Source organism: Desulfovibrio oxyclinae DSM 11498, assembly GCF_000375485.1.
GTDB classification, from domain to species: domain Bacteria; phylum Desulfobacterota; class Desulfovibrionia; order Desulfovibrionales; family Desulfovibrionaceae; genus Pseudodesulfovibrio; species Pseudodesulfovibrio oxyclinae.
Window position 1 is genome coordinate 227,974 of record NZ_AQXE01000001.1, and the last position, 112,762, is coordinate 340,735.

Here is a 112,762-nt window from a genome sequence, read left to right on the forward strand (position 1 = left end):
GTCCGCTCCGAGCTGTTCGGGCACAAGAAGGGGGCTTTTACCGGAGCATCCGAAGGCCATGAGGGTTTGATCTCGGTCGCTCACAAAGGAACGCTGTTTCTTGATGAAATAGGCGACCTGCCTGAGGACGTTCAGGCATCCCTGCTGCGTCTGCTGGAGACGAAGACCTATCGCCGCATGGGGGAGAACAAAGAACGCAGGGCCGACGTCAGGTTCCTGTTCGCCACCAACCGCGACCTTGCCAAGGCCGTCGAAGACGGCTCGTTCAACGAGGCACTGTTCCATCGCATCAATGTATTCAAGATCCACATCCCGGAACTCAAGGAGCGAAAGGAGGACCTGCCACTGCTCGTCGAGCATTTCCTTTCGCTGCTGACCAAGGGCCAGACGCCCGCGTCCTTGCCGGAAAAGACCTTGCAACGCCTGCTGAGCTACGACTGGCCGGGAAACGTGCGCGAGCTGCGTAATGTCCTAGAAAGAGCGCTTATTCTTTCGGATGGCGGGGCCATTACCGAAAACTGCCTCCCCAAGGAGTTGCTTACAAACGGTTACAGCTGTAGCGATGCTCGCCCGATGTCACTGGAGGCCGTGGAATTGGAGCATATAGCTCGTGTGCTTTCCATCTATGAAGGTAATAAGCAGAAAGCCGCCGAGGTCCTCGGCATCGGGCGGAAAACGCTTTATCGCAAGATCGAGAAATACGGCCTGGAAGGATGATCCCATTCGTTATTTACTAATCGGATAGATATCGCTTGTATATGATCAGCGTCGCCACTCAAGGCGGCGCTTTTTTTATTTTGGGAAAGTACTTCTCCCATGAACAGGAGAAATGTGTGTGAGCATGCAATTCGCCCAGAGTGAGAGCGGCGAAAGTGACACAGTCCCTTCTATTTGTGGGTCAAAATGATACACGGTTTAAGTTGTTGAAATGTATATAGTTATTGGAAAGACCGGGGAGGGGCGGAAGCAAAGTGTGTCCCTCGGGCTCACGAGGGGGCGTGCTTTTTGTTTAAGAAGTCTCCTGTTTTTTTAAAATATGATGAAATGATTGAATTTAATCCATTGGCACGGCGATTGCCTATAGAGAGGGTAGTTACGTCCATTCCAATAGTAAATCTTAACCGAGAAAGCTTAAGGAGTCGTGCAATGGCAGTACGTGAACAGGTGAACGGATTTTTCATTCCCAGTGTGACCCTCATCGGCATCGGCGCTTCCAAGGAGATCCCCGAGAAGATTCAGGCCCTCGGCGGCAAGAAGCCCCTGATCGTTACCGACCCCGGTATTGTCGCCACCGGCATCCTGAAGCAGATCACCGACATTCTTGACGGCGCCAAGGTCAAGTACGAAGTCTACGACAAGACCATTCCCAACCCGACTGACGCAAACGTGGCCGAAGGCGTGGAAGTCTACAAGAAGGGCAAGTGCGACAGTCTGATCACTCTGGGTGGCGGTTCCTCTCACGACTGCGGCAAGGGCATCGGCCTCGTCGTTTCCAACGGCGGCACCATTCACGACTACGAAGGCGTGGACAAGTCCTCGAACCCCATGCCGCCTTACGTTGCAGTGAACACCACTGCCGGTACCGCTTCCGAAATGACCCGTTTCTGCATCATCACCGATCTTTCCCGCAAGGTTAAGATGGCCATCGTGGACTGGCGCGTCACCCCCGGCATCGCCCTTGACGACCCGCTGCTGATGGTCGGCATGCCCCCGGCGCTGACCGCCGCCACCGGCATGGACGCCCTGACCCACGCCGTGGAAGCCTACGTTTCCACCATCGCCACCCCCATGACCGACGCCTGTGCCGAAAAGGCCATCGAGCTTATCTTCAAGCATCTGCGCGCCGCTGTAGCGAACGGTCAGGACATCGAAGCCCGTGAAGGCATGTGCTTCGCCCAGTATCTCGCAGGCATGGCATTCAACAACGCCTCCCTGGGGCATGTCCACGCCATGGCTCACCAGCTGGGTGGCTTCTACGACCTCCCGCACGGCGAATGCAACGCCATTCTCCTGCCCCACGTCGAGAAGTTCAACCTCATCGCCAAGGTGGACCGCTTCGTCAAGATGGCCGAGATCATGGGCGAAAACGTCGAAGGTCTCTCCCCGCGTGCCGGTGCCGAACTGGCTCTCGATGCCATCAAGCAACTGTCCTGCGACGTGGGCATCCCCTCCGGCCTGATCGAACTCGGCAAGCGTTACGGCAAGGACGTCAAGGCCGAAGACATCGCGATCATGACTGCCAACGCCCAGAAGGACGCGTGTGGCTTCACCAACCCGCGTTGTCCCACCGACGAAGACGTGACCGCCATCTACACCGCAGCTCTGTAAGTCTGAAAACAAGCCCGGGGAAGCCTCACCCTTCCCCGGGCTCTGTCAACCGGCCCGGCAGGAGGGCGCAGGTCCCCTGTGTGCTCCATGACAGGGATGTTCACTCCAAACGATGCGGAAGTTCTATGAACACAGTATCTCTCAAAGACTCCTGCGACGATGCTTTCATCGCCGAAGTGGAGCAGGAAAGCGAGCAGAAGGTAAACACCTGTTATCAATGCGGGAACTGTACGGCAGGCTGCCCGTATTCTTCCTTTTATGACTATCCCGTCAGCCAGATCATGCGCCTCCTGCAGGCCGGACAGAAGGAAACCATACTCTCCAGCCACTCGCTGTGGCTGTGCGCCACCTGCGAATCCTGCACCACCCGTTGCCCCAACGAAATCGATGTGGCTCGCATCATGGATGTGCTGCGCCACATGGCCCGCAGGGCCGGGTATGCCCCCGAGCGTGCAGTCAAGACGTTCTGGGACAGTTTTCTCGATTCCGTCGAAAAGCATGGCCGCGTCTTCGAAATGGGACTGGTTGCGAGGTATATCGCCAAGACGGGCCGAGTCCTTACCGATGCGGATCTGGGGGTGGACATGCTCCCCAAGGGAAAGCTGAGCTTCAAGCCGCACCCCATCGTCGGCAAGGAGAGCGTCGCGAAGATTTTCAAACGCTACAATGAGGAGCGTGAGTCGTGAGTGGCACCTACGCATATTACCCCGGCTGCTCCGGGCTGGGCACCTCTGTGGAGTACGACCTCTCCACGCGCGCCATCTGCAGGGAGCTGGGCATTGAGCTCGTGGATATCCCGGACTGGAGCTGCTGCGGATCCACTCCGGCCCATACCGTGGACCACACGCTGTCCTGCGCCTTATCCGCGCGAAACATCTTTCAGGCCGAAAGTCTGGACGTGGACGGCATCATCACGCCGTGCCCCAGTTGTCTGACCAACCTCAAGACGGCCAGTCACCGCATGCGGAACGAGGCGTTCAAGGCCAGGGTCGAGAGGCTGCTGGACGGCCCTGTGGAGAATCGACTTCCAATCATGTCGGTCCTTCAGGTCCTTTCAGAAACAATCGGTCCGGCCGCCATTGCGGAGAAAGTGACCGAGCCTCTCACCGGACTGCGCCTTGCTCCGTACTACGGTTGCATCATGAATCGTCCGCCCGAAATCATGGACTTCGACGACTGTGAAAACCCGGTCGCCATGGACGAGCTGATGACGGCGCTTGGGGCCGACGTCGCGCCCTTTCCCCTCAAGGTCGAGTGCTGCGGAGCCTCATTCGGTGTGGCCCGCAAGGACATGGTCATGAAGCTTTCAGGGAGACTCCTTGATCTCGCCGAGGATGTCAGTGCCCACGCGATGGTCACTGCCTGCCCCCTGTGCCAGATGAACCTCGATCTCAGACAGAAGCAGATCAACTCGGCCCACAAAGCCAAGCATCGGATGCCGGTGTTCTACTACACCCAGCTCATCGGCAAGGCTCTGGGAATGGGAGAGGAGAGCCTGATGTTGGATAAGCTGATCGTTCCCCCGTCCGTGGCATTTCGGAAAATGGATGAAGTGCGCCGGTCGGCATCCTGACGGGCCGAACCTCAAGGAGCAGCAGTAGCATGAAAATAGGTGTTTTCGTCTGCCATTGCGGCAGCAATATCGCCGGTACCGTGGATGTCGCGACAGTGGCCGCCGAAGCGCAGAAGATGCCCGACGTGGCCTTTGCCAGCGACACCATGTACGCCTGTTCCGAGCCGGGACAGGAGGGCATCATTGAAGCCATCAAAGAGCACGGGCTGGATGGCGTGGTCGTGGCCTCATGCACGCCCAGGATGCATGAACCCACCTTCCGCAAGGCTGTGGAGCGGGCCGGTCTCAATCGGTACATGTTCGAGATGGCCAATATCCGGGAGCACGTTTCCTGGATCGGGAAGGATACGGAAGCCAACACTCGCAAAGCCATTGATCTTGTTTCCATGGCCGCAGCCAAGCTGAGCCGCAACAAGAGCCTCACCCCCAAGAAGTTCGACATCAACAAGCGGGTCATGATCATTGGCGGTGGCGTCGCCGGAATTCAGGCGGCCCTCGACTGTGCCGATGGCGGGCTGGAAGTGGTTCTCGTGGAAAAGACGTCGTCCATCGGCGGCAAGATGTCCAAGCTGGACAAGACATTCCCAACCATCGACTGTTCCAGCTGCATTCTGGGTCCCAAGATGGTCGATATCTCCCAGCATCCGAACATCACCTTGTACGCCAGTACGGAAGTGATCGGCGTCACCGGGTATGTGGGCAACTTCACCGTGGATTTGAACAGGAAGACTTCCTACGTGGACTGGGAGGCCTGCACCGGTTGCGGCCTGTGCATGGAGAAATGTCCCAGCAAGAAGACGCACGACACCTTCAACGAAGGCGTTGGAACCACCACGGCGATCAACATCCCGTTTCCGCAGGCGATCCCGAAAAAGGCGTCGATCAATGCGGACTCCTGCATCAAACTCACCAAGGGCAAGTGCGGCGTCTGCGAAAAAATTTGTCCCACTCAGGCCATTCGGTTTGAGCAAACGGATGAGACGGTAGTCGAATCCGTGGGCGCAGTTGTTGTGGCCACCGGTTACGATCTGTTCGACTATACTCGCTACGGGGAGTACGGGGGCGGCCGATATACCGACGTAATAACCTCACTTCAATACGAACGGTTGCTCTCGGCGTCAGGTCCCACCGGTGGCCACATCAAACGTCCTTCTGACGGCAAGGAACCTCAAAACATCGTCTTTATCCAGTGCGTAGGTTCCAGAGACAAGAGCGTCGGACGTCCGTACTGCTCGGGGTTCTGCTGCATGTACACGGCAAAACAGGCGATCCTTACCAAGGACCACCTCCCGGAATCGCAATCCTACGTCTTCTACATGGATATCCGGGCTCCGGGTAAGCAGTACGACGAGTTCACCCGTCGCGCCATGGAGGAATACGAGACCAAGTACGTCCGCGGTCGCGTCTCCATGATCTACCCCAAGGGCGACCGCTATGTGGTCCGCGGTGCGGACACCCTCATGGGCAGCGCCGTCGAGATCGAAGCGGACCTTGTGGTCCTTGCAGTGGGTGCGGAAGCAGCCCAGGGGGCTCCCCAGCTGGCCGAGAAGCTCCGCATCTCCTACGACTCCTTCGGCTTCTACATGGAAAGCCATCCCAAGCTTCGTCCCGTGGAAACCAACACTGCCGGCGTCTATCTGGCCGGAGCGTGTCAGGGACCCAAGGACATTCCGTCCTCGGTGGGACAGGGCAGTGCCGCGGCGGCAAAGGTGCTGTCGCTCTTCTCCAAGGATCAGCTGGAAAGCGACCCCCAGATATCGGAAGTGGACATCAAGCGGTGCATCGGATGCGGCAAGTGCATCGAGACCTGCCCCTTCGGCGCCATCGAGGAAATCGATTTCCGCGGGCAGCCCAAGGCGAATGTCATCGAAACCATTTGCCAGGGGTGCGGCATCTGCACCTCCACCTGCCCGCAGGGCGCCATCCAGTTGCAGCATTTCACCGACAATCAGATCCTCGCGGAGGTCAACGCCTTATGTCAGCAGTCGATGCAGCAGAATTACGAATAGTCGGCTTTCTCTGTAACTGGTGCTCCTACGGCGGCGCGGACACGGCCGGTGTCGGACGTTTCCAGCAGCCCACGGACCTGCGCATCATCAGGGTTCCCTGTTCCGGGCGCATTGATCCGCTTTTCGTGGTCAAGAGTCTGATCAACGGCGCCGACGGCGTGCTGGTCTCCGGTTGCCATCCGCGTGACTGTCACTACAGCGAAGGCAACTTCTACGCCCGCCGGCGGTTGGAGGTTCTGAAACGATTCCTGCCCATCCTCGGCATCGACGAGCGTCGTTTCGAATACACCTGGGTCTCGGCCTCGGAAGGGCAGAAATGGAAGACCGTGGTGTCGAAATTCACGGAACGCATCCACGAGCTCGGCCCCGCCCCCAAGATCAACGAAAGCATGGTGGCTCAGGCCAAGGCTCTGGCCGCAAGGGCCGTGTAACCGGTTCGTTACGGAGTGAATCAATGCAGCATTTGGAAGAATTGAAACAGCAGATCAAGGACAAGCTGCCGGAGCTGGATGTGGTTGTCGGCTGGGAGCAGGGCTTTGACCCACTGCGGGCCACGCCGCTGTTCATGCGCAAGCCGGAAGACGTGGGCCGGCTGATCTGGAACCCGTTGTGTGTGCACAACCTTGCGACCTATCTGACCGGCCTCAAAGGCAAAAAGGTCGGTGTGGTGGTCAAGGGATGTGACAGCCGTTCCGTTATCCAGTTGCTTCAGGAGAAACTCATCAGCCGCGATGACGTCACCGTGTTCGGCCTGCCGTGCACCGGCGTGGTTTCCATCAGGAAGATAAATCGGCAGCTCGGTTCTCTCGACTACGTGGAGGATGTCGAACTGTCCGAAGATTCCATCACCGTGACCAGCAACGGGCAGAAACACGCCTTCGGACTGGCGGACGTGGCGGCCGACAAGTGCGGGCGCTGCCAGTATCATAGCGCGCTGCTTTCGGATGCTTTCGTCGGTGAGCCGCTGACCGAGCAGGCCGAAGATGATTACGCCGATGTGAAGGCGTTCGAGGAGCAGTCCGAAGAGGACAAGATGAACCACTGGCTTGATGTCATGGATCGCTGTGTGCGCTGTTACGCCTGTCGCAACGCCTGCCCCATGTGCGTCTGTCGGGATCACTGTGTGGCTCAGAGTCGCGACCCCCACTGGATGACGCAGGAAGATTCCGTGCAGAACAAGTGGCTGTTCCAGATGATCCACACCATGCACCTCGCCGGACGCTGTACGGAGTGCGGCGAATGCGAGCGCTCCTGCCCTGTTTCCATCCCGCTGCTGCTTCTGCGTCGCAAGATGAACAAGGAAATCAACGAACTCTTCGACTACAAGGCCGGAACCCTCATCGACGGAAAGCCGCCGCTGATGTCCTTCAAGGTTGAAGAAGAGAATATCAATGAGAGAGGCTGGTAATGGCAGACAAATTCGTCGCTACAAACGAACTCGGTTCCTGGCTGGCAGCGTTGTCGGATCAGTACCGCACCCTCGTGCCGAGGCGCGAAGGCGATGCCGTCGTCTTCCAGCCCTTCGAAGAGTCCCGGCCCGTGGAGCTTGATGCCCGTCCGACCAAATCTCCCAAGGAAGCCGTCTTTCCTCAGTGTGAGGCGCTGCTCACCTTTGCTTACAACAAAAATCCCGAAACCCCAGGACGCGTGGAAGTCGCGGTGACCGAGAAGATGGGGGGCGCACCCACGGTCGTGGTTGGCGGACGTCCCTGCGACGCCTCCGGCTTTTTCACCTTTGACCGGGTGTACGACTCCGAACGGGTCAAGGATCTCAACTACCTTCATCGCCGCGAACAGACGCTGTTTGTGAGTCTGGTCTGCGAAAAGCCCGCAACAACGTGCTTTTGCAACTGGGTCGGCGGCGGGCCTGCATCCGCCAACGGTTCGGATGCCCTTATGATCCCTGTTGACGGCGGCTACGTGCTTGAATCCCTGACCGACAGTGGCGGCAAGCTGCTGAAAGGGCTCTCCGATGCTTCCGATGCCCGGACGAAACAGGCGCAATCGGTCAAGAGTGCCGCGGAGGAAGCCATGGACAAGGCTCCCGACCTGTCCGCCGCACAGGAGCAACTGCTTGCGCATTTCGACGATGCCGAGTTCTGGGAAGACCAGTCCGGTAAATGCATCAGCTGCGGCACCTGCACGTATCTTTGTCCGACCTGCTACTGCTTCAACATTACCGATGAACAGTTCGGGCATGAGGGCGTGAGGCTGCGGACGTGGGACAACTGCATGTCCAGCCTGTTCACGATGGAGGCCAGCGGGCACAACCCCCGGCCGACTAAGGCGCATCGCCTCAAGAACAGAGTCGGGCACAAGTTCAGTTATTACCCGTCACTGCATGGCGGCAACATCGCCTGCTGCGGCTGCGGTCGCTGCATCAAGAGCTGTCCTGCTTCAGTGGATATCAGGGCAATCGTGCTGAACGCCATCGCCACCCCGGTTTCGCAACCGGAGGGCTAACATTCACAGGGAATGACAATGACAAAAGCGCCGAATCCATATCTCCCCGCTGTAGGCACCATCACCGAGACCATTCAGGAGACGCCCACCATCAAGACGTTCCGCGTGGTCCTCAACAGTGAAGAGGCGATGAAGAATTTCACCTTCCATCCCGGACAGGTGGGACAGCTTTCCGTTTTCGGAACGGGCGAGTCCACATTCGTCATCAATTCGCCGCCGACCCGTATGGACTACCTTCAGTTCAGCGTCATGCGGGCAGGTGAAGTTACGGCCAAACTGCATTCCCTGTCGGCTGGCGACCAGGTGGGCGTCCGGGCTCCGTTGGGCAACTGGTTCCCGTACGAGGAGCTCAAGGGCAAGGACATCGTTTTCGTTGGGGGCGGCATCGGCATGGCTCCTCTGAGAACCCTGTTGCTCTACATGCTCGATAACCGCAGTGATTACGGTGAGATCTCAGTCCTCTACGGTGCCAGATCCCCGCAGGACATGGCGTTTCAGTACGAGCTTCCCGAGTGGCTGGAGAGAAGCGACATGAACACCGTGCTGACCATCGACGCAGCGGCGGAAGGGTGGGAGCACTCGGTGGGGCTCATCCCCAACGTGCTTTTGGAGATGGAGCCTTCTCCCAAAAATACGGTCGCCATCACCTGCGGTCCTCCCATCATGATCAAGTTCACTCTTCAGGCGTTGCAGAAGCTCGGCTTCAAGGACGACCAGATCATCACCACTCTGGAAAAAAGGATGAAGTGCGGCGTTGGCATCTGTGGTCGCTGCAACATCGGCGGCAGTTACGTCTGCGTGGACGGTCCGGTCTACACCTACGAGCAGCTGAAGGCGCTGCCCAACGAACTGTAGGAACAGGCGAAGTGCGGAGCGGTCCGACTTGAAGGCTGCTCCCGCTGAACCGGCAACAGTTTAGCTCATCATAACGGAGTATGAAATGGCTCATTTTTTCAGGGCGAATGAAATAGCTAACGTCGCCATAGAGATCGAGAAGAAAGGTCGCGAATTCTACCTGCTGGCCGCACAGAAGGCCAAGAGCAGCGAGATCAAGGACATATTTACCTACCTTGCCGACGAAGAAACCAAACACGAGCAGGTTTTTCGCAGCATGTTGGATCGCCTCGGCGATGTCGAAATGCCCGCCTGGGCTTCCCATGAAGAATATATGCAGTACCTTGAGGCGCTCATTGAATCGCACATGCTGTTTGGTGAGCTTGGCCGGAAGTTCATGGAGCGGGCCGACAGCGAAATGGATGTCCTGAAGATGGCCATGAGTTTCGAAAAGGACACCATGCTTTTCTTCATGGAAATGATGGAGCTGGTGCCTGCTTCGGAGAAGTACGTCGTTCAGCAGTGTTACGAGGAAGAACGCAAACATCTCCGGGACCTCAGCAAGATGAGCGCGAAAATGAAGACGTAAGTGTCGTAAGGGCGGTTGGCGCGCCCCGTCGTATATCCAGCAAATTTGTACGGCGGAGCATGGTGCGGCAACCGGCACTCGATAACCTATCAGGAGGATCAGATGGACAAAGTGATCAGAATCAATGTGGGGGCTGACGGCGGTCCCACGGTCACGGAGGAGACGCTCGGGAAGTACGCGGGCTTCGGCGGTCGGGCTCTCACCTCGGCAGTTGTCTGCGGCGAAGTGCCGCCGACCTGTCACCCCCTCGGACCGGAGAACAAGCTCGTCATCGCTCCCGGTCTGGTGTCCGGCTCGGCGGCCAGTACGTCCGGCCGACTGTCGGTGGGCTGCAAGAGCCCGCTCACCGGCGGCATCAAGGAGGCCAATGCCGGTGGACAGGCCGCGCAGTATCTCGGCCGTCTCGGCATTGCCGCCATTGTCATCGAAGGAGAGCATTCTGGCTCCGATCTGTACAAGATCACCATCAACACCGATGGCGTGAAGGTGGAGACGGACAACAGCCTCGCCATGCTCCCCAACTACGACCTGTGCGAAAAACTCAAGGATGTCCATGGCGACGGCGTTGCCGTTATCTCCATCGGTCCGGCGGGTGAGATGAAGATGTCCAACTCCACCATCGCGGTCACTGATCCCGAATTTCGCCCCACCCGTCACGCGGGTCGCGGCGGCGTCGGCGCGGTCATGGGCTCCAAGGGCGTCAAGGCCATCATCGTCGATCCGGGTGGAACCAAGATTCGCAAGCCCGTCAATCCGGAAAAGTTCAAGGCCGCCAACCGTACTTTCGTCGAAGGGCTCAAGCAGCACGGCGTTACCGGGCAGGGCCTGCCGACTTACGGCACCAACGTTTTGACCAACGTGCTCAATGAAGCGGGCGGGTATCCTACCTACAACTTCAAAGAGGGCCGCTACGAAGGAGCTGCGGACCTCAGCGGCGAAACGCAGGCCACACTTGAGGACGAGCGCGGCGGCGCCGGTTCTTCCACACACGGGTGCCATCGCGGCTGTGGCATTCAGTGTTCCGGCACGTTCTACGACAAGGACGGCAACTTCGTGACCAAGCAGCCCGAATACGAAACCGTCTGGGCGCATGGTGGAAACTGCGGAATCCGGGACCTCGACGTGGTCGCCAAGCTTGATTTCATGGATGACAACTACGGGTTCGACACGATCGAAATGGGAGTCACAATCGGCGTGGCAATGGATGCCGGGGTCATCGAATTCGGCGATGCCGAGGCCGCCGTCCGGTTGGTCGAAGAGGCTGGAAAAGGTACGCCTCTGGGGCGGATCATCGGCGCCGGTGCCGCCACTGCGGCCCGCTGCTTCGGCATTGAACGTGCGCCTGTCGTCAAGGGACAGGCCATGCCCGCGTACGACCCCCGTGCGGTCAAGGGCATCGGCGTCACGTATGCCACCTCCACGCAGGGCGCTGACCATACCGCCGGTTATGCCGTTGCTCCCAACATTCTGAAGGTCGGCGGTGACATTGATCCGCTTTCCCACGAGGGGCAGGCCGATATCTCGCGCAATCTGCAAATCGCAACGGCCGCACTGGATTCCACGGGCTTCTGCCTCTTTGTGGCCTTTGCGATTCTGGACCAGCAGGAGACCTTTGATGCCATGGTGGAGACCATCAACGGCATGCTCGGAACCGAGCTCACCGGCGAAAGCGTCGTCGAGCTGGGCAAGGCAGTGCTTACCATGGAGCGCGAATTCAATGCAGCCGCCGGTTTCACCAAAGAGCATGACAGATTGCCTTCTTACTTCTCGCGGGAACCCCTGAAGCCCCACGGTGTGGTTTTCGACGTTCCTGCCGAGGAGCTGGATAGTGTTTACGCCTTCTGACAACCTCTGACCCTCCCTGTCCCGGATGCTTGCCATCCGGGACAGGGAACGCTCCCAGAATGAAACAATGAAGAAGGCGGCTGAGATGCAGGAACAACGGCAGGGAGCCAATGAGGAAGTGACAACAGTGGAGTTCAGGACCGAAACGCCAGAAATGTTCGAGTTTGTTTTGCAGGAGGGCTTTCAGGTTTCCTGTGTGGACAATTGCAGCATCAGGGAGTTTCTGTGCCTCCAGTTGGAACTGTGCGGCGATTACACGGAAAAGAATATTCAAACCATTTTTCTCAACGGCAAGTCGGTGGACGATGTTGATACGGCGACACTGCGGGAGAACGACATTCTGGCACTGTCGGCGGCCATGCCGGGCCTGGTCGGGGCCGCCATGCGCAAGCAGGGATTTTTCGCCAAGATGAGACATTCGATCAGTCATGAGGGCGAAGCAGATAACGATACCGAGGAAGAAGGGAGGCCCTGCCTGGTGACGGTCAAGCTGTTCAACCTTTTGTCCAGAGATCTGGCGCGGGATTTCCTTCGGCATGGGCTTCGGTTCCCCATGGAACGGTTCAGGACATTGATAGAGCGCAGGCCGAAGTCATTTTTTTCGCGGCTGAATGAGGTGATCGTCAACAATGAGAGGCTGAGGACCCCGATGGATCTGGCTGGCTCTCTGCCGCCGTCACCGGGCACCGTCCAGCTCAGACTGCTGGAGATGGAAGGCTGCTAAAAGACCCGTAAAGGATCATCCGGAGGATATGATGTTTGACTCCTCGCATACAGGCAATGCCAACGGCGCGAGTACTCCGCTCAATCCATGTGTAGTCGGCGGGCTCGGCTCCTGTGAAACGCCGAGGTCCCGAACGGAGCCTTGTCGTCAGGAGTTGTCGGTCTATCTGCTGTCGAACCTTTTTGGTGCAGGTTACATGGGCAAGGCTAAATTCGCGCGCGATAGGCGGCTCGTCTGTCTGGCGAAGAACAAGCGCATTTTCTTTACTGGTGAACGGCTTGATCAATGGGATCTGGATGTGCTGCTTCATTGCGCCTTGCGGAGCATTGATCAACCCGGAGGCATCGGTGAAATACAGGTGGATGCCGGCAAGCTGCTTTGCGACCTGCGCCTTCGCAACTATGATCAAAACAGGGAGCGGGTATATGCAAGCCTTTTCCGGCTCCATACCGGTGCCCTGACCGTGGACGAAAACGATCAACGCCATATGATTCGCCTTGTAGACCGCGTCCTTCTGGACCAGAGCCGTGGGCGTTGTGTGGTCGAGGTGAACAGGGGCTTCGTGAAGTCCCTGCGCTGCGAGCGGCACCGCGGCATGGATATCGAAACTCGTGGTGCTTTCAAACGGTGCGGGCTGGCCAAGTGGCTTCACGGCGCGGTCACCTTTTTTAATGACGGCTTCAAGGCCGATATAACCGAGTTGCATCAGTTGTGCGGAGCGAGCAATCGATCCCGCTACATTTTTGCAAGACTGCTGGACAAGGCTCTTGAACTCATGGCTGAGAGCGGTGTTGTTGATTCATGGAAATTCGATGGCTCGCGACTGACTGTATCAACGGGCGTTCGAAATCGTCCGGACGTGCGCTGTGGCGAGATCGTTCAATCGTCATTCTAGTCGCTGCCAGTGTCCCTTTGGCGATGTGCCATCGCCCCGCCGAGAGCCGGAACAGGTGCCAAAGAAAGGCTTCATGTTTCTGAGTATACTTGAAGAAAAGTGACTGTATGATTTGCCGGAAACATTTTTTAAATATTGTAAGTGAGTAAAGTCTGTTTTTGAAAGTGGTAATTGACTGAGATAAAAGTGTTTTAATGTATTTTCTGTATTGGGTATTTACATTGGTGTGACATTTGCGGCTGGGAGCACTGTTGACAGTAAAGGTGCGACAGACGTAAGCATTATGTCCAATTAGACATAGTTTTAAAGGTGAGGATCGTTTATCCCTCGCGCTGCTTGTTATGAGCATTTGCGTCGAGAATTATGTCCTTAAGGACATAATTATACAAAAGGGCTGAAGCGCGGCTTGTGATGTTGGAAGAGTCGCGTCAGGAATTATGCCCGTAAAGACATAATGCCTGCTTTCTCGATAACACATGGAGTTCGAACAGCATGAAAACCGTTTCAGTACATGATGCAGTCGGCATGGTTCTTTGTCATGACATGACGAGAATTGTCCCGGGCGAAAGCAAGGGACCGGCGTTTAAAAAAGGCCATGTGGTTTGTGAAGACGATATTTCGACACTGCTGGAGATTGGCAAGGAGCAGATCTATGTACTGGAACTGGCCAATGGCCGCATCCATGAGAATGAAGCCGCAGCGCGTATAGCCAGAGCCGCCGTCGGCCCCGGAATCACGCTTTCCGATATCTCGGAGGGGCGAATAAACTTTCTGGCGGCGCCGGGACTGCTCGATGTGAACGTCGAGGCGCTGAATCGGATCAACTCCATTGAAGAGGTTGTGCTGGCCACCATGCACAGCGGCCAGCAGATAACCGAGCCCAAGGCCGTAGCCGGTACACGGGTCGTGCCCCTTGTCATTGACGAAAAGAAGATCGAGCTCGTCGAGGCCATCTGTGCCGAATACCCCTATGTGGTGGGGGTGCGTCAGTTCAGGCATCACGATGTCGGCATCGTGACGACCGGCAGCGAAGTCTATCACGGCCGGATCACGGACAAGTTCGGTCCGGTTATCCGCCGGAAATTTCAGAATCTCGGCTCAACGGTCATTGACCAGAAATATGCTTCGGATGATCCATCCATGATCCGTGACGCCATCCTGGCCTCCATTGCTGGGGGGGCCGGGATGGTCGTCGTCACGGGGGGAATGTCCGTGGATCCCGATGACCAGACGCCGACGGCCATTCGGGCCACGGGCGCCGAGGTCGTCACCTACGGTTCTCCCACTTTTCCCGGCGTCATGTTCATGATCGCCGAACTCGATGGCGTGCCCATTCTCGGGCTCCCCGGTTGCGTCATGTACTACCGGGCTTCCATCTTCGATCTCGTGGTGCCCCGCCTGCTGGCCGGGGAAACAGTCACCCGTGAAGACATTGTGGCAATGGGACATGGCGGTTTTTGCGCGACATGCGAAGTGTGTCGTTATCCGGTTTGTCCTTTCGGAAAATAAACCAACGGTACCTGAAAATCAGGTGCGGACGTTCGACAGTTACATTCAGTAAGGAGGAATACTGTCATGATCAAACTGAATCTTCAGGTGAACGGCGCCCCCAAGCAGGTTGTCTGCGAAAAGGACGAATCGCTCGCCAATGTCCTGCGTGAGAATCTCGGGATCACCAGTGTGAAGGTCGGCTGCGGAACCGGGCAATGCGGCAGCTGCTCCATCATCGTCGATGACAAGCTGGTGCGCTCCTGCTCCATGAAGATGGGCCGGGTCAGCAACGGGGCGAACATCATCACCACCGAGGGCATCGGCAATCCCGGAAACCTGCATCCCATCCAGATGGCATGGATCGCCCACGGCGGCGCGCAGTGCGGCTTCTGCACTCCCGGTTTCATTGTCTCCACCTACGCGCTTTTGAAGGCCAATCCTTCTCCGACCCGCGAAGATGTCCGCGACTGGTTCCAGAAGTACCGCAACGCCTGCCGCTGCACCGGGTACAAGCCGCTGGTGGACGCCGTCATGGATGCCGCAGCCGTCATGCGTGGTGAAAAGACCATGGATGATCTCGCCTTCAAGATTCCCGACGACGGTCGCATCTGGGGAACGAAGTATCCCCGTCCGACCTCGGTGGCAAAGGTTACCGGAACGTTGGACTACGGCGCGGACCTCGGCATCAAGATGCCTCAGGGCACCCTGAAGCTGGCTCTGGTTCAGGCCGAAGTGTCCCACGCGAAAATCCTGTCCATCGACACTTCCGAAGCCGAGGCCATGCCGGGCGTGGAAAAGGTCGTCACCCACAAGGACATCAAGGGCAAGAACCGCATCACCGGCCTGATCACCTTCCCCTCCAACAAGGGTGACGGTTGGGACCGTCCCATCCTGTGCGACGAGAAGGTCTTCCAGTACGGCGACGCCATCGCCATCGTCTGCGCCGACACCGACAAGAACGCCAAGGCCGCCGCTGCCAAGGTGAAGGTCGAGCTGGAACGCCTGCCCGAATACATGAGCGCCCAGGCCGCCATGGCCGATGACGCCATCGAGATTCATCCCGGCACGCCCAACGTCTACTATGAACAGAAAATCGCCAAGGGAGCCGAGACCGCTCCCATCTTCGATTCCGCCGACGTGGTCGTGGAAGGCGATTACTTCACCACCCGTCAGCCGCACATGCCCATCGAGCCGGATGTGGGCTTTGCCTATCTCGATGACGACGGCAAGTTGTGCATCCACTCCAAGTCCATTGGCCTTCACCTGCACCTGTTCATGATCGCTCCGGGCCTTGGCGTGGATCCCGAAAACGTGGTCATGGTTCAGAACCCGGCCGGCGGTACCTTCGGCTACAAGTTCTCCCCGACCATGGAAGCCCTCATAGGCGCTGCCTGTCTGGCTACCGGAAAGCCTGTCTTCCTGCTGTATGACTATTATCAGCAGCAGACCTACACCGGTAAACGGTCCCCGCAGAACACCAGCGTGCGCTTGGCCGCAAGCAAAGACGGCAAGCTGCTTGCCATGGAAACCGACTGGACCGTGGACCACGGCCCTTACTCCGAGTTCGGTGACCTGCTGACCCTTCGCGGCGCGCAGTTCATCGGTGCCGGTTACAACATCGACAACATCCGGGGCAACGGGCGCACCGTCTGCACCAACCACGCATGGGGCGCGGCATTCCGCGGCTACGGCGGTCCCGAGGCCGAATTCCCGTCCGAAGTCCTGATGGACGAGCTGGCGGAAAAGCTCGGCATGGACCCGCTGGAACTGCGCTACAAGAACCTCTATCGCGAAGGCTCTACCACGCCCACCGGTCAGGATCCCGAAGTGTATTCCCTGCCCGAGATGTGCGACATGATTCGTCCCAAGTATGAAGAAGCCAAGAAGAATGCCGCCGCAAACTCGACCGATGCGGTCAAGCGCGGAGTAGGCGTCGCCGTCGGCGTCTACGGTGCCGGTCTGGACGGACCGGACACCGCAGAAGTGGACTTCGTCCTGAACGCGGACGGCACGGTCACCGTCCTGACCTGCTGGCACGACCACGGACAGGGCGCCGACATGGGCGTGCTGGGCACGGCGCATGAGGCGTTGCTGCCCCTCGGTCTGTCTCCGGATCAGATCAAGCTGGTGCTCAACGACACCCGCGTCTGCCCCAACGGCGGTCCCGCAGGCGGTTCTCGCTCTCAGGTCGTCATCGGCAACGCCATCATCAACGGCGCCGAGCAGCTGATGAACGCCATGCGTAAGGATGACGGTTCGTTCCGCACCTATCAGGAAATGGTCGATGAGAACCTTGAGCTTACCTACCACGGCAAGTGGAGCGCTCCTGCCAACGACTGCGACGAAAACGGTCAGGGCAGCCCGTTCTCCAACTACATGTACGGCGTGTGCATGGCCGAGGTGGCCGTTGATATCGCCACCGGCGCAACCACCGTGGAAAAGGTTACCTTTGTGGCCGACGTCGGCAAGGTCAACAACTTCCTCGTGGTGGACGGACAGCTCTACGGCGGCATCGCCCAGTCCATCGGGCTGGCGCTCTCCGAGAACTTCGAGGACATCAAGAAGCACTCCACCCTGAAGGGAGCAGGCTTCCCGTACATCAAGCAGATCCCGGACGACATCGAGCTCATGTATGTCGAGTCCCCGCGTCCCGATGGTTCCCACGGCGCATCCGGCACCGGCGAAATCCCGGTGTGCGTGCCGCATCCGGCCATCATCAATGCCATCTACAATGCCTGCGGCGTTCGCATCCGTGAACTGCCCGCCCTGCCCGAAAAGGTCCTCGCCGGACTGAAGGGCTGATAACAGCACATCCAACACAGCGGGCCGCATTAAATGCGGTCCGCTGTTTACCAGTTTTGCGGAGTACCATGGAACAGGCAGATTTGAGACAATGGGAACGGCAATGCATTCAGGAGGAGACGCCCCGGTGCGTCGCCGCCTGTCCCATCCATGTTGATGCCAAACTCTTCTGCTCGCTGATGGGGCAGCGGCGTTGGGACAAGGCGTGGCAGGTGCTGGCCAAAACCATGCCGCTCCCCGGCGTGCTGGCCCGGCTTTGCGATGCCCCTTGCGAATCGGCCTGCGTCAGAAAGGACGCCGGGGGAGCTGTCGAGCTCGGTGAGTTGGAGCGGTATTGCGCGGAAAACGCCAAACCCGTGCCGCCGCCGAAGCCGCTCCCGTCCAGAGGGAAGCGCGTTGCCGTGGTCGGTGACGGCATGAGCGGCCTGAGCGGAGCGTGGGAAATGGCCCGCCGCGGCTTTGATGTGACGCTGTATAGCTCCGAGCCGGGCCGCCACTTGCGTGAGGCTCTGGGCGAAAGGTTGCCGGATGGGGTGCTTGAGCGTGAGCTTGCCAGCCTCGTGNCGCTGGGAGTGCGTTTCGACACGGAGATGAAGGTGTCGCCGTCGGTACTCGATTCGCTACTTGAGGAGGCCGATGCGGTGTTCCTCGACAGCGATGCGATTTCTTCAGATCTGCTTCCTGCCGAGGTCCCGGACGAAATAACGCTGGGCGTTCCCCGTCTGGGGCTGTTCGTCGCACCAAAGGGAGAAGCTTCTCCTGTGCTTCAGGCTGCCGCGGGGAGGCGGGCGGCCAATTCCATTGAACGATTCACGCAGGGCGTCTCCATGGTCTCCGGCCGTGAGCGGGAGGGCGCATATGCCACCCGGCTGTTCACGAGTCTGGAAAAAGTCGAGTCGGTCGCCCCGGTTGCCGTTGAGAGCGATTCCGAGCTGACTGCGCGCGACGAGGCTCGGCGGTGTCTTCAGTGCGAGTGTCTGGAGTGCGTCAAGGTTTGCGAGTACCTGCGTCATTACAAGTCCTACCCGAAGGTTTACGTCAGGCAGATTTACAACAACGAGTCCATCGTGATGGGAACGCGGCAGGCCAACACGATGATCAATTCCTGCATGCTGTGCGGTCTTTGTGAAACGGTATGTCCCGAGGACTTCGACATGGCCGAAGTCTGTCTTCAGGCACGGCGCACCATGGTCGAAAAAGGGAAAATGCCGCCGTCGGCCCATGAGTTTGCCTTGCGTGACATGGCCTTTGCCAATGGTGAACAGTGTGTTGTCGCCGAGCATGAGCCGGGAGCCGACGCGAGCGAATATGCGTTTTTCTCGGGCTGCCAACTGACGGCCTCGGACCCGGACGGCGTAGAGAAAGCCTATGCTGATCTGCGTGGCCGAATTGGAAATGTTGGACTGCTGCTTCACTGCTGCGGCGCTCCGGCGCATTGGGCGGGCCGTGAAGATCTGGAAGCGGAAACGGCAGCCAGTCTTGTCGACAAGTGGGAAGCGCTGGGCAGGCCCAAGCTGATCGTTTCCTGTCCTTCCTGCGTCAAGACGTTGCGGCATCAGTTGCCGGATGCGGAGATTACTTCGCACTGGTCTTTGTTGCGGGCGATTGGTCTGCCGCAGGGTATCGCCGGAGGCGGCGCCTTTGCCGTCAATGACCCCTGCGCCGCGCGACATGAGCCGTTGATGCGAGAGGACGTGCGCGCGCTGCTGGACCAGATGGAAATTGCGGTGACGGAGCCGGAACTTACCGGCCAGACCACGGAATGCTGCGGCTATGGCGGATTGCTGTCCGAGGCGAATCCGCAGCTTGCCAAGCGTGTTGCTCAGCGAAGGGCTGCGGCGGCCGATGAGGATTTCGTCACTTACTGCGTCATGTGTCGCGATCAGATGGCGCGTGTGGGTAAGCGAGCCGTGCATCTTTATGATTTGCTGTTTCCCGCTCGGAGCCGGTGCGCCTGCCGGCCTTCACCGGGATATTCGGACCGCCGGGAAAACCGTATCCGGCTCAGGGAACGTTTGCTCAGGGAACTTTGGCGAAAAGAAATGGATGGTGAAACCGATCCCGCCGATGCCATTGACGTTTCCTTCACCGAGGAAGCGTTGGAGGCCATGGATGAGCGGCGAATCCTCAAGACGGATATACGGAAGGTGCTCCTTCAGACCCGCCACTCGGGCAAATGGTTCGTCCACAGGGAAACCGGCCGCTTCCTTGCTTCGTTCCGTCCGTCCATAGTGACGTACTGGGCGGTGTTCGAGAATCATGAAGGCGGGTATCTCGTGCACGACGCATGGAGCCATCGAATGCGCATCAAGGGAGGGCAGCCATGAGCGTGATCAAGGTCCCGGAAATCGATTCCGTTGACTGGAGCTGTGCCGCATGCGGCGAAGAACTGGTTCGCAGGCCCGTGGAGCTGGAGTATCTCGACTCACAGTTCACCGTGGAACTTCCGGTCTGTCCGCAGTGCAACATGGTGCTCATCCCCAAAGCGCTTGCGCTGGGCAAGATGCATCAGGTCGAGCAACTGCTGGAGGACAAGTGACGGTAGGGTCGGTCCCACTCTGGGAACAGCCCGTGCTTCGGCAGACGGCGGGCGAAACGTTACGGCCCGGCTCGTTCGAACTCACGGACAGGGGGGCGGACTTGCTCGGGTTTGCCCCCGGCTGGAAAATTCTCGACGTGGGCAGCGGGCTGGGAGCGTCGGTGAATCGGTTGCGCTCGCGCTACGGTGTCGAGGCATATGGCGTCGAGCAATCGACTCGTCAGTTGGAGCAGGCTTCGGACACGTCAAATCTGGTGCAAGCAACCGGGGATTCGTTGCCGTTTGCGGGTGGCAGCTTCCACGCGGTGCTGTGCGAATGCGCCCTGTCCCTGTTCCCGAATCCTGGGGCAGGGTTGGCTGAGTTTCAGCGTGTGACAATGCCCGGCGGGTTTCTCGTCCTGTCCGATCTTTTCGCGGATCGCGCCGCGCCTGCTGAACCCGGTTCCTGCGCCGGGCGGGCGATGCCGCTTGCCTCAATACGGCAACAGGTGGAGTGCAACGGGTATGAAATCCTGCGGGTCGAAGAGCATACCGTCCTGCTGAAGGACCTTGCCGCCCGTCTGGTGCTTGCCGGTGGCGGGAGTGAAAAGGAGTGCGGCTGTGCAGGCCGCAAGGGGCTTGGATACTATCTCATGATAGCGGTGAAAGGATACTAGGCGATGAACGACAGCGACTTGAGAATGATGGAACTGGCCGGGAAGGGGTACTGTTGCAGCCAGATACTGGTCCTTCTCGCCCTTGAGGAAATGGACCGCGAGAACCCGGACCTCGTTCGTGCGGCCAGCGGACTGTGCAGCGGCCTCGGCGACTGCTCGGGGACCTGCGGCGTCCTGACCGGCGCGACACTTCTGGTGGGCCTGTTCGCAGGCAAGGGGCTGGATATGGAGGAGTCCCACGAGGCTTTTCCGCTCATGCTCGAATCGTTGCAGGACTGGTTTTCCGGCGCGGTTTCCGAATACGGTGGCCCCTCCTGTCGAGAGATCCTCGGCGGCGAGTGTGGTCAGCCTGATCCCGTCAGATGCGGGGGGCTGGTAGCCGAGGCGTATGATCAGGTGCGGACTCTTTTGAGTGATAACGGGCTTGATCCGTCCGAAGGGCGTGACCTGATATGAGCACGGTTGCAAGAAGCGTATGCCCTGTGTGCCTTCGGCAGATTCCCGCCTCGCACGTGATGGAGGACGATGACGTGCTGCTTCTGAAGGAATGCCCGGAGCACGGCAGTTTTCGGACCGTCATCTGGCGCGGGGCTCCCGGTTTTCACGGCTGGAACCGTCCCAAGATTCCGTCATCCCCGAAGAACCCTCGCGTGCAGCCCGAGCGGGGATGTCCTCTTGATTGCGGTCTGTGCAGCGGACATCGCCAGCATACGTGTACCGCGGTTCTGGAAGTGACCTGGCGGTGCGATCTCGGATGTCCGGTCTGTTTCGCCTCGTCCGGGGCAAGGCCCGCGCCCGATCCCACGGAGCAGGAAATATCCCGTCTTTTCGATCAGGTGCATGAAGCCTCTGGCTTTTGCAACATTCAGCTTTCCGGCGGCGAACCAACCGTGCGAGACGATTTGGAGGTGCTTATCCGGCTGGGCAAGGACAAGGGCTTTCCCTTCATCCAGCTCAATACGAACGGAGTCCGCATAGGCTCGGAAAGCGGGTATGCCGCCAGACTGGCCGAGGCAGGTCTGGATTCGGTTTTCCTGCAATTCGATGGAACCGAGGACGCCGTCTATGAACGGCTCCGGGGCAGACCGCTGCTGGACGTGAAGATGCGGGCGATCCGGGCGCTTTCGGACGCCGGAATAGGCGTTGTACTTGTGCCCACGGTCATGCCGGGGGTCAATGCGCATGAGCTCGGAAATATTTTGCAGGTCGCCGTAGACAATTCACCGGGAGTCCGCGGCGTGCATTTTCAGCCTGTCAGCTATTTCGGGAGATACCCGGAAGCGCCGGCGGATGAGCATCGCATCACGCTGCCCGAGATCATGCGCAAACTGGAAGTTCAGAGTGGCGGCGCGGTGAGGACCGACGACTTTCTGCCGCCCGGTTGCGAGCCGTCCCATTGTTCCTTTCACGCCAACTACCGTGTCGAAGACGGGGGAGCTCTGCACAAGCTTGCTTCCGACGGCGACTGCGGCTGCTCCCCGCGTCCTGCGAGCGAGGGGGCGGACAAGGCCAAGGCGTTTGTCCATCGCCAGTGGTCCGGAGCCGGGAAGACCTTGCCCGTCCTTCAAGAGATCAAGGATGATCTGGATCGATTCATAGAGCGTTCATCCAGAGTTCTCGCAGTGTCCGCGATGGCCTTTCAGGATTGCTGGACGCTGGATCTCGAACGGCTCAAGGGGTGCTGCATCCATGTGGTCGCCCCGGACGGGCGGATGATTCCCTTTTGCGCATACAACCTCACGTCCATGCACGGTGAAACCCTCTACCGGGGGAAATGCCATGACGGTACCTGTCCTTGACCAATGGCTTGTTCGGCGAATGGGCTGGACCGACTTCGCGACTCCGCCGAAGCCGGATGAACTGCGGCGCTGGCAGCTTGATCAGCTGAACCGGCTGCTCAGACATGCACGGGAGAATAGTTCGTTTTATGAGGCTCACCTGAAAAGCGAAGGAACACCTTTTGTCCATTCATTCGAGGATTATGCTCGTCTGCCCATGCTCTCCACCCAAATGCTGAGAGACTGTCCGCAAAAGCTCCTGTGCGTTTCACAGGACGACATCGAACGCATCGTGACGGTTAAGAGCTCCGGCACGACGGGGTCGCCGAAGCGGGTGTTCTGCACCAGCGAGGACCTTGCGGCAACGAAAGATTATTTCGCTTGGGGGATGTCGAATCTCACTGGGCCGGGGGAGAGCGCATTGGTGCTCATGCCCGGCGGTCGCCCCGGCGGGGTCGGGGACCTGCTGAGCGATGCCATCGAATCGCTGGGCGCCCGGTGTGTCCTTCACGGGGAGATGCAGGACTCCGCTGCTGCGGTTGACCATCTGTTGGCCGAAGGGGCGACCTGTCTCATAGGTCAGTCGGCCCACGTGAACATGGTGGCCCGTGAATGGCGGCGGCGCGGATTGCCAAGTGACAGAGTCAGGTCCGTCCTGCTGTGCTGGGACGTGACGCCGCAAGCCGTGGTTGAAAATGTCACGCAAGCCTTGGGCAGCCGGGTGTTCCGACACTGGGGCATGGTTGAAACCGGCCTTGGGGGAGCTGTGGAGTGTGCTCCCGGAAGCGGTCTGCACCTGCGTGAGACCGATGTTCTGGTCGAAATAGTTGATCCGAGTACTGGTTGCCTGCTGCCCGACGGCGAGTTCGGCGAAATTGTCGTGACGACGCTACAGCGCAGAGGGATGCCGCTCATCCGGTATCGTACCGGTGACATGGCAAGGATCATGCCCGGCCGGTGCCGATGCGGGAGTCCCATGCGCAGACTCGACCCGGAGATTCGACGCCTGGGCGACGGGTTGGATTTCGGGACGGGATTTCTCCGCCTTGAAGATCTTAATGAGGCACTCTACGGGCTGCCGGAAGTGGATGATTTCACCGCCGGAATCAAAGAGGGGTTGCTCCATCTGCACGTGTGCGTCGAGCGATTTGGGGTCCGGTGTCGCATCATCGAGGCGTTGAAGGGGATTTCCGTTGTGAACGAAGCCCTGAAAAGAGGGGCCATCGGCTTGGCAATTCACTTGAAAGACGACAGGACACCGGCGGTTCCCGGGCTGGGAAAGCGGTGTTTTCACGAATATCGGAGCAGTTAGATGAAAGAATTTGTTGCGTCCGTCTGCACGGCGCTGGAGGCAGACGAGGCTCTCACGTTGGCGACCGTAGTCGAAAGTTCGGGCTCGACCCCGCGTTCATCCGGGGCAAAAATGGCAATCAGGAACGACGGGACGATATTCGGCACGGTCGGCGGTGGACTGATGGAGGCCGAGGCGATCAGAGCAGGGTTGGCCATGCTTGATCAAAAAGACGGTGACGCCCGGCTGGTCCACGTGGACATGACCCGGGAACTGGCGGCGGATTCCGACATGATTTGCGGGGGAGGGCTGACCGTTCTTTTGCAGGTCGTACCTCCGGGCGGTGAATGCGCTGCGCGGTATCGGGAACTGAACCAACGCATGAAAACGGGAAAGCCGTCACTTTTAAGGACCTCGCTTGTGGACGGCGATCCACTTGTGGCCACGCGTCACGAAATCCTGTCCGAGACGGATGTGCTCGCCCCTGAAGTCTCTGTCAGCCCGGTTTTTTCCCGCTCCGAAGGTGTCTTTGTTCTGGATGAGCCGTTCATCCCTCCAGCACCATTGTTTATTATCGGCGCCGGTCATGTCTCCCTGTTTACCGCTAGGGTGGGGCAAATGGTGGGCTTTCGTACCGTCGTTGTCGATGACCGCGCGGAATACGCGAATGAAGACCGTTTTCCGCAGGCCGACGAGATTGTTGTTCTGGATGCGTTCAAAGGCTGCTGCGACCTTCTGGGGATCGGAGATGATGCGTTCATTGTCATCGTGACCAGAGGGCACCTCCACGATCGGACGGTCCTCGAAGAATCCTTGAAGACGAATGCCCGGTACATCGGGATGATAGGCAGCAAGAGCAAGCGCGACAAAATTTACGAAGCGTTGCTTTCGAACGGCTGTAGTCAGCAGGACATCGACCGCTGTCATTGTCCCATCGGGATCGGCATTGGCGGGCAGACTCCTGAGGAGATCGCCGTGAGCATTTGTGCCGAACTCATCAAGGTACGTTCGGAGTCTGGCGCATGACCGGGGTGGCAGCCATAGTCCCTGCGGCGGGCCTGTCTTCCCGCATGGGGCAAGTGAAGTCGCTTCTTCCCTTGCGGGATGGCACGGTCCTGTCGTGCAGCATCGAATCCTTTCGGGGCAGTGTGGACCGTATCATCGTGGTAACCGGAAAATATCGCGAGAAAATAAGTGAAGAGGCCCGGCGGTGCGGGGCGGAGGTGGTGCACAACGAGCGCTATGAAGAGGACATGTTTCTTTCGATCCGCACCGGGGTAAGAGCACTGAGGCAGGACACCTCGGCTTTCTTCATCCTGCCTGCGGACATCCCGCTGGTTCGCCCGGAAACCGTTTCCCGGCTGCTGGATGAGTACGCCAAGACCGAGCCGTCAGTGCTCCTGCCGCGTTTTTTGGGTGAATCCGGGCATCCACCGTTAATATCACGAGAACTGATTCCCGAAATCCTGAGCCACGACGGCACGGGAGGATTGCGTAGTGTGCTGGACCGGTACGGTGCCAAGAGCAGATGGTTGGATGTGGCGGATGTCGGGACAGTCCATGATCTGGACCTGCCGGAGGATTATGCCCGCGCGCTCTGGCTGGTTGACAAGGTCGGTCCGATTGAATCGGAGTGTCGCCAACTGTGGGACATGTATAATGTTTCCGATCATATTGTAGGCCACTGTCGGGCCGTGGCAACGGTTGCCGAAGCTCTGTGCAGCCGCATTAACGAGTTGAACGAAAAGGCTGCGTTGAATCCGGTTTTGGTGAAAGGGGCGGCGTTGACCCATGATATCGGCAAGGGCACAAGACAGCATGAAAAGGTGGGGGCCGAAATGTTGCGCAAGGCAGGGTTGCACGCTGCCGCGGAGATCGTCGAGGATCATTTTGATCTGCCGCCCGGCCCTGTCGAGGCCATTACCGAAAAGGAAATTGTTTTTCTGGCCGATAAGCTGGTTCGCTGCCACGGACCGGTGAGGCTGGAAGAGCGCTATCTGGAAAAACTGGAAATGTACCGCCACGAGGAAGGCGCGGAGCAGGCCATACGCGGGCGGCTGGGAAGGGCCAGAGAGCTTTATCAGCTGTTCGAAAGAGCCATGACCGCTTCTCCGGAGGCCATTGCCCGCGAGGCGTTTGCATGATTGTTCTCATGCGACATGCGGGCACCGAAGGAGGGGCGGGGAGGTGTATCGGCAGGGCGCCTCTGGCGCTCTCATCCGCAGGCAGGAAAGAGGCGAATCAGCTGGGCGATGAGCTTTGTGACCTCGGCTTCGTCAGGTTGTGTACAAGTCCCTCGCAAAGGGCGATGGTGACGTTGTTGCCCCTTGCGGAAAAACTCGGTCTGGAAACGGAAGCCTTCCCTGCGCTGGATGAAATCGACATGGGAATTTGGGATGGTCTGTCTTTCGATGCCATTCGTAAGCGCCACCCCGAAGCGTATGCGCAACGCGGCAGAGCTCTCGGTACGTTCCGAGTTCCAGGCGGGGAATCGTTCGTCGACGTTGCCGAAAGGGCGTACTCCTGCCTCGTCAAGCTGTTTCCCGGTCCGCAACATGTACTCGCCGTCACCCATGCCGGTGTCATCAGGTCATTGCTGTGTCGTCTGACCGGGCATCCATTGAACGCCCTGTTCGATTTCAAGCCGGAGCACCTCGGATGTACTATCCTGACGCACAAAGACGGTTGTCCGAATCTGGTTGCGACAGACCTGACCCCCGCCATGGTGAAATCTTATCTGTAATTATGACGCGTCGAGCAGTTCGCGAATCTTGTCCTGCTTGAACCCGACGACATGGTCATCACCGACGACCGTTGTGGGAAATGACACTTCAGGATTGATACGGCGCAAGTCGCGAAGCGTGTCGTTTCGCTCCTCACCCGAAAGTCTATCCGTATAAATGCAGTCAAAGCCGTCGGCACCGAGCAACTCTTCGAGAAATGCTTTGGTGTTCTTGCAATGGATGCAGGAGCTTAGTGCGTAAAGAGTAACATTCTTGTCCATGACATCTCCGATTGTTAGAGGGGAACGCCTTCCTTACCTCTATCCTGAACAATTCAGGTGCTTCTCGCATATCATAACCGAATGAATATTGAAATAAGTAGAGTGCTTTTGGCGATGAAAACACACTGGCTGCTGAGTGTCGGCGGGTGTGATTGGTTTTGCAGAATGCTTCTATGGCAGTGAGTTATGGGTCGATCAGTAAGCCGACACTTTTAAGAAACCACTTTAATTGTACAAAACGAAAAAAGCCCTTTTCTCGTCAGCCAAGAAAAGGGCTTGAATCCTTTGGTACCCGGAGCGGGAGTTGAACCCGCACAGTGCAAGCACCGAGGGATTTTAAGTCCCATTTTTGGGACAATTCTTTACTTTTTGTCCCATTTTTGGTGCAGGAGATGGTACCGGAGGCGGGAATCGAACCCGCACGATCATCAATGATCTTCGGATTTTAAGTCCGATATGTCTACCAGTTCCATCACTCCGGCTTAATCTCCTGCATCCACCCTTGTCGTCGCACGTTTGGGACAGGTTTGGGACTATTGGGACAAGTACCAATTTGTCCCATTCAGCCTCCGTTCACACAAGATTCCGCGATTCCTTGAATCTCCTCAGTTGATAGCAGCTACGCATTTCTGCGCCGCGCTGTCTTCCAGAACATCGACACACGCTTCAAGGTCTGTCGGTGCCAAATGGGAATAACGCAACGTGGTCTGTATGCATGTATGTCCCATCCACACCATGACATGCTTGAGGTGTATATTGCCCTGCACCATTCGTGAGCAACAAGTGTGTCGCAGCACATAAGGGATGAACTGAGGGTCGTCAGCGTAACCGAGCATGGAGCGGACTCGGTCCCATGTGTTCCGATACCAGCCGTTGTCATAGGGAAACAGACGCTGCTCACCGTATTTTTTTACACGTCGTGCGATAACTTCTTTCACACGATCCGTCATGATGAGTGTGCGCGGACGACCTGTTTTGGTCTGCCAGATCGTCAGGGTGTCGTTTTCCCAGTGGATGTCCCGGCCAGCAAGACGCCACAATTCTCCCATACGCATCCCTGTGTCAAGAAAAACCACAGTTGCGTCGTAGTGGTCGTGCTTCTCGATCTTCTGCATCGTGGCAAGGAGCTTCACTTCTTCCGTCGGGGTAAGGAAACGAATGCGGCCTTGTCCTTCACGCTTTCGAGTGAGTTTAGGCTTCGCATCCATCTTTCCACGCTCGACCGCGCATGTCATAACCTTCGAGAGTGCCGACATCTTCCGGTTAATCGTGGAGTTAGAGTTCCCCAATCCTTCCAGATACTCTGTGTAGCGATCAATATCCTCCGTCGTTATCGTGTGGATAGGACGTTCTTCCCCGAAGAAACGAAGCGCAAACTGGATGTTCTTCAATGCAGCTTGTTCTCCACGCGTTCCCTTCCAGTAAGAGGCCAGAGTACGTTCTTTGGCCTCCAGAAGGGTCCATGTGTCTTCGGGAGCGCGTTCAGATTGAACTTGAGAAGGGGTGTCTGGAGTGTTCCCTCCGGTCATTTCCTCCTTGAGTTCTGCCTGACGCTTGATGGCTTCTTCCAAGGTCTCGCAAGTTGCGTACTTACGGTCTCCATTATGGTACACGCTCACAAGGAACTTCTTACCTCTGCGCCTGATACCCCTTGGGAGTTTTTCTGATGCCATCGCTTCCTCCTGTTATCGTATTGCCTCCAAACGTGCGGCGAGGCGTTCACCCTTTTCTGATAGAAACAGTCTTTTCTGTTTCCAGTTGTTAGGATCGGGTACGGACTTTATTAAACCGTATCCCTTCTTGTTCTTGTTCCAGTGTTTCTCTGATAAAGCCGAAACCTGACGGCTTGCACCGGACTGTGGCATGTCTAATAATGCAGCCACGTCCTTCATTGTTGCGCCTTCCTTTCCTGACTTTGCAACAAGGCAGAATGTTAAGGCTAAACGAATTGGGAGAACTGGATCGAGTTTATAAAACTCGTCTAACATCTGGAACAGTTCAGGCATAGTCGAAGTCGTCGTCGTCATTGTCAAAGTCCTCCTTCCTCAAGGCAATAAGGTGCCTTTGGGTTGCCACCCAGTTGGGCGGCGTATAGATCACATACATACGTCCCAGTGAGAGGAACAGCTCACCGTCCTCCCATTCCATTTGACAGAAATCGGTCGTTTTCACAACCGAATTTGCCTCAAGATAGACACTCCCGAGCAGAGGTAGGGAGAAATAAAAATACCGCGTCAGATCAGAACCCATTGGTATTCCTCCTTTTTATTCAATGTGAGCGTGATTGTTTTTAGATCAAACGCTCGTTCAATCTAATATGCAATCTTGGAGAGTCAATGGGCTACCATAAACTTTTTTCGTATTTCAACGGCCTTTCGACCGTTGAGTCACATGCCAATAGGTAGCCCTCCGATATTCTTGTATATTCGCATTTCGATATCCTTAATTGTATAATGAGAAGCGTTCTTTAAGAAGTCCTATAGGGTAACTCCATACTTCGGTGATTCCAAACGCTTGCAAGAAGGGGCAAGCCTTGACTCTCAAGCGTTTAATGCCTCGCTCCTTGCATCTGTGCATGAGCCAGAAGCCGTCACGCGTGGTTGCCTCCGGTTCTTTGTCGATCAAGTCCAAAAGGTCTGGATGACGTTTTGCGAGATAACCGAGAACCGTGTCGTACCCTTCTGGACAATCGGACAGAAAGACAAATGTGGTGCTTTCCATAAACATGGCGTTCTCCTTTGGTTTGAGGGTGTATGCATTATGGCCTCGGTTGAAGCCGCCAGAGCGTCCCTGACGGCTTCTCGGAGGTCATAGGGCATGAGCTAGATCACCCTGTATTCACGCGGTCCCACGCACACCCGTTTGACGGTCGCGAGGTTTACGTTCCTGTACTGTGGTTTCCCGGTGTACCCCGTCAGGGCCACGTCCACGAAATTCAGGTACGGCAAGCGTTCCTGTACGGCTGTGCTGCCGTCGGGATTGTATATGCCCACCATTTTGCGCGTTTCGCCGTTCTTCTTGACGAACTCGACGATCACAGGCTTGCCGATCTGCGCCGTCAGAAGCCCTTCTAGCTTCGTTCTGGCGAGTTCATAAGGTTCAAGTCCTTGCCGCCGCCTTGTGTTCTTCACACGGGCATTCTGGCGTTCCCTTGCTACCTTTCGAGACAGTTCCGTGCGCGTCATGGTTATTCGGCCTCCTTTTCAACGAGGTAGTAATTTGTTCCGTAAGACAGCCCTACAACCGCCCCGGCGCGTGTTTTCCATTCACTGGTGTATCCACGCTCCTCGTCATAGTCGTGAGGGTTGGTAATGTGAGGGTGAACGTCGAGAGGTCCTACGGTGTCGTAGAACTCTTCCCTGTCGGCCCGACGCATAATCAGGCCCTTGTGGTTAATCGTTTCCACAGTGGTCCTCCTTCTCGGTTTCATGGGTTTCAACCCTGATGTCGCTGTCATTCAATCCCTTGTCGTCGATCTCGAAAGCCGCTTCCAAGCCTGCTTGAAGTGCCTCGTCGCGTGTTTCAGCCTCGACGTGGTAAGTCAGTGTCACGGTGTATTTCATGCCTAGTCCTCCTTGAGTTGTTCTATGAGAGTGTCCCAGTTCGGCTTGAGGGTGACGAAGCCGCCGTCGGTGTCCCAGTCGAGACAATTCCAGACGAACCACGGCACATATTCCCAGTCGTAAGGACCTATTTTGTCCTGCATTCCAAGGCGTTCGAGCAGGTCCCAACCCGCTTCACACGCATCAAGTATTTCATGGTCGCGGAGTTGGTACCGAAGTTCGGCGGTCCCGACGCTCCTACGCACCCTCTCGGCCACGCCGTTGGCGCGTAGATCGTCAAGCACGGCTTCCCAGATACATTGAGCAGCTTCGACGTGGTGAATGGTATAAAGATCGTTTTCCATAGCGTTCCTCCATTGAGGTCTCGAAGGACGGGAGCGCGTTTACTCCCGTCCGTCGGTTGGCAAGATTGCATTCGACTAGGCGCACTTTTCCTGATTCTGCTCCCGCACGACCTTTGCCATACTGCGCCCGTGGGCGACGTAGGCAACGACTTCCACGTCCTTGTCCCAACACGCACGGCATCCGGCGCATTTACCGCCGCGCTCGTATGCAGAGCAAATATGGACCACGTCAGGCACTTCGGTGTCGTGGGTAGGCACTACCGTGGAGCCATGCAGCCCGCTTTCATAACTCCCGTCTACGTCTAGAGCGGAGTAGCGGACACAAGCGTTCGGCAGTTCCCGTATCTCGTCCAGTACCGGACGGATTGAGGCCACGCGGTAGCTTTTCGTCGGGAGCCAATGTTTTACATGTGGCGTCCGTTCGATCACTTCCTTGATCTTCTCGGCCAGTTCACGGCAATACACGTCGCCAGAGTCGAGCCAACGGAAATACTCGGCCTTGGCAAGGGCCTTGACCATATCGTCGGCCCATCCCTCACGCTTCCAATCCTGCTTGTTTTCTTCCCTCGGTGCCTTCACGTTGGGAAAACGGTAGTTCCCCGTAGATGCATAGCAGCCTTTACAGACTGGGCAGAGTTCGCCGTTCACCTTCGCGCCGGGACAAGTTTCCCGCGCCGGGAGCGACCACGACTTGATACCGTCGAGCTTGGATACCTTGGAAATTCTAATCATAACTGACCTCCTATCGGTTGGCAATTTTGCATGTGACTAGCTCTAATCGAAGCCGGGAACCCTCCATGCTCCCGGCTTGTCAAAAGCTACTTGTTCCTAGTTGTCTCGTCTTTCTGGCTACTTCCTACCTCGACCGTTCCTAGTCTCCGTCCTTGTGCGTTCATTGGCTCAACTCCCGGCGTGGTGTCATGTACCACGGCGAACCCGGAAGCGGCTGTCAGCCCTCGGTGGTAGGCCCTTGCCTGTATCCTATTCGGTTTTCAAAGAGCGTCGCGGAGTGGCCTGTCACGTCCTGTTGGTGCCTGTCGGCCTTCCCCGCCGTCCGTGAGTACAAGCTATGCAATCTTGCCAAGTGAGTCAACCCCACGCAGGAGATTTTTTTGGGACTTTTTAATAAAACGTGAGAATACGGTAGTTTATAAACGAAAAAAATTATGCAGACCGCTTGCTTGTCGTATCCATTCTTGCCTTATAAGGATAATGGGTAGTGGTTCTGTTGGATATCCTGTTGGGTGTCAGTAGATTGACAGTAGGTGTGCTGGAGAGTGTCGGGAGACTGTCAAAAGATTGACGAACAAAACCTATAATGCACCCGATGAATGACAGGCGCATGAATAAATCAAGATACCTTGATATGGTTAAATGTCGCAATAATGGGATATAGTATCCCTTGTGTGTATTGTTATTTCAGGTGTTTATATGATGATGTCCCAATCTTTGACGCAATCGCTGCCGTACCCTCACCCCGGTTAGTAAGAGGGTGTCAGGTTGAATTGTGTGGAAAGTCAAAGATTTCAGCTATATATGCGGATCGGGCACCCTATGGGGGAAAGATCGCTTTATACAATATCAATAAGCGGCTCAGATATGTGAAGTAAAACATCCCGGCCTTGTCACCCACCTCAGAAACGCTTAAAGAAAACCAACCGCACATCCAAGGAGGTAGACATGAAACTCAAAATGGTCACTGTTGTTTGTCTTCTGGTTGCCTCTCTCGCCCTTTCAGGTTGCCTAGGAACGAGGAACAAGACACAGACACTCGAATACTTCAACAGCTGGAAGGGACACAACACGGACTCCCTTCTGTTGTCTTGGGGCAACCCAAGGAAGGCAACGACTCTTTCCGACGGGCGTACTGTGATGACGTTCGGAGGAGAGCAGGGCAAGGTGAACACTTGTCGCATCACCGTGATCGCTTCGCCGTCTGGTGTGATTGAATCGGTGAAGCCTGTGGGAATGCGTTGTGGTGTTTCCGGCGAGATCGACCCTGCCTATCCTCGCCCATAAGAAACCGCCTGGGAGACATACAGGAGCCTACAGAGGCCCTACAGAGGTCTCCCAGGCTAACCCAAAGGAGAGTAAGGAGAATGAGAGTAAGGAGAATGAGAGTAAGGAGGAGGAAGGAGAACTCATAAGACGAGGAGAAGGAGGAGGAAAGAGTGATAGGAGGAGGGATAGGGAGCGATAGCCTATCATTCCCTACCTCTCATCCTACCATTCTCTACAGGGACCCTACAGATTACTACAGATATCTACAGTATACCTATAGTATATCTATGTGTTTACCCTGGGAGGGGAGGGAAGGGCCTCCCCTTTCTTACTAGTGCGTCTTAATTCTAAATGCCAGTAATCCCAGGATATTTTGAGAGACTGCTTCCTGGATCACTTCAGTTTACACGAGGGCGTCTAACGCCTTGAAAAGACGAGGCATTTCCTCGTTGCCATGAGCGATCACTTTGTTACCGTTGGCGTCCGAGAACTCGACCGAACCGTCAGACTTACGGGTCAGCGAGAGCGTCGCGGTTGCGCCACTTTTAGAAACGGTGAGGGTGGTGAGAGGAGCGAATGCTTCTGCCATGTTGTCGTACTCCTTGGAGGACAGAGGTTAGAAGTCGAGGTCGAGCCAGGAGCCATTCCCCGAAGGGATGTTCACTGGGCCGACACCGTTGATGCACGAGAGGTCGAGAGTCTCCCCTGTGGCGTGGTTCATGAAGACCTCAAGCTCCTTGTCGAGAAGCTCGTCCTGGCGGCTCTTCACTGCTCGGTCCACGTCCTGGGCCATCCTGTCGGTCCAGTAATTGACGGCAATGGAGAGAGCGTCGAGGCGGTCATCCTGGGTAAGTGCGCCACGGTCCCTGGTGATGCGGCTCATTTGGTAGAACAGCTGGTAGCGCATCGCCTGTTCGGGAGGGAGGTGAAGGGTGGACTTGTAGTCTTGCTCGATGATCTTCCGGTCCACGATCAGCCTGTGCTGGTTCATGACGGGTTCCAGACAGTCGATGATGCGCTGCTCCTTCTGGATGTTGTGGCGCACCTCTTCGATGGTGACGGGATAGATACGAGCAAGATAGGGCTTGAGAAGTTGTGTGAACATACCGTCACCGAAGTTTGATTCGACGACCATCCGGTTGATCTTCTGATCTCTGGCGATCTCTGCCAGTTTGGTCAGAACGTCTTCACTGTATCCACCCTGAAGGCCACCCGCAGCAGTCACGAACAGCTGCCCATTGAGCATCTTGACGACAGCGTAGGCCGTCTCGTCCTTGCCTCGGCCAGCAGGGTCTACAGCCATTATGGAGCCTTTGTATTCCACCCAGTTGTCGGACTTCCACATGGGTGAGTAGTAGCGGTCTCCGTTCAGACCAACACACACGAGACCCTCGATCACGTTCTCCTGGCCGCGCCCCCACACAACCTTCTCAGGGGCTTCGTGGGAAGACAGGTCCATAACAACGAGATCAGAGAGTTTGAGCGGGTAGCGGTCGGCGTCAGCAAGGCGTGTATCAAGCATGAACTGAAGGGCGAAACCGGAGCGTCCGTAGGAGGCTTCACGCTCCTGGAGGTCGGTTTCATTGAAGCGATCAGGGTCGGTGGGCTGGCGTTCCTCGACTTCTCCAGCGTCGAGAGGGACGCGGATCATCGGTGCCAGATGTTCGCCATATACATCTTGGAGTTTCGCTTGTGGGAAACGAGCGGGCCAGATGCGTGTCTGGTAACCACGCTCCGGGAGGACGTTGTAGAGCGACTGCTCGGTCTGCGGGGTGCCGAGGTAGGTGATCCTACCGTTCGGCTTCAGGATCGCATCGAACTCTTTCACGGCCTCACTGAGCTTGTCGCGCATCAACTGCGTCATGGAGTTGGTCGGGACCTCGATGTCGTCCGCGATTATTTCATCAGCGCGAGAACCCGCAAGCTGACCGAAGATACCGACAGATTTCACCGAGGGTGCGTGGTCAGGCGTACAAGGCCCGAAGTCGAATGACACTTTGGAGTTGCGCTGGTCGCGTCTCGGATAGAGACACTTGAGGATGTCCATCTCCGCGATCAGGCGCATGGTGAAGGTGGTGAAGTTGTCTGCGCGTTCCTTCGAGGCAGACACGACCAGGAACTTCCGGTTGGGGTCGATGCGCCCCTTCCAGACGACGTAGGCCGACGTGATCCAGGACTTCCCGACACCACGGAATGCCTCAATGACTTTTCGGCGGGGTCCATGCTGGAGCCAGTAAGCGATGTCCAACTGGACAGGAGTGGGATCAGGGAGTCGAAGATGTCGCCACGCCATCGTCAGGAACACCCGGAAGTCCATCAGTTTCTCCGGGAGTGGTTCTATAGGCATGGAGGAATCTCCTATGGTCGAAATTCGCTCATATTTGCCCTCTGACGCATCGCTTGGCAATTTTGCATGTGATACTCCGGCAAAACGCCAGGACGCGTCAGAGGGCTATTTTTGAGCGAATTTGAGGGAGGTGGGAGTTAGGCGAGGAAGCGCGGGTCCATGTCGTACTCAGGGAGTTCATTGACGATGGACTGCATATTTTCATCGGTCTGAGGATCGGTGTCCACGCCGTTGTCCTTGAGGAAGGCGCGGATCACGTTCAGGTCACTGGCGGTCACGTCACCGGATTTGAGTTTCTCGGACATGACCTTCGCCAGCATCCCGTGGAGTTCGGACAGGGAATCTTGAGTTGCTTTAGGCATGTCACACTCCTTGAGAGCGAAGCAGATACATTGCGACAGCCACGAAAGCCCACACCAATCGCTCTGCCCATTTGGAGAGCATGGTGTTCCGTGTGGATGCTTTTTCCAGAACACGAATGCGCTTCTCGTGATCGTCCAGGGCCTTCTTGTTGTAGCGTGTTTCGACCAGAAGCTCGGTCACTTTCTCGATTTGAGAGGCCATCTTTTCAAGCCAGTCCTCGATCCGGTCGAAGCGGTCTCCTGCGGTACACGAATGACTGTCTTTGGGAGTCATCAGGCCGCTCCTTCAGTGGGCTGTTCGACAACAGGCTCCTCCGGCACGGTAGGCCATACCACGTCATGGGGAAACCCGGCTTGTTCCGGGAGATCGCGAAGGGCCTGAACATAGGAATCGAGAGCAGCAATATCGTCAACAGGAGAGAGGCCCATGCGATTCTGAGCTTCCCACCGCTGAACACGCCACATCACTGCCTGAATACGTCTATCACGTTCAGTCCGCACCTTGTCGGCTTTGGCAGCTTCTTTAGCCACGTTGTCTACGTTTTGGGAAAGAGCGACTTCCCTGTAGATGAGATCGTCGCCCAATTGCCATTCCGTTGTGTATCTGGTGAAAGGCTCCCGCTTGAGCGGAATGGCTTCATGGTAGCCAAGGGAAGCCAGTTGTTCTCTGGACAGACTCCGGGAGGGTACGATGTAGTCACCGTGCCGCACCTTGGGAGGAAGGTTCACCCGGAACGTCCCGTCAGGGTGTCTCCACATAAAGGCTCCTTTAGAATGCGTTAGAGTATTTGAGGGGATGCGCGGCCCATGCGATGCCGACCATTTTGTGGCCGTTGCTGTTTACCGAGCTATAGGGGCTGACCACCTTCATGCCATTAGTGTGAAACTGGAAGTTGTGCCCAACACCCTCTACATTGTCGATGTTCGGTTGCAATAGCTTGTCTGCGGGGTTACAAGGGTCACGCACAGAGTCGTAGAATCTCCAGTGTTCTGATGCGTCAGTATTCTTCATCATCATGGCGAAAGGCGTGAAGCCAAGGTCCACGAACGGCCCATCTGCACTGCCGTTGCCCTCGTAGCTGAACACCTTGGAGAAGCCGGGCACGGAGCGGAAGATGTAGGCGATATACTCTTCGCCGTTATTGTTGGTGAGTCCGGCGACCCCAGCCGTGAAGCTGCTACTGTCGGGTGAGGTGTCATTCCAGACAGTTCCCGAGTTTATATCCCCGCTGCTGGAATTAAGAACTAGATAATACTGCGGACCCACGTCTTTGTGGTAAACAGCCCAATTGAAGTTGTTGCTCAGGCACTTTACCCAGATCATCTCAGGCACACCGCCGCAATTGTGCGCAATCTGCCGCCCTGCGACACCGTCACCAGTGTATTTTACGATGTCGAAGCCGAACTCCGGGCTGCTCTTGAGGCAGAAATTGATGTAGTCGCGCCCCGAATCGTTAGTGCCCCCGCCGCTTCCCACAGTGAATCCGTCAGAATTAAACGAGAGTAGTCTGTCATTATGGGTTGCCTCGGCATTAGATTTGTTGGTGAAAAGAACCTTACTGGAGCCTCTTGTGGTATCGAACAGGTTCCAACTATACGAAACGTCTCTAGCCTTGGTCAGAATGAAGTCCGGCGCGAAACCGAGACCGCTCACCGTGGCGTCCGCGCCCGTACCGCTGCGAAGCACGATGTCCACACCCTTCGCCGGGTCAATGGTTTTTGGGTCGGTGAGGTTCTGCGAACAAAGAGCTTTGTACCCTTCGGGTGGCGCGTACTGCCAGAGGTCTTCGCGGAAGCGAAAGCGGACATCCTTGAGCGCGTAACTGTCACCCGCGTCACCGCCGACAAAGGTGTACTCGTTGTGAGGAATACCAGTAATAGTGTGCTGATGGACTCCATTGATGTAGATCATGAGAGTGCCAGCGTCAGCGTCAAAAGCCAGCCCTGCCACCTCTCCCACATCAATGTCAGACGGGATCACTGCGGAAGCGGTAAGAGAACCATTCTTGTATTCATCGTTGTTGACGATCAGATACGAGCCGGCTTCCCGCTGGATCGCGTCCGTGTAGTTCGGGTTGTTCTTGGTGGCAATGATTCCCACGTTCCAGTTGTCCCCCTCAGCAGGGTCGGTAGCCATCTCGCAGTACCACTTGCCCGTGGACATGGACATGGTGGACTGTCCGGCCTGACGACCTCCGCCACTGGTATACACCTGAGTGTTGCCTTCGGAGAGAGTCGCCCCGTATATCCACCGTCTGTGCGGGTCTATAATGGCGTAGTTGTTCGTGGGAGTGTCGGGAGTCTGGACTGGAGAGCCGTATACAGTCATGTTGTGACCATTGCCCGACACATCTTTTCCCAAAGCAGAGCCATCAGCGAAGTTGAGGTGGAAACCGTTAACTCCGTACTCGCCGGAGTATTTTTTAGGCACCCACAATCCATCGACTGCTTCGGAGAAAGCTCCGAAAGCTGTGCAATCAGCGGTTATACCGTCAAGATAGACACTCTCAGCGAGATAGCCAGAATAGACATCGCCACTTATGTGCCAAATTTTACCCAGACAGTATTCCGAGTTCTGTGCGCCAGTCATAAAATCTGCGTATCCTTGTGCCATGTTGGATGACCAAGCACCCGGAATACGCTTTCCGTTGACATACATCTTACAGCGGTCGTTCAGATCCGCTTCAGAGCTATCAACAATCACAACAAGGTTGTACCAGTTAGTCTCGTCTTTGAAGTAATTATTACTTTCCCAACTACAACGAAGCTGCCCCGCTTTGTTGTGCCTGAACTGGAGCCGTCCATCAGGAAGCAGCACGATGCGAGTCTTGTTTTCGTTGGTACTGGACACACTGAAAATGATGTGCTGATTAACTGCTATGTTGGAGGGCTTGAACCAAGTTGAGAAGGTGAACTTTGATCTGTCACCCTCCACACTCGAAAGTCTCATTGTGTAGTCACTGGTCCCATCAAACACAGCGGAATGCTCAATCGCTTGTCCGTAGACTTTCTTTCCAGCTGATACAGCCAGATCGTTAACAAGTCCCATATCGCTATCCCTCCGTGTTGGAGATGATGGCCCACTTCTGAGTTCCATCATTTATGAGTTGGATCACAGCCCTGCCATTGTTGTTGTCGTAGCTGCCGATGATTCCACCGCTGTAATTGGCGTGGAGGGATACTTCACCGCTGCCGGAAGCCAGAATGACCAAACGCCCGGTCTCGCTCATGTCACCGATAGAGACACCACCAGTCGTATCAAGGGTCTGGATATTGGCTCTGGAGGGCTGCGGCGGGTTCGTGAAGGCTACAGGAGTCTCCAGATATCCCACACTGAGTGAAGCGGAGAGGTCGGATTTAAGCGTGGCAGGGTCGTGCTGCTGAACAGCCGTTCCGATATCGCCGTCTACAAGGATCGTGTCAGCGGGAGGCATTGCGTCACGGGCAGCGACAGCTTCATCACGCGCTACGACAGCCATATCCTTGGCCGTTACAGCAGTGTCCTTGGCCGAAACCGCCGTATCCTTGTATCCAGCCGTCTCATCCCGAAGGGAAGTGGTTGTGTTCTTGGCTGCGACAGCTTCGTCTCGTGCTGCCTCGGCAGGGGCGATCACGCCTCCTTCGATGTAACCTTTGGTCACGGCGTCAGAGTCGTTGATAGGGTCCGCAAGGTTGGTGAGACGCTTTGCCAGTGCATTGAACTGACCAGTCGCATCTACCTGAATCTGTTCAGTGAGCTTGTCCACAGTCTCCTGAACGATGTAGAGCATTTGGAACGTGGCGTTATCCAGTTCCTTTTCAGTGAAATTGGTGCCGTTCTGGAAGTCCACCAGACGGCGATCCTGCGGAGTTTCCCGCTGTACTTTTACTGATACACCAATTCCTGGGGCGGGAGTGATCTCCACGGTTCCGTCGTTCGCCCAGGCGTACTCAGTCTCCACACCATCGACGTAAACTTTGACATGCTCTTTCTCGATGAAGGGAACAGAGACCTGGAACAGCGTGTTGTTGCCGTCCCCAGCATAGAGGTTGTAGCTGTAAGGCATATATCCTCCAAAAGAGAGGCCCCGGTTTCCCAGGGCCTCCTTGTAGTTACTGTCCGAAGTTGATTAGATTATCGACTGGCTTGCCTCGCTTCGCTGCAATAGCCTCGCTTCGGGCTTGGCGCAGCTTTGCAGCCAGTTCAGGATTACGGTCGAGAAGTTCGTGTTTTGCCTTCTTCCGGTACGCCGTAATCCACTTCTGGATCATCATCACGCGGCGAGAGGTGTACTCGTCACCTGTGTCTGCATACTTTTCGCGGTTGATGTCGTATGCCTTGGACTTCATCACACGCTCCAGGCGTTCCCGGAGGGTGTACCGCCCGATCCTGGTGGTGCCGTGGAGCTTGCAGAACTCAGAGTACAAGGTCGAATCCAGTTCAACCTTGCCGCCGCCCTGCTGGATGTACTTCGGAGGCGCAGAGAAACCATGTCCCAGGCGCACAAGCTCATCCATCACAGGATCGTTCTTGTCCTGCCAAACGGTGAATGGGTTGACCGTGCGGCTGAAGGCACCGCCGTAGGTGATGGGTTCACCAGTGAGCCAGTCGCGTTTGGCCGGGAGTTCCTCGGAGTAGCCGGGAAGCCGATTCTTGATTGCATCCACGACATCCCACACTTCACGCATGTTCGGGTCTTCCGCGTTCCTGAACATGGTCATGCCGGAACTGAAAGGAACCCAGGACGATACGAAGTTGTGAACGAACCTTTCTCCGTACCGTTCAGGATCGTTGAGGGCGTTTATTAAATCGGTCAACCCCCTCAAGTACGTCTTTGAGGTGATGTTTCGCTGTAAAGCCATCATCCCCATTTTGGCAACCTCACCGAGTTCAGTGTCACTCATATCCTGATTGATCTCGTAGAGGTCAGCGGCAAGGCCGAAGAACGATCCCCAGGGGTCAGCGCGGCTGAACGAGACGTATTTGTCACCCACCTTAAAGGAATAGGGCTGCCAGCCGGAGCGCAGGAGGTTCTGGCGCATCTTCCAGTCTTTCGGACCACCTCCGGTGATCTGTCCGTTCGCCGCCATCATGAAGCCAGTGGCCCACAACATCCCGCCGACACGCTCTGCACCCTTTGCCAGGGCAGCACGTTCGCCTCCCTCGGCCATTGCACCGGACCACCGCTTGGTCATCCTAGCTGCGCCTGGGGTGTGGTCCACGACGTTCCGAAGGATGTTTGTGGGAGTGCGAATGAACGGGAAGATGAGGCGTAACAGGGGTACTGTATTAGCGAAGGTTTGGAGACCTTTTCCAAAGCCATACTCCAAGTCCTGCGTGAAGGTTGATTCTCGGGACCACTGGAGAGAATCCTTGGCAAGGCCAGCACCGGACTCGTCGAAGAACTTGGCGAACTTCGAGTCGATGAACTCCTGGAGAGCTTCCCCTTCGAGCTTCTGCTTCACGCCCTGAGTGTAGAGTTGCGAATACAGATGGGAGCGGTAGGAGACTTGTTTGAAGAACTCGTCAGAGGCCATGAGAAGGCGCGAAGGGATGCGCGTCAGTTGTCCCAGTCCGTCAACGAAGGAAGCCATAGGATCAGCTTCTGACATCCCTACGCCAGGACGGAAGAAGGACTGTCCTTCAATACCGAGGTTCTGCGGGGAGAGTGAATACATGGGGGCATCCTGGACCTTGTGCATGGGGTCGAGGATGTTCTCCTCCATCTTCAAGGCTTTCCCGGCCATCTGCCAAGCATCGCCCAGGAACTTGTGCATGGACACCAGTTGCTTCTGGCCTTCCATGAACATTTCCTTGTCGAAACCGCCGCGCCCCACGGAGCCGACCATTTTTTCGACAGGCATTGAGAAGGCTTTCACGGTGTTTGTGAGGTTGACCACATGGGTCTTAACGCCGGAAAGAAGGGCGTTGATGTAGTATTCCATCGAGATGTCAAACAGCTTGCCCTTCCAGCCTTTCCGCATGAGTTTGGACATGGCCTTCGGGTCACCGTTCGCAGCCTCCATCATACGGGCGAAACGCTGGACACGCTTCTTCCCGCCTACCTTCTCAAGAGTCTCGTTGATGAGGTCAATGTCAGCTGTCTTCACAGCATCCCAGGTCATGATACGGCCAGCCGAGGTAGCCCTTGCAGCTTCCGTCTGCATACGCTTGAGTGAATCCATGTAGCCAGTGGCTTGATCCACGAGCTTCACAAGACGCAGCTGGTCAGCTTCGGTCGGCTTGAGGTTGATCCTCTTGACCGTCTCAGCGATCTCCTTGTTGTAACTTTGGAGCATGAGCTTCCCTGAGACCATCTTTCGGGCCAACCCTTCCATACCATCAGCGGTCTGGCCGAGGGTGTGCATGAGCGTGTCAGTGTCAGAACCGACCATCTCAGCGACATCCTTCGCAGCGTCCGTCCCGATCTTTTCAAGGGACTGGACACCGCCAGCCCTTTCGATGATCTCAGGAGCGATCTCGTTTTCCAACGCTTGCTCAACGACTTTCACCTCGTCGGGACTATCCCACTTCTCGATGTTGAAGAGGGAGTTGTCGAACTCACCGAGGTCAGCCTCACCACGCCCTACCTTGAGGAGGTGATTCTTGAAGCCTTCAACATCCACCGAAGGACGTTCGTTGATTTCTTCAGCAGCGGCTGCACGCGCCTTGACATCACCGTCAACGGCGATTCCTGTCTCACGTTCGATGGTTTCGATCTCGGAGACATTGCTGATGGCTCTGTCGGTCTCTTCCACGCCTTCACGAATGATCTGTTCCTGCGCCTCTTTGCTTACATTTTCGGCGACAGGTTTCATCCCGCGTTTCATGGTTTTGAGGACAGACACGAAGCCGTCCGTGGCGGCACCAAGGACGATTCCTTCAAGTGCATTCTTGAGCCGTCCTTCGGCATCGCTGTCTTCGGGGTCAGCTGCGAGGTAGTCAGTGATCGGCGTCTGGAGTGACGGATACTCCTCGATCAGGTTGGACAATCGTTCCTGCTGCGGGTCCATCGCAATGCCGTCAGCCATCGCGCCTTGAAGGGTGGCCCGTCCGTATTGGAGGGCTTTCCCGCCACCCTGGAACAGTTTGGCCCCTTTGAGGAACTTCCCGGCTCCGACGAAGCCTGTGACGAACTGAGCTACGTCGCGGGTGATCTGTCCTGCGGTGGTATTCACTTCAGCTTCGGGCAGGGTCAACCATTCGGGAGTTCCGTCGTCAGCTTCAGGGTCTATGTTGGGGTCTATGGCATGGGCGGCAGCGTCGAACGTGTGGTTGTCCACTGCGTCGTACACGCCCACACCGAAGTCAACGGTTTCTTGTATGGCATTGCGGACGCCGCCAGCTGCACCGTTGACGACATCCGCAGCCTGTTCGAGGAGGCCAGGATCGCCCTCGACGTTGACCTCCACTGCGGGACTGTCAGCGGGAGCGTCAGCGGGTTCAGGCGGGAGCAGCCCATCCTCACGCATTTTATCGTAGTCGATGACGACCTTCGCCATTGTTTACTCCTGTGTATCTTCTGCGACCTGGATGTAACGCTCCAGGCCGAGTTCCTTTGCTCGTTGTACGATGAAGGCGTCAACATCGCTGACACCAGCCTGTTGAGCCAGCTGACTCATTTCCGTGGTTTCACCAGCGTTGTACGCCATGAGTAACTGGAGGAACTGATCGCGATCCTCCTGAGCGGAGATGGACGAGGGACTTTCCAAAGGTTGGTTGATATCCCTCGGCTTGAATCTTTCCATCTTGAGGATTTCCTCTTGGAGGTCGTAGGCTTTCAATCGGACAGAACGCAAAGGCGGTTTGTTCCCGTTGTGTTCCTCTTGGTACTCTTCCATCCAGGTGATGAGCTTGTCGTTGAACAGATTACGCGCTTCGGTAGCTCGGAGATCGTCGTCAGCCGTTACGCTGTAGGGGTCACTTCCCCGGATCACACGAGAGGTGTCACGGGCTATCTGCGAGACAGTCCCATCGCGCAGCTGGTTCTCGTACCGCATGGTGGAATCGTAATCGTCCATGAGAGCCTTGAAGGTAGACATATCGTACTTCGTCATCAGTCCTTCACGAATCTCGTCAGGGGTGATGTCGAACTTCGAGATGCGGAGCCTGAAGTCCGCTGCGGTTTCGATGGAATCCTCAGTGGGGACAAATTTCGTGGTCTTTGCAGTGATGACCCTGTCCTGGAAACCGATGAGTGAACGTGCCTTTGAGGGATCGAGGCGAGTAAGCTCTCGGTACAACTCGTTCTGTGTATAATCCGCAGAGGGATCGTCGAGCATCTCGGTTTGGAGTTCAGCAATTAAGGACTCGGCCTTCTGCTGCTTGAAGTGAGCCTCTTGCCGCCGCTCGAAGTCCCACTTCTTCATCTCCTGATTTTCGATCAGGTTCTCGACGTTCTCGCGAACCCTGGCACCGTAGCCGCCACCTCCGAGTGTAGCGATGGGCTTGCCATTTTCGTCCTTGGCGGTGGAAATGTAATCCAGAGCTTGCATGATCTCGGCGTTCTGATGCTCTTTCGCAACAGTCGCCAACTCGTCTACGACACGCTGGTTCGCTTCCGTGGCCGAAAGACCGTTGGCGATCATGTCGTCGAGTTGTCCCTGGATTTCCACGGCCAACTTCTGGGCAGACTCAACAGTTCCTGCTGAAGTTTCCCAATCGCCAGCCAGGGCGTACTTATCGCCTATACGGTTGACGTAACCCCCAAGCTCGGTCTTGGCCCTTTCGATGTTGGCGTTCATTCGCCATTGGTTGTGCCGTGTGAAAACCGACTCGATGGCTTTCTGCATGGGCTTCTGCAAGCCTTCTGCAACTAGATCATCGTCAATGTCCGTCTGCCCGAACTCACGTTCCATCCACTCCTCGGCAAACTGATTCATGCCTTGGTTGACCGATGTCGGATCGTTCGGGTCTACTTTGTTGCGGTTGTCCTCCCACCAGCCGTTCAGTTCAGCCTCGAAGTCCAGCCCTTTGTTCTGGAGCCATGCGAGATTGAAACCGCGCTGGAGGTGAGGGTTGGCCCCGGCATACTCCGGGTTTGCAGCGACGAACTCTTTCCAGGCCATGCGGTTCTTCTGGAAGAGGGCTACACCTTCCTCCAGTTGATCCGACTTCCACTGCTCATGCTTTCCATCCAGAAACCTCTGGAGTTTGGGTTCAGCGTCTGAGAGGGCAGAGGCCAGCTGCGTCCAGCCGCCGGATTTCATATTCGGCCTACCGATCATCCCCGGCAGCTGCCTCACATAACTGTCAGCGGCACGGGCGTTTATCGAAGGCTGCGCTCCACGTCGCTGTTGGAGCTTCTGGACTACTCGTGCCATTTATCTACTCCTTCTTTCCGAAGTATTTGTAGTGGTTATTGAGCGCAGACGTGCCGAGGGAAAGACCAGAAGCCAAGAGGCTCGGATTGTTCACAGGTGCCGGGGTGTACCTCTGGAAGCTCTTGCCTCTGTTCTGGGCCTCACGACGGAAGCCCTTGATCTGGATGTCGTTCTGGACAGCGTCCATTTCCAGACTGTGCCTCATGGAGTCCCTGTACCGCGCTTCCTGTCTGTAGAAGTCGGCCATCAGGTTCTCAAACGAGACCCCAGCGGATTCACTGGAGGCCAGGGCAGTACCAGCCTTCTGGAGCCTTTCGATCTTGAGGTCCTGTATTTCCTCCGCTGTTGCCTCCCGTTTCTGCATGATTTCCATGTTGGCGGCAGCAGCTTGTTCTCGGTACGTCTGGTTGGCGATCTCGGCGTTCTGGAGCATGGCCCGTTGGTTCTCTTCAGCCATCCGTGCCTGATACTCGGCCTGTGCGTTCGCCTGTTCCTGCGACATCATGTAGTTCGCCCCGGCAGACGCCGCGCTCATCGCCATTGAAGCTACAAACATTTGAGTTGCCGTCATTGCTTCACACATGGGCGAATCCTCACGAACTCGTAGAAGGGGCGTTTTCCCTTCCCGTGGTTTGGGTGGTAGTTAATGAACTTGAAGCCTGACCACCGGAGCCATTTGATATGGACGGTGTTCCTGGCATCGACGAAGTTGTAGAGGAGATCGTAGGTGTCATGGAGGCGATCCGCGCCTTCCCTGCTGCGCCTGAGAAACTGGAAAGGATACTTCTCAAGCGTGTCAGTGCAGTGCATCCACACAGCCCCGCTGTTCAACTGAAGAGGGTTAGGGACCACGCCGTAGATACCAACGAGGTCGCCTTCCTCCCCAAGCATGACGTAGCAGGGGTCGGAAGCGTAGAAAGCACGTTCGAGGTAGGCCACCGAGTATTCCCCGATGGCCGCTCTGACCTCTTCTACGTCTGCGCTGCGGAGTTGTGGGGCCAGTACCTTGATGTCCTCAATGGTTGCTGGTCTCACATACTTATTCATTACAGACGTTTACTCCTGATTGTGTAGAGAGCTTCCCACTCTGCCGAAAGGAACTTACTCGGTAGGAAGCTGTCGTTGACAAGATCGACCTGTACTTGATCGTTTTTGGACATCACGGGGAATCGGTGCTTGCCGTTTTCGAGGGGCATTTCACCGATTACGTTGGAACCGGAGCCGAGAACACGGCCAGTGAACTCGTACTTTTGCGTTTCCCGGTAAAGAGGAGTGACTTCGGCGCGGAAGTATCCGGTATCTGCGAAGATCACAGTCCAGAAGCGCATCTGGAGTCTTCCGGCACCGACCACGGACTGCCCGCCTCCCATCGCTTCTTCTTTGATGACCTGAGTGGAGAAGCGGTAACGGAGGGTGTAAGGGACTCCAATAAAGACTTTCTCGGTGTCCCACTTACCGAATACCGTGATCGCGTTTCCGTCTCGTGCTTCAATCCCCAGAACCTTCCCAGGAACAGAGCCACCGTGCCGTGTGACCACGGTCACGTCACCGTCGTGCGAGTAGGGGAGAACAAAGGTGGTGCTGTTGCTGATCTCGTCATAGGAGACCTGACAGGCCGCTTCCGTGACCTTGCGATCCAGATGATACTCGAACGGAGCATCCGGGTCTTTGTGGCCGGGTTCTACGTCCATACGTTCCATGTAAACACCGTCAGGGTACTGGACGACGAGGAACAGGGACGTATCCAGGAACTCAGCGTTCAAGACCGAGCCTGAGAACGTCCAACGTCCCCACGAACTCTGCATCTTTTCAGCCCCGGACCAATAGTATTTGTAGATGTAGACGCTTCCAGGGGCATCGGAAGAAAGGACAGCGAGAATGTCCTCGTTGGTGGCTACAGAGAGTTTGTGGACGCCTCCAGGAATGTACTGTGGGACGTGTCCAGTGATCTCGGCAGCGTCCTTCGCGTCAGTATCGTCGATGATGTAGTATTCCCGGATGCCGGAATACCGCCCTTTGTTCACCGCAAAGAAGACGTTCTTACCAGCACCGACGGGCTTTGCATCCAGGGACGCCTCGAAGTCCGTCAGGTTGGTGATGGCGGCAGTCGTCGGGGACAGTACGTCGCCACCGTCCAGCGTGAACTGGGTCTGGTCGGAGAACAGGAGAAGCTCCTCGTTGAAGGGGATCGCGTGATGAAGGACGGAGACCTTGGTATGGCTTGCCGCCACGTCTATGGGGTCAGAGTCAACCAGCGTTGTGACAGTCGAAGGAAAGAACTTGAAGAACTCAGCGGCCTGGGAAAGGACGCAGTTCTCATCTGACAGGAAGCCAAGACGATTCCTGTAGAAGAAGATGTCGTTGAGAGACTTTCCCACGAAAGAAGGAGCCTGTGCGCTCTCTTCGTCACCCACTTCCCTTTGTCCCCATTCAACCGTTTTGAACGTGAAGGTGCCATCAGCCTCCCTTACGAGCGCGTGTGGCATGGTGGAAGCGTCGAACTTCCAGGGGATGTTGGGCTTCACGGTTTCCAGCCAGACACCGCTGTCGAACTGGATTGTTTCATCATCGTTGTTCGGGACGAACTTGACATAATAGTTGTCGAAGTTTGAGGTGTTGTCGCCAACGATCTCAACGGTGAAATCACGAGGAGCCACAGTAGGCAGTTCGCTGAACCGCTGGGTCCTCGTCTTCGCCATTGTGGTGTGTGAGTTTGAACGGCTGTCCTCGACTTCCAAGTTGAAGTCTGCGCCGTCCTCACGGCGAATCCAGAGGGTGGACTGCTTCATGTCAATCAGGAAGCCCGTCAGGTTGGCCTCCAGATCAGCCTTGAGGTCTTCGGCCACCTTCGTGGTTTCACACGGAGGGCTGGAGCCGATGCTTGCGCTGGCCTTGTAGCCATCGACTGTGACGCTGTAGGTCGTGTCGTAGCTGGCCTGTTTGATGAAAACGATGCCTTCAACCCCACGCGACGGGGAAAGATCGGCCTGATCCATCTCCACCTTCACTTGAGTGTTCACGACGAACGTGTGGTCAGCGATGGTTATGGCTCGAAACTGCTTGGAGGCATCGGGGGCAGACAGGTATTCTTTACCTTCAGGAAAGTTCACGGTCTTTTCGTTACCGTCCAGATCGAACACCTTAATATCACCGTCGGAGAGGACCACGAGGTATCGCTCGTTCATGTCCCGATTGATGACGTGGGTGTAAGCGTTGCCCATCTGACCATCGAGAATCTTGGCAACATGGGAAGTCGCTGGGCGTTTTCTGAGACCTTCGACTACACTGGAGTATGCGTTGTCCTGGAGTTCGCACTGCGAGGACAACCGCAGCGCGTAAGGCTGCTGGCTCACTCCGTTCACCATGTTCGGGATAGAGGTGGAGATGATTGCCATTTGTTACCTCGTTAAGACTTGCCCGACGCTCCAGTTGGAAAGAATCCCGGACGCCCCGGTGAATACGTTGGAGTCCGCATTCTCGCTCTGACTATCTACAAGGATCGAACGCGCTTTTATCTCGTCCACCTCATTGAAGGCATGGAGAGTGTCGGAACCAACAACACGGTCCTGGAAGATTCTGGCGGCACGGATGGTGGCGTACCGACGAGCGGCTTCCGGCATTTCCTCGAACGGGAGCAGGAGGATCACTTCCGCGTAGAGCGTCTCGTTGAACTCATAGGTATGCTTCCTGCGGTCGTAGAGCCTCTTTCCACGCACCACTACATCCCTGTCGGGATACTGGAGAGGGTCCAGGTCTACGTTCACGCAATTCTGCGGCAGCATGATGTTCTTGGTGGCGAGATCAGGAACGAGCGGGTATTCGACTTCGGTATTGAAGTGCCACCCTTCTGTCTGCATCTCGTTACTGACTTCGTGTAGAATGTTCTGCGCCACAACTGCATCAGTGGTAAGACTGTCGCCAAGGCTGGAAACCGGAGTTTCTCCAATGGTGGAGAGTATAGTGTTGACCGCTTCAAGCTCGGTGGTAGGAGTATTGCGGAGCATAGGTGCCTCCTTGACAAAAAAGGGAGGACCCTCGTGTTGAAGAGTCCTCCCTTGATGTCAGCTATTGCTGGTTAGGCAGCCTTGGAGATTTCAACGCTGCATTCAGGGCGCAGGAAGCCGTGGCCCATCGCGTACTTGGCGACGAACAGGGTGCCCTGGTACATCACCTCGAAGTCGTTTCCGGTCTTCTGGAGAGCGAGGTCCTTGAGCTTCACGGTGCCGATGGCCTGACGCTGCATGGCAATGGCAACGGTGTCGGTGAAGTCACCGAAGTACGGGTTGTTCTCACCGGAGGTAGCGGAAGCAATGTTCTCGCCAGCCGGGACGTTGTTGGACTTCACGATGGAGAGGCCAGCAACTTTGAGAATCTTGCCGTCAGCGTAGACGCCCTGACCACCCCAGTCTCGGTTCAGGAGCTTGGTGGTCTGCGCCATCAGGTAATACTGAGCGGGCTTGACGATGAAGTAGCGGTCGTTCTCAGGTACGTCCTTCTCGTCGAAAATCTGGTTGGCATCAAAGGCCATGCCAGCCAGGATTTCACCGTCGGTGGCAGCGGAGGTGTTCTTCAGGAGAGAACCGCCGTGACCGCCGTCAACGGTAGCTGCTTCACGAGCGTTCAGGACAGCGACCCGGAGACACTTCTTGTCGAACTCACGGGCCAGCGCAGCACCCAGCTGCTTGGTGTATTCCTGACGCACGTCGTAGTGGTTCTTGGCTTCATCCAGATCGTAGATGAACACGTCAGAGATCAGGAGGTCGTCGATCTTGATGATGCGTTCATTGTGCTTGATCTGGTTCTGACCAAGGATCGGGGTACCCGGAGTATGGTAACGGGCAGTCGCCTTCCAGGTCGCAGGGAAGGACGCAGACTTACCGCTGTTGATGGTCCTCATCAGGTGGAGGTCCTTCATCACGTTGGTTTCCTCGAAGGCGGTGAGGACTTCACCAGTGAACACCTTGAGGAACATTGCGTTTTCCTGCTCCCAGGAACCGTCGGACTGCGCGTTAACCCAACCCGGATTGGAACGGATAGCATCGGCCATTTTAGAACTCCTTGTGCAAAAGTAGTGGTGTAGAGGGGATAGGGTTTGAACCGTTCTCCACTCGTGGTTCCACGCCTTTCAGCGGCAAGTTGTCCGACGCATCGGGCTTGGCTTACTTTGCGAGACACACGTTGTGGGAGTAGTCGCCTTGAGAGGCGCACTAGCTTTCCCTGGCACAAGGATAGAAAGCCGGGAGGGACTTACAGGACACCATGCCCTCCCGGTGAGTAGGATCATCGTTTGATTTTGAAGCGGGTAATGAAGTCCTTGAACAACCATCGGAGACCGAAAGCAGCGACGATCTGGCCGACCACAGCAAGCTCTAGCCACCAAGGGGAATCCTTGAGGACCTCGAATCCCTGCCGCATATAAGGTTGCAGATCAGGAACGAAGCAGCCGACGAGCATTGCTAGGGTGGCGAGTGTCCAGGCTTCATCAACCAGGGTGAACTTCCGTTGCCGCATGGCCTCGGCGTCCCAGTCGATCTCAGCGTTCTTGGACATCTCCGCTCGTTTTATGGCGGCTTGCGCGTTCAGTTTCTCGATTTCAAGTCTGGTTTCTTCGCGGACTTTCTTACGCTCCACCCATCCTTTGACGGGCGAGGCGATGAGGTCGATCAGCGGCCCGATGAAGGGAATGTTCATGATGTCCTCCTCGTGGACTAGAAGACATCAGAACGTGCGACCTTCTCGGCAATCTCCTGAGTGTAGGCGGGGTCTTTGCCGTAACGCGGATCACGCATGGCTTCGACCACTTCCTGGCTGGACCGGAATACGTCTTTCGCAGGAGAGCCTTTACCACGACCGCCCCGCAGCTTGGGGTCGATGCCGAAGTCTGCATCGTAACGAGCTTTGAGACCGGAGACCGTCATCTTGATGAGGTCCAGGTCACCGCTGCTCATGATCTTGTCGTAACGCTCCTGTTCGGACTGGGAGAGGTTCACCTTCGCCCACTGCATGAGCTTGGAGTAACCTTCATCACCTCCGACAGTGGCTTTCACATCTTTGATCTGCGTTTCTGCCAGCTGTTCTGCGACTTCGTTGGAGCCGAGCAGGGAGCCGATAGTATGGTCTACCAGTTCCTTACCAAAACCAGCTTCTGCCAACTTGCGGTAGCTTTCTTCGGACAGCTGGCCGTTTTCCTCGAACTCCTTCGAGAACTCGGTCATATCGAGGCCAGCCCCTTTGAGAACTTCAGAAACCTGAGAGAACGCAGGATTTACGTCATCCTGATTCTCGGATTTTTCTTTGGGCTTGTCCTCGGAGTTGTCAGGAGTTTCGTTGGGCTGTTCCTGATTACCGTCAGTAGGAGCGGCGTCGTCAGACGAAGTGTCACCGCTGTCACGCTTACCCAGGAGGGACTGGAGTTCGTTGTAGGCTTTCTCCATATCCTCTACGGACTTGAACTTGCCAGCGTAGAGGTGGTCCTCGCTCCCATTCTGCTCCTCAGAAGGTGCGTCAGGACCAGTCACGTCAGCGGGGACTTCAACTTTGTGCGGATTGTCAGACATGAGTGGTCCTCCTTGGTTTAGTAATCGACGCGGGTGCTGCCGCTGATGGTCTTGACCTCAATGCCCTTGCCGTCGCCCTTGGGTTTCGCAGGGGAGGGCTTTCCGGGATCGGAAGGAGTAGCGTTGGGAGCGTTCTCAGGGGCCTTGCCTTCAGCGTTATCTTTTTTCTTCGCCATGGTTATTCTCCTGTCGGCTTTGCGCCAGACTGGTTTGCGGTTGGGTTCGGGATCGCACCACTGGAAGCCATCTGACTGAACGCTTGGATCGCGTCAGGGCCAAGCTGGTGCATCATCGCTTGCATCTGCGCCTGTTGCTGGGACTGGGCGATCTCTTCCTTGGTCTTAATCAGACCGTCGGTTTCGATTCCGTCGGACAGCGCGAGACGCGCAATAGCGTCATCCACATGCACATACTGCTGGATCACTTCAGGGCCGAGTGTCTGACCGAGGGTGGTGATGAAGTTCACCAACTTGTTCCGATCATGTCCTCGTCCGAGTGCTTCCAGGCCAGTGATGATGGAAGGCTTCACGATGTCCTTGGGGAGTGCGGGGAGTGCGCCCTGCTTCTGGAGCTTGACCATCTTTCGGTTCACATAAGGCAGCTGGAACTCCTGCGAGAGGATGGAGTAGATGCCGCCCAGGGCATCCTCCAGTTCGCCAGCCATGTACCTTACTTCCTCGGCGGTGACGCGCTCGGCGTTACGCTGAATCGAGGTGTTCAGGAGGAAGGCAAAGGACAGACGCTCAGTGAGCATCTCGATGGTCTGATAGGCAATGCGGAAGTCCGCAAACTTATCCATCTGGAGAATGGAAACATCGTCTGCGTTCCCTTCGCGCACTGCGCCATTCGGGGCGTTCTCGATTGTTTTGGCTCTGGTAGTGCCGTTGGGGTCTACCAGGATCAGGAGCTTGGCCGCAGCCGCCGATCCTTCGACGATTGCTTGCATGAGTGCTTCGAGCGACTTGAGGTCGCCCAGATACTCTTCCACATAGCTCCGTCCGTAATCCTCGCCCTCAATCCTGTTGATACGCAGCGGAATCCAGGGACACGCGTCAAGCGGGTATGTTCCGTCAGACTCAGGGACCTTCTCGCCTACACATTCCTGGTAGACAGTCCACTTGTCCTGTTCACGCTTGATGTGGGTGTAGAGGGACAGCGTCTTGTCGCTGCCTCGTTTCCCGGTGTCGTTCTTCTTCAGCTTGCGTTTGATATTCTTGTAGAAGTCTTCAGGGAGGGCGTCCGGGGACACGGTCTCATGTACCACGATCTCAATGGGACTGCCCATAGGATCACGACGGCACACGAAACGGTCCAGATGGAACACGCGGAGGCCGTTCTCGTCGTCGAACAGTAAGACGTTACCACCGACGATGAGGTGTTTGAGAGCCTCGAAGACAGCCACTCGGTCAGCTGACGTTTCGATGTCAGACATGACCACGCGCTCCATCTTTGCGAGAGCCTGTTCTACTTCGGTTTGCAGATCAGCATCGACTTCCTCTTCGTAGGTGGACTCGTCAATCTGATACCGGAAGAACGGGCTGTTAGGCGGGAGGAGGGTGATGAGCAGTTTGGAGGCGAGGTTGTTGGTTCCACGCGCCCCGATCCCCTGGAATGGAGTGCGGAGCTTTGTGGAGCCGTTATGCCCATCAGGAGGGATTAGACTCGGAAGAGTGTATTTCGAGCATTCACGCGCTCGGTCGAGGAAAGGGTTGCGGTCGGTCTCCAGTTCCCGGTAGCGACTCTCGGCTTTTCCGAGGGACGCTTTCGCCATTAGTTACCTCCTAGCCGCGTGGGATGTTCAGACCGTTGCCACCAGGTTGAGCAAGGTTCAGGTCGATTCGCAGAGATTGGGTACCTCGCTTTTTCGACTTCTGTTCCTGGCTCTTGGCAGCAGTACGTCCGTCGCCCTCATTGGTGACGGGTGCTTCAGCGGTCGGTTCAGGAGGAGGCGGTGCCGGAGCAGGTTCCGGGACTTTTACAGGTTTCGGCTCAGGCGTGTCGGGAGTGGAACACATGAGACTCTCCTACAGTCTTTCTTCCTGTTGTTCCTCGTAAGTCTCTGAGAGGAATTTCACTACGGCTCTCTTCCCTGCGTAGAACCAAATATCCCGATCACTGTCGGTCAGCTTCGGACATCTTTCAGGGAACCTTGTTTCAAGAGCTTTAATGAGTTCTTCATCAAGAGGAGGAATGGCAGGAATGGGTTTATCTTTCGTTTTTACCATCGCAGTCTCTCTTACTAGTGCGCCCTAATTATTCAGACGGTGTATCTTCTGGTTCGATGAGGCGAGTTTCACCCCATGCTGCACGTTGTCATCCACCAGTTTGTCTTCGTTGTAACGTCCTGTTTTTACATAGGAACAGTGGCACAGGATGTTCTCGGACACCTCACTCAGTTCATACCGTGTGAACAACCAGACAGGACGAAAGCCCCGGAGGAACGAAAGAAGCTCCTCCAGGGCCTTGCGATCCTGGTCTATAGGCTCACCACCGAGGACCCAGATGTTGTCGATCATGTGAGCGAAGTCCTTGATCTTTGTCTCGATCTCCCTCTTCGTCACGGTGTCAAAAGGAACACCCTGATCGAAACTCCAGGTCTCAGGGTTGTGGCACCCAGGGCAGTGAGGGCCTTTACACCCGGCGACATAGAGTTCCAGAGCCTTGTGTCTCAGGCTGTATTCTGTCGCCAGTATGTTCACCACCAATTCTCCGGTGTTTCTTTGAACTCGTTGTACCACGCTTCCCACCCCTCTTTGGTGAAGAGGGTTTGGACAACCCGCATCTCCTGGGCACCAACGACGATACAAGCGAAGGGGAGCCAGATGGGAATAAGGAGCGTGAAGAAGATGAAGAACACCCGCCACGACCAGAGTCTCAGTTTCTTAAACACTTATACCTCCTTGTAGAATTGTCGGTTGGGCCAGTCGTTCTCGCGTCGCACCTCGTGCCAGTTCTTGGTGTTCGTCAAGAAGCCAACCACGCGGGTGTACTCGTCCACGATCTTATCGCCGCAGACAGTACAGAACGGCTCCTTGCCCACGGTCATGTGTCCCTGGGCGCACATCTTGAGTGCATAGTTGATGGCCCAATAGACCACTCCCTGCTTGGCGCAGGACTTAATGAGGTCCACGATCTTCTCCGGGTCTTCGATCTGTTCGGCCACGTTGAGGTGACAGATGGCACCCCCGGAGAAGTGTCGGTCGAACATGCCCTGGAGTCGGATGCGGTCGAGCATGTCAGCGTCCACGACCAGAGGGATGAACTGGTTGGAGTAATACGGATGTCCGCAGTCATACCCCATCAGCACATCTTTCTTTGCCAGTTTGATGCTGGAGTTTTCAGCCGGAACCTGTTCACAGTTGTGAGGGGTACCGAAGAGGTTCTCCATCGCATCGTTGGTGGCGTTGATGCACTTGAGCATTTTGAGAACGAAGTCCTGGCCTTCCTCGGCCAAGATGTCGTAGCCCATGATTTCACAGCACTCGTACAGGCCCGTGACACCACAGGTGCTGTACTGCTGCTTGAGGTCCATGAAACCCAGGTCGTAGAGCGGAAGAACACCGTCACGAATGCGCTTCGCAAGGAACGTGCGTTTGGCGTTGTTCACGCCAGCTGCGACACGCACCAGGGCAGCGAGGTCTTCAAAGAACACGCTCTCGCTGACACCACGCTGCTGCGCCTTCATCGCCAGCTTGGGGAGGTTCAGAGTGACCACGCCAAGGGAGCCGATCTTGGACGATCCTGCCCCGAAGCTGTTGAAGTATTCGCTCTTGCGATCCGAGCGCAGTCGGCAACAGCTGGACAAGGTAGACGAGTCACCGCAGTAGATGTTGATGAAACCGAACTCATAATTGGCTTCCGCAACCTCTCTGGCGAACTCTTCGTCCTGAATGTTTCCATCGTCGTCGATGGCGAAACAGGCGGTCGTCACCGGGAAGGTGAGAGGCGCACGACGGAGTTCCTCGTTCATCACGATCATGAACTCCCGCTGGACTGCTAGGACAGTTTCAGTGCGCGGTGAGACACCTTCCAGGACGTACTCATGGAGCATCTCCTTGAGGAACTCCCGGTCGTACAGGGATACGTTCGTGAACGGCGACTGGTTGCCTCGGAACTGCCAGTTGAGCGTGTAGATCAGCGAGGCCAGTACCTCGTGGACGTAGCTCCAGGCGTCCTCCTGCGTGGCAAAGGTGTAGCGGTGGTCACGGAAGGTGCCATCCTTCTGTGCCATGTTGTCCACATACCAGGAGATCATGATGAGCAGATCGGCCAGTCCAGTAGCACCGAGAGTGGAGTTGGCGGCATAGACGGTGAATTGCTCGACCTGTCGAACGAAGCTGTAGAGGGACTTCGGCGGTACAGGTTTTACCTTGTCTCCCATCGGCAGACCACCAAGGGCGATGTCGTAGGTGCTGTAGTTGAAGCAGTACGGACGGCCAACGTCCCAGGCATCGTTGATGTAGATGTCGCCAGCGATCTGCATCTCGATGATCTGGTTCGCTGTTTCCAGTCCGTGGGTTTTCTTGAGGTATTTCCAGATGTTGTAATAGGAGTTCAGCTTCATCAGAGCTTTGCCGATCTCGAAGTTGTAGTTGATGACCGACTTGTCAGCCACGTTCGCGTTCGAGTCGATGCTCGTGTCAGCTACCGTGGTGACGTTGTTGAAGAAGCTCTTGGATGCCTCGTGCATATCCAGCTTGCCCAGGCCGATACCGTCGATGTCAAACAGTTCGGCAGGGTACTTGGCGCGGAGGTGCATCATGAGGTCGATGAACTCCTGCGGATACGAGTGTTTAACGTACATGCTTTCTCCATTCTTTCCGGCGTTTGTAGCGTTTCCATTCACCCAGCGCGGCGTTCAGCGCGTAGGTGACAAGACCGGAGAGGAGGGCGATGATGATTACTCTTCCCATCACACCTCCTCGTAACAGGGTTTGAGTTCGTTACATCCACCCCGGTACTCGCAGTTCTTGACCATGCACTTGGCAAGGGCAGGATCGACCTTGGCGATCTCATCACGCAGCTGCGCGACGATCCGCTGGACTTCGGGGTGGGCTTTCTTGCAGAGACGCATACGCGCCATGAAGATGAGTTCCTGGGCATTGATGAACATGCCGTGGTTCACAGGCGTCCACCTGTCGGCATCCTTGTCGCCTCCTCGATCTTCCCGGTTGGAAAGTACGAAGTGTTCGACGCCGAGCTTGTGGCGCACGAGGTGAACACTGGCGAATGTGGGGATTCCTTGGAACTCGATCCAGAACACTTGGGTGCGGATCGGGCTATGTTCGGAGCGATACATCTTCTCAAGGTCAACATTGGATTTCCCTCGGAAGGTCATTTCGCAAGCCCGACGCATCAGGTGTTCACTCGTTAATTTATGGACCATGATCTTCGTCATCGTCTTCTTCCTCTTCACACGGAAAAGGGCGACCGCCTCGGAAAGTGCAGTCGCCCCAGTAGTTTTCGTATGGACAGCCTTGGTAGCACACGGCTACTTGTCCTCCCTCGGTCGCTTGAAACGGGGGTGTCTAAGGCTCCCGTCCTTGGTTCTCGCTTTGAAAAGCACCTCGATCATCGAAGGCACCTCTTCGGGGTTCTCCCACCAGTGACGCAGTTCCTCATGGGTTGCGCGGCCAGGGCCAACCTCCACGATTCCATCAGGCGCACCTTCAAGGGCGCACACGAAGACACCGACGCAGCCTGTGAGCTTGCCAGTGCCTTCCTCGACACGGAGAACTTCGAGGTCCAGGATCTCGTCCAGGACGCCTTTCACCCACTCTCCAGCGCGTTTCTTGCCGAAGAGGTAGTGGCCGTTCAGCCGCTTGAACACGGCTCCTTCAAACCCCTTCGCATTGAGTTCCTTCACCCAGGCTTCCAGTTCCTCAACGGACTTGAAGCGAGGGCAGAAGTACCAAGGCACAGGGCGCAGAAGGTTCGGCTTCACGGTGGTGAAAGCCTGGGCCAGAAGGGAATGACGATCCTCGAAGGACAAGCCTGGGATCGTGGCGTCGAAGACGTGGTAGGTCAGGCCGCTCATGTCCACGTCACTCTCTCGGAACAGCTGCCCCATCACGGACGAGAAGACCTCCCCGGCCACCTCGCCATCCAGATGGAAGTCCCTGCGGCCAGCCAGACGACAGACTTCATCGTGAAGCTGGAGGGACTCCTCCCGGAAGACGTGGAAGTTAGGGAAGACCTTCCCGCTCCGTGAGTAGAACTCAGTATGTTCAGGGTCGAAGAGAGTACGGACACCATCGTGCTTGATCTGCCAGATGAAGTCCTCGAAGTTCGCTTCCTTGACGAAGCGTTCGTAGTCGGGATGTGGTTGTTGGGTTTTGATGGGAGAAGCTGCGGTTTGCTGCTTCTTCGCCATAGCTACACTCCGGTTGATCCGTAGCCGTCTGCGCCTCGTGTGGTATCGGAGAGGCTCTCAACCTCCTCGATCTCGCAGCGGATCACAGGCATAACCACGCCCTGTGCGATCCGGTCGCCCTTCTCAATGACGATAGGACAGCTGTTACTGTTTATCAGGCAGTGGCAGATCACGCCGACCTCCCCACGGTAGCCGTTGTCAACGGTGCCAGGGGCATTACGGATATGCAGCGGCGTCTTGAGGGACAGGCCGGAACGGGGCCGCACCTGGAGTTCAGTTCCAGGCGGGAGTTCTACAGCGATCCCGGTCTTCACCAGCTGGGTCTCACCGGGGTACAGCGTGGCGTCCTCGACAGCCACCAAATCAAAACCGGAGTCACCTTCCTTGGCGTACTCCGGTATGACTGCATCGGGGTGGAGCTTTTTGATTTTAATGGTTGGCATGTACCACCTCACGGTTGTTCAGGTTGGCGACTTCGGCTACGGCAGCAGGACAAGCCTGAGAACCGGGACGATCATCCCATTCAGGAGCCAGGCCACGGCAGTCGTAGGTGAAGAGGGCGAAGGCGCACCATGCAGCAGACAGCATGTGGTGCTGCTTGTCGTCAGCTGCGTAGTTCTCGCCGCTCATGTATGCCAAGGTGTGACGGAGCAACGCACCGATCAGGCGGGTGTAGAACATGCCCTTCTCCCAGTTCCTGTCGGCATACTTCCGCGCACCGACGGCGTACAGATCGGCCATGCCGAGGAGTGCCTCAGGCGGCAACAGATCAGTACGGGGCTTGCCATTATCGAACTTCACCCCGTTGTCGGAGTTCTTGATGTCCCCACCTTTTTCCCCGGTGTGTCCCATTGCAGCGAGGATCGCCGGGTTGGGGAAGGGCGTTTCTTCGGAAGCATCCTCAAGAATCGGGACGATCTTGAAACCACGGGCCGTGGGGTGCTTGTCGAACGCTGCGCTGACCTTGCGGTGAACGGTGGCATCCGCAAGCCAGCAGCCAGAAGTGCATCCCTCCCCCTTGCACATGGGGTGGGAGCCGTATGTATCTTTATCCGCGCAGTTGTCGCAGGATTTCCAGATTACGGTTTCCATAAGATGGGCCTCCTCTTCTTGAAGTCATAATCAGAGGCGCGGAGGATTCGTGCCACACGCGCCTGAACAAGAGCCTCTTCCTCACCGAGCTTGGCTTTCTCGAAGGCAGCGACGACAGCTGCCCAGGCTTCCTCAAGGGAAGTCTCAAGGGTAATACCGTCGTCGCTCACATCGAAGTGTTCTGCCAGGATACGCTCGGCGTTCTTCGGGCCAACACGAGGACAGCCGGGGTAGCCGTCAGTGGTGTCGCCAGTCAGCGTCTGGTAGAGGTGCCAGTAGTCGGCCTCGTCCTCACTGATCTCGACCACGCCCTTCTCAGGTTTGCCGAAGTTGTAGAACAGACCGGGGATGGTCTTCATGTCCTTATCCAGCGAAGCGATGATCCGCTCCTTCGCCTTCACGATCACCTTGGATGTCGCCAGGATTCCCTGCACGTCATCACCTTCGAGGCCGGGGCGACGGAAGGTATCGAACTCCTCGGCCAGGAACTCCTTGAGGACAGGCAGGATCATGGGCTTCCGCTTGCCTTTGCGGTTGGACTTGTACTTCGGGTAGATGTCCTTGCGGAAGTTGTGGTCGTCGTCGGACAAGGCGATGATTACCTTGTCTGCATCCACGGCATCCATGACGTTGAGGACGCGCTCCTCCAGGGCGACTTCGGCTGGCCCTTGCTCGACGTGAAGGGTCCAGAAGCCGTCACCCCAGTGGATCGGTTTCTCTTCTCGGGCAGCGATCTGGTAGGCGAGGATGTCACCGTCGATGATTACTACTCGGTCCAGCATCGCTTACCTCCCTACAATCAGAAGGATGATCGCTGTTACCGTGAAGCCGAGGCAGAAAGGGTAGACGACTTGCTCAAACATTACGCAGCCTCCTCATGCAGATTGGCCCATGCCGGAATCTCGTCGATGAGACCGTCGGCGTAGAGCAGTTCTGCGATGAAGTGGACGCCCTTCTGAGTGATGGTGTAGTTCACCTTGTTGATGTAACCGTTGATGTCTACTTCCCAGGTGAAGTAACCACCATCCACATAACGCTCCTTCGGGACGTTGCGATTCTTATATCCACACACCTGGGATTTGGAAGCGAACCGACGAGTGCGGAAGACGCCCTTGGAGACAAGGAAGCGGGACAGCTGTATGTGGGTAGTCCCGAAGGAACGCGCCACCTCACGGAGGTAGTATTCTTCACCGTCCTTGGTGGCACCAACGTGGTACTCAGCCTTCGGAGCCAGTACCTTGTTCTCGGCTGCGAGTGCCTGTCGTGCTTCGGCTTCATCAGCCAGGGCGCGAAGGGCTTCCGAGTACGACTGAGGCAGGGCCGGATTGTTCCGCTGGTCGAGCAGTGCCTTCTCCATTTTGTTGAAGGCTTCGATGTACTTGAGCTTCCAGTCCAGTGCCTTGTCTCCGGTGAAGCCCATGACGAGCAGGGAGAAGCCGTCACGGTCCATGAGGTACATGCGGTACTCCTGGCCGTTCTGCGGGTGGACGTAGGGGGTCTCCACAAAATTGTGGACACCCTTCCCGACGAGATTGCGGATGTCACGCAGCACTGCATCGTGACGCTTCCCGAATACCTCGGCCACCTTGAGGCTGGTGGTCATGGCCTTGCCGTTCTCGACAGTGACCAGATCGGGGAGGTTGACCTGGGTTCCTTCGACGATCCCGAGGGCGGGGAGCAGGGACTCGTTGCCGGAACTCTTCGCCAGACTACGGACGGTATCTTCGTCATAGAAGAAGATGGTGCGGTACTGCTTGCCATCCCAGTAGTCGGTGGAACCGTAGGCCGGATAGCTGGTGTCGAAGACACGGTTGATGTCCTCGGCCAGGAACAGACGCTCGGGACCGTTGAAGCTACGGACGTAACCACGGTGTCCGAGGTCGAAGTCTTCGTTGTGATAGTTCTCGTTGAGGTTGATCTTCTTGAGCATTGTGATTCTCCTTTTCACTTTGGGTTCCAGAAACGAGAAAAGGACAGGCCAACCGAATGACCTGTCCCTCTCGTGGGTTGCTTACTAGTGCGTCTTAATTACAAACCGCTGTAATCAGTGGGTTTCTGCCCAGTTCGCTCCGATCTTGTATTCGCCATCCAGAGGACATCGGAAGTTGAACGACTCGCCAGCCTGACGGATCGCATTGACCGCCATCTCACCAACCTCGTCGGCAAGGTCTTCACGGACGATCAGCTGGTATTCGTCGTGAACGTGGGCGGCTTGCCATACGTCAACCTCGGACGGCTTGTGGGCAGGGAACTTGGGCAACACCAGATCACCACGGGCGCGAAGGTCTCGCCACAGGATCACCGTGGCTTCCTTCATGATGAGCGCACCAGCTGACTGGAGCAGCGTGTTGAGCGCGGAGTGCTGCGACCGGATGTGGAGGCGTCTGCCGTCCAGTCCCAGGAGGTAGCCGCGCTTCTTGGCAGCTTCCTTTACGTCTTCCACCAGACGTTTGAGGGCTGGTATGGAGTCGAAGAAGGTCTTCCGCAGTTGCGCCCCGACCTTCTTTTTCTTGGACGGGGATGCGTCAGGCTCCAACAGACCACCGAGGAGTTCATCCCCTGCGCCGTAGAGGAACGCATAGATGAATCGCTTGGCGATCTTGTTCCGCGCCCATTCATGGTGGTCATTGTTCTCGTCCCGTTCGGTGCCTTGAGGAACAAGGCCAAGGGACTGGGTATTGGCCCAGTGGATGTCTCCATTCAGGATCACGTCCACATAGGCACCTCCGTCGTACCGAGCGACGTAGTGCCCGAGGCAGCGGAGTTCGAGGCCGGAAGCGTCACAGCCCACCACAACGTAGCCGGGAGGGGCGTGGAAGAGTTCTCGACATGCGTGTCCGTAAGGGACTCCGGTGGACGGGACCTGGGCCACGTTCGGCGTAGCATGGGTGCAGCGTCCGGTGACGGCACCGTTCGTAATGACGCGCCCGTGGATACGCCCGTTCTGCTCCAACTTGAGCCACCCGTTCTTTCCTTCGGAGACCTGTCCGAGCCTCTTCTGGACCATGAGGTACTCCTGAAGGAGTTTGGCCTCCGGGTAATCCAGTTGCTTGAGGACGGACTCGGACACCACAGGCTGACCAGCCGGGGTGAACTCGGAAGGTTTCCATCCTTTTTCCTTGAGCCTGTCTGCGATCTGCTGCCGACTGGCCGGATTGAACGGGACCACCTTCACCTTCTCGGTTGGGACGCCTTTGACGTAACCGAGCTTCTTATTGTTGGCCTTCGGAATGAACGGGGTACGGATGGTCTTCGGAGGGAAAACCTCCTGGAGTTCATGTTCGATCTCTGAACGTCTTCCTGCCAGAGTCGCGTATAGGGACTGAGCCTTCTCAGTGTGGAACGGGAAGCCGAATACTTCCTGAAGGGCGAGTTCTACCTTGAAGTCGTGTTCAAGCTGAATCGCTCGTTTGCTGTAGTCCTTGTCTTCGATCCGCTGCCAAAGCAGATCGGTGACTTCAACGTCCTGTTCGCAGTAGGACTGCATCTCAGGAGACCAGTGCTGCCAGTCCGTAGTTTCACCGAAGTCACCTTTACGGTCTCCGAGACGGAAGCCCCAGGCTTTCAGCGAGTGGGAGCCGATGAGCTTCTTCGGGAACCACTTGTGCTTGCGGGCGAACCGGAAGTCACGGTCCTTGAGGTCAGGCCAGATCAGCCGGGAGAGAACCAGGGTGTCGATGATCTCGCCACGAGGCTCCCACCCCGGATAAATCTTTGCGATGGCCGGGATGTCGAAGTCGATTATGTTGTGGCCGATGATGAGGTCGGCGTATTCGAGTTTCTCAAGTGCCTCCTCCAGGCACACCTCCGCGCCGTGGTCGTGGGCAGAGATGACGCTCTTGGTCACGGGATTCTTCATTACCAGGGAGTGCATGGTGTCCGTGACATCGAGAAGACCGTTGGTTTCTATATCGAAGAGATAGGCCATTTCCTTCCTCCAAATAAAAGGAGGCCCACGGCCTAAAACTCCGGTGAGCCTCCCTCTTCGTTCGGGTTGTCTGGTTCAAATGGACAATCGTCCCAGGGCAGAAGTCGCCCTGTTTCGTGGTTGTATTTGACGTAACCAGCCTCACCGACTTTACCGATGGGGCGGTTCTTGAGGATTCGCAGGGTAGCCACGTCAGGGTCGTCGCCTTGTTGGTTGCGCTCCAGGGCGACAACAACGTCCGACAGCTGCTCCAGAGAGCCGGAGCCTCGGAGGTCGGACAGGGAAACCTTGCGTCCCTCGTTGTAGGACTTGCCCATGCCAGGGCGTTTCAGGTGGACGACGGCGAGGACACCGACGCCTGTTTCCTCGACCAGAGAACGAAGGCGGGTCATGAATTTGTCTATGACCTTGCGCTCGGACTCCTCTTCTTCGTCGAGGCCGGAGACAACGATAGAGATGTGATCCAGGATGATGAAGTCACACCCCAGGCCGACGATCATGTAGCGGATTTTATTCAGGAGTGTGTCGATGTCACTGGAGCCGAAATGGTTGTATATCCAGAATCTTTCGCTCCCCATCGTAGCGTCGAAGGCTTCCTTGAGTTCTGCTTCGGAGATACCTTCTCGCGAGATGTGGATGGGTTTATTCAGGTAGATTCCGGCGTACCGTTCGGCAGACCGCTTGGCACTCTCTTCCAAGGCCAAGACTCCTAGAGTCAGACCGTGGCGGTTGTAGAGTTCGTAGGCCAGTTCGTTGACATAAGTGGACTTCCCGATACCGGAGCCAGCTGTGAACAGGAGAAGCTCACGCTTGCGGATTCCATAGACCATCTCGTTGAACTCCGGGTAGGAGACCTCGTAGCCGGGGACGGGTTCTTTCTTGAACTCTTCCCAAAGGTCTGCCCCGTTCACGATTCCGTCAGGACGGAAAGGCTTTGCGCCCCAAAGTGCGTCGATCACTTCCTTGCCGCGATTTGCGCGGAGGCAATCGTTGGCGTCCTTGAGAGGCAGCATGGCGATCTTGGCCTTGCCAGGAGTCAGGAGCATGGAACACTCTTCAGCGGCGTCCCGCCCCTGTTCATCCATGTCGAAACAGAAGATCACCGACTCAAACCCTTCAAGCCATTCGATGTTCTGTCGTATGTATTTGGCTGCGCTGTGCGCGCCGTTCGGGACAGACACGACAGGCCAACGGTTTCCTTGTAGTTGGCTCACGGTCATACAATCGATCTCGCCTTCACAGACGACGACCATTTTGCCGCTGTCTCGCCACAGATGTTGTCCAAACAATTGGAGTTGTTTCGCTTCTCCACGCCACCGGAACTCTTTGTCAGGAGTCCTGATATGCTGCGCCGCAAGTTTCCCGGAGTGATCCCGGTAAGGCGCGATCTGCACTGTGGTTCCGTTGTGCTTGCTGACGGTGTATCCGAACTTGGCGCACGTCTCCTCGGAGAGTTTGCGCTTGCCAAGGGCGCGGACTTCGCCAGCTTCGATGAGCTTGCTTGCCATCTTTGTCCTCTGCCTCCTTGGTTGCGCTTCCTCGCCATCCGCTGGTTCGTAGTGTCCACACGCGTGGCAGTAGCCGTGGCCGTCGGTGTAAATGGCGAGATTGTCGCCGTTCATGTCACCGCCGCTGGCCTGACACGCAGGACACGAAGTGTGATGGGAGAAAACGCTGTCTGGTTGGTGTTGTTTCTTCATGGCTTCTCTCGGTTGTTGAGGGCGTAAAAACGCAGAAAGGCCGAGAGCCTACGAGAGACTCCCGGCCTAGCCAGAAGGAAGGTGTTAGACGCTAGAGATCAGTCTCGGACTTCCAGTCCTGGACATCGAAACACGGGCAAGCCTTGTGTGAGTTCACCTCGTTGTGTCCAATGATCTTTGCGTCAGGGTATTCTGCGCGGAGACCCTGGAGCAGTATCTCCAGAGCTTCCATCTGCTCGGTGGTGTAGTTGTTTTCAGGCGTCTTCTTGTCCTCGGCAACGCCACCCACAAGACACACGCCTACACTCCTGGAGTTGTAACCACGCGCATGTGCGCCGGGTTCCTCCAGTCCTCGTCCAGGCTCCACCGTGCCATCGCGACGGATGACATAGTGGTAGCCGATTTTCAGGAAACTACGGGCGCGGTGCCAGCGGTCAATCTCCTTGGCACCGATGTCCATTGTGGGAGGCGTGGCCGAGCAGTGGACGATGATGAGATCAGTCACTGCTCTCGCCATTGAGATAAGCCTCCATTGCTTTCAATCGTTTCTTGGTTGGTTTTTCCTTGAGCCATGCCTCCGGGACGGAAGCCTTGGCATACTTGAACCCGTTCTTGTCACACCACATGGCGTATGTGGTCTTGCTACGCTTGCTGATCCGTGTGTTCGGGTTGGAGAACACGAACCGGATGTCGAGGTCGGGGTACTGGTCTTTCACCAGTAGGTGTTTCTGTCTGTCAGCCGTGTCGAAACGGCCTTTGGCTTCTATGATGATGCCTTGCTTCTTGAGTACGAAGTCTGGAGTGTACCGCGCCTTCCGCGCTGGCTTTGTGTAGTGCAGAGGCTTCGGCTCATAGTCGAAGTCAACTCCTTGAGCCGTCAGTTCCTCGGCCATTGATACTTCAAGGCCAGAGCGGAATCCGGTTTCTTTTCTGATTTTCGCAGAGCGGCGGTAAGCCCGCTTCCGGGGCGAAGTGCAGGACCTCGCCACCGGAGCTTTATTTGGACTACCGACGATCATCTTCCGGGGCTTAGAAATCTTCTTCGCCCTCCTGTGCTTCTTCAGAATCGTAACCGTCCGCTTCTTCCTCGAAGCCGCCAGTTTCTTCGGCACCTTCGTAGCCGTCCTCTTCACCGAAACCGAGGTCGGAGGCAGACTTGCCACCAGCGGAAACGAGTTCGATCACCTGGACACCTTCGAGCCGCAGGGACACGCCAGCACCGAGAGCCGGGACGTAGTACGGATCGGCGGTGTAGCTGACCTTGACGATGGAGCCGCCCCAAATCTGCGTCTTGTCGGGGTTGATGCGTTTGGTCTTCGCATCGAACAGGGCGGGGCGACGATCCCACCGCTTGCCAGTCTTTTTGCTGACGCCGCTGGCCTTCATCTTGAATTTGAAACCGATCTCGCCAGTCTCCTCCTCGTTCTCATCGAGGACCTCGAAGTACGGGAGGTCTGCTTCCTTGGGCTTCTTCTTGCCCTTGATCTTTTCCTTCGCCATCGCCAGGGCTTCTTTCTTCGCCTTCTCGATGACTTCGATCATGGCCTGGGCTTCCTCGCCTTCAAGGGCCAGGGTGACGGTATAGACGCCGTCTTCATCGAACTTGGTGTCCGGCTCGTTGAGCTTGGGGAAGATGGCGCGGCCAGCCGGGGTGACAGAGGGTTTCTTCTTATTCGGAGCCATTGTGTCCTCCTTTTGGTTGGCAAGATTGCATATTAAAGTTCAAAAATTAAGCGGCCTTACGTTCAAGAGCCGCTACGTCCACTCCTTCTCCCAGAAGTCGGGCTGTCAAATCGACAGGAAGTGGTTCACCTTGTTTTAGCAGGGTGGTCGCCAGTTTTACAAGGCGTTTACGGGGCCATTCCTCCAGTGACGTTTCATGTACTGACACATGCGCCTCCGGTGATCTGCGACGACCGTGTAGGTGACGACGGTGGTCATGGTTGTCTTGATGCGTCCCTGCTCGTCAATTTGAAGAGGGCGTTCGGGGACTTCCACTTGCCGCTCCCGTCGGTTGCTGACGAAGTAACTGCGGGTACGGCCCTTTCCGTCGGGGTAGACTGCTTTCCTGATTGCTCGTGCGCGGCGGCCATTCATCAGAACTCCACCTCCCATTCGCTTGCATTTTCACAGTAGAGGCAAGGAGTCTCCCAAGCCTCGGCCTTCTCGTGGCGGCAGTTGCAACAACAGCGGTCAGCCACGCAGGGAGGAAGCGGGATCACGATGCGACGCACCTCAGTGAGTTTGATTCCACTCACCTCCACATCTGCACCATGTTCCTCCATCACTTCTTCCACACGTCGGCGCATGGTTACGAAGGACAGAATGTCGTCCAGGCTCTCGAAATCCATGTTGACTTTGAAAAGGACGGTGGCTTTGTGCATGTCCTACCTCCCGAAGAGTTCGTTCTGCATGTAGGCTTCGACCGCTTTGAACTCAGGCCGCTTGCCGTCTGCGTGGTTCATCATGTTCTTGACCGCAGCCATCACGTCAGGCAGCGGCATACCGGACTGTTCCACCAGAAGCAGAAAGGCCGCTCCGAAAGCGGCCAGTTGCTCATGGTTGGGGCGTTCCTGCACGGCATCCACCAGTCCCATCGTGGTAGTAGCCACCGCCTTGAGGTCGGCGTTCATGAAGAGGTCTCTACGCATCGCTAACGACCTCCTCCAGGAACATGGCGAGTTCTTCCGTGTTCAGCTTGTTCGCGGTGGTGGCGGTGGTGACCCGCTCCCGGAAGGCCGGGGATGCCTCCACTGCGGCGAAGAAGTCGGCCATGTTCAGCTTGAAGCAATCCACCTCGGTGGGGAGGTAGTGACCGTCATCCTGTCTCTTGGGCCAAGTGAAGCTCACGAGGGAGACATCCAGCTTGGGAATGTCGTTCTCAGGTACGTCGGACACCTGTCCCATGTAGAACGTGGTGGCGAAGATGCCAGCCATCGTCACATCAGGAAGGTTGGCTTCCGTCTTTTCATTCTCCGCAGCTTCTGCGGTCACGCGATCCAGTTCAAAGCTGAGGGCCATCTTGGTGAGAATGTCCATTTCCAAATCTCCTTTGGTTTGTTTGTTTCGCAGCGGGATTGCTGCTTACTAGTGCGTCTTAATTCGCCAGCCCCGACGACCGAGGCTGGCTGCTTACTAGTGCGTCTTAATTCCAAGTGGTTGTTTTCCTTGTTTTTCACTTGGCAAGTTTGCATGTGATTAGGCAAAAAAGAAGTCCGACTCCAAGACTTTGGTGATATCCAGACCACCCTTCTTAGGCATCGCCGGGAGTTCTTTAGCCGCCTCTTCGCCAATCATGGTGATGATTTCGTCGCGGAACTCATCCAGAACATCGTGTTCAGTAAACATCTGGACAAACACCTCGCGCAGAGTACGCGCCATGTTTGCAGCGTCTGCGGCAGGGACACCGTATGAGTCATGCACCATCGCAAAGGAGCGCACGTCCTTCTTGAGAGCCTCGTAAACGGTCTTCATGAGGGCTGCTGCGTCCAGAGAATGTACGAAGTTCGGGCTGATCCCATTCGCCTGACGGCGTTTGTCGATCTGTTTGGTCTCTTCAACCAGAGTGAGGTCGATGCGGACTCCTTCGCCGATATGAGTTTTGACTCTGGACTTTTTCACATCAGGGTATGCTTGAAGGACAGGAAAGCCTACGGGCGTGGTCCAGGTGACAGGAAGCCCTTCGCGAGAGACGATCCGTGCAGTTTTCTGGAGCCAGTCCATTGCCTGACGCGCCGCAATAACGGTCTCACCGATGGACTCCCAAATCAGTTTGGAGAGGAAGTTTGAAGGTTTGAAAAGGCCATCCTGCCACGGGTGCAGTTTGCTCATGTCCACTTTACCGCCGTGCGTGTCCCGATAGGCTTCCTCTTTGTCCTTGATGTACTGCTCGGTGTACTCCCGACAGGAAAACACGGTGCCGCCATAAGGCAGGACCATGACCTGACGTTTGGTGGTCTTGCGGCTGATGCCGAAGTCCAGCCACTGCTGTGCGTAGGTTGAATCCTCTTCCGAACACTTGGCAAGATTGCATGCCATAGGACGCAACTTATCCACGACTTTGTCAGCGACGACCTGATAGATGTCAGCGGGTTTCTCGGAGGGTAGGAGGTTAACTGCCGCACCGCCTACCTCATCCCGCAGCATGAGCGAGAATATCTGGAGACCATTGCAAGAGCCGTCCATAGCGACCGGAAGGTGGGACACAAAGCCGTATCCTGCGCGCAGAAATCCAGCCCACTCGAAGCAGAAGGCAAGGAACTGCCACGGCTTGTCAGCCTTGGCCCACTCAGTCACATCGAGCGGATTTTCGGCAATAGCGAGGATCATTTCCTCGTTATCCTGAACCCACTGGTAACGGGCATCCAGAGACACCTTATCCTCGCCCCACACGTTCGCGCCGTGAATCGCCAGCCAACGGGCAGCTTCCTCGTTCTCGATAGCCTTGCCGTGCGCGAACAGCAGGAGTCCTTTAGACGCGTCGTTGCCTTGCGGGTTCAAGAACTTAGGCACCGCATAGACACGCCCACGGAAATCCAGCTGATGCGGGAAGTAGATACGAGGGTACTTCTCGTAACGCTCTGCGATCCAGATGATCTTTGCAGCTTGGAGACGCTTGGAGAAGAGGGAGTGGTTACGGACGTGGACCGAACGAGCGGCCTTACGCCAGTCCTTCCACGCTTCCTCGTGTTCTTCAGTCCATGCCTCACGCTTCTCAGGGACAACAGGTTGTGCGGGGACAGGCTCATCGTCACGAGCGGGGAGACCACCCATGTTTCCACCGCCATCCCACACCTCACGCATTACCTCCAGGACCTGAGTGTTCACCTTGAAAGCAGTCTCTTGGAGCGCGTTGATAGCGTCGTAGACAATAGGCATATCATCGACGCGGTTGTGCATTTCTTCGAGGTATCCTTCGTGCTTGGTCTTGATCATCTTCAGCTGCGGAACGGCCTGAGTGTAGTAGCCGCCGCTTGTAGGGTTCGTCCAAGGCTTTGGCGGTACCACGGTAGGCATGTAAACAGGCGACAGGAGTTCGCACCTAGCCATTCTGCGATTGATCCACTCCATGCATTCTTCGGTAGGCTGGAGGTACATCGGTGTTTTCTTTTTGTTGCTCTCGTCCCTGTAGGTGCGGAAGAGTCCGGTACTGCTCATCGCGAGGTCAATCAATTTGAGACCCAGCTGCACCTTGTGGGTGTTCGACCACGGGGTCCACTCGACTTCGTTTCGGTGCATCATGTGCGCCATGATCCGTGTCTTGCGGAAGGTGGTGCTGTATTGGTCAGCCATCTTTCGAGCGCGTCCGTAAGCCACCTTGTTTTCTCTGCGGAATTTGTCCAGACGCACTTCGTCCTCGACGGCAGCACCGATGGTAGCAGCGACGTGCTGCATGGATGCATTGACGGCGATGTTGTCGAGTATCGTCTTCAGCGCAATGAAAGCTGCGGGGTGTGCGTCAACCTGACGAAGGTATTTGAGAGCAACGTGACGGCGTCCTGCCTTGCCTTCAGCCTCTTCAATGAAATTTCCGATGGCCTTCGCAAGACGAGGTACACAAGTGGAAAGCATAGCAGTCCCGTAGTCAGTGCGAGACTCGCAGCCACGTTCCCGGTTTTTGTTGATGCGAGAACGGTAGGCTTCAACTCCCAAGCCCTGCATCTCTTGCTCCAGTTTCACCTGTTCTTCGAGCATTTCGTCGTCAATGTCAGCGACGAGGGACAGGGCCTGTGCCAGTTCGACTTCAGTGTTCTTCTGTTCCACTTTAGTTCTCCTTTGGTTTCCTTTGGTGCAACTTCGCTGTCTCCAGCGGCTGCTTACTAGTGCGTCTTAATTCTAAACTACCGAAATATATGTATAAGCAATATTGCATGGGAGCCTTGTCCCAAAACAACACCTATAAACGCCACAATTTAATCCCATGTGGAGAAATCACAGGGAAAACAGGGCTACTGATTGGTGCAGGGTTGGAGTTGCACCAATTCAATTGGTACAATCAGCTGTCGCAGAGGAAATCACATGGCAAGAATGCATGTGAGCAAGGAAAAGAAAAGGGACCAGCTGTGAAGCCAGTCCCTGTGCGGTTTCGTGTGTGGTTACAAGAATGGATGTGAGGAGATGGGACTTTTTAAGTCCCTTGCGTCTACCAGTTCCGCCATCCGGGCATGGGGGCGATTTATTTAGCCTTCAATGGTTTGGCGCGTCAACTGCTTATCGGGCGAACATTCGCAGATAGTTGGCCCAGAGTCGCGGGGAAATGCGCATATAGCGGTCGAAGTCAGAATTGATCTCAAGTCCCGGCACGATGGCCCGGGTGACCGGGATGCGCAGGTCCTTGCGGGTCATGTCTGCATAGGCGGGGACAAAGCCGTTTTCCATGAGTGTCTTTTCCAGCACCATCAGGTCGCCGTCTGCGCTGCCCGTGGAGTGGTCGGGCAGATCTTCGAGCTTGCGAACCGGCAATCCTTCCGGAGCCGGGGCACTCTTGGGCCCGGGGAACGGGTAGGGCGTTTCCGTCATGGCCGAGAGCAGCGCCGAGCGCCCGTTCAGGTCCGATCCTGATCCCTTGTCCAGACCGCCGCGGGCACCAAGAACCACTGATTTATAGCAGGGAACCCCGAATTCCGGAGTCATGTCGAGGAACCAGACGTGGATTCCCATTTCCTCATACTGCTCCAGCAGAAAATTCACCTGAGGGTCATCGGATTCGATGCGGAAGGCGCGCGACATATCGAAGGGAATGGTCGCGTCGGCGTCGCGCTCGATGACCTCAAGTAACGCCGAAACCTTGGCTTCGGCCAGCGTGTTGCCCGATGCCAGACCGGTGGAGCTCAGAGCCGAGAAAAGATGCTGCTCGTCCAGATTGCAGAACAGGAACACGAACTGCGCCGGAATCATGATCGGGCTGGTACTGCCAGCTCCGTCGGGTCGATGGCCTTCGAACCAGTTAATGCGCTGGCCCGCGTAGGGAACCTCCAGACGGACCTTGTTCAGGTCGATGGCCTCCTGTTCCAGCTCGTTAAATGCCGCCAGACTCAGGGGATAGTTGTTCACATAACCGCGGATTGCATTGCCGCCGAAGCTCGCATAGGAAGAAAATCGCTCGGCAAGCTCCATGGAATACGACGCTTCGGCGTTGGCTTCGGCGAGTCCGCGTCCGTAACACGTCTGCATACCGGAAAGGGAATCCGAATGGCGGCCGTTGGAGCACCGGACATCCACCATCCAGTGGCGCAGGCGGTTCACCGGCGAAAGGCTGGCTTTGTGCGCCATGGCGGGGCCGATGAACGCATCGGCCTTTTCCAGCACAGAAAGGGCGTAGGCGCTGGTCTCCTCAAGGGGTTTGCGCTCCTTGGGCTCCGGCAGGGAGCCTTCAAGCTCGTGACGAGCCTGCTTTGCAGTATACGCCTCTCCGGATGGAAGGGCGTCCTCATTGACTGGAGCGGCAAGTCCGGCTTCTTCCGGTGCGGGGAGCGGCTCGTGAAAAGAGAAGTTGTTGGCGAAAAGCGGAGCCCATTGGCGATGCAGCGGCTGATCCTCAAGCTGATGGGAGCGGATGCGGATGGTCGGCAGGTGGTCGTTCAGGGAGTTGACGTCCACACCGTCGAACATGGGCAGATATTTTTCCAGACGACCGTGCACCAGACAGGCTTCATACAGCAGAGCGGTGAGGACCGGGTCGGACGAGCCATTGTCCTTCATGACGCCGCTGATGAGCTTCTCGACCTTTTTGGGCCGATGCCTGCCAAGGCCGTCGAGCAGGTGCTCGTGCATGTAGGTGTCGTACGGGGCTTGCCTGAGGTGATCCACCATGGCGGAAAAGCTGAGGTTCTGCTTGGGCATGGCAGCGAAGCAGCCGACCCCCGCCTGAGTGTCCATCAGTTTGAGTTCGTATCGCATAAGTTTGCTCCAGTGCTGGATTTCGTCACGCAAGTTCGTAGCACTGTACGGATGAAAATGTCGAACGGTTTTCCGGACCGGGACAGGAAGGAATTGCCCCGCCTGGGCGGGGCGTTGTTTTCGCTATGCTTTTTTCAGCAGTGCTCTGACGTGTGGCAGCATGGCCTCGGCCATGCGTTCCACGCCCTGCTCGTTGGGATGCAGGCCGTCCATGAGCGTCAGCATGGGGTTGCCGAAGTAGGGCGCGAGGACGTTGGGAAACAGGGGAATGCCGAGCTTCTCGGCCAGTTCCGGGAAGACCTTGTCGAACTCGGCCTTGTATTCGGCTCCCACATCCGGGATGGCCTTGATCCCGCCCAGCAGGACCGGGATGCCCTTTCCAATGAACGCGTTGCAGAGCGTCTCGATGTTCTCGCGGACGAAGTCGGGCTCGTCGCCGACATAGAAGTCGTTGGCGCCGAAAGCCACGATCACGGCGTCCGGCTTTGCCTTGAGAACCTCGTTCATGCGGTGCAGGCCGTCCTCGCTGGTTTCGCCCGAGATTCCGAAGTTCAGAGCCTTTACCTCGATGCCTTCAGCCCGCAGCCTTCTTTCCAGTGCTGCGGGCAGGGCTTCCGAGGGCTTGAGTCCGTATCCTTCCGTGAGGGAGTCGCCGAAAACGGCAAGTGTCTTCATCAGATGGCTCCGATCCAGCTTCCCACCTTGGCGGCTTCCTCTTTCCAGTCGCTGCTCAGACGCACCTTGAGGAATTCCTTGAAGATGGTGTCGAACATGGTCATGGCCTTTTCAAGAAGATAGACCTTTTCCAGAAACTTTGCGTCCGGGTCATCGCCTTCCTCGTCGCGCGTGGCGATTTTAGGCGTCTTGAGACCGGAAAAGAGGAAGTCCTCGGCCTTGACGGTAAGGGTCCACTCGTCTTCGTCGGACTGGAAGCGAAGCTGCGCGCGGCAGACTTTTTTGCCGGTTTTGAGACCGGTCATGGCCTCGGTGAGTTCGCCACGGGGACTGTTGACCGTGGCGGTCTCCACGCCTTCGCCGTCGCCGCCCTGCACCGAGATGCGTTGCTCCATGTTCACGGAGTAGTATTTCCCGTCCTCAAGCTGGAACATGTGCGATCCAGAGGCGATGCGGTACCAGAGCCAGGTCAGGAAGTCCTGTCCGAGAACGGTGTTCTCTCGTTCAACTGCGGTAAGATCCATGACTGCCTCCTATACGAAAATGGTCGGGTCGAGGTTTTCCAGTTTCTCCACCGAATCCTCCCCCAGCTCTTCCATGGCCATGAAGAAGGGGCCCATCTGTTCCAGATGCAGGTCGAAGGTCGCGGTGAACAGGTCCTCGAACAGCGCTCGTGCCTTGGCGTTGGTGGTGTCCAAGTACACGCGGTTCACGGACGGCGTCCAGACCACGTCGAAAATAGCCGGAACGGGCAGGCTGCGGGCGCGAAGGCGCAGGGTGACCTGCTCCTTGAGTTCGCGCTTGCGGTCGCGGGAGACGAAATTTTTTCCCTGCTCCTTGTTACGGGCCAGTTCCGCGTTCAGGGCGATCTGGTAATGCTTTTTGAGAACGGCGGGCTGCACCCTGCGGGTCTCCAGACGCATGGAAAATGCAAAGAACTCGGCTTTTTCGGGCGGAGATTGCACCCAGTTCACGTCAAGGAAGTCATCGATGTTGGTCCAGCCGAAGCTGCGTTCCTCGGCGGTGTCGTCGATGTCTATGAAGCTGTTCTGGGAAAGCTTTTCCGGGACTTCCTGAAGGATGGAATCCGGCACTTCCTCGATGATGCGGTAGCGGGTGAGCCCAAGGCTCGCTGAAAGTATGCTCACGGTTTGAAACCTCTCATATTTGACCTGTGGTTCGGACCGTCAATTGGGTAGAATCATTCCCCGGCGATGTAAAGTGATTTGATGCTCGGATTCACCGTCAGGAGGACTTTTCCGGCACGCAAGTTGTATGAAAACGGGCATCGGCAAAGCCGAAATGGAAAGAATCGGAGGAAAGTAATGCGGTAGAAGGATGGCAAAAGGAGGCCGACATGAACGTCTGGCGTTTCAATGTTTCGGACAATGGTGTGGAATTCGGCGGTGTGAAACGCAAAAAGCTTACGCCCGACGGCTGCAACGAACCTTACGGCAAGCGCTTCTGGTGCCCCAGACGGCGCTGGTTCCTCACGGAAGCCTGTCCGTTCGTGAGTCGTCAGGAATGCGACAGCTACAGACGAATGTGCGGCGCCATCTGATCCTCTTGCCCGACCGCTTCCGAGCGTGTAGGTTCCCCACCGGAGGTAACCCAATGAATGAAGCTCTGAAACGCCTGTCCGGCATACTGGACGAAGCCGTTGACGAAATTGCCAAATGCGAAGCGGAAGCGGTTCGGGAAGTTGACGAAAACGGCAATCAGGCCGGGTTTGAATCCTGGATGATCGAAAAGGCCGAGGTGCTTGTGTCCCTGCCGGAGAAGGTCCGTGACGCGGCAGAGGCGGTAGGCGGCGAACTGGGTGCGTTCGTGCTCGACAGGGTGGAGCAGTATTCCTCTTCTGCTGAGACTTCGCTGGAGATCAACAGCCCGTTTTTCATGAGCGCGCTGCTGTATCCGTCCAGCCATCAGCCGGGTGAGCCGAACAATCTGGAGCTGGTGGCAAAAAGGGTTCGCGAGGCTCTTTAGGAGCCTTGACGACGTGCGGCCTGCTGTTTTTGGCCCACGAGCACCAGTTTCGAGACTGCGTCTTCCTGCCTGCGGTCAAGCTCAAGGAACTCTACTCCAACCGCGTCGCCGTCATGGCGGACGACCTTGGCCGCGATTCCCTCGGCCACGGTTTTTTCCTGAAATTCAAGCGCAAGCGTCAGCTTTACACCGTGTTTGAAACGGGCTTTGGAAAAGCGAAATCCAGCGCCTGTGGCACTGATGTTGATGCAGGGCAGGACGCCGACGCGATCCACCCTGAGCGCGAGACCCTCCACGGAGACTCTCACGGCGTTTCGGCGTTCGTCTTTGGCCTTGGGAGCCTTGAAGCTGAACCCGAGCGCTTCTTCGTCGATGGGAGCGGCTTCTACCTTGGACTTTTTTCGGCCTTTCACGAGTTTGAGGCCGAGCAGTCCGCCGGATGAAGCTTCCTTATCCGCTTTGATGTCAACAGAACGCGCCTTGGCGTTGGAGGAGCCTTTGCCGCGTCCGGCCTTGTTCGGCGGTGCGGACGTCTTTGCTGCCGCGTCCACGTCAAGCACCGTTTTTTCGGCCTTCTCTTTCTCCCCGTTCCGGCTCCTGCGTTCCGAGTCTTTTCCATTCAACTTTCTGAAAAAACTCATGATACTCATCCCGAACCCCCCTTTGGAATGTACGTCCTTTCTTAGCTGAAAAATGCATTTTTGCAAAGCCGCATATTGCAATCCGGACGAACGCCCCGGATAGAACTGCAAACCCCCTTGACTTTTAGTCGATAACCATGGGAAGAATGTTCAGTTTTTCACGAATAAGGGTAGTGTTTTTTTAGGAGGAATAGAGGATGATTGGCGAACTGTTCCACGGTATGGCTAACAGCACGGCTGCCGGTTTCACCGGTGTGTCCCTGATTTTCATCTATCTGGCCTGGATCGTGGTCATCGGCTGTGTTCGTGTCCGCGAAGCCATGCACGAAGATCACCACTAGTTTTCAGTTTTCCGGGGGGCTCCGGAAAAAAGGCGCGGTTCACATGAACCGCGCCTTTGTNTTTTGGGGGGATGCTCAATCCTTGAGCTGGTCCAGAAGATATTGGCCGTAGCCGGTCTTGGACAGCTCCTGACCGAGTTTTTCGAGCCGTTCGGCGTCGATGTAGCCCATTCGATAGGCGATTTCCTCAATGCTGGAAATGATGTGCCCCTGTCTGTCCTGCACCGCTTTCACGAAGCTGGATGCCTCGTGCAGGGAAGCGTGCGTGCCCATGTCGAGCCATGCGAAGCCACGCCCCAGCGGGGTAACCTGCAACTCGCCGCGCTTGAGGTAGACGTTGTTGAGGTCGGTGATTTCCAACTCGCCACGCGCCGAGGGTTTGAGATTTTTGGCGATGTCAACGACATCGTTGTCGTAAAAGTACAGGCCGGTGACCGCGTGGCTGGAGCGAGGGTGTTCGGGTTTTTCTTCAATGCTCACCGCGGTATTGTTCTTGTCGAATTCCACCACGCCGTACCGTCTGGGGTCCTTGACGCGATACGAGAAGACCACGCCGCCTTTTTTCAGGGAGGCGCTCTCCTGAAGCAGGCGCGTGAGGCCGTCGCCGTAGTAGATGTTGTCGCCGAGGATCAGGCTGCACTGGTCGTTGCCGATGAAGTCTTCGCCGAGAATGAACGCCTGCGCCAGTCCGTCCGGGCTGGGCTGGATCTTGTAGGACAGGTTGATGCCCACGCGGGAGCCGTCGCCGAGAAGGGACTGGAATCTCGGCAGGTCCTGCGGAGTGGATATGATAAGAATGTCTTTGATCCCCGCAAGCATGAGCGTCGAGAGGGGATAGTAGATCATGGGTTTATCGTAAACCGGCAGCAGTTGTTTGCTGACGGCGAGCGTAAGGGGATGCAGCCGGGTGCCGGAGCCTCCGGCCAGGATAATACCTTTCATTGCGCCTCCGGGCTTGGTTTACTTGCTCGTCTGATTGCGATATCGCTTGCAGCACGAGCCGGAGGGACTATAGCGGCCTCGCCGTGCAGTTGGCAAGCCGCCTCCGGCCACACTAAAACGAGGTGACGATGAATTATCCATATTTCCATTTCACTGGCGGCCTGATTGCCGCCGTTTTGTTTCTCGTGCTCATGTTCTTTCTGCTCGTCGTGCTTCCGGTGGGATTCGTCACCGAAGCCTTTGGACGTCTGGGAATGACCACGGGGCAGGGCTTCCTGTTGCTGCTCGCCATTCTGGTGGGGCGGGCGGTCAACATCCCCGTCTATACCAGCGAAAAGCTCGTGATGGTACAGGGAAGCGGTGCGATGCGTTTCCGTTTCGATGGCATGGCCCGCCAGATCGAGTATGAAGAGCCTGTCAACGAGCTGAAAAAGCAGGTGTTCGCCGTCAACCTCGGCGGTTGTGTCTTCCCGGTGATTCTGAGCATCGGTTTTCTGCTTCGCTCGCGGCTGATCGACGTGCCGGATATGCCTGCATTGCCGGAAACCTTCATCTGGCTCGGGCTTACCACCGCCGCTGTGGCGGCCGTATGTTACGCGCTGACCAAGCCGGACGTCTTCACCGGCTTCCGGTTGCCGATCCTCGCGCCGCTGGTGGTGACGCTGGCGACCACCATGATTCTGGTGCCCGCACCGGTTTCCCCGTTGGCTGCGTATGTCGGCGGCTCGCTTGGGACGCTTCTGGGGGCCAACGTCATCCCGCTTCTTATTCCGTCAAAGCGACGCGAGTTGGCCTCGCCGCTGGTTTCCATTGGCGGTGCCGGAACCTTTGGCGGCGTCTTCGTGGCTGGTGTGGCCGGCGCTCTGCTGACCTAGGAGGATCGTTATGGAGAGGAACATCACGCTGGAACTGCGGCGCGACCTGAAAACGGGGGAACGCCGCCTTGCCGGACATCGCGACGAAGTAGGCCTGCCTTTGGACGTGGCCGGCACGCTTCCCCTGCTTCGTGCAGGGGAGCGGCTTGATGTGGACGGCAAGCCGTTTTTCCGCGTGCTCGGCACGTTCTGGAGCGACGCCGGAAGCGCGGTCGCATCGAAGCGCATGGTACAGCTTGAATGTCTCATGGACGCTTCCGCAGGTGAGGCCGTTTCGGCGAACATCGTTTCCGAAGGCTTTTCGCTGGCGTGGATCACCCTGAGCGACAAGGGCTGCCAAGGTAAAAGGCGTGACGAGTCAGGGCCGCTCATTGCCGAAATGGTTGCGGAAAAAATGTCGATCAGCCATGCGCAGGGGTTTATTCTGCCGGATGAGGAAAGACAGCTTCGTCATCTGATCACGGACCTTGCATTGGGACAGGGGTTTGATATGATCATGACCACCGGTGGTACCGGTGTCGCTCCCCGCGATATCACGCCTGAGGCGACCTTGGCCGTGATCGAGAAGCGTCTACCGGGGTACGAGCGAGCCATGACGGCGGCGAGTTTGGCAAAAACGCCTCATGGAGCGGTTTCGCGAGCCGTGGCAGGAACGCTGGGCGGAGCGCTGGTGGTGAACATGCCCGGTAGTCCGAAGGCTGTCCGGGAGTGTCTTGAACCACTGTTGCCGACGCTTGCGCATACGTTGGAAAAGCTCCATGGCGACCCTTCGGATTGTGCCGTACTGCGTTGCTGATCAGGCCTTTATCCCTTGCGGTTGCAGCCGCAACTTGATAGGTAGGGCGAGTTGCTTAGAACGAACAACGCGTAAAAGACATATAGACCACGAGGCTGCCCACCCATGACCAAACGTTTCACAGTTTTTTCCCTTTGCCTTTTCATGCTGCTTTCGGCTGTTACGGTTCAGGCTCAAACATCGGCCAAGGCCGACCCTGCCGTGAATGGGGCATACACCCTTGAGCGGTGCGTACAGCGAGCCCTTGAGGCGAACCCGACCATTCTGGCCGCCAAGTCGCAGATACAGGGTGCGGATTACGGCACCAAGTCCGCCCGTGGTGATTTCCTGCCTTCCGTGACCGCAGGATACGACTACAAGACGTACAATCGCGAGCAGAGCGGCGGTATCACGGCCGAGCACGGCAAGTCTTCCTATACCGGCAGCATCGTGGTGACCCAGCCCATCTTCAAGGGCTTCTCCCTGCTGAACAACTACCAGAAGCAGAAGCTGACCAAGAAACGTCAGGAAGCCAACCTCAACAACGTCGAGCTGGTGGTCATTCAGGATGTGCAGACCAACTTTCTCGCGCTGCTCAAAGCCCGCATGGACGTCAAGAGTGCCGAAGACTCCGTGGAGCGGCTGCGTTCCCAGCTCAAGGTGAACACCGCGTTTTACGACGTGGGGCTCAAGCCGCGCGTGGACGTGCTGCAGGCCGAGGTGGAACTCGCTACGGCCGAACAGGATCTGCTCAAGGCCCGCAATGCGGTCTCGACGCAGACCGCCAAGCTCAACAGCCTGCTGAACCTGCCGCTGACAGCCGACATCAATTACGTTGGGGATCTCCAATACGACCCTTTCAACCTGACGCTGCGCCAGTGCCTTGACCGCGCCTATGAATTCCGCCCGGACCTCAAGATCGGCGAAAAGGCAGTGGAGATCGCAGCCAAGGATGCGGGCATTGCTTCCTCAAGCTTCATGCCTTCGGTGGACGGCACTGTGACCTACACGAAAAACAGCGACGAGCCCGGGCTTCAGGACGAAGGATATTTCACTCACGAGAGCAGCGAGACACTGACCGCTGGTGTCAGTGCCACGTGGACCGTGTGGCAGTGGGGTGCCGATTATTACGACTACAAGCGGACCGACGAAGTCGTGACTCAGCTTGAGGCCGAATTGGAAGATACCCGACTCAATGCCGGGTTCGAGGTCAAGCAGGCTCTTCTGAGTATCAGGGAGGCTTCCGACCGCATCGGCGTTGCACGAAAGTCCGTGGAATCCGCCAAGGAATCCTACCGCATGGCCCTTGCCCGCTATCAGGCGCAGGTCGGCACCAACAACGACGTGCTCGACGCTCAGTCCCGTGTGACCAGCAGTGAGGCCCAGCTCATCGAAGCGCTTGCGGACTACAACACCGCAGTGGCCAACCTGTACGTCGCCATGGGCGAAAAGAACCCCTCTCTGGAGGTCGAATAACAGTGGCATTTTTTCGCAGAACCAGAGTCAGCAACAACAGCACTGTCCCGTGCCCGGACTGTTCGGGTGATATGCGGGTGGCGCGCAGTTGTCACGAGGTCTGGTACGAATGCCAGGACTGCGGAAGCAGGCACGAGATTCCCGAAGTGGTCTCGCAGCTGGATGACGACTTTGACGAGGATGTGGCCTTTGTCCCATTGGACCGAATGTGAATCCGTATCATCGCGCTTGAGCGCATATTGCAAAGCCGCCTTTCTGGCGGCTTTGCTCATAATGGTCGGCCCGGCGGCATATGCGACCGCTGAAGCAGGAGAGTCCGAATCCCGATCAATGGCGGCCACGGGAATCTGGGCGCCTCTGGCCGAAAGACTCGTGGACGACGGTATTGATCACGCCTACGTCGTTTCCCTCTTTTCCCGGTCAGGGCTGGAGTTTGATCCCGATCATATGGCCCACAAAATGCGAAGCCTGCTTTCCATCAAACAGGCGGCCCGGGGTGCTGCGCCTGCTCGCGAGCCCGAGGTCATGGACCGCTACCTGAATCCCATACTCATTGCTGGCGCGTATGCCTACCTTCGTGAGAACCGTGAAGCGCTTGATTCTGCTCGCCAACGCTACGGAGTGGAGGGCGATTATCTCGTTGCGCTGCTGCTGGTGGAGACTCGTCTTGGCACCAATACGGGAAAGCACAAGGCGATGCCGGTATTGGCCAGCATGGCGCTTGCAGGGGACTTCTCCCTGATATCGGATAAAGTGGATACGGCCGGGCTGGATGAAGAGATGAAGCAGTGGCTCGTGGCGCGCACCAAAACCAAGGGTGACTGGGCCTACCAGGAACTCGTGGCGCTCATCGAATATGCCAGAGGCGCGCGTCAGGATCCCTTGACGGTTCCGGGGTCAATCTATGGAGCCATCGGCATCTGCCAGTTCATGCCGAGCACGGCCAGACACTATGGTGTAGACGGTGACGGTGACGGCCGTGTGAATCTTTTCGAACGGGCCGATGCCTTGCACAGCATGGCAAATTTTCTGAAAGAGCACGGATGGAAAAAGGACATGGACACCGAACGGCGTCTTAAAGTCCTGTATCGTTACAATCATTCGGAAAGCTATGCCCTGACCGTGGATGCGGTGGCGCAAAAGCTCCGTGGAGCGAGAGAGCTGTTCGGGGGCTAGCGAGCCGTCAGATCCTGATAGACCGTTTCCGTACGGCGCAGGAACTCCCTGTCCGAAAGCTGCGAAATGGTGCGCTGTTGCGCATCCAACAAATGTGCCCGAAGCTCGCCACGCGTGGCCTTTTCGATGAGCACGGACAATTCGCGCACGTCGCCGGGGCGGAACAGGCCGTCCGGCTGAACCAGATCGGGCATGACTCCCACGGAACTGGACACGAGCGGAACGCCGCAGGACATGATCTCCAGTGCCGAGCGCGCGATGGCTTCAGACCAGAGGGATGCGCAAACGCCCAGATCAAGCGCGGAAATGCAGGCGGCGATGTCTTCGCGCCAGCCGCTGATGGCGGCATGGGACTCCAGTCCTTCCTGCTTCAGCCACGAACGAACTTCATCCGTCGATGTGGCGGAATCGCCGCCGATGAGGAAGAGCTTGAGGTCTTCACGTCCGTTTTCGCGCAGGCGGGATATGGCCTTGATGAGATCACGCTGGCCTTTGACGTGATCAAAGCGGCCAAGCATTCCCACCACCGTGTCATCCGCAGAAAAACCGAATTCCTGTCGGACGCTGCTGCGTCCTTCCGGGTTGCGGGCGAAACGCTCCCTGTCCACGCCACCCTGTATGAGCCAGAGCTGTTTTTCTGGCGTACGCATGCGTTCCAGAAAGTGCGTGGCCATGCGTTTGTTCGTGACGATGACGGAGTCGGCCACTGCGGCGTGCAGCCAGCGGTTGACGGGATCGTTCTTGGGCAGGCGTTGGTCGCCGCGGGTGCGAACCAGCCTGAATCCGAACCCGGCCTTGCGCAGTGCTCCCCAAATGAAAAAGCCTTCGCCCCTGTGGCAGTTGACCACATCCGGGCGATGGTGGCGCAGGAGCGAGATGATCTCCGCAATGGTGGAAGCAAGCCGGACCGGGTTGGTGGTGTTCAGGTCCAGCGCCTTGACCTGCAGCCCCAGTTCGAGAGCCTTGCGCTCTGCCGGGGTTCCCGGCTGAACCACGACAACAACTTCGTGACCGGCTTGGGCCAGCAGTCTGGACAGTTCCACGGCGTACCATGCAGTGGCGTTGTACCAGCGGACGTTGATTACTTGAAATATTTTCATATCTGTACTTGGGGGAGCAGGAACTTCGGGGCAGAATGACAGGAGCGCCGGTACTTGGCAAGGGTATGGACATAAAAAGGTTGGAATTTTATTTGCATATGTGTACTTGGGCATAAACTGCGGTAAAAGATGCCAACCGAAGTAAAGCCAGCCGATCAAGAGAACCCGGGAGAAACATGCTGAACCTATCGTCCTTGGCGGGCGCGTTGCCCGAGATCAATCAATCCCGCATGGTATCGTCGGGGTACGCGGTCTGGCTTGTCTGGGACGGCAAGCTGAATACGGCCATCACGCACACCATGCGTGATTACGGCTGCCTTCTCATGGCCGAAGAGGAACGGCAGGCCTTGTGGTATTGCCCGAACTCCGAGGTGTTCCGGGCTCTGGCCAGATTGCAGACATGGGCGCGGGTCAACTCCATCAATGTCTTTGCGCAGGTCATGCCGGTCACCTTCCTTGTAGGGTACGACCTGACCACTTCTCTGTCGCTTCCGCAGGAATTTCTTTCCCAGAGCGCGGAGGCCCCTAATGATTTCGAGGTCTGGATCCACCCCAAGCTGGAAAGCGAGATAAAGAACATTGCCGGGCTGAGCCTGCGGGCCATCGGCAAGCCGGACGGCCTCTCCAATGTGGAGTGGAAGCTGCTTCAGGCCGATCAGGGGCTGGATTACGAGTCCACGCTGCGCTGGTATTTCATCATCAAGCCCCTCGGCAAGCGCGGGGACAAGGAGAGTATCGTCGGCTGGCGAGATTTCTCCAATGAAATACAGGAGCTCATGCAGCGGCTGAGTCTCAAGTATATTTCCGACGTCAACGAGGGATTCATGTTCTTCCCTCTGGACAACGTCCGTCTGTTGCGCAGCTTCTGCACCGACATGCTCAACCTCATCCACGAGGCCAAAACGCAGGAAGACCACAAATACTGGCCTGTGGTCATGGCCGTTGTGCCGCAGGGAGAGCTGCCGTTCACGCAGGAACTGCCAAAGAAAGTCGGTGTGGACTGGAATCGGTTGACCCCGGATTTTCCGCACATGCGCTACATCGACGGCTTTCTTCTGAGTCCGTGGTTCGCGGTGAACGACGCACGGTTGGGTACCAAGCAGACCAGCCTTGAATCGTGGTGCAACATCCGCCTGCGCAAGGAAGGCGGCGAAGCCGATTACGGGACCATCGAGGTGGGTATTCCCGTGCCGCTGACCGAAGCCGAAGGCACGGAATGCTTCTATTGCGGCCAGAAGAATCATTCCGCCTTTGAATGTCCCAGCAAGCAATTCGGCCTGCAGACCGGCAAGGCATGGGCGCAGCTGGCCCGAATGAGTCTGGACGACATCAACGAGGGCGTGGGGCAGATCAACGACGACATCGACTCGGAGAGATTCGTTGAAACAGCCAATGAAATGTTCTCCGCCAAAGAGCCATCCAAGGGCGGCGTCATATTGCAGGCCGTGTTCGACATCAACTCCCCGGTGCAGCCCCGGACGGTGAAAATGGTCTGGCGCAGCAAGGCCAAGGAGTGGGCTGAAGGGTTCCACCAGCTGGGTCCGGAAGAGGGCGATCATATCTGGCCGGGACTCAAGGCGCTGGAGGAGGGCGACCAGTCCGAAGCCGAGGACGAAGCGAAGAAGGCGGTGGTCAAATATACGCGCAGCTACCAGCCACAAAGCCTTCTGGGGTTTTTGCATCTGGAAAAGGAGGACCCCACACAGGCCATGTTTCACTGGCAGGAGGCCGAAAGGTTGGCCTTTACGCCGTTGCAGCAGGGCTACCTTGTTTTTCTTCAGGCACGGTTGCAGGAAATCCTCGGGAATTTCAAGGAGTCCACCTCGCTTTACAAGCGCGTGAATGTGCTCAGTCCGGGGTGGCTGGAGCCGCTGTATCGACAGGGTGTGTGCATGGTGAAGCTCGGATTCACCGGGCAGGCCATGGACTTGTTCTTCGATCTCATCAATACGGACCCGAACATTTTCAACCGGATCCTCATTGATCCGGAGCTTGAGCGCGGCCGGGTTCAGCTGTTGAGTTTTCTCTGGGATAAATGGAGTGAGGCCGAGAAAGAAGCCGAGAAGCTACGGGCCAAGTTGAAGGAGTACATCGAGGAGCTGGATAAACGTTTCGAGAAGACGCATCCGTTCTATGAAATTGCCGAAGCCGAACTCGCCAAGCTCAAGCATACGGCCGAGGTGGATAACTACGTCGCCTACAGGATGCTCAGTCGGGGTATGGAGCGGTTCGGCGAGCAGATGGAGAAGCAGGTCCAGCTCGAACTCAAGCGCATCAACTCCAACATCGACTTTCTCACGGAACGTGTGCGGGAAATCCAGAAGGAAGCCGCATGGTTTCCCTTTCCCAAACTGTTGGTGGAGTTCAACAAGGATTTCAACTACTGCGTGGAGAAGGTCAACTGGATCAAGACCCAGCACCTCAAGCAGGCCGATAATTTCCGGCTCGCCACAAAATATGTGCAGGAAATCGAGCAACGCGTGGACACCCTCTCGGGTCGGCTCGTCACCTTGCGGATCGTGCGCGACAGCACGCTCTTCGTGTTGATGCTCGGCAAATCCTTCATCTGGTTCGAACTGGTAGGACTGGGGCTTGCTTTCGTCGGCGTGCCGGCGTTCCTGTGGTTCACTCAGGACGTGCAGGGCAGTTGGCTGGTGAGCACCATGCGCGAGAACCAATGGGAAGTGACCAAGGGATTCGTGATTATTTTGAGTGCCTTGGCACTGGCCTTTGCGGCCATAAAGAGCGCCGCCGGATTTGAAAAGCGCAAGCAGCAACTCTTCGACCAGCTTGAAGAGGAGATGAACCGTAGATCCAGAAAGCGCTACTGACCGATGACGAAAAAGAGGACGGGTGTTCCCCAACACCCGTCCTCGTTATCGGACCGCCGGATCTCCCCTCCGGCGCCGCAGCGCTACGCGGTCCGATTGACCTGCATGCCCGAGAGCATGTTCAGGGCAATTTCCTTCTCCGATTCCAGACGGTTGCCTACCGCCTGTCTTACCCGCTCCGTGCTGGAGCCGAACTGCCCCTTGCGGGTATCGTAGACCTGTTCAATGAGCTTGCGGCTGAACTCGCCGCCCTCGGTGCGTCCGAGGAACGCATTGATGGCCTTGCTGAAAATGTTGGATGCTCCGGTGGGGCCGTGTTGCACCGAGGTGCTCCACAACACCTCCTTGACGATGGGCGGAGCGGTTTCCAGATCAATGCCGGTCTTGTCGCGGATCATGTTTCTGGCGGTATCGTAATGCTCACCCTTGATGAAACCGTGCTGTAGCTTTTCGAAACGTTCAGGCATTTCCGTGGCGATGCTCTTCCACTCCTTGGGCATGGCCCCGGTAGTGCCTCCGGTCTCGGCCGGGCCTGTCGAACGCAGTCGCTGGGCCAGTTCCGGAGCCTTGTCGTCCAGATAATTCAGGAACCGATCCATGGTGCCGGTCTTGGAGGCTATCTGGTATTTGCCGTAAGAGGTGCCGCCGGTGCTGTCCCAACCAATGGCTTCAATGCCCTTGTTCCCGGATTCAAACTGGGCGGACAGAAAGCCTTCCACTTCCTGCGCTACGCTCTGAGGTTTTGTTGACGAAGTGGTGCCGCCGGTTGCCTGTGCGGGGTTGTTGGCAACAGGCTGAGATGAAACAGCCGCCTGCACCGCCTGCGGAATGGAAACGGAAGTGGGGCCCTCGGTTCCCGTCTGCTGCATAATGCGCGAAATGGTGGCGAGCGCGTCAAACATCATGGCATCGTTCAGAAACGACGTGTCGAATTGTCCCGCTCCGGAACCGAGATTGGAATCCCCGTCCGAGAGAAGGCTTTGCGCCATTTTCATCTGCTGCTCAAAGGCCTGGTTGACTTGTGCAGGGGGCTTGCCGCCGCCGGGACGCTCTCCAAGTCCGGAGCCCGTATCCTTGGCTTGCAGCAGCTGCACCGCATCTATCATGCCTTTCATTCCGATCGCCATAATTCACCTCATGTGTCAAATTACCGTCGGGGACGGCTTTGTCCACACGATGTAAAGCAACCGGTGTGCCACACTGTGTAATGGTCTGATAAGACTATATATTCAGAATGGAGGATAGCCGCAGGTCGTCATGAATCCGTTCAAGCAGTTTGCGGTGTCCTGCGGGGTAGGCGTAGTTTGACAGTTCCTGAGGCCGCACAAAGCGTCCTTCGTCCGCCTCATGAAAAACGGGAGCCACTTCTCCGACGGCCTTGCACAGGTAGCAATGCATGGTCACCCGGTACTTGGTGTAGGCGTACTTGACCACGGCGATCTTTTCGCCCGGCTCGACCGAAAGCTCGGTTTCTTCCATGTATTCGCGCCTGAGCGCCTGTTCCGGTGTCTCACCTTCCTCCAGACAGCCGCCCGGAAATTCCCAAAGCCCGGGCCAAAGGTCATCGGGTTTGCGTTTCTGAATGAGAATTCGTCCGTCGTGAACGAGGATGCCCGTGGCCATTTCGATGCGAATCACGTTTTTTCCGGGCTTGGGGAGAGGGCGTTCGAAAACGATGTTTTCCCGGTGGGCTGCACAGCGGGGCTGGACAGGGCAGAGATCGCACTCAGCCTTTCTTGAGCAGACCAGCGCGCCAAGTTCCATGAGGGCCTGATTGAATTCGCGCGGCCTGTCTTCGGGCATGAAGCGCCTGACGCACTGCTCGGCCTGTTCGCGCAATTCCTTGGAGCCTGCCTCGAAACCGAGGTTCTCCAGACGGGCAAAGACGCGCATGACGTTGGCGTCGATGCAGGGCACGGGCCGATTGAAGGCGATGCTGGCGATGGCTCCGGCAGTGTATTCGCCAATGCCGGGAAGCGCCCTGATGGCAACGGGATCCTTCGGAAACCGACCGTCATGGACTTCGGCTATCTCGCGGGCCGCGCGCAGAAGGTTGCGGGCCCGTGAATAGTATCCAAGTCCTTCCCACAGCTTGAGAACTTCGTCCTCCTGAGCCTGCGAAAGTGCGGGGACGTCCGGAAACCGTTTTACCCAGCGTTCGAAATAGGGGACCACGCGGTCCATCTGGGTCTGCTGGGCCATGATCTCGGAAACCCAGACATGGTACGGATCGTACGTCCTGCGCCATGGCAGGTCGCGTCGATTGGTCTCGAACCAGTCGAGCAGAGCGTTGGTGAAGGTATCTGGTGTCACCCGCGATGCATTACTCTTCCTTGCCCTGCTTGGCAACCGATGCCTGATTGGCCACGGCCTGCGCCTTCTTGGCCGCTTCTTCGGGGTCGCCCAGGTAATAGCGGTTTTGCGCCTTGAGGGAGCCGTCCAACTCATAGACCAGCGGTACGCCGGTGGGGATGTTCAGCTTGGTCACCTCGTCGTCGCTCATGCCGTCGAGGTATTTGACGAGTCCTCGAAGCGAATTGCCGTGAGCGACCACCAAGACCTTCAAGCCCTGTCTGACCTGCGGTGAGATGGTATCGAACCAGTAAGGCATGGTGCGTTCGATGGTCAGCTTGAGACTTTCGCTGCGGGGCAGTTCGGCGTCGTCCAGCTCGGCATAGCGGCGTTCCCGGCCCGGAAAACGTTCGTCGGAAGGATCAAGCTCCGGCGGCGGGACGTCGAAACTGCGTCGCCACTGGAAAACCTGATCATCGCCATACTTCTCGGCGGTCTCGGCCTTGTTCAGCCCTTGAAGCGCACCGTAATGCCGCTCGTTGAGTCGCCACGTGCGGTGTACCGGCAGCCACATGAGGTCCATGCGGTCCAGCACCAACCAAAGAGTCCTGATGGCCCGCTTCAGGACAGATGTGTGGCAGATGTCGAAGGTGAAGCCTGCTTCCTGAAGCAGCCTCGCGCCCTCTACCGCTTCCTGTACGCCCTGTTCCGTCAAGTCCACGTCGGTCCAGCCGGTGAAGCGGTTTTCGAGGTTCCAGGTGCTCTGGCCGTGTCGGATGAGAACCAGCTTGTGCATTCGGTAATCTCCTTGGTTGAAATTCCAGCGCACAGGCTAGCACGGTGTGATGGGTGATTGAAGAATTATTTTGAAACGGCAGGGAAGTCGCGATCAGCCCTTCCAGCGAAGGCGTTGCTCCAGCTCTGGGTCGGTCACGGCCCTGACGACACCGATGGTCTCGTCCACCACCACCTGTCCATGCGCGAAGCCCTTGACCTTGCGCACGTCCTTGACCAAGGCGTACATCACGTCGGCCTGCGCGTCCTCTTTGCGCCAACTCTTGTTGGCACAGAGGGTCGCAGCCTGCCGCAGGCTTGATTCCGGCACTTCCTGACCGGGATGGTCGCGGCGCAGGATCACATGGGAGCTGGGGCCGTCAGCCACGTGGAACCAATAGTCGAACGTGCTGGCGGCCTTGCTGATGATGTCGTGGTTGGCCTTGCTGTTCTTGCCGCGAACAACAGTCAGTCCGTCGTCCGTAACAAAGACGTGGGCGGCCAGTCCCTTGTACCGTTTCGGCAGGGTGGGGGAAGACCGAGGCTTGCCGGAATCGGGTGTGTCGTCGGCCGGGACGCCTTCGTTTTCCACGCGGGCCATGTCTTCTTCCAGAATGCGACGGCGCTCTTCGACATGAGGCATGCCGCGGTCAGCTTTGGAGGCCAGCTTGAAATACCGTTGCATGTTTTCGCTGACGGAGAGGAACGGATTCAGTTCGACGGTGACCTGCCCGTGCTCCGGGTGATTCACCTCGACGGATTCGAGTCCCTCGGCATCCTGAAAACGATAGAGTTCCGCCTGAAGGGCTTCCGCCTTGATGCGGTCGCGCCGGTACGTTTCAAGCCTGCTCTCTTCCTGTTCAAGTTTGGCAAGTGCGCGGCGGATGCGTCTTCTGGCTGATTTCTTGCGCTGTTGCAGGCCGGGGTCGCCCGCCTTTTGCAACAAGGGAAAGAGGGTGGGTTCGCCATAGGCGGCGCAAGCTTCCAACGCGGTGTCGAAACGCTCGGCGTCCGGCGTTTCCGGCCAGAGCAGGGGCGGCTTGGGCGTTCCGTCCTGTGCACGGGCGACATAGCAGGAATCGGCCTCGCCGAGTGCTACTTTCGCGTACATCGCGTGGGCTTCATTCGCTGGCAGCGAGCGCAAACGGCGGCGCAGAGGCGGAGATATGTGCGGGTACTGGCGCCATATCTCCTTGTCTTCCATGACATCCTCGAAGGCGGGCCAATCCGGGGCCGAGGCAAATCCTTCGTCGAGGCCGCGCACCAGCTTGAGATCTTCATGGATATCGAAAACGAGGTGTGTCCATTCAGGGTACAGGCGGGACGGGGTCAGCTCAAAAGCCAGCCGGAGGTTGGGCCAGTCCGTGGAGTGGGTCAGCAGGCGCCTTCCCTGAAGACGTTTGCGCATCCACATGACCTGGGCGGGCGCGTCGGCAGGGTTGGCGGGCTTGTTGTCCGTAAAAAAGAGATGGCCCGCCGATCTGGCGGGCCTGAACAACATATTCTTCGGGAGTCCGCGGGCATGCATACGGAGGTTCCAGACACCGGGAGCCGGGCCGAAAATCTTGTCGACCCTGCACCCTTCGAGCGCCGGGCCAAGCTCCGCCGCCAGACGGCGAAAGAAGTTTGCTTCCATGTCGTCCTGTGCGTGGGGCTAGTCGCCGCGCACGTGCTCGTCTTCTTCCTGCTTGCTCTTGCACTCAATGCAGAGCGTTGTCATGGGTCTGGCCTTCAGGCGCGGGACGCTGATGTCATCGCCGCATTCCTGACAAAGGCCGAAGTCGCCGTCGTCGATACGCTGAAGCGCCTGCTGGATCTTCTTGATCAGCTTGCGTTCGCGGTCGCGCAGTCTCAAGGTGAAGGCCCGGTCGGACTCTGCCGTGGCGCGGTCTGCCGGATCGGCATAGACTTCGCCGGTTTCGGTCATGTCCTCAAGCGTCTGATCGCTCTTCTTGAGGATGTCGTCGAGCATTCCCGTGAGCATTTCGCGGAAGTACTGAATATCCTTGGCGTCCATGTATTAGGCTCCTGCGGATTCGGTGATGTGCGAAAACTTTACCGAGACTCATGATGATAAACAACTAGACGGGCTGCGTAAACCAAAAAGGCAGTGGAAGTAAAGCATTTCCTTGTATCCCCCCTGCGGAAGTACGAAGCCGGATTTTTTTCGGATTTCCCCTTGACAGCTGAGGGGGCCACCGATAGAACTCTCTTCGCTTTCGCAAAGAGCGGGAATAACTCAGTGGTAGAGTGCAACCTTGCCAAGGTTGAAGTCGCGAGTTCAAATCTCGTTTCCCGCTCCACTTTGAAATACAGGCGGCATAGCCAAGTGGTAAGGCAGAGGTCTGCAAAACCTCCATTCTCCGGTTCAAATCCGGATGCCGCCTCCAAATATCCCAATTTTCGAGCGGGAATAACTCAGTGGTAGAGTGCAACCTTGCCAAGGTTGAAGTCGCGAGTTCAAATCTCGTTTCCCGCTCCAAAATTTCCGACCCCAAGGCAAAAGCCTGAAGGTCGTTCCGGAAAGCTTCCGGAAGCATCTTTCACACATCTGTGTGACGAGCGGGAATAACTCAGTGGTAGAGTGCAACCTTGCCAAGGTTGAAGTCGCGAGTTCAAATCTCGTTTCCCGCTCCAGATTTTCAAGCCGGTCTCATTTTGAGGCCGGCTTTTTTTTGTCCTTCAGGCGTTCTGGATACATTCATTCAAATTGAAACGGCATGCGCACCCTCTTCCGGTATGGTCCATGCACTGGCTCGGGGCAGGCAATCAATTCCCACCCCACGGAAGAAGATATGAATGAAGCCAGACTCCAGACATCCATAAAAGAGGCCCTCGACGGGTCAACGGCCTCGGCCTTGCTCTCGGGAGCAGGAATGCAGGCCCGCAACTTCACCACCGCGCTGGAAGCCCCGGCCTGCGGCGAGTGCCCGGCGTTTTATCGCGACACTCCGCTCATCAGCGAGGTGGAGCAGCTCTGCGACCCCGCGGTGCTGCCGGACGGAGCGACCCTGCTCAACCTTGTGCTGAAATATTTCCATGCCTATGTGCATGACGGAGCGCACGAACAGAGCGTTTCGTATGGCGAGATCGCAACGTTGCTTGCGGGTTTCTCCCGCCATCAGAGCATGAACGAGCCCGGGGACGACCCGGAGATCATGAACCGGATGCGCAACTGGTCCGGCGCTCTGCGCTGCCTTGCTGACATTCCGAGAGCCGCCTTCATTGCGGGCAAAGTGCTTGGAGCCGGCGTGAAGGCCGGACCTGAAGAAACGTGTCCTCATCTTGCCGTGGATGTGGGAGCCGCTTCGGGGCTGCTGGTCCTCGCCTCGTATGTTCAGGCGCACCGCAACCGCTTCACCCGTTCGGTGCCGTGCGGATTCATGGTCGATCCGCTGGCGGGGGAAAGGACTGCCGACCTGCTGCGTTCGCTGGACGCGGGCAGTATCATCCCGGCCGATCCGTCCCGGCCCGGGGCTTATGCGTCCATCTACGGACTGAAGGTGCATTTCGTCGCCAACGAGAGCATGGCGTTGCTTCAGGGCGGCATTGGGCGTGAGAACTGTTTTGCCCGCTACGGGGCCCTGTTCAGAGCGGCGGGCAAGGGGCTGGACGAGGCGGTTTTTCTGCCCGAAGGCGTGGTGGCTCACTGCTCCGGGGAAAACATGAGCGCGCTGCTCACGCCGGACAATCATTTTCAGCCGCCCGCGGGGTACGAGAACGCCTCGTTTTCCCCGCAGGGGCTGCTTCTCGACGGAGAAATCCTGCCAGCCCACAGACTCGGCAAGGATCTCCTCGGCTAGATCATGTATTTCAGCTGATACCCGTTGGTCGGATAGACCCACGGGGTGTCGCGCACCTTCTCGAGAGGGATGCGATGGCGCACGATGAGCGCCAGCGTGTTGGCAATCTCCTCGGAGTTGTGGCCCAGCACGTGACCGCCCAGAACGACCCCGTTTTTTTCATCCAGCAGAATGCGGCTCCTGCCCACGGTCTCTCCAAGGCGCTTCCATGAGAAGGCATCTGCGAGGTCGGTTTCCTTGACCGTGAAATCGAGTCCGCGTTCCCGCGCCTCGGATTCCAGCAGGCCCACCCGTGAAATCGGGGGCAGGGTAAAGCAGGTCGCCGGGATGCCGTCGTGGTTGGTCTCGGCGGTTTCATCCCCGAGAATGACCGACGCGGCCACGGCGGATTCGAGTGAGGCTGTGGGAGTCAGACCGAACGGAGTGTCAGCCACATCGCCGATGGCGAAGATGCGCGGATTGGTGACGCTGCGCATCTGCTTGTCCACGGCGATGCCGCCTTTCTCGTGCCTGACTTCGGCAAGGTCAAGCCGCAGCCCGTCCACGGCAGGGACGCGACCGGCGCAGTTGAAGACTGCATCCACCGCAACTTCGGGTTCGGGGCCGTCGGTAATCACGGTCAGAGCCTGCTTGCGCTGTTCAATGGCATTGACTGGATTGTTGAAGCGAATATCGATGCCCATCTCGCGAGATGTCTGCACCAACTCATCCACCAAGTCGGCGTCGAATTCCCGCAGGGCCCGCTCGCTGCGAACGAAGATGGTGACATTCGAGCCGCAGCGTGCCGCAATATGGGCGAACTCCATGGAAATGAATCCGCCGCCGATGAAGGCAATGTTTCTGGGCAGTTCCTGCAGATTCAGAAAGTCGTCGCTGGTTTGCAGCAGTCCCTGACCGGGCAGATCCAGTTCGCGGGGAACCTGTCCTGTGCAGATGCAGATATGCGGCGCCGTGTAGGTTTCTCCGTCGGCCTCAACCGTTTGTGGGCCAGTGAAGCTCGCGTTGCTTTGAACGACCTCTATGCCGAGGCTTTCATAATGGCTCTTGGCCTTTTCAGGTATCGGATCGGTAAAACCGTCCTTGAAGCGCGCCATCTGGGGCCAGTCGGCATAAAGATGTCCGGCAGCGCCCTTGCCGTAAAGGTGCCGGGCCATGTGGACGGCCTCCGGAGCGGACATGAGCGCCTTCTTGGGATTGCAGCCGCGCAGCGGGCAGACGCCGCCAACGCCGTTGTGCTCAAACATCACCACTCGTTTTCCGGCTTCGGCCAACGGTGCGGCAACGCCGCCCCCGGCCGGTCCGGCACCGATGACGATCACATCATATTCTTTCATGACTCTCCCGTGCTTTTTGCTTTTTTACGGTCCACCGTAGCCAAAATCGAGCTTCTTGTCAGGGGTGGAGTGAAAAAGGGGGGGCGAAATTATCCGAGAAAAGCCAGCAGCGTCGCTCCAAGGCCCATCAGCCCGGCTCCAGCGAGGCGGGTGAGGGTGTTGCCTTCCTTGAGCCAGCGCCAGCCGATGAGCACGGAGAACAATCCGTTGAGGCGCTTGACCGCCACCATGTAGGCCGCCGCAGTCATGGAGATGGAGAACATGTGGCAGGTCAGTTCGGTGAATCCCAGTAGCCCGGCCACAAGCGCGGGAACAGGTTTCTCGGTGAGCGAGCTCGGCCTGAAGCGTCCGGCGAGGATGCCGCCCAGCACGATCGCGCAAGCGCTTCCTATCCAGAACGATCCCGCCGCGTATAGCGGGGAAGAGAGCAGCAGCAGTTTTTTACCGAGCACCGCGCACAGGCTGTAAATGGTGGCCGCGGCCAGCATGTATCGGGTGCCGGGCTCGGTTGCCAAGGCCTTGAACGGGTCGAGCCATGACCGGGTCTGGTCGGAAATGTTGATGATGTACCCTCCGACCACGATCGCCGCGATCCCGGTCGCGCCTTTGAGAGGGGTGCTTTCGCCGAGCACGAGAAATCCCGTGAGCATGACGATGGCCGGGGTCAGCGTGAGAAACGGCATGGTCAGTGAGATGGGGGAGCGCCTGATGGCCTGCGACTGGAAGCGGAATGCAACGGCCACCAGCGGGCAGACCATGAGCAGCGTGGTCCAGAAGCCGGATTGGAACTCCGGTGCTTCGCCAAGCAACATGGCCACGGCGAAGAATGGTGAGCCCCAGACGAAGGGGATGGCGGACATCTCCCATGAATTGAGATGATTGAAGTGCCGTTTCAGGACGGCTGCCTCAAGAGCGGTGGCGAATGCCGACCATACGGCAAGGCTGAACCAGAGCATCTCAGCAGGTCTCGGGATAAATGAATTGATATGTCATCGGAAGGCAATACAACGGTTCGGCTCCATTGTAAAAAGCGGTTGCGGACGGACTTGACCCGAACCACCTGGCAGAGTATTGGAACCCTAGTACAACACCTAGGAGACATACATGCGTGAATCGACAGTGGGCATTGTCCGCGAGGGCATGCCGTACATTATCATATCGGCTTTCGTGACGCTCGTTTTTGCTGTCCTTGAGTGGGAATTTGCGGCCATCGTCATGCTGGCGCTGACCCTTTTCATAGGCCATTTCTTCCGTGATCCCGAACGGGTGCAGCCCGAGGACGCCGACGCCGTGGTCTCGCCCGCGGACGGAAAGATCTGCAAGATCGCAACAGAGACCGACCCCATGACAGGAGAGCAGCGTCAGGTCATCTGTGTGTTCATGAACGTTTTCAACGTCCACGTGAACCGCATGCCCGTTTCCGGAAAGGTGGAGACCATCCGTTATATCCCGGGAAAATTCTTTAATGCCTCGCTGGACAAGGCNAGCACCGACAACGAGCGGTGCGCCATGACCATCGTGGGCAAGGGCAACCAGCGTTTCTCCATGGTGCAGATCGCCGGGCTCGTGGCGCGGCGCATCGTCTGCTGGGCCGAACCCACTGACAAGCTCAAGCGTGGCGACCGCTTTGGTTTGATCAAGTTCGGGTCGCGTGTTGACCTTTACATCCCGGATAGCTATGTTCCCAGTGTACGCGTTGGCGAAAAGGTCGTTGCCGGGGAAACCACCCTGGCCGCAAAACGCTCCGCGTAAAGAACTCAAAGGACTGAAATGGCAAGGGAAAAGAAACTGCCCAGACACAAGAGCGTCTACATTCTGCCCAATCTGCTGACCATTGCGAGCCTGTTTATCGGGTTTCTCGGAATGACGTTGGCAATGCAGGGCAGGTTTGAGGCGTGCGCTCTGTGCATTCTCGCCAGCTGCGTTTTTGACGGACTCGACGGCAAGGTTGCCCGGCTCACCGGCACCTCCAGCGAGTTCGGCGTGCAGTTGGATTCGCTTGCCGACCTCGTGGCCTTCGGTGTCACCCCGGCCATCATGGCCTACCTCTGGCACTTGCAGGAGTTCGGACGCCTCGGGCTCGTGGCGGCTTTCCTGCTCATCGCCTGCGGTGCGCTTCGCCTTGCCCGCTTCAACGTGCAGACCAAGACGACTTCCAAGAAGTTCTTCGTTGGCCTGCCCATTCCGGCGGCCGCCTGCACTCTCGCCACGCTGGTCCTTTTCTCGTCCTACCTCTCAGACTGGATGAACGCCCAGATCGTACCCATGGGCCTTCTGGTCATGATGTACGTGGTGTCCATTATGATGGTCAGCACCGTACGTTTCTACTCCTTCAAGGATTTCGGATTCTTCAAGGCTCACCGCTTCAGCTCCATGGTGACCGCCATTTTGCTGTTCGCGCTGATCGCCTCCAAGCCGAAGCTGCTCGGTTTCGTGATTTTCTTCGGCTACCTCGTTTCCGGTCCTGTCTACACGCTGTTCTTCCTGTCCCGCAGGAGCAGCCGCCTACTAGGCGATTCCTCTTCCAACGAACTATCGTAGTTCGGCCCCGACCCGTTTTTTCACCATAGATGAATCCCGGGCGGACGCTGAGCCGGACGCGGGGGAGTTCATCCTTTTCGTCCCGTTCTTCGTCCGTTCGTCTTATGCAAAACCGCAACCGCAAGGGCCCAAGGCCCGGAGGCAGCAATGCAAGCAGACGGAACCATTGTCATTCGGCATCCGCACACCAGAGCGCGTTTCCGCTGGGAGCGACTACGGGCACGGTAAACTGTGACGGTTACGACTCCGCGTGCCGTGACTGCGTTCACGCAGTTGGCGCGCACCAACACTTTACCGTAAACGACGGGCTCAGACCCGGAGGTGCAAAATGTCCGACAAGATCATGATTTTCGATACGACCCTGCGCGATGGCGAACAGTCTCCCGGCGCCACCATGAACATTGATGAGAAAATCCGCATGGCCCGCCAGCTTGAGACGCTCGGAGTGGACATCATTGAAGCCGGCTTTCCCATTGCCAGTCAGGGCGATTTCGAATCGGTCAAATCCATTGCCGAATCCGTGACCAACCTGCAGGTGGCAGGCCTCTGCCGCTCGGTGACCAAGGACATCGACCGCTGCTGGGAAGCGGTGAAAAACGCGCCCGAGGGCCGCATTCATACCTTCCTCGCCACCAGCCCCATTCATATGGAATACAAGCTTGGCAAGACGCCGGATCAGGTGGTGGAAATGGCCGAGGCTGCGGTGAAACACGCCGCGAAATACACGTCCAACGTGGAATTCTCGGCAGAGGACGCTTCCCGGTCCGATTGGGACTTCCTCGTGCGAGTGTTCAACACCGCCATCAAAGCCGGGGCGCGGACCCTCAATGTTCCCGACACCGTTGGGTACACCCAGCCGCACGAGTTCTATGAGATGATCCGTTTCCTCATGGAAAAGCTGGAAATGAAGAGCGATACCGTCATTTCCGTGCATTGCCACAACGACCTCGGACTCGCCGTGGCCAACAGCCTTGCGGCCATCCGGGCCGGAGCGCGGCAGGTGGAGTGTACGGTCTCCGGCATTGGCGAGCGCGCGGGCAACGCAGCGCTCGAAGAGGTCGTCATGGCGCTCAACACTCGCAAGGATCTTTACGACATCGACTGCGACGTGGTGACGGAGCAGTTGTACCCCTCGTGCCGCAGGCTCTCCCAGATCATCGGGCAACCCATCCCGCCGTACAAGGCCATCGTGGGCACCAACGCCTTCGCGCATGAATCGGGTGTGCATCAGGACGGTGTCATCAAAAACCGTCAGACCTATGAGATCATGACGGCCGAAAGCATCGGCAGGCAGGGCACGGAGATTGTCATCGGCAAGCACTCCGGCTCCCATGCCATCAAACGCAAGGTGGAGGAACTGGGCTACACGCTTCAGGATGATCAGGTGGAAGCCATGTTCTCCGCAGTGAAGGAACTCGCCGACAAAAAGGAACGCATTCACGATGAAGACGTGGAAGCGCTCGTGCTGGAAAAGGTCTATCGTCGTCGCGACAAGTTCCGTCTGCGCGATATGAGCGTGTTCTCCGGCACCGGCGAAGTTCCGCCGCATGCTGCCGTGGTTATGGAATTCGGCGATGAGGGCGGTGATGTGGAGGTCCGCAAGAACACCGCTTTCGGGCGCGGAACCATTGACGCCGTGTTCAGCTCCATCTACGACTTGATAGGGTATCGTGCCAGCCTTGAAAGCTATACGGTCAACGCAGTCACTTCCGGAACCGACGCATTGGCCGGTGTCGCGGTACGCATAACGCATGACGGGTTCAAGGCCGTCGGCCGCGCCAACGACGAGGACGTCGTCCGCGCTTCCGCCCTGGCCCTTGTCAACGCATTGAATCGTTTGGAAATCACCAGAGAGGAGAGGAAATAATGTCTCAGACCCTGGCAGAGAAAATACTGCAACAGCATACCGACGAAACCGTCGAAGGGCCGGGACAGATCGTCCAGTGCCGGGTGAGCGGAGTGCTCGCCAACGACATCACCGCACCGCTGGCCATAAAGGCCTTCAGGGAAATGGGCGCGAAAAAGGTCTTTGATCAGGACCGCGTTTTTCTCGTGTGCGACCATTTCACCCCGAACCGCGACATCGACTCGGCCGAACAGGTCAAGGTCGTGCGCGAGTTCGCCGAAGAGATGGGCGTCACTAACTACTACGAGTGCGGCGACGTGGGCGTTGAACACGCCCTGCTGCCTGAAAAGGGGCTTGTGGGGCCGGGCGACATCGTCATCGGCGCGGATTCTCATACCTGCACCTACGGCGGTCTGGGCGCATTCGCCACCGGTATGGGCTCCACCGATATCGGCGCGGCCATGGCGCTTGGTGAAACTTGGTTCAAGGTGCCGCCGACCATCCGCGTGCAAGTCACAGGCAAGGCCTCGCAATACGTCGGCGCCAAGGACGTGATGCTCAATCTGATCGGCCGCATCGGCGTGGCCGGGGCGCTCTACAAGGCGCTGGAATTCGGCGGCGAGACCATCGCGGATATGACGGTGGAAGGGCGCATGACCATCGCCAATATGGCTATTGAGGCCGGCGGCAAGGTCGGTCTCTTCGCTGCTGACGGCAAGACCATCGACTACGTGGTGGAAGCCGGTCGCAAGAACGCCGAAATGCTCGCTCCGGACCCGGACGCGCAGTATGAGCGTGTGGTGGACATCGACGTGAACGGCATGGAGCCGCAAGTCGCCTGCCCGCACCTGCCCGACAACGTGAAGCCCGTGGACGAGACCGCTGGCCTGAAGATTCATCAGGCTGTCATTGGCTCCTGCACCAACGGGCGCATAGAGGACATGCGCGAGGCCGCCGCTATCCTGAAGAATCGCAAGGTGGACAAGTCGGTGCGCTGCATCGTGCTGCCCGCAACCCCGAAAATCTGGCAGGACTGCCTCAGTGAAGGACTCATGGAAATCTTCATGCAGGCCGGATGCATCGTTGGTCCGCCCACGTGCGGTCCATGCCTTGGCGGTCACATGGGCATTCTCGCGGGCGGGGAGCGGGCCATCGCCACCACCAACCGCAACTTCAAGGGCCGCATGGGCAGCCTCGAAAGCGAAGTGTTCCTGTCCAACCCGTCCGTTGCCGCGGCCAGTGCCGTGGCCGGAGAAATCATCCACCCGGCCAAGCTGTAGGAGGCTGATCATGAAAGTGACCGGAAACGCCCACAAAGTGGGCGACCACATAGACACCGACGCAATCATCCCCGCACGCTTCCTCGTGACCACCGATGCCGAAGAGCTGGGACGCAACTGCATGTCCGGCCTTGAGGAAGGCTGGGTGGACCGCGTGAAGGAAAACGACATCATTGTGGCCGGGGAGAACTTCGGCTGCGGCAGCTCGCGCGAGCACGCGCCCATCTCCATTCTTGGAGCGGGCATTCCCGTCGTGGTCGCCAAGAGTTTCGCCCGCATCTTTTACCGCAACGGCTTCAACAAGGGGCTGGTGCTGTTGGAAGTAGGCGATGACATCAACAAGCTCGGCGACGGGCATGAACTCACTGTCGATACGGAAAATGGCGAAATAACCAACAATACCACCGGAGACGTCGTGAAGTGCGCTCCCGTTCCGTCCTTCATGCAGGGAATACTCGATGCTGGCGGACTGGTGGAATACGCGCGCGCCAAACTTGCGGAATAAGGAGCGGCCATGAAGATATGCATACTTGCCGGTGACGGCATCGGACCGGAGATCGTGGCGCAGGGCGTCAAGGTGCTCGACAAGGTGGGCGAAAAGTTCGGTTGTACCTTTGAATATTCCGAAGCGTTGATCGGCGGAGTCGCCATCGACGCCACGGGCGGTCCGCTGCCCGACAGCACCGTGGAACGCTGCAAGGAGGCCGATGCCGTGCTGTTGGGTGCCGTGGGCGGTCCCAAGTGGGACACCATCGACCCGTCCATCCGCCCGGAAAAAGGGCTGCTCGGTATCCGCAAGGCCATGGGCCTTTTCGCCAACCTGCGTCCCGCAGTGCTGTTTCCGCAGCTCAAACACGCCTGCTATCTGCGTCCGGACATCGTGGAAAACGGTCTCGACGTGATGGTGGTTCGCGAGCTTACCGGCGGCATCTACTTCGGGGAGCCGCGTCTCGAAGGCGAGATAGAAGGGGAGCGGTACGGGTACAATACCATGGTCTATCGCGAGCATGAGATTCGCCGCATCGCCCGCGTGGCCTTCGAGGCCGCGCGCAAGCGCGGCGGTCGCGTTTGTTCCGTGGACAAGGCCAATGTGCTGGACGTCTCCCGCGTATGGCGCGATGTGGTGGTGGATGAACACGCCGAGTACGCCGACGTGGAACTGAGCCACATGTACGTGGACAACGCCGCCATGCAGCTCGTGCGCGATCCGGGCCAGTTCGACGTGATCGTCACCGGCAACCTGTTCGGCGACATCCTTTCGGACGAGGCCGCAGCCATCACCGGTTCCATCGGAATGCTTCCGTCCGCGTCGCTTGGTGCTGACGGGCCGGGGCTGTACGAACCCATCCACGGCTCCGCGCCGGACATCGCCGGGCAGGACAAGGCCAACCCGCTGGCGACGATCCTGTCCATCGCCATGATGCTCCGTCATTCCATGGATATGGCCGAGGAGGCCGACTGCATCGAGCAGGCCGTCCAGAAGACGCTGGAGCAGGGATACCGCACCGGTGATATCATGGAACAGGGCGCAAAGGCCGTCGGCACCAAGGCCATGGGCGCTGCGGTGCTGGAAAATCTCTAGCGCGATAGTGTAGTAATATTGAAAAAGGGCCGCTCTCCGGCAGGGAGCGGCCCTTTTTTTGCGAGGTGAGGAAGGCGCTGGAAATCAGCCGCCGAACCAACCCGGGGCGATGACTTCCATGGCCTTGGAGTAGTGCACGCGCAGGTCTTCCAGCTTGTTGCCGATCTTTTTTTCCTGATCGCTCATGCTGGAGGGGCAGACGTCCTTCATTTCGTCGACGATGGTGTCCAGTTCCTTCATGGTGGACTTGATCAGGATGATCTGGTCCTGAAGGCCGGACGGATTGTCGTATGCCAGCACGTCGTAGAGGCGCGCTTTCCAGGCGTTGAGTTCCATTTCGAGGCCCTTGCAGTAGTGGGCCACGGCTTCCTTCTTTGCTTCTTCGGTGCTGCATCCGTCGATGCCCACGCAGCTGGGGCAGGGTCCGGGGTAATCCATGTTAGCCATGAGGTCCTCCAAATCATTTAGAATATGGTTACAATTAGTTTCTCCATACCACAGAGTTTATTTCTGTGTAAGCCATTATTTTCAGAAAGTGGGTCTCTCCTGAAAAATAGGACGGACCCGAAAATGCTTGTCGAATGAGCAAAGCAAAGCTACACATGCTTTCCCGTGAAAGGGAAAAGACTTGCCGGAGAGTATGAATGAATGATTTTGTGTTGACGGTTCAGCTCAGTCTGGACGGAGAGAATCACGAGGACGCCTACATCGACTTCATCCTGTCGGTGGACGGCAACTATCTCCACGAGGACGGAGGGGCCTACATCGACCCCGTGGACCTGACCATGAGCGCCGGGCTTTCCGGCGAATACTTCATCTTTACCTGTAACTGCGGCAATCCCGCCTGTCTCGGTATTGACGAAGGCGTCCACGTGGAGCATCACGGCAACGAGGTGCACTGGAAGCTCAGGACGCCCATCGCGTGGCCTTCGGAAGAGGAGCTGCCCGAGTGGGCGCAGGACCTGCATCTTGTTTTCGACCGCGAACAGTATGCCCAGGCCGTATCCATGGCCCTGCTGCACGCCAAGACGCTCGCTCAGGGCTGGCAGGGACAGGGTTCCCTGTGGGTCGGCCCGGACATGACCCTTGAGCAGCTTTTGTCGCTGGAGATTCCCGAAGCCGGAACCATCTCCATGCCCGTGGGCAACGGAACCATCCAGTAAATATTTCGGGTTTTCAGCCCGTAAAAAAGGCCGCTCCGTTTACCGGGGCGGCCTTTGTCTTGCTATCTGCGGCGAATCGGAAACCGTTGCGGCAGTTCGATCCCTGCTCGCTTTCGAACCGCGTCGGCTCGTTGCTGGGCCTCATTCAGCACGGCTTCTTCATCCATCGTCAGCACCTTGCGGTCGCGCATCACCCAGTTGCCGTCGCACATGACCGACTCCACGCAGCTGGAGCGCATGGCGTAGACGAGGTTGGCCACGGCGTCGTGCACGGGCATGGAACCGGGGTGGGAGTGCATGTCCACCATGATCAGGTCCGCAGCCTTGCCCGGCTCCAGCGAGCCGATGCCGTCTTCCCAGAGAGTGGCCCGTGCGCCGTTGACCGTGGCCATTTCCAGAACGGACTGAGCAGGCACCGCCGTGGGGTCAAGGGTGCGGCCCTTGTGGATCATGGCCGTCAGGTACATCTCGTCGAACATGTCCATGCGGTTGTTACAGGGCGCGCCGTCCGTGCCGATGGAAACGCAGATGCCGCGTTGCAGCATTTCCGGCACCGGAGCGAACCCCAGAACCTTCATGGCCGCGCCGGGGCAGTGGGAGACCTTCACGTCATGCAGGCGGAACAGGTCCATTTCCCTCGGTGTGATCCAGACGGTGTGCACGGCCAGCAGGTTGGGACCCAGCGCGCCGATGCGGCCAAGATGCTCCACCGTTGGCAGGCCACGGTCGGCCTTGGCGAAGTCGATCTCTTCCTTTACCTCGGCGACATGCATGTGCATCCCGATGCCGCGTGCGTCCGCCAGCTCTCTGGACTTGAGGATGAGCTCATCAGAGTTGTTGAAAATGGTGCGCAGTCCGAGCCAGACCCGGATTCTGCCGTTTGCCGCGCCGTGCCAGCGGTCCATGTGTTCGACCTGTCGGGCGATGCAGTCGTCGGCGGATTCTTTTGTGTGCTCAGGTATGCCTTCGCCGCGGTCCATGGTGGAGCGGGCGAGGATGCCGCGGATTCCTGCCTGCTCCACGGCACGGCCCATGGTGTCCACGTGCTGGCCGCCCGGTTCGGCGAAGCAGGTCACGCCGGAACGGATCATTTCAAGACAACAGGCAAGCGAGGAGACGTGGTTGTCCTCGGCGGTGAGGCTACGTTCATAGGGCCAGGTACGCTCATGCAGCCACGTCAGCAGGTCCACGTCATCACCAAGCCCCCGGCCGAGCTGCTGGGAAAGGTGGACATGTGTGTTGATGAGCCCCGGCATAACCACCTTGCCGCCCGCGTCAATGATCTCGGCGTTTTCCGGAACGGAAGCCTCATCAACAAACCCGACGCTTTCAATGCGTCCGTCGCGTACAAGCACGCCGCCCGCTTCGAAAATCTCCCGCTGACCGTTCATGGTTACAAGAAAGGCATTCTTTATATATGTCACCGACATGATTTAATCTCCGTCATGGTAATCCGATTATTGTCGCCGGAGCTAGGTACGTCGTGTCGCGGAGTGATGTCAACGGCGGGCTCTCAGAGAGGGCTCGGGATAATAATGGCGTTCACGTGTCATGCGCTGTTGAACTGAATATTCCCGAAAAGTGTTTTGTTGACGGAGTGTTTTATGAAAAAACATAAAAAACCAAATAGTTGTCTGAACTGCGTCTTTTTCAGAAAGCGTTGCGTCCTCAGCCTTAGGCGACCCTGGAATCAAATTTCCTGTATGGAATTCCGACCCTACTGTCTGGACTGCGTCTACCCTCATTTTTTCTGCCACACCTGCCCCAATCGAATCTCGCAAAAGCTCAGGCCCGGCCCCATCGGTATCGTGGATCATCGCCCGGATGAATACGTTTGCACCTGGTCCAAGGATTCACAATAGGAATTTGCCTCTTAACATTGCGGCTGCGAGCGTATAGATTGCCTGCCTGAACAAAAAGGCAGGTACATTCAGCATGGGATTTAAAAATACACGCGAATGCCTTGATGCTCTTGAGCGTCGAGGAGAGCTGGTGCGCATCGAAAAGGCCGTGGACCCGCACATCGAGGCGGGGGCCATTCAGCGCCGCGTTTTTCAGGCAGGCGGCCCGGCGCTGCTCTTCACCAACGTCAAGGGAACGCGCTTTCCCATGGCCGCGAACATCTTCGGTACGCGCGAGCGTATGCATTTCCTCTTCAGCGATACGCTGCGGACCGTCGAACGGCTCATGCGGTTGAAGTTTGATCCAATGGCCGCGCTCAAGCGTCCGTGGGATTATCTCGGGGGCCCGCGTTCCGCATGGCATTCACTGCCCAAGCGAGTGAAAAACGGACCGGTCATGCGCAATGAATGCCGGGTGACCGAACTGCCCGAGTTGGTCTCATGGCCAATGGACGGCGGGGGATACGTCACTCTGCCGCAGGTCTACTCGGAAGACCCCACGAAGCCCGGCTTTTCCGGCTCCAACCTCGGCATGTACCGGGTGCAACTCACCGGAAACGACTATACCCCGGACGAGGAAGTGGGCCTGCATTACCAGATCCATCGGGGCATAGGGCATCACCACGCCGAAGCCCTCAAGCGCGGCGAAAAGCTCAGGGTCAACGTCTTCGTGGGCGGCCCGCCGAGTATGACGCTGGCGGCGGTCATGCCCCTGCCAGAGGGTTTTCCGGAAATACTTTTTGCCGGAATGATGGGCGGGCATCGCATCCCCATGGTCATGCGTCCGGACGGACTGCCGATTCCGGCCGAAGCAGACTTCTGCATCAGCGGCGTGGTGGAGACCGTGGAGAAGCCCGAAGGACCTTTCGGCGATCACCTCGGCTACTACAGCCTGACGCATGACTTCCCGGTGCTGCGCGTGGAACACGTCTATCATCGTGACGATGCCATCTGGCCGTTTACCACCGTGGGCCGTCCCCCGCAGGAAGACACCATCTTCGGTGAGTTCATCCATGAGATGACGGGCGATCTGGTGTCCTCGGTGTTCGCCGGGGTGCACGAGGTCCACGCGGTGGACGCGGCTGGCGTGCATCCACTGCTGCTGGCCGTTGGTTCAGAACGGTACGTTCCGTATGCTGCGGAAAGGCAGCCGCAGGAGCTCATCACCAACGCGCTCTCGCTGCTGGGGACCACCCAGACCTCGCTCTCCAAATACGTGCTCATAGCCGCCAAGGAAGACAGCCCGGACGTCTCCGCGCATCATATCCCCGAGTTTTTCAGGCATCTGTTGGAGCGCGTTGATCTCGGGCGCGATTTCCATTTCATCACCCGCACGACCATCGATACGCTGGACTATTCGGGCATCAGCCTCAATCAGGGCTCCAAGGTCATCATGTCGGTGGCCGGACCGGTCCGCCGCGAACTCGGCACCGAGTTGCCTGCAGGGCTTGATCTGCCAAAAGGCTTTGGTGAGCCGAGGGTGTTCGCGCCGGGCATCATGGTGCTTCAGGGGCCGAACCACGACCGACCGCGCGACACGTCCGACCCGAGCTTCGATGCGCTGGGCGAGCAGCTGGAGCGCGTGGAGGGCATCGAGCGGTTCCCGTTCATCGTGGTGGCGGACGATGCGGAATTCACCGCCAGAAACTGGGACAACTTCCTCTGGGTGGCATTCACCCGTTCCGACCCGGCCACGGACATGTACGGTGCGGGCAGCTTTATTCACTGCAAGCACTGGGGTGCGGAAAAGGCCGTGATCATTGACGCGCGCCTCAAGACATATCATGCTCCGCCGCTGGAACCGGTTCCGGAAGTGGAGCGAATGGTGGACGACCTCGGCGCGCCCGGCGGGCCGCTGCACGGCATAATCTAGGAGAACCCATGGACGAGAAAGTTATCGCATACCTGCGCGAGGGCGTCGCGCTGGACCTGTGTCAGAGCATCAAGGCCGCCAGAAAGATCAAGGATCAGAAGGTTTTTCGGCACACAATGCTCGACGAGAACGGCACCAGCGTTTTCGTGGGCTTCTTCCCGAAGGCGGAACTGGACGAGTTGCCCGATCTGGACCAATCCTTTCGGGACCGATTGAAGATTTTCAACGCCATCGGCGTGGTCACCGACGGTGAGACCCGGCTCGACATGTATGTACTGGGCAGCATGAACAAGCCGTTCACCACGCTTCAGAGCCACAACGAGCTTATGAAGCAGCTGGACGACGGGCCGCTCTCGGCGTTCATGGAGCAGTACTTCGACGTACGCGGCGTGAACATCGACTTCATGAACATGGAGTATGAGGAGTTCATGCAGGCCGTGGAAAAGGAAGTATTCGCCAACACGCCCATGTCCGAAATGTCCAAGCTTGAAGAGTTGTTCAAGAACTGACAACGCTGATATTCGACACAAAAAGGGCCGCCCCGGAAATCGGGGCGGCCCTTTTTGGTTGTCGCAGAAGTGTTTCTACTGCCTCGTTTCCATCATCTTGTCGGCGACCATGTTCAGCATCGCCTCCTGTAGGCGGATGCTGATTTCGTTGCTCTTTTCGACATTTTCCACCAGCTCCCGCAGTTTGTCCACGGTCTCCAACAGAGCGGTGAAGGTCATGTCCGTGGGCGTTCCCTGCTTCTTGCGGATCATTTCGAGGATGTTCTCCAGCTTGTGGGCCAGTGTCTCGATGTTCTGCAGTTTCAGAAGGTTGGCGCCAGCCTTGATGGAGTGGGCGTCACGAAAAATGCCGTGAATGACCGTGTCGTCCAGTTTGCCCTGTTCAATGTTGAGCAGTCCGGACTCCACGGAGTTCAGGCGTTCTTCGGTCTCTTCTATGAAGACTTCCAGTACGGGGTCTCTCATTCGGTATGTCCTTCGATGAGCTGAATTGCCTTTTCGGCTATGCGGTTCAGTTCCGGTTTGGAAATCTGATGGTCGGCGCCGACCGAGTCGCCCTTGTGCCGGAGTTCGTCGGTGATGATGGAAGAATAGAGGATCACCGGAAGCTTACCCAGCACCGGGTCCTGTTTGATGTTCTTGGTCAGGGTGAAGCCATCCATGAGCGGCATCTCGATGTCTGAAATGACCACGTCCACGAAGTCGGTGATGTCCCTGTCTTCTTCCTCGGCGACTCTCTTGAGTTCCAACAGGGCCTTGAGCGCCTCTTCCCCGTTGTTGAGGATGCGATGCCGGAAGTTTGCGGCCTTGAGGTTCGCGTCCACCATCATGCGGATTGTTGCCGAGTCGTCGCAGACTACCGCCTTGTACTCCCTCTCCGCTACCGCCACGTTATCAGTGTCGTGATCCTCGAATTCCGAAAGAATGGTTTCGAGGTCGAGCAACTGGATGAACCGGTCCTCTTTGTCAACCAGTCCCACGATGGCATCGGTGCTTTTGGCGATGACGCCGCTTGGCGGAATGACTTCCCGCCAGCCCACGCGATGGATTTCGGTAACGCCCGAGACGAGGAATCCGGTCACGGACTGGCTGAACTCCGTGACGATGACGATATCGCGTTCGGTCTTGGGCATGTCGATTTCGAGCCAGACGCTCAGGTCCAGCACGGCCAGAATCACTTCGCGCAGCGGGATGGTGCCAAGAAAGGACGGGTGAGGCGCGGATTCCGGCGGTTCGAGATTCGGTGTCTCGATGACCTGCATGACCTTGGCCACGTTGATGCCGAAGTGATGCCGTACGGGTTGTTCACCCTCGGGCGCACTCTCCTCAATGTAGAATTCAAGGAGTTCGAGTTCGTTGGTTCCCGTTTCAAGGAGTATCCCCGTATCGATGGGGGAGTCGGCTTTTTTCATCTAGAGGTCCTCTGGCTGCGCGGTTTCGTGTTCGCTGCGTGTCCCGGTTTTTTCGAGTATTGGTTCCGCAGGTTCGAAAATCAAGTGAATAATTCATGAATCACCCATTCTTGTGAATGATTTTTTCATAAAACCTTGACCTTGTTCCCTGAGCCATGCACTAGGGGTAATAGGGAAAGGTCCTTTTTTCGTTTTTTTTAGAAATTGGAGCCCAAAATGAGCGATTCCGTGTCCATCGACGCCAGAGAGGCCCTGAGCGAACTCAAAAACATGCTTTCAGACTCTGCCGATGCGCTTGTTCCGTGGTTTTACGTGAACATGCCCGAATACTATTTCCAGACGCACGAGAAGGAAGAACAGCTCAAGCACCTGCGTGCCATCCTCTCCGGGCAGGTGCGCTCCGAAGGACAGGCGGTGCAGCTTAGAAGCCCCTGCGGGACAAGGATCACCCACATCACACCGGGCGCGGACATGAAGGTGCTGGCCGAGGTTCTGGAGCAGTATCGTGGCAAATCGCTTCAGGCGGCGCGCATCTATTCCAGCCGGGACGATGCGCTCAGGCTCGACACGCTGGTGCTCGGACCGCAGAGCACCTGCGAAGTGGATGGCAGCGGCTACAAGCGGGCTCTTGAGGCCATCACCGAAAGCAAGATGGTCATCCCGGAAGATCAGGATGACTTCGGAAAATTTCTTGCCGGGACCACCGAGGATTACGTTGAAAAGTTTGAAGCGGCGCGGGCCGTGCGGCACTTCGAAACCTGTCGTTGCGTCGAGGGTACCGAAAGGGTTCACGTGCAACTGGACAAGGAGGTGCATCCCGGCTTCGACCGCATCAGCGTGGCCATGGCCAATCCGCCGTCCAAGGCGCTATTGCTTATGGCGGTCAAGGTCCTTGCCCGGGAGGAAGTGCCCGTGGACAGGGCCTACGGCGACCTCTTCGAGCTTGAGGAGAACGGCACGGCCGCCGTATTCAGTTTTTATCTGGACAGGTCCAAGGTCGATCTTGACAAAAGCTCAGAGCGGTACGCGCGGCTGCGTCGCCAACTCAAGGCAATAAAGTGGTTTGCGTTTCATGGTCTTGAGGTGTTGTCCGAAGAGGACGGGTGGGAGATCGGCAGCGTCATGCTCATGCAGGCCGCGGCCGAGTTCGCCCATCAGTTCCTGACGGCCAAGGATATCTACGCCTATTCCTCGGGCCGGATCGTGCATACCATGCTCGACCACCGCGATATTCTGGACCTGCTGTTCAGTTATTTTGAAGCGCGGTTCAATCCGGACATAGGCGGCGGACGCGATGCGCTGGTGGAGCACCGGCGGCGCAAGGTGCGTAACGCAATCGGCGGCGTCACGGATGACATCTGCCGCAACATCCTGAACTACATCTATCGTTTCTTCCGGTACACCCTGCGTACCAACTATTACGTGCCAGAGCGGTTCGGCCTCGCTTTTCGCATGGATCCGCTCATCCTTTCCCCCATGCCCAAGGAAGAGCGACCTTTCGGATTCTACTGCTTCCACGGCCCTTACTGCTTCGGCTTCCATGTCCGCTATCGCGACATGTCCCGCGGCGGGGTACGGGTGGTGCGCACCTGGAATCAGGAGCATTTCGAACTGGAGAGCAACCGGCTCTTCGACGAAGTCACCAAATTGGCGAGTGCGCAGCAGTTCAAAAACAAGGACATCCCCGAAGGCGGCTCCAAGGCCGTTGTGCTCATGGGGCCGGACGGGGAAGTGGACATCGCCGTGAAGAGCATGGTCGATTCCCTGCTGGATCTCATCGTGGTGCCAGAGGATGCCGGGCCGGGCAACTGGACGCGGCCGGAAGTGGTGGACTATCTCGACCGCGAGGAGATCATCTATCTGGGACCCGACGAGAACATCACGCCCAAGCACGTGCAGTGGTTCGTGGACCGAGCCCGCAAGCGCCAGTACAAGTGGCCCGCCGCGTTCATGAGTTCCAAGCCGCGTGCCGGCATCGGACACAAGCGGTACGGCGTCACCAGCGAGGGCGTCATCGTCTTTGCGGATGAGCTGCTCCGGGCCATGGGCATCGACCCGGACAGCCAGAAATTCACGGTCAAGCTCACCGGCGGTCCTGCCGGAGACGTGGCCTCCAACGTCATGAAGATCCTGCGTCGCGAATACGGCGACAACGCCTGCATTGTGGCCATGTCCGACGGACACGGCGCGGCCTATGATCCGGCCGGGCTGGATCACGAGGAGCTGATGCGTCTGGTGGAAGGGGAAAAGAAGGCATCCCATTTCGACCCTGACAAGCTCTCCGGCTCGGAGGCGTTCGTGGTCTCCACGGAAACGCAGGAGGGCCGCTCCACCCGCGACAGCCTGCACAATACGGTGGAGGCCGACCTATTCATCCCGTCGGGCGGCAGGCCGGACACCATCAACATGCAGAACTGGCAGCGGTTCCTGCGGCACGACGGCAGGCCCACCGCGCGGGGCATCGTGGAAGGTGCCAACATTTTCATTTCCGCCGAGGCCCGTGCCAAGCTCGAAGAGGCAGGCGTCATGGTCGTCCCGGGCCCATCCGCCAACAAGACCGGCGTGATTTGCTCCTCCTACGAGATTCTTGCGGGGCTGGCTCTGTCGGAAGACGAATTCCTCGACATCAAGGATACCTACGTGGAGCAGGTGCTGGATATTCTGCGGCTGCGGGCGCGTGATGAGGCGCGGCTGCTCATGCGCGAATACAAGAGCTGCGGCGGCTCCAAGACCATCACGGAGCTTTCCTACGAGCTGTCTCGCCATATCAACGACCTCGCGGACATGGTGGTGGCGATGCTCGACGAAGGCGTGGCGTCCGTGGCCGCCAATCCGCTGCTCAAGCGCATGGTGCTCGCCTATTGCCCGGCAATACTCGCTGAAAAGTATGGCGACCGCGTGCTGCGAAACGTTCCGCGCGCCCACCTTCACGCATTGCTCGGGGCGTTCATCTCCGCACGCATCATGTATCAGGAAGGGCTCAACTGGGCCGAGCGTCTTGTTGACGTGGCAGGCGTACGCAAGCTTATCATGGCTTACCTTGAAGAAGAGGATATAGTGACCCGATGGGTTGAGGATATCCGCGAGAGCGGACTGGAGCAGGCCGACGACATCGCATCCGTGGTTCAGGCGTCCGGACGCAAGTATCTGACCATGCGGCGTCTCGGATTCGCATAGACCCCAACGGGAGGACTGCATGCCAGAAGCATTCAGAAACGACGACGAACGACTGCGGTCCGAAGTGGATCGCGTGATGAAGGAACGGACCGAGCATGGGCTGGAAGGGCTCGTGGGCGGTCTTGAATCAGTGGTGATCAACACGCAGCCCGAACGGCAGAAGGATGCGGTTCAGGAGGTGCTGAACACCACCGGATATGTTTTTGAGCAGGCCTTTGAGCGTGACGGTATTCGTACCTGCGTGCTCAAGAAGGACGGCAGCGCCGACATGCTGGTCACGTCCCGGTTGGTGGGCGAAAACCCGTTCAGGCCCGTCAACAGGGGGCCGAAGGGGGACGCCCTGCCGGACACGCGACTGGAGACGCTGGTCTTCAAATGCCCGCGTCTGGAGGAAGCCGTAGCCATCCAGAAGAAACGGGGTGTTCGGTTTCTGACCGAGGAGCCGGTGCGCACGCCGTCGTTCCTGTTCACGCAGACCGAGCCTTCGCCGTATACAGGCAACTCGGTAGGGTATCTCCAGTGGCTGGACGGGGAGGGCGCCTATCGCCCGGACGATGCGCAGCGTCTTGACTGGCATTTCGAAAAGCCTGACAGGCCGCACCTGCGCGACGTGCACGAGCTGGATCACGCTGCCACGCGGGTCAGAGCCGAGGAACGCGACAAGGCCATCATCGAATTCATGGAGTTGACCAACTACCACTTCGACTTTGCCATCTATGTGGAGGCGCTCAACTCCATTACCAACGTTGCGCGCCTGTCTGCCGAGGATTTCGCCATGGTGTTCACGTCCGGCATCGAGCCGTTCAAATCCGTGGAGGAGTCCGGCCCGACCGAGCTGTTCATCCATAATTACAACACACGGGTGCACCATCTGGCATTCAGGACGGAAAACATCGAAAAAACCTTCGACGCGTTGGTTGAGCACGGCATGGAATTTCTCGTGGAACTCGTCGGTTCCCCGGAAGAGGGGCTCAAGCAGACCTTTACACGGCCCATGTCATCCACGTTCATCGTCAACGAATATATTCACCGCTACGGCGACTTCGACGGCTTCTTCACGCAGTCCAACGTGACCATGCTGACGAAGGCCACGGAACGCCAGTAACGGTTTGCGGTCCGGAGGCGGTCCGTCCTTCATTGGGGCGGACCGTTCATTTCTGGATGATTTTTGCGCTTCATATGTTATGGTGGCGCGAAAACCGATAATTCAAGGAGAAAGACAAATGACCGAACGTAAAGGTTTGATCACGTTTCAGGGTAATCCGCTGACCATGGCAGGCAATCCGGTGGAGCCGGGCGACAAGGCTCCGGGGTTCGAACTGCTGGATAATGCTCTGGGGACCAAGACCATGGACGACTACAAGGACAAGGTCCTGATCATTGCCACCGTGCCGTCGCTGGATACGCACGTGTGCGACCTGGAAGCGCGACGTTTCAATCAGGAGGCGGCCAAGCTCGGGGACAAGGTGCAGGTGCTGGTGGTCAGCATGGACCTTCCGTTCGCCCAGAAGCGCTGGTCCGACAACGCTGGCGTGGAAGTCATGCAGACGTTGTCCGACCATCGCGATGCGTCCTTCGGCCTTGGCTGGGGCGTGCTGATAAAGGAACTGCGCCTGTTGGCCCGGACGGTCTTCATTGTTGATAAATCCGGCGATGTTCAGTATTCACAGGTCGTTCCCGAGGTTACCGACGAGCCGGACTATGATGATGTCCTCAAGGCCGTTCGGAAAATAATCGATTAGCGGCGGTTCTTGCCCCGAATATACTATCCATGTCCTTTCGCCCGTGGTATCTGGTGAGAGGATATGGATAGTATCGAAGGGAAAGGCGGCCTCCAGGACAACAAGGCAGAACCTTATGAGTACCAAAGCGTGCAATAATACCCCCGGACATAAGCATAACGTGCAGGACGTTCAGGGGAATATGCTTTCCGAGAAAGAGTTTCTGTTCATGGCGGAGCTGTTCAAGGCGCTCGGGGACTACACCCGTGTCAGGATACTGCACGCCCTGTCAGTTTCGGAGCTGTGCGTCTGTGCTCTTGCCGAGGTCCTTGAAATGTCCCAGTCAGCCATTTCGCATCAGTTGCGGTTGTTACGCGCGGCCAGACTCGTGCGGTACCGCAAGGAAGGAAAAAACGTCTACTACGCCCTGGACGACGAGCATGTGG

113 protein-coding genes and 5 tRNA genes (2 of these 118 running past the window's edge) are annotated in these 112,762 nt (G+C 57.3%); 52 read left to right on the forward strand and 66 right to left on the reverse strand.

The genetic code is table 11. From position 1 onward, the window contains the following. From B149_RS0101175 to B149_RS0101290, 24 genes are all read left to right on the forward strand, one after another. Window positions 1–717, forward strand: the 3' portion of a protein-coding gene (locus tag B149_RS0101175) for a sigma-54-dependent transcriptional regulator (protein ID WP_018123328.1). Its footprint begins 627 nt before the window's first position; only the last 717 of its 1,344 coding nucleotides appear in the window; its start codon lies beyond the left edge, outside the window; it ends in the stop codon at window positions 715–717. Window positions 718–1,146: 429 nt separating this feature from the next. Continuing rightward, entirely contained in the window at window positions 1,147–2,328 is a 1,182-nt protein-coding gene (locus B149_RS0101180) for an iron-containing alcohol dehydrogenase (protein ID WP_018123329.1), read from the forward strand. A gap of 125 nt (window positions 2,329–2,453) precedes the next feature. Continuing rightward, window positions 2,454–3,014 carry a 4Fe-4S dicluster domain-containing protein gene (locus B149_RS0101185; protein WP_018123330.1) on the forward strand — a complete coding sequence of 187 codons (561 nt, stop codon included), beginning with the start codon at window positions 2,454–2,456 and terminating at the stop codon, window positions 3,012–3,014. Next, complete coding sequence (locus tag B149_RS0101190) at window positions 3,011–3,901, forward strand: CoB--CoM heterodisulfide reductase iron-sulfur subunit B family protein (protein WP_018123331.1); 891 nt, start codon at window positions 3,011–3,013, stop codon at window positions 3,899–3,901. The genes B149_RS0101185 and B149_RS0101190 overlap by 4 nt, the downstream gene beginning before the upstream one ends. Window positions 3,902–3,930: 29 nt before the next feature. After that, a complete protein-coding gene (locus B149_RS0101195) occupies window positions 3,931–5,910 on the forward strand; it encodes a CoB--CoM heterodisulfide reductase iron-sulfur subunit A family protein (protein ID WP_018123332.1) in 1,980 nt (659 codons plus the stop codon). Further along, window positions 5,877–6,341, forward strand: coding sequence for a hydrogenase iron-sulfur subunit (locus B149_RS0101200; protein ID WP_018123333.1), 465 nt, complete (start codon window positions 5,877–5,879; stop codon window positions 6,339–6,341). Before B149_RS0101195 ends, B149_RS0101200 begins: the two co-directional genes overlap by 34 nt. A gap of 23 nt (window positions 6,342–6,364) precedes the next feature. Further along, a complete protein-coding gene (locus tag B149_RS0101205; RefSeq protein ID WP_018123334.1) occupies window positions 6,365–7,318 on the forward strand; it encodes a 4Fe-4S dicluster domain-containing protein in 954 nt (317 codons plus the stop codon). After that, a complete protein-coding gene (locus B149_RS0101210) occupies window positions 7,318–8,373 on the forward strand; it encodes a 4Fe-4S dicluster domain-containing protein (RefSeq protein ID WP_018123335.1) in 1,056 nt (351 codons plus the stop codon). The genes B149_RS0101205 and B149_RS0101210 overlap by 1 nt, the downstream gene beginning before the upstream one ends. Before the next feature lie 18 nt (window positions 8,374–8,391). Beyond that, on the forward strand, window positions 8,392–9,228 hold the full coding sequence (locus tag B149_RS0101215; protein ID WP_018123336.1) for an FAD/NAD(P)-binding protein: 837 nt from the start codon (window positions 8,392–8,394) through the stop codon (window positions 9,226–9,228). Window positions 9,229–9,313: 85 nt separating this feature from the next. Further along, a complete protein-coding gene (locus B149_RS0101220) occupies window positions 9,314–9,796 on the forward strand; it encodes a ferritin-like domain-containing protein (protein WP_018123337.1) in 483 nt (160 codons plus the stop codon). A gap of 102 nt (window positions 9,797–9,898) precedes the next feature. After that, entirely contained in the window at window positions 9,899–11,641 is a 1,743-nt protein-coding gene (locus tag B149_RS0101225; protein ID WP_018123338.1) for an aldehyde ferredoxin oxidoreductase C-terminal domain-containing protein, read from the forward strand. A gap of 67 nt (window positions 11,642–11,708) precedes the next feature. Then, on the forward strand, window positions 11,709–12,365 hold the full coding sequence (locus tag B149_RS17655) for a hypothetical protein (RefSeq protein WP_018123339.1): 657 nt from the start codon (window positions 11,709–11,711) through the stop codon (window positions 12,363–12,365). A gap of 28 nt (window positions 12,366–12,393) precedes the next feature. Continuing rightward, window positions 12,394–13,260, forward strand: a complete 867-nt coding sequence (locus B149_RS0101235; protein WP_156816708.1) for a hypothetical protein — start codon at window positions 12,394–12,396, stop codon at window positions 13,258–13,260. Between the two features lie 492 nt (window positions 13,261–13,752). Next, window positions 13,753–14,769 carry a molybdopterin-binding protein gene (locus tag B149_RS0101240; RefSeq protein ID WP_018123341.1) on the forward strand — a complete coding sequence of 339 codons (1,017 nt, stop codon included), beginning with the start codon at window positions 13,753–13,755 and terminating at the stop codon, window positions 14,767–14,769. A gap of 66 nt (window positions 14,770–14,835) precedes the next feature. Further along, window positions 14,836–17,553 carry a molybdopterin-dependent aldehyde oxidoreductase gene (locus B149_RS0101245; RefSeq protein WP_018123342.1) on the forward strand — a complete coding sequence of 906 codons (2,718 nt, stop codon included), beginning with the start codon at window positions 14,836–14,838 and terminating at the stop codon, window positions 17,551–17,553. Window positions 17,554–17,621: 68 nt separating this feature from the next. Next, entirely contained in the window at window positions 17,622–19,880 is a 2,259-nt protein-coding gene (locus B149_RS0101250) for a pyridine nucleotide-disulfide oxidoreductase/dicluster-binding protein (RefSeq protein WP_018123343.1), read from the forward strand. Then, window positions 19,877–20,092 (forward strand): DVU_1557 family redox protein, encoded by a 216-nt coding sequence (locus tag B149_RS0101255; RefSeq protein WP_018123344.1) that lies wholly within the window; start codon window positions 19,877–19,879, stop codon window positions 20,090–20,092. Before B149_RS0101250 ends, B149_RS0101255 begins: the two co-directional genes overlap by 4 nt. Next, complete coding sequence (trsM, locus tag B149_RS0101260; protein WP_018123345.1) at window positions 20,089–20,748, forward strand: DVU_1556 family methyltransferase; 660 nt, start codon at window positions 20,089–20,091, stop codon at window positions 20,746–20,748. The genes B149_RS0101255 and trsM overlap by 4 nt, the downstream gene beginning before the upstream one ends. A 3-nt stretch (window positions 20,749–20,751) precedes the next feature. Beyond that, window positions 20,752–21,204 (forward strand): DVU_1555 family C-GCAxxG-C-C protein, encoded by a 453-nt coding sequence (locus tag B149_RS0101265; RefSeq protein ID WP_018123346.1) that lies wholly within the window; start codon window positions 20,752–20,754, stop codon window positions 21,202–21,204. Continuing rightward, window positions 21,201–22,547 (forward strand): radical SAM (seleno)protein TrsS, encoded by a 1,347-nt coding sequence (gene trsS / locus B149_RS0101270; protein WP_026167385.1) that lies wholly within the window; start codon window positions 21,201–21,203, stop codon window positions 22,545–22,547. The genes B149_RS0101265 and trsS overlap by 4 nt, the downstream gene beginning before the upstream one ends. Continuing rightward, window positions 22,528–23,838: a DVU_1553 family AMP-dependent CoA ligase gene (locus tag B149_RS16125; protein ID WP_018123348.1), complete on the forward strand. Its 1,311-nt coding sequence runs from the start codon at window positions 22,528–22,530 to the stop codon at window positions 23,836–23,838. The genes trsS and B149_RS16125 overlap by 20 nt, the downstream gene beginning before the upstream one ends. Then, window positions 23,839–24,843, forward strand: a complete 1,005-nt coding sequence (locus B149_RS0101280) for an XdhC family aldehyde oxidoreductase maturation factor (RefSeq protein ID WP_018123349.1) — start codon at window positions 23,839–23,841, stop codon at window positions 24,841–24,843. It begins immediately after the preceding gene. Further along, on the forward strand, window positions 24,840–25,961 hold the full coding sequence (locus B149_RS0101285; RefSeq protein WP_018123350.1) for a DVU_1551 family NTP transferase: 1,122 nt from the start codon (window positions 24,840–24,842) through the stop codon (window positions 25,959–25,961). Before B149_RS0101280 ends, B149_RS0101285 begins: the two co-directional genes overlap by 4 nt. Then, window positions 25,958–26,560 (forward strand): histidine phosphatase family protein, encoded by a 603-nt coding sequence (locus B149_RS0101290; protein WP_018123351.1) that lies wholly within the window; start codon window positions 25,958–25,960, stop codon window positions 26,558–26,560. Before B149_RS0101285 ends, B149_RS0101290 begins: the two co-directional genes overlap by 4 nt. On the opposite strand, the gene B149_RS0101295 is transcribed toward B149_RS0101290, so the two are convergent. From B149_RS0101295 to B149_RS0101345, 11 genes are all read right to left on the reverse strand, one after another. Continuing rightward, window positions 26,561–26,821 carry a glutaredoxin family protein gene (locus B149_RS0101295; protein WP_018123352.1) on the reverse strand — a complete coding sequence of 87 codons (261 nt, stop codon included), beginning with the start codon at window positions 26,819–26,821 and terminating at the stop codon, window positions 26,561–26,563. A 393-nt stretch (window positions 26,822–27,214) separates the two neighbouring features. Beyond that, window positions 27,215–27,303, reverse strand: a tRNA-Leu gene (locus B149_RS0101300). A 123-nt stretch (window positions 27,304–27,426) separates the two neighbouring features. Next, the gene (locus tag B149_RS17660; RefSeq protein ID WP_018123353.1) at window positions 27,427–28,494 is read right to left on the reverse strand and encodes a tyrosine-type recombinase/integrase; all 1,068 of its coding nucleotides are present in this window, start codon (window positions 28,492–28,494) and stop codon (window positions 27,427–27,429) included. Between the two features lie 12 nt (window positions 28,495–28,506). Further along, on the reverse strand, window positions 28,507–28,848 hold the full coding sequence (locus B149_RS0101310; protein WP_156816709.1) for a MarR family winged helix-turn-helix transcriptional regulator: 342 nt from the start codon (window positions 28,846–28,848) through the stop codon (window positions 28,507–28,509). Beyond that, a complete protein-coding gene (locus B149_RS0101315) occupies window positions 28,820–29,071 on the reverse strand; it encodes a hypothetical protein (protein ID WP_018123355.1) in 252 nt (83 codons plus the stop codon). Before B149_RS0101315 ends, B149_RS0101310 begins: the two co-directional genes overlap by 29 nt. A gap of 192 nt (window positions 29,072–29,263) precedes the next feature. After that, window positions 29,264–29,548: a hypothetical protein gene (locus B149_RS0101320; RefSeq protein ID WP_018123356.1), complete on the reverse strand. Its 285-nt coding sequence runs from the start codon at window positions 29,546–29,548 to the stop codon at window positions 29,264–29,266. A gap of 95 nt (window positions 29,549–29,643) precedes the next feature. After that, window positions 29,644–30,006 carry a hypothetical protein gene (locus B149_RS0101325; protein ID WP_018123357.1) on the reverse strand — a complete coding sequence of 121 codons (363 nt, stop codon included), beginning with the start codon at window positions 30,004–30,006 and terminating at the stop codon, window positions 29,644–29,646. A 2-nt stretch (window positions 30,007–30,008) separates the two neighbouring features. Then, entirely contained in the window at window positions 30,009–30,227 is a 219-nt protein-coding gene (locus B149_RS0101330; RefSeq protein ID WP_018123358.1) for a hypothetical protein, read from the reverse strand. Beyond that, window positions 30,214–30,384, reverse strand: a complete 171-nt coding sequence (locus tag B149_RS18490; protein WP_018123359.1) for a hypothetical protein — start codon at window positions 30,382–30,384, stop codon at window positions 30,214–30,216. Before B149_RS18490 ends, B149_RS0101330 begins: the two co-directional genes overlap by 14 nt. A 2-nt stretch (window positions 30,385–30,386) precedes the next feature. Continuing rightward, window positions 30,387–30,728, reverse strand: coding sequence for a hypothetical protein (locus B149_RS0101340; protein ID WP_018123360.1), 342 nt, complete (start codon window positions 30,726–30,728; stop codon window positions 30,387–30,389). A gap of 75 nt (window positions 30,729–30,803) precedes the next feature. After that, window positions 30,804–31,460, reverse strand: coding sequence for a GP88 family protein (locus B149_RS0101345; protein WP_018123361.1), 657 nt, complete (start codon window positions 31,458–31,460; stop codon window positions 30,804–30,806). A gap of 948 nt (window positions 31,461–32,408) precedes the next feature. Between B149_RS0101345 and B149_RS0101350 the strand changes: the two genes are divergently transcribed. Further along, a complete protein-coding gene (locus B149_RS0101350) occupies window positions 32,409–32,747 on the forward strand; it encodes a hypothetical protein (RefSeq protein WP_018123362.1) in 339 nt (112 codons plus the stop codon). 385 nt (window positions 32,748–33,132) lie between these two features. On the opposite strand, the gene B149_RS0101355 is transcribed toward B149_RS0101350, so the two are convergent. From B149_RS0101355 to B149_RS0101565, 41 genes are all read right to left on the reverse strand, one after another. Beyond that, the gene (locus tag B149_RS0101355) at window positions 33,133–33,318 is read right to left on the reverse strand and encodes a hypothetical protein (RefSeq protein WP_018123363.1); all 186 of its coding nucleotides are present in this window, start codon (window positions 33,316–33,318) and stop codon (window positions 33,133–33,135) included. 27 nt (window positions 33,319–33,345) lie between these two features. Continuing rightward, entirely contained in the window at window positions 33,346–35,076 is a 1,731-nt protein-coding gene (gene terL / locus B149_RS0101360; protein ID WP_018123364.1) for a phage terminase large subunit, read from the reverse strand. Between the two features lie 137 nt (window positions 35,077–35,213). Next, window positions 35,214–35,438 carry a hypothetical protein gene (locus B149_RS0101365; protein WP_018123365.1) on the reverse strand — a complete coding sequence of 75 codons (225 nt, stop codon included), beginning with the start codon at window positions 35,436–35,438 and terminating at the stop codon, window positions 35,214–35,216. Between the two features lies 1 nt (window position 35,439). Beyond that, window positions 35,440–35,712 carry a hypothetical protein gene (locus B149_RS0101370; protein ID WP_018123366.1) on the reverse strand — a complete coding sequence of 91 codons (273 nt, stop codon included), beginning with the start codon at window positions 35,710–35,712 and terminating at the stop codon, window positions 35,440–35,442. Continuing rightward, complete coding sequence (locus tag B149_RS16135) at window positions 35,712–36,197, reverse strand: phage tail assembly chaperone (protein ID WP_018123367.1); 486 nt, start codon at window positions 36,195–36,197, stop codon at window positions 35,712–35,714. Before B149_RS16135 ends, B149_RS0101370 begins: the two co-directional genes overlap by 1 nt. Window positions 36,198–36,207: 10 nt before the next feature. After that, the gene (locus tag B149_RS0101380) at window positions 36,208–38,487 is read right to left on the reverse strand and encodes a DUF7483 domain-containing protein (RefSeq protein ID WP_018123368.1); all 2,280 of its coding nucleotides are present in this window, start codon (window positions 38,485–38,487) and stop codon (window positions 36,208–36,210) included. A 4-nt stretch (window positions 38,488–38,491) separates the two neighbouring features. Then, window positions 38,492–39,484 (reverse strand): phage tail fiber domain-containing protein, encoded by a 993-nt coding sequence (locus tag B149_RS17665; protein WP_018123369.1) that lies wholly within the window; start codon window positions 39,482–39,484, stop codon window positions 38,492–38,494. Between the two features lie 46 nt (window positions 39,485–39,530). Beyond that, the gene (locus B149_RS0101390; RefSeq protein WP_018123370.1) at window positions 39,531–42,920 is read right to left on the reverse strand and encodes a hypothetical protein; all 3,390 of its coding nucleotides are present in this window, start codon (window positions 42,918–42,920) and stop codon (window positions 39,531–39,533) included. A gap of 3 nt (window positions 42,921–42,923) precedes the next feature. After that, complete coding sequence (locus B149_RS0101395) at window positions 42,924–44,741, reverse strand: hypothetical protein (RefSeq protein WP_018123371.1); 1,818 nt, start codon at window positions 44,739–44,741, stop codon at window positions 42,924–42,926. Between the two features lie 4 nt (window positions 44,742–44,745). After that, window positions 44,746–45,282 carry a virion core protein, T7 gp14 family gene (locus B149_RS0101400; RefSeq protein WP_156816710.1) on the reverse strand — a complete coding sequence of 179 codons (537 nt, stop codon included), beginning with the start codon at window positions 45,280–45,282 and terminating at the stop codon, window positions 44,746–44,748. A 26-nt stretch (window positions 45,283–45,308) separates the two neighbouring features. Continuing rightward, window positions 45,309–45,788 (reverse strand): hypothetical protein, encoded by a 480-nt coding sequence (locus B149_RS17670; RefSeq protein ID WP_018123373.1) that lies wholly within the window; start codon window positions 45,786–45,788, stop codon window positions 45,309–45,311. After that, window positions 45,788–48,136, reverse strand: coding sequence for a phage nozzle protein (locus B149_RS0101410; protein ID WP_018123374.1), 2,349 nt, complete (start codon window positions 48,134–48,136; stop codon window positions 45,788–45,790). The genes B149_RS17670 and B149_RS0101410 overlap by 1 nt, the downstream gene beginning before the upstream one ends. A gap of 3 nt (window positions 48,137–48,139) precedes the next feature. Continuing rightward, window positions 48,140–48,745, reverse strand: a complete 606-nt coding sequence (locus B149_RS0101415) for a T7 tail tubular protein A (RefSeq protein ID WP_018123375.1) — start codon at window positions 48,743–48,745, stop codon at window positions 48,140–48,142. A 71-nt stretch (window positions 48,746–48,816) separates the two neighbouring features. Further along, entirely contained in the window at window positions 48,817–49,788 is a 972-nt protein-coding gene (locus B149_RS0101420) for a phage capsid protein (RefSeq protein WP_018123376.1), read from the reverse strand. Between the two features lie 233 nt (window positions 49,789–50,021). Further along, window positions 50,022–50,432, reverse strand: a complete 411-nt coding sequence (locus B149_RS0101425) for a hypothetical protein (protein ID WP_018123377.1) — start codon at window positions 50,430–50,432, stop codon at window positions 50,022–50,024. Between the two features lie 17 nt (window positions 50,433–50,449). Further along, the gene (locus B149_RS17675; RefSeq protein ID WP_018123378.1) at window positions 50,450–51,298 is read right to left on the reverse strand and encodes a capsid assembly protein; all 849 of its coding nucleotides are present in this window, start codon (window positions 51,296–51,298) and stop codon (window positions 50,450–50,452) included. Between the two features lie 17 nt (window positions 51,299–51,315). Then, window positions 51,316–51,474, reverse strand: a complete 159-nt coding sequence (locus B149_RS18495) for a hypothetical protein (protein ID WP_018123379.1) — start codon at window positions 51,472–51,474, stop codon at window positions 51,316–51,318. A 2-nt stretch (window positions 51,475–51,476) separates the two neighbouring features. After that, window positions 51,477–53,069 carry a portal protein gene (locus B149_RS0101440; RefSeq protein ID WP_018123380.1) on the reverse strand — a complete coding sequence of 531 codons (1,593 nt, stop codon included), beginning with the start codon at window positions 53,067–53,069 and terminating at the stop codon, window positions 51,477–51,479. 253 nt (window positions 53,070–53,322) lie between these two features. Next, window positions 53,323–53,523 carry a hypothetical protein gene (locus B149_RS0101445; RefSeq protein ID WP_018123381.1) on the reverse strand — a complete coding sequence of 67 codons (201 nt, stop codon included), beginning with the start codon at window positions 53,521–53,523 and terminating at the stop codon, window positions 53,323–53,325. A gap of 24 nt (window positions 53,524–53,547) precedes the next feature. After that, window positions 53,548–53,997 carry a 4Fe-4S cluster-binding domain-containing protein gene (locus B149_RS0101450; protein WP_169332891.1) on the reverse strand — a complete coding sequence of 150 codons (450 nt, stop codon included), beginning with the start codon at window positions 53,995–53,997 and terminating at the stop codon, window positions 53,548–53,550. Further along, a complete protein-coding gene (locus B149_RS18640) occupies window positions 53,994–54,188 on the reverse strand; it encodes a hypothetical protein (RefSeq protein ID WP_018123383.1) in 195 nt (64 codons plus the stop codon). Before B149_RS18640 ends, B149_RS0101450 begins: the two co-directional genes overlap by 4 nt. Beyond that, the gene (locus B149_RS0101460) at window positions 54,189–56,102 is read right to left on the reverse strand and encodes an anaerobic ribonucleoside-triphosphate reductase (RefSeq protein WP_018123384.1); all 1,914 of its coding nucleotides are present in this window, start codon (window positions 56,100–56,102) and stop codon (window positions 54,189–54,191) included. Between the two features lie 108 nt (window positions 56,103–56,210). Next, window positions 56,211–56,696: an FAD-dependent thymidylate synthase gene (locus B149_RS17680; RefSeq protein WP_018123386.1), complete on the reverse strand. Its 486-nt coding sequence runs from the start codon at window positions 56,694–56,696 to the stop codon at window positions 56,211–56,213. A 93-nt stretch (window positions 56,697–56,789) separates the two neighbouring features. Continuing rightward, window positions 56,790–57,671, reverse strand: a complete 882-nt coding sequence (locus tag B149_RS17685; protein WP_018123387.1) for an ATP-dependent DNA ligase — start codon at window positions 57,669–57,671, stop codon at window positions 56,790–56,792. Between the two features lie 2 nt (window positions 57,672–57,673). Then, complete coding sequence (gene dut / locus B149_RS0101480; protein ID WP_018123388.1) at window positions 57,674–58,114, reverse strand: dUTP diphosphatase; 441 nt, start codon at window positions 58,112–58,114, stop codon at window positions 57,674–57,676. Next, window positions 58,101–58,763 (reverse strand): dATP/dGTP diphosphohydrolase domain-containing protein, encoded by a 663-nt coding sequence (locus B149_RS17690; RefSeq protein ID WP_018123389.1) that lies wholly within the window; start codon window positions 58,761–58,763, stop codon window positions 58,101–58,103. The genes dut and B149_RS17690 overlap by 14 nt, the downstream gene beginning before the upstream one ends. After that, window positions 58,751–59,545: an exonuclease gene (locus B149_RS0101490; RefSeq protein WP_018123390.1), complete on the reverse strand. Its 795-nt coding sequence runs from the start codon at window positions 59,543–59,545 to the stop codon at window positions 58,751–58,753. Before B149_RS0101490 ends, B149_RS17690 begins: the two co-directional genes overlap by 13 nt. 80 nt (window positions 59,546–59,625) lie before the next feature. Continuing rightward, complete coding sequence (locus B149_RS16170) at window positions 59,626–60,693, reverse strand: Rha family transcriptional regulator (protein ID WP_018123391.1); 1,068 nt, start codon at window positions 60,691–60,693, stop codon at window positions 59,626–59,628. Between the two features lie 114 nt (window positions 60,694–60,807). Beyond that, window positions 60,808–62,691 carry a DNA polymerase gene (locus tag B149_RS0101500; RefSeq protein WP_018123392.1) on the reverse strand — a complete coding sequence of 628 codons (1,884 nt, stop codon included), beginning with the start codon at window positions 62,689–62,691 and terminating at the stop codon, window positions 60,808–60,810. A gap of 32 nt (window positions 62,692–62,723) precedes the next feature. Continuing rightward, entirely contained in the window at window positions 62,724–64,391 is a 1,668-nt protein-coding gene (locus tag B149_RS0101505; RefSeq protein WP_040372092.1) for a DnaB-like helicase C-terminal domain-containing protein, read from the reverse strand. 91 nt (window positions 64,392–64,482) lie between these two features. Then, on the reverse strand, window positions 64,483–64,908 hold the full coding sequence (locus B149_RS0101510) for an N-acetylmuramoyl-L-alanine amidase (RefSeq protein WP_018123394.1): 426 nt from the start codon (window positions 64,906–64,908) through the stop codon (window positions 64,483–64,485). Next, window positions 64,889–65,410, reverse strand: a complete 522-nt coding sequence (locus B149_RS18815) for a PDDEXK family nuclease (protein ID WP_018123395.1) — start codon at window positions 65,408–65,410, stop codon at window positions 64,889–64,891. The genes B149_RS0101510 and B149_RS18815 overlap by 20 nt, the downstream gene beginning before the upstream one ends. Window positions 65,411–65,420: 10 nt before the next feature. Further along, on the reverse strand, window positions 65,421–66,074 hold the full coding sequence (locus tag B149_RS0101520) for an ssDNA-binding protein (RefSeq protein ID WP_018123396.1): 654 nt from the start codon (window positions 66,072–66,074) through the stop codon (window positions 65,421–65,423). Window positions 66,075–66,487: 413 nt separating this feature from the next. Then, window positions 66,488–66,775: a hypothetical protein gene (locus B149_RS0101530; RefSeq protein WP_018123398.1), complete on the reverse strand. Its 288-nt coding sequence runs from the start codon at window positions 66,773–66,775 to the stop codon at window positions 66,488–66,490. 3 nt (window positions 66,776–66,778) lie between these two features. Further along, window positions 66,779–67,042: a hypothetical protein gene (locus B149_RS16175; protein ID WP_018123399.1), complete on the reverse strand. Its 264-nt coding sequence runs from the start codon at window positions 67,040–67,042 to the stop codon at window positions 66,779–66,781. Then, the gene (locus B149_RS0101540) at window positions 67,035–67,430 is read right to left on the reverse strand and encodes a hypothetical protein (RefSeq protein ID WP_018123400.1); all 396 of its coding nucleotides are present in this window, start codon (window positions 67,428–67,430) and stop codon (window positions 67,035–67,037) included. Before B149_RS0101540 ends, B149_RS16175 begins: the two co-directional genes overlap by 8 nt. A 159-nt stretch (window positions 67,431–67,589) precedes the next feature. Next, the gene (locus tag B149_RS0101545; protein WP_018123401.1) at window positions 67,590–70,154 is read right to left on the reverse strand and encodes a DNA-directed RNA polymerase; all 2,565 of its coding nucleotides are present in this window, start codon (window positions 70,152–70,154) and stop codon (window positions 67,590–67,592) included. Window positions 70,155–70,601: 447 nt separating this feature from the next. Beyond that, entirely contained in the window at window positions 70,602–72,290 is a 1,689-nt protein-coding gene (locus B149_RS0101550) for a YcaO-like family protein (RefSeq protein WP_018123402.1), read from the reverse strand. Between the two features lie 123 nt (window positions 72,291–72,413). After that, complete coding sequence (locus B149_RS0101555) at window positions 72,414–72,965, reverse strand: arylesterase (protein WP_018123403.1); 552 nt, start codon at window positions 72,963–72,965, stop codon at window positions 72,414–72,416. Continuing rightward, window positions 72,965–73,489 carry a hypothetical protein gene (locus B149_RS0101560; protein ID WP_018123404.1) on the reverse strand — a complete coding sequence of 175 codons (525 nt, stop codon included), beginning with the start codon at window positions 73,487–73,489 and terminating at the stop codon, window positions 72,965–72,967. Before B149_RS0101560 ends, B149_RS0101555 begins: the two co-directional genes overlap by 1 nt. Window positions 73,490–73,498: 9 nt before the next feature. Next, the gene (locus tag B149_RS0101565) at window positions 73,499–74,113 is read right to left on the reverse strand and encodes a recombination-associated protein RdgC (protein WP_018123405.1); all 615 of its coding nucleotides are present in this window, start codon (window positions 74,111–74,113) and stop codon (window positions 73,499–73,501) included. A gap of 209 nt (window positions 74,114–74,322) precedes the next feature. Between B149_RS0101565 and B149_RS0101570 the strand changes: the two genes are divergently transcribed. Further along, window positions 74,323–74,526, forward strand: a complete 204-nt coding sequence (locus B149_RS0101570) for a hypothetical protein (protein ID WP_018123406.1) — start codon at window positions 74,323–74,325, stop codon at window positions 74,524–74,526. 53 nt (window positions 74,527–74,579) lie between these two features. Beyond that, complete coding sequence (locus B149_RS0101575; protein ID WP_018123407.1) at window positions 74,580–74,951, forward strand: hypothetical protein; 372 nt, start codon at window positions 74,580–74,582, stop codon at window positions 74,949–74,951. On the opposite strand, the gene B149_RS0101580 is transcribed toward B149_RS0101575, so the two are convergent. Next, window positions 74,948–75,592, reverse strand: a complete 645-nt coding sequence (locus B149_RS0101580; protein ID WP_169332892.1) for a PilZ domain-containing protein — start codon at window positions 75,590–75,592, stop codon at window positions 74,948–74,950. The two genes, B149_RS0101575 and B149_RS0101580, sit on opposite strands and share 4 nt — an antisense overlap. Before the next feature lie 197 nt (window positions 75,593–75,789). On the opposite strand from B149_RS0101580, the gene B149_RS18645 reads away from it, so the two are divergent. Beyond that, window positions 75,790–75,933, forward strand: a complete 144-nt coding sequence (locus B149_RS18645; protein ID WP_018123409.1) for a hypothetical protein — start codon at window positions 75,790–75,792, stop codon at window positions 75,931–75,933. Between the two features lie 75 nt (window positions 75,934–76,008). On the opposite strand, the gene rfbA is transcribed toward B149_RS18645, so the two are convergent. Then, on the reverse strand, window positions 76,009–76,875 hold the full coding sequence (rfbA, locus tag B149_RS0101590; RefSeq protein WP_018123410.1) for a glucose-1-phosphate thymidylyltransferase RfbA: 867 nt from the start codon (window positions 76,873–76,875) through the stop codon (window positions 76,009–76,011). Window positions 76,876–77,003: 128 nt separating this feature from the next. Here rfbA and B149_RS0101595 point away from each other — a divergent pair, with 128 nt between their 5' ends. The 5 genes from B149_RS0101595 to B149_RS0101615 all read left to right on the forward strand — a co-directional run bounded on the left by B149_RS0101595 (window position 77,004) and on the right by B149_RS0101615 (window position 81,177). Next, the gene (locus B149_RS0101595; RefSeq protein WP_018123411.1) at window positions 77,004–77,750 is read left to right on the forward strand and encodes a DUF1614 domain-containing protein; all 747 of its coding nucleotides are present in this window, start codon (window positions 77,004–77,006) and stop codon (window positions 77,748–77,750) included. Window positions 77,751–77,760: 10 nt separating this feature from the next. After that, window positions 77,761–78,546 carry a MogA/MoaB family molybdenum cofactor biosynthesis protein gene (locus tag B149_RS0101600; RefSeq protein ID WP_018123412.1) on the forward strand — a complete coding sequence of 262 codons (786 nt, stop codon included), beginning with the start codon at window positions 77,761–77,763 and terminating at the stop codon, window positions 78,544–78,546. Between the two features lie 105 nt (window positions 78,547–78,651). Beyond that, complete coding sequence (locus B149_RS0101605; RefSeq protein WP_018123413.1) at window positions 78,652–80,001, forward strand: TolC family protein; 1,350 nt, start codon at window positions 78,652–78,654, stop codon at window positions 79,999–80,001. A gap of 2 nt (window positions 80,002–80,003) precedes the next feature. Then, window positions 80,004–80,213 (forward strand): dual CXXC motif small (seleno)protein, encoded by a 210-nt coding sequence (locus B149_RS18500; RefSeq protein WP_040372093.1) that lies wholly within the window; start codon window positions 80,004–80,006, stop codon window positions 80,211–80,213. Window positions 80,214–80,331: 118 nt separating this feature from the next. Continuing rightward, window positions 80,332–81,177: a lytic murein transglycosylase gene (locus tag B149_RS0101615; protein ID WP_018123415.1), complete on the forward strand. Its 846-nt coding sequence runs from the start codon at window positions 80,332–80,334 to the stop codon at window positions 81,175–81,177. Here B149_RS0101615 and B149_RS0101620 read toward each other — a convergent pair. Further along, complete coding sequence (locus B149_RS0101620) at window positions 81,174–82,277, reverse strand: glycosyltransferase family 4 protein (protein WP_018123416.1); 1,104 nt, start codon at window positions 82,275–82,277, stop codon at window positions 81,174–81,176. The two genes, B149_RS0101615 and B149_RS0101620, sit on opposite strands and share 4 nt — an antisense overlap. Before the next feature lie 176 nt (window positions 82,278–82,453). Between B149_RS0101620 and B149_RS0101625 the strand changes: the two genes are divergently transcribed. Beyond that, window positions 82,454–85,108 carry a hypothetical protein gene (locus B149_RS0101625; RefSeq protein ID WP_018123417.1) on the forward strand — a complete coding sequence of 885 codons (2,655 nt, stop codon included), beginning with the start codon at window positions 82,454–82,456 and terminating at the stop codon, window positions 85,106–85,108. A gap of 83 nt (window positions 85,109–85,191) precedes the next feature. Here B149_RS0101625 and B149_RS0101630 read toward each other — a convergent pair whose 3' ends face one another. From B149_RS0101630 to dksA, 5 genes are all read right to left on the reverse strand, one after another. Further along, window positions 85,192–86,235 carry a VgrG-related protein gene (locus B149_RS0101630; RefSeq protein WP_018123418.1) on the reverse strand — a complete coding sequence of 348 codons (1,044 nt, stop codon included), beginning with the start codon at window positions 86,233–86,235 and terminating at the stop codon, window positions 85,192–85,194. A 94-nt stretch (window positions 86,236–86,329) separates the two neighbouring features. Next, window positions 86,330–87,421, reverse strand: coding sequence for an A/G-specific adenine glycosylase (gene mutY, locus B149_RS0101635; protein WP_018123419.1), 1,092 nt, complete (start codon window positions 87,419–87,421; stop codon window positions 86,330–86,332). A gap of 10 nt (window positions 87,422–87,431) precedes the next feature. After that, entirely contained in the window at window positions 87,432–88,196 is a 765-nt protein-coding gene (gene gpmA / locus B149_RS0101640) for a 2,3-diphosphoglycerate-dependent phosphoglycerate mutase (RefSeq protein ID WP_018123420.1), read from the reverse strand. 93 nt (window positions 88,197–88,289) lie between these two features. Further along, window positions 88,290–89,810, reverse strand: a complete 1,521-nt coding sequence (locus tag B149_RS0101645; RefSeq protein WP_018123421.1) for an NFACT RNA binding domain-containing protein — start codon at window positions 89,808–89,810, stop codon at window positions 88,290–88,292. Between the two features lie 18 nt (window positions 89,811–89,828). Further along, complete coding sequence (dksA, locus tag B149_RS0101650; RefSeq protein WP_018123422.1) at window positions 89,829–90,191, reverse strand: RNA polymerase-binding protein DksA; 363 nt, start codon at window positions 90,189–90,191, stop codon at window positions 89,829–89,831. A 211-nt stretch (window positions 90,192–90,402) separates the two neighbouring features. Between dksA and B149_RS0101655 the strand changes: the two genes are divergently transcribed. The 5 genes from B149_RS0101655 (at window position 90,403) to B149_RS0101675 (ending at window position 91,977) form a co-directional block, all read left to right on the forward strand. Beyond that, window positions 90,403–90,477 (forward strand) — tRNA-Gly (locus tag B149_RS0101655). A gap of 12 nt (window positions 90,478–90,489) precedes the next feature. After that, window positions 90,490–90,564: transfer RNA gene (locus tag B149_RS0101660), tRNA-Cys, on the forward strand. A 17-nt stretch (window positions 90,565–90,581) separates the two neighbouring features. Next, window positions 90,582–90,656, forward strand: a tRNA-Gly gene (locus tag B149_RS0101665). Window positions 90,657–90,736: 80 nt separating this feature from the next. Beyond that, window positions 90,737–90,811 (forward strand) — tRNA-Gly (locus B149_RS0101670). Window positions 90,812–90,969: 158 nt separating this feature from the next. After that, window positions 90,970–91,977, forward strand: a complete 1,008-nt coding sequence (locus B149_RS0101675; RefSeq protein WP_018123423.1) for a hypothetical protein — start codon at window positions 90,970–90,972, stop codon at window positions 91,975–91,977. On the opposite strand, the gene B149_RS0101680 is transcribed toward B149_RS0101675, so the two are convergent. Next, window positions 91,974–93,311 (reverse strand): dihydrolipoyl dehydrogenase family protein, encoded by a 1,338-nt coding sequence (locus tag B149_RS0101680; RefSeq protein ID WP_018123424.1) that lies wholly within the window; start codon window positions 93,309–93,311, stop codon window positions 91,974–91,976. The genes B149_RS0101675 and B149_RS0101680 overlap by 4 nt on opposite strands. Window positions 93,312–93,400: 89 nt before the next feature. Further along, window positions 93,401–94,267, reverse strand: coding sequence for an EamA family transporter (locus B149_RS0101685; protein ID WP_018123425.1), 867 nt, complete (start codon window positions 94,265–94,267; stop codon window positions 93,401–93,403). Between the two features lie 148 nt (window positions 94,268–94,415). Between B149_RS0101685 and B149_RS0101690 the strand changes: the two genes are divergently transcribed. The 6 genes from B149_RS0101690 to leuB all read left to right on the forward strand — a co-directional run bounded on the left by B149_RS0101690 (window position 94,416) and on the right by leuB (window position 100,560). Further along, window positions 94,416–95,063: a phosphatidylserine decarboxylase family protein gene (locus B149_RS0101690; protein WP_018123426.1), complete on the forward strand. Its 648-nt coding sequence runs from the start codon at window positions 94,416–94,418 to the stop codon at window positions 95,061–95,063. A gap of 18 nt (window positions 95,064–95,081) precedes the next feature. Then, entirely contained in the window at window positions 95,082–95,852 is a 771-nt protein-coding gene (gene pssA, locus B149_RS0101695) for a CDP-diacylglycerol--serine O-phosphatidyltransferase (RefSeq protein ID WP_018123427.1), read from the forward strand. 328 nt (window positions 95,853–96,180) lie between these two features. After that, complete coding sequence (locus B149_RS0101700) at window positions 96,181–97,719, forward strand: 2-isopropylmalate synthase (protein ID WP_018123428.1); 1,539 nt, start codon at window positions 96,181–96,183, stop codon at window positions 97,717–97,719. After that, complete coding sequence (gene leuC / locus B149_RS0101705; protein ID WP_018123429.1) at window positions 97,719–98,978, forward strand: 3-isopropylmalate dehydratase large subunit; 1,260 nt, start codon at window positions 97,719–97,721, stop codon at window positions 98,976–98,978. Before B149_RS0101700 ends, leuC begins: the two co-directional genes overlap by 1 nt. Before the next feature lie 10 nt (window positions 98,979–98,988). Further along, a complete protein-coding gene (locus tag B149_RS0101710; protein WP_018123430.1) occupies window positions 98,989–99,483 on the forward strand; it encodes a 3-isopropylmalate dehydratase small subunit in 495 nt (164 codons plus the stop codon). A 9-nt stretch (window positions 99,484–99,492) separates the two neighbouring features. Next, window positions 99,493–100,560, forward strand: a complete 1,068-nt coding sequence (gene leuB / locus B149_RS0101715; RefSeq protein ID WP_018123431.1) for a 3-isopropylmalate dehydrogenase — start codon at window positions 99,493–99,495, stop codon at window positions 100,558–100,560. An 84-nt stretch (window positions 100,561–100,644) separates the two neighbouring features. On the opposite strand, the gene B149_RS0101720 is transcribed toward leuB, so the two are convergent. Beyond that, window positions 100,645–101,007 carry a hypothetical protein gene (locus B149_RS0101720; protein WP_018123432.1) on the reverse strand — a complete coding sequence of 121 codons (363 nt, stop codon included), beginning with the start codon at window positions 101,005–101,007 and terminating at the stop codon, window positions 100,645–100,647. 197 nt (window positions 101,008–101,204) lie between these two features. Between B149_RS0101720 and B149_RS0101725 the strand changes: the two genes are divergently transcribed. After that, on the forward strand, window positions 101,205–101,723 hold the full coding sequence (locus tag B149_RS0101725) for a hypothetical protein (protein ID WP_018123433.1): 519 nt from the start codon (window positions 101,205–101,207) through the stop codon (window positions 101,721–101,723). A gap of 62 nt (window positions 101,724–101,785) precedes the next feature. Here the strand turns inward: B149_RS0101725 and B149_RS0101730 are convergent, their stop codons facing one another. Further along, a complete protein-coding gene (locus tag B149_RS0101730; RefSeq protein ID WP_018123434.1) occupies window positions 101,786–103,153 on the reverse strand; it encodes an amidohydrolase in 1,368 nt (455 codons plus the stop codon). A gap of 505 nt (window positions 103,154–103,658) precedes the next feature. Between B149_RS0101730 and B149_RS0101735 the strand changes: the two genes are divergently transcribed. Together B149_RS0101735 and B149_RS0101740 are read left to right on the forward strand one after the other, a co-directional pair. Beyond that, window positions 103,659–105,497 (forward strand): UbiD family decarboxylase, encoded by a 1,839-nt coding sequence (locus B149_RS0101735; protein ID WP_026167390.1) that lies wholly within the window; start codon window positions 103,659–103,661, stop codon window positions 105,495–105,497. Between the two features lie 8 nt (window positions 105,498–105,505). Beyond that, a complete protein-coding gene (locus tag B149_RS0101740) occupies window positions 105,506–106,006 on the forward strand; it encodes a hypothetical protein (RefSeq protein WP_018123436.1) in 501 nt (166 codons plus the stop codon). A gap of 75 nt (window positions 106,007–106,081) precedes the next feature. Here the strand turns inward: B149_RS0101740 and B149_RS0101745 are convergent, their stop codons facing one another. Continuing rightward, window positions 106,082–106,471 (reverse strand): Hpt domain-containing protein, encoded by a 390-nt coding sequence (locus B149_RS0101745; protein WP_018123437.1) that lies wholly within the window; start codon window positions 106,469–106,471, stop codon window positions 106,082–106,084. After that, window positions 106,468–107,418: a chemotaxis protein gene (locus B149_RS0101750; protein ID WP_018123438.1), complete on the reverse strand. Its 951-nt coding sequence runs from the start codon at window positions 107,416–107,418 to the stop codon at window positions 106,468–106,470. The genes B149_RS0101745 and B149_RS0101750 overlap by 4 nt, the downstream gene beginning before the upstream one ends. 216 nt (window positions 107,419–107,634) lie before the next feature. Between B149_RS0101750 and B149_RS0101755 the strand changes: the two genes are divergently transcribed. From B149_RS0101755 to B149_RS0101770, 4 genes are all read left to right on the forward strand, one after another. After that, window positions 107,635–110,595 carry an NAD-glutamate dehydrogenase domain-containing protein gene (locus tag B149_RS0101755; protein WP_018123439.1) on the forward strand — a complete coding sequence of 987 codons (2,961 nt, stop codon included), beginning with the start codon at window positions 107,635–107,637 and terminating at the stop codon, window positions 110,593–110,595. A gap of 19 nt (window positions 110,596–110,614) precedes the next feature. Next, complete coding sequence (locus tag B149_RS0101760; protein ID WP_018123440.1) at window positions 110,615–111,700, forward strand: VOC family protein; 1,086 nt, start codon at window positions 110,615–110,617, stop codon at window positions 111,698–111,700. Between the two features lie 118 nt (window positions 111,701–111,818). Further along, window positions 111,819–112,337 carry a thiol peroxidase gene (gene tpx / locus B149_RS0101765; protein WP_018123441.1) on the forward strand — a complete coding sequence of 173 codons (519 nt, stop codon included), beginning with the start codon at window positions 111,819–111,821 and terminating at the stop codon, window positions 112,335–112,337. Between the two features lie 115 nt (window positions 112,338–112,452). After that, window positions 112,453–112,762: the 5' portion of an ArsR/SmtB family transcription factor gene (locus B149_RS0101770; protein ID WP_026167391.1), read on the forward strand. The gene runs 47 nt beyond the window's last position; 310 of the gene's 357 nt are visible here — the first part of the coding sequence; its start codon is at window positions 112,453–112,455; its stop codon lies off the right edge, out of view.

What these genes read in the sequence shown, in the direction of transcription:
- B149_RS0101180 (WP_018123329.1), top strand. Translation starts at nt 1,147, where the DNA reads ATGGCAGTACGTGAACAGGTGAACGGATTTTTCATTCCCAGTGTGACC.
- B149_RS0101185 (WP_018123330.1), top strand. Translation starts at nt 2,454, where the DNA reads ATGAACACAGTATCTCTCAAAGACTCCTGCGACGATGCTTTCATCGCC.
- B149_RS0101195 (WP_018123332.1), top strand. Translation starts at nt 3,931, where the DNA reads ATGAAAATAGGTGTTTTCGTCTGCCATTGCGGCAGCAATATCGCCGGT.
- B149_RS0101200 (WP_018123333.1), top strand. Translation starts at nt 5,877, where the DNA reads ATGTCAGCAGTCGATGCAGCAGAATTACGAATAGTCGGCTTTCTCTGT.
- B149_RS0101205 (WP_018123334.1), top strand. Translation starts at nt 6,365, where the DNA reads ATGCAGCATTTGGAAGAATTGAAACAGCAGATCAAGGACAAGCTGCCG.
- B149_RS0101210 (WP_018123335.1), top strand. Translation starts at nt 7,318, where the DNA reads ATGGCAGACAAATTCGTCGCTACAAACGAACTCGGTTCCTGGCTGGCA.
- B149_RS0101215 (WP_018123336.1), top strand. Translation starts at nt 8,392, where the DNA reads ATGACAAAAGCGCCGAATCCATATCTCCCCGCTGTAGGCACCATCACC.
- B149_RS0101220 (WP_018123337.1), top strand. Translation starts at nt 9,314, where the DNA reads ATGGCTCATTTTTTCAGGGCGAATGAAATAGCTAACGTCGCCATAGAG.
- B149_RS0101225 (WP_018123338.1), top strand. Translation starts at nt 9,899, where the DNA reads ATGGACAAAGTGATCAGAATCAATGTGGGGGCTGACGGCGGTCCCACG.
- B149_RS17655 (WP_018123339.1), top strand. Translation starts at nt 11,709, where the DNA reads ATGAAGAAGGCGGCTGAGATGCAGGAACAACGGCAGGGAGCCAATGAG.
- B149_RS0101235 (WP_156816708.1), top strand. Translation starts at nt 12,394, where the DNA reads ATGATGTTTGACTCCTCGCATACAGGCAATGCCAACGGCGCGAGTACT.
- B149_RS0101240 (WP_018123341.1), top strand. Translation starts at nt 13,753, where the DNA reads ATGAAAACCGTTTCAGTACATGATGCAGTCGGCATGGTTCTTTGTCAT.
- B149_RS0101245 (WP_018123342.1), top strand. Translation starts at nt 14,836, where the DNA reads ATGATCAAACTGAATCTTCAGGTGAACGGCGCCCCCAAGCAGGTTGTC.
- B149_RS0101255 (WP_018123344.1), top strand. Translation starts at nt 19,877, where the DNA reads ATGAGCGTGATCAAGGTCCCGGAAATCGATTCCGTTGACTGGAGCTGT.
- B149_RS0101265 (WP_018123346.1), top strand. Translation starts at nt 20,752, where the DNA reads ATGAACGACAGCGACTTGAGAATGATGGAACTGGCCGGGAAGGGGTAC.
- trsS (WP_026167385.1), top strand. Translation starts at nt 21,201, where the DNA reads ATGAGCACGGTTGCAAGAAGCGTATGCCCTGTGTGCCTTCGGCAGATT.
- B149_RS16125 (WP_018123348.1), top strand. Translation starts at nt 22,528, where the DNA reads ATGACGGTACCTGTCCTTGACCAATGGCTTGTTCGGCGAATGGGCTGG.
- B149_RS0101280 (WP_018123349.1), top strand. Translation starts at nt 23,839, where the DNA reads ATGAAAGAATTTGTTGCGTCCGTCTGCACGGCGCTGGAGGCAGACGAG.
- B149_RS0101285 (WP_018123350.1), top strand. Translation starts at nt 24,840, where the DNA reads ATGACCGGGGTGGCAGCCATAGTCCCTGCGGCGGGCCTGTCTTCCCGC.
- B149_RS0101290 (WP_018123351.1), top strand. Translation starts at nt 25,958, where the DNA reads ATGATTGTTCTCATGCGACATGCGGGCACCGAAGGAGGGGCGGGGAGG.
- B149_RS0101295 (WP_018123352.1), bottom strand. Translation starts at nt 26,821, where the DNA reads ATGGACAAGAATGTTACTCTTTACGCACTAAGCTCCTGCATCCATTGC.
- B149_RS17660 (WP_018123353.1), bottom strand. Translation starts at nt 28,494, where the DNA reads ATGGCATCAGAAAAACTCCCAAGGGGTATCAGGCGCAGAGGTAAGAAG.
- B149_RS0101310 (WP_156816709.1), bottom strand. Translation starts at nt 28,848, where the DNA reads ATGACGACGACGACTTCGACTATGCCTGAACTGTTCCAGATGTTAGAC.
- B149_RS0101315 (WP_018123355.1), bottom strand. Translation starts at nt 29,071, where the DNA reads ATGGGTTCTGATCTGACGCGGTATTTTTATTTCTCCCTACCTCTGCTC.
- B149_RS0101320 (WP_018123356.1), bottom strand. Translation starts at nt 29,548, where the DNA reads ATGTTTATGGAAAGCACCACATTTGTCTTTCTGTCCGATTGTCCAGAA.
- B149_RS0101325 (WP_018123357.1), bottom strand. Translation starts at nt 30,006, where the DNA reads ATGACGCGCACGGAACTGTCTCGAAAGGTAGCAAGGGAACGCCAGAAT.
- B149_RS18490 (WP_018123359.1), bottom strand. Translation starts at nt 30,384, where the DNA reads ATGAAATACACCGTGACACTGACTTACCACGTCGAGGCTGAAACACGC.
- B149_RS0101340 (WP_018123360.1), bottom strand. Translation starts at nt 30,728, where the DNA reads ATGGAAAACGATCTTTATACCATTCACCACGTCGAAGCTGCTCAATGT.
- B149_RS0101345 (WP_018123361.1), bottom strand. Translation starts at nt 31,460, where the DNA reads ATGATTAGAATTTCCAAGGTATCCAAGCTCGACGGTATCAAGTCGTGG.
- B149_RS0101350 (WP_018123362.1), top strand. Translation starts at nt 32,409, where the DNA reads ATGAAACTCAAAATGGTCACTGTTGTTTGTCTTCTGGTTGCCTCTCTC.
- B149_RS0101355 (WP_018123363.1), bottom strand. Translation starts at nt 33,318, where the DNA reads ATGGCAGAAGCATTCGCTCCTCTCACCACCCTCACCGTTTCTAAAAGT.
- terL (WP_018123364.1), bottom strand. Translation starts at nt 35,076, where the DNA reads ATGCCTATAGAACCACTCCCGGAGAAACTGATGGACTTCCGGGTGTTC.
- B149_RS0101365 (WP_018123365.1), bottom strand. Translation starts at nt 35,438, where the DNA reads ATGCCTAAAGCAACTCAAGATTCCCTGTCCGAACTCCACGGGATGCTG.
- B149_RS0101370 (WP_018123366.1), bottom strand. Translation starts at nt 35,712, where the DNA reads ATGACTCCCAAAGACAGTCATTCGTGTACCGCAGGAGACCGCTTCGAC.
- B149_RS16135 (WP_018123367.1), bottom strand. Translation starts at nt 36,197, where the DNA reads ATGTGGAGACACCCTGACGGGACGTTCCGGGTGAACCTTCCTCCCAAG.
- B149_RS0101380 (WP_018123368.1), bottom strand. Translation starts at nt 38,487, where the DNA reads ATGGGACTTGTTAACGATCTGGCTGTATCAGCTGGAAAGAAAGTCTAC.
- B149_RS17665 (WP_018123369.1), bottom strand. Translation starts at nt 39,484, where the DNA reads ATGCCTTACAGCTACAACCTCTATGCTGGGGACGGCAACAACACGCTG.
- B149_RS0101390 (WP_018123370.1), bottom strand. Translation starts at nt 42,920, where the DNA reads ATGGCGAAGGTCGTCATCGACTACGATAAAATGCGTGAGGATGGGCTG.
- B149_RS0101395 (WP_018123371.1), bottom strand. Translation starts at nt 44,741, where the DNA reads ATGGCACGAGTAGTCCAGAAGCTCCAACAGCGACGTGGAGCGCAGCCT.
- B149_RS0101400 (WP_156816710.1), bottom strand. Translation starts at nt 45,282, where the DNA reads ATGGCGATGAGCGCGGCGTCTGCCGGGGCGAACTACATGATGTCGCAG.
- B149_RS17670 (WP_018123373.1), bottom strand. Translation starts at nt 45,788, where the DNA reads ATGAATAAGTATGTGAGACCAGCAACCATTGAGGACATCAAGGTACTG.
- B149_RS0101410 (WP_018123374.1), bottom strand. Translation starts at nt 48,136, where the DNA reads ATGGCAATCATCTCCACCTCTATCCCGAACATGGTGAACGGAGTGAGC.
- B149_RS0101415 (WP_018123375.1), bottom strand. Translation starts at nt 48,745, where the DNA reads ATGCTCCGCAATACTCCTACCACCGAGCTTGAAGCGGTCAACACTATA.
- B149_RS0101420 (WP_018123376.1), bottom strand. Translation starts at nt 49,788, where the DNA reads ATGGCCGATGCTATCCGTTCCAATCCGGGTTGGGTTAACGCGCAGTCC.
- B149_RS0101425 (WP_018123377.1), bottom strand. Translation starts at nt 50,432, where the DNA reads ATGAACATTCCCTTCATCGGGCCGCTGATCGACCTCATCGCCTCGCCC.
- B149_RS17675 (WP_018123378.1), bottom strand. Translation starts at nt 51,298, where the DNA reads ATGTCTGACAATCCGCACAAAGTTGAAGTCCCCGCTGACGTGACTGGT.
- B149_RS18495 (WP_018123379.1), bottom strand. Translation starts at nt 51,474, where the DNA reads ATGGCGAAGAAAAAAGATAACGCTGAAGGCAAGGCCCCTGAGAACGCT.
- B149_RS0101440 (WP_018123380.1), bottom strand. Translation starts at nt 53,069, where the DNA reads ATGGCGAAAGCGTCCCTCGGAAAAGCCGAGAGTCGCTACCGGGAACTG.
- B149_RS0101445 (WP_018123381.1), bottom strand. Translation starts at nt 53,523, where the DNA reads ATGGTAAAAACGAAAGATAAACCCATTCCTGCCATTCCTCCTCTTGAT.
- B149_RS0101460 (WP_018123384.1), bottom strand. Translation starts at nt 56,102, where the DNA reads ATGTACGTTAAACACTCGTATCCGCAGGAGTTCATCGACCTCATGATG.
- B149_RS17680 (WP_018123386.1), bottom strand. Translation starts at nt 56,696, where the DNA reads ATGACGAAGATCATGGTCCATAAATTAACGAGTGAACACCTGATGCGT.
- B149_RS17685 (WP_018123387.1), bottom strand. Translation starts at nt 57,671, where the DNA reads ATGGCGAAGAAGCAGCAAACCGCAGCTTCTCCCATCAAAACCCAACAA.
- dut (WP_018123388.1), bottom strand. Translation starts at nt 58,114, where the DNA reads ATGCCAACCATTAAAATCAAAAAGCTCCACCCCGATGCAGTCATACCG.
- B149_RS17690 (WP_018123389.1), bottom strand. Translation starts at nt 58,763, where the DNA reads ATGGAAACCGTAATCTGGAAATCCTGCGACAACTGCGCGGATAAAGAT.
- B149_RS0101490 (WP_018123390.1), bottom strand. Translation starts at nt 59,545, where the DNA reads ATGCTGGACCGAGTAGTAATCATCGACGGTGACATCCTCGCCTACCAG.
- B149_RS16170 (WP_018123391.1), bottom strand. Translation starts at nt 60,693, where the DNA reads ATGCTCAAGAAGATCAACCTCAACGAGAACTATCACAACGAAGACTTC.
- B149_RS0101500 (WP_018123392.1), bottom strand. Translation starts at nt 62,691, where the DNA reads ATGGCCTATCTCTTCGATATAGAAACCAACGGTCTTCTCGATGTCACG.
- B149_RS0101505 (WP_040372092.1), bottom strand. Translation starts at nt 64,391, where the DNA reads ATGAAGAAACAACACCAACCAGACAGCGTTTTCTCCCATCACACTTCG.
- B149_RS0101510 (WP_018123394.1), bottom strand. Translation starts at nt 64,908, where the DNA reads ATGGCGAGAGCAGTGACTGATCTCATCATCGTCCACTGCTCGGCCACG.
- B149_RS18815 (WP_018123395.1), bottom strand. Translation starts at nt 65,410, where the DNA reads ATGATCGTCGGTAGTCCAAATAAAGCTCCGGTGGCGAGGTCCTGCACT.
- B149_RS0101520 (WP_018123396.1), bottom strand. Translation starts at nt 66,074, where the DNA reads ATGGCTCCGAATAAGAAGAAACCCTCTGTCACCCCGGCTGGCCGCGCC.
- B149_RS0101530 (WP_018123398.1), bottom strand. Translation starts at nt 66,775, where the DNA reads ATGCACAAAGCCACCGTCCTTTTCAAAGTCAACATGGATTTCGAGAGC.
- B149_RS16175 (WP_018123399.1), bottom strand. Translation starts at nt 67,042, where the DNA reads ATGCGTAGAGACCTCTTCATGAACGCCGACCTCAAGGCGGTGGCTACT.
- B149_RS0101540 (WP_018123400.1), bottom strand. Translation starts at nt 67,430, where the DNA reads ATGGACATTCTCACCAAGATGGCCCTCAGCTTTGAACTGGATCGCGTG.
- B149_RS0101550 (WP_018123402.1), bottom strand. Translation starts at nt 72,290, where the DNA reads ATGCGATACGAACTCAAACTGATGGACACTCAGGCGGGGGTCGGCTGC.
- B149_RS0101555 (WP_018123403.1), bottom strand. Translation starts at nt 72,965, where the DNA reads ATGAAGACACTTGCCGTTTTCGGCGACTCCCTCACGGAAGGATACGGA.
- B149_RS0101560 (WP_018123404.1), bottom strand. Translation starts at nt 73,489, where the DNA reads ATGGATCTTACCGCAGTTGAACGAGAGAACACCGTTCTCGGACAGGAC.
- B149_RS0101570 (WP_018123406.1), top strand. Translation starts at nt 74,323, where the DNA reads ATGAACGTCTGGCGTTTCAATGTTTCGGACAATGGTGTGGAATTCGGC.
- B149_RS0101575 (WP_018123407.1), top strand. Translation starts at nt 74,580, where the DNA reads ATGAATGAAGCTCTGAAACGCCTGTCCGGCATACTGGACGAAGCCGTT.
- B149_RS0101580 (WP_169332892.1), bottom strand. Translation starts at nt 75,592, where the DNA reads ATGAGTTTTTTCAGAAAGTTGAATGGAAAAGACTCGGAACGCAGGAGC.
- B149_RS18645 (WP_018123409.1), top strand. Translation starts at nt 75,790, where the DNA reads ATGATTGGCGAACTGTTCCACGGTATGGCTAACAGCACGGCTGCCGGT.
- rfbA (WP_018123410.1), bottom strand. Translation starts at nt 76,875, where the DNA reads ATGAAAGGTATTATCCTGGCCGGAGGCTCCGGCACCCGGCTGCATCCC.
- B149_RS0101595 (WP_018123411.1), top strand. Translation starts at nt 77,004, where the DNA reads ATGAATTATCCATATTTCCATTTCACTGGCGGCCTGATTGCCGCCGTT.
- B149_RS0101600 (WP_018123412.1), top strand. Translation starts at nt 77,761, where the DNA reads ATGGAGAGGAACATCACGCTGGAACTGCGGCGCGACCTGAAAACGGGG.
- B149_RS0101605 (WP_018123413.1), top strand. Translation starts at nt 78,652, where the DNA reads ATGACCAAACGTTTCACAGTTTTTTCCCTTTGCCTTTTCATGCTGCTT.
- B149_RS0101615 (WP_018123415.1), top strand. Translation starts at nt 80,332, where the DNA reads ATGGCGGCCACGGGAATCTGGGCGCCTCTGGCCGAAAGACTCGTGGAC.
- B149_RS0101620 (WP_018123416.1), bottom strand. Translation starts at nt 82,277, where the DNA reads ATGAAAATATTTCAAGTAATCAACGTCCGCTGGTACAACGCCACTGCA.
- B149_RS0101625 (WP_018123417.1), top strand. Translation starts at nt 82,454, where the DNA reads ATGCTGAACCTATCGTCCTTGGCGGGCGCGTTGCCCGAGATCAATCAA.
- B149_RS0101630 (WP_018123418.1), bottom strand. Translation starts at nt 86,235, where the DNA reads ATGGCGATCGGAATGAAAGGCATGATAGATGCGGTGCAGCTGCTGCAA.
- gpmA (WP_018123420.1), bottom strand. Translation starts at nt 88,196, where the DNA reads ATGCACAAGCTGGTTCTCATCCGACACGGCCAGAGCACCTGGAACCTC.
- B149_RS0101645 (WP_018123421.1), bottom strand. Translation starts at nt 89,810, where the DNA reads ATGGAAGCAAACTTCTTTCGCCGTCTGGCGGCGGAGCTTGGCCCGGCG.
- dksA (WP_018123422.1), bottom strand. Translation starts at nt 90,191, where the DNA reads ATGGACGCCAAGGATATTCAGTACTTCCGCGAAATGCTCACGGGAATG.
- B149_RS0101675 (WP_018123423.1), top strand. Translation starts at nt 90,970, where the DNA reads ATGAATGAAGCCAGACTCCAGACATCCATAAAAGAGGCCCTCGACGGG.
- B149_RS0101680 (WP_018123424.1), bottom strand. Translation starts at nt 93,311, where the DNA reads ATGAAAGAATATGATGTGATCGTCATCGGTGCCGGACCGGCCGGGGGC.
- B149_RS0101685 (WP_018123425.1), bottom strand. Translation starts at nt 94,267, where the DNA reads ATGCTCTGGTTCAGCCTTGCCGTATGGTCGGCATTCGCCACCGCTCTT.
- pssA (WP_018123427.1), top strand. Translation starts at nt 95,082, where the DNA reads ATGGCAAGGGAAAAGAAACTGCCCAGACACAAGAGCGTCTACATTCTG.
- B149_RS0101700 (WP_018123428.1), top strand. Translation starts at nt 96,181, where the DNA reads ATGTCCGACAAGATCATGATTTTCGATACGACCCTGCGCGATGGCGAA.
- leuC (WP_018123429.1), top strand. Translation starts at nt 97,719, where the DNA reads ATGTCTCAGACCCTGGCAGAGAAAATACTGCAACAGCATACCGACGAA.
- B149_RS0101710 (WP_018123430.1), top strand. Translation starts at nt 98,989, where the DNA reads ATGAAAGTGACCGGAAACGCCCACAAAGTGGGCGACCACATAGACACC.
- leuB (WP_018123431.1), top strand. Translation starts at nt 99,493, where the DNA reads ATGAAGATATGCATACTTGCCGGTGACGGCATCGGACCGGAGATCGTG.
- B149_RS0101720 (WP_018123432.1), bottom strand. Translation starts at nt 101,007, where the DNA reads ATGGCTAACATGGATTACCCCGGACCCTGCCCCAGCTGCGTGGGCATC.
- B149_RS0101725 (WP_018123433.1), top strand. Translation starts at nt 101,205, where the DNA reads ATGAATGATTTTGTGTTGACGGTTCAGCTCAGTCTGGACGGAGAGAAT.
- B149_RS0101730 (WP_018123434.1), bottom strand. Translation starts at nt 103,153, where the DNA reads ATGTCGGTGACATATATAAAGAATGCCTTTCTTGTAACCATGAACGGT.
- B149_RS0101735 (WP_026167390.1), top strand. Translation starts at nt 103,659, where the DNA reads ATGGGATTTAAAAATACACGCGAATGCCTTGATGCTCTTGAGCGTCGA.
- B149_RS0101740 (WP_018123436.1), top strand. Translation starts at nt 105,506, where the DNA reads ATGGACGAGAAAGTTATCGCATACCTGCGCGAGGGCGTCGCGCTGGAC.
- B149_RS0101745 (WP_018123437.1), bottom strand. Translation starts at nt 106,471, where the DNA reads ATGAGAGACCCCGTACTGGAAGTCTTCATAGAAGAGACCGAAGAACGC.
- B149_RS0101750 (WP_018123438.1), bottom strand. Translation starts at nt 107,418, where the DNA reads ATGAAAAAAGCCGACTCCCCCATCGATACGGGGATACTCCTTGAAACG.
- B149_RS0101755 (WP_018123439.1), top strand. Translation starts at nt 107,635, where the DNA reads ATGAGCGATTCCGTGTCCATCGACGCCAGAGAGGCCCTGAGCGAACTC.
- B149_RS0101760 (WP_018123440.1), top strand. Translation starts at nt 110,615, where the DNA reads ATGCCAGAAGCATTCAGAAACGACGACGAACGACTGCGGTCCGAAGTG.
- tpx (WP_018123441.1), top strand. Translation starts at nt 111,819, where the DNA reads ATGACCGAACGTAAAGGTTTGATCACGTTTCAGGGTAATCCGCTGACC.